110 protein-coding genes, 5 tRNA genes, 1 other RNA gene and 3 pseudogenes (3 of these 119 running past the window's edge) are annotated in these 115,343 nt (G+C 52.2%); 31 read left to right on the forward strand and 88 right to left on the reverse strand.

The window, feature by feature from the left end; translation table 11 throughout:
• Positions 1-46, reverse strand: partial view of a hypothetical protein gene (locus J6J34_RS01845; RefSeq protein WP_301898414.1) — the 5' end (the start) only. It extends 134 nt beyond the left edge of the window; 46 of the gene's 180 nt are visible here — the first part of the coding sequence; its start codon is at positions 44-46; its stop codon lies off the left edge, out of view.
• Here J6J34_RS01845 and J6J34_RS12485 point away from each other — a divergent pair.
• Positions 1-373: pseudogene (locus J6J34_RS12485) on the forward strand (GGDEF domain-containing protein); its annotated part reaches 26 nt to the left of the window's first position; the annotation flags it as partial. The gene J6J34_RS01845 and the pseudogene J6J34_RS12485 sit on opposite strands and share 72 nt — an antisense overlap.
• 3 nt (positions 374-376) lie before the next feature.
• Here J6J34_RS12485 and J6J34_RS01855 read toward each other — a convergent pair.
• Positions 377-529, reverse strand: a complete 153-nt coding sequence (locus J6J34_RS01855) for a hypothetical protein (protein ID WP_301774344.1) — start codon at positions 527-529, stop codon at positions 377-379.
• Here J6J34_RS01855 and J6J34_RS12490 point away from each other — a divergent pair.
• A pseudogene (locus J6J34_RS12490) lies at positions 497-1,132 on the forward strand (EAL domain-containing protein); the annotation flags it as partial. The gene J6J34_RS01855 and the pseudogene J6J34_RS12490 sit on opposite strands and share 33 nt — an antisense overlap.
• A gap of 104 nt (positions 1,133-1,236) precedes the next feature.
• On the opposite strand, the gene rnpB reads toward J6J34_RS12490, so the two are convergent.
• Positions 1,237-1,602: RNase P RNA component class A (rnpB, locus tag J6J34_RS01860), an RNA gene on the reverse strand.
• Positions 1,603-1,612: 10 nt separating this feature from the next.
• Positions 1,613-2,467, reverse strand: a complete 855-nt coding sequence (gene rsmI, locus J6J34_RS01865; protein WP_301719445.1) for a 16S rRNA (cytidine(1402)-2'-O)-methyltransferase — start codon at positions 2,465-2,467, stop codon at positions 1,613-1,615.
• Between the two features lie 94 nt (positions 2,468-2,561).
• On the opposite strand from rsmI, the gene J6J34_RS01870 reads away from it, so the two are divergent.
• Genes J6J34_RS01870 through dolP form a run of 4 tightly spaced genes read left to right on the forward strand, consistent with a single transcriptional unit; the run spans position 2,562 to position 5,923 of the window.
• Positions 2,562-4,418, forward strand: coding sequence for a penicillin-binding protein activator (locus J6J34_RS01870; protein ID WP_301898415.1), 1,857 nt, complete (start codon positions 2,562-2,564; stop codon positions 4,416-4,418).
• 3 nt (positions 4,419-4,421) lie between these two features.
• Positions 4,422-4,772: a YraN family protein gene (locus tag J6J34_RS01875; RefSeq protein ID WP_301719443.1), complete on the forward strand. Its 351-nt coding sequence runs from the start codon at positions 4,422-4,424 to the stop codon at positions 4,770-4,772.
• Between the two features lie 9 nt (positions 4,773-4,781).
• Positions 4,782-5,354, forward strand: coding sequence for an SIS domain-containing protein (locus tag J6J34_RS01880; RefSeq protein ID WP_301719441.1), 573 nt, complete (start codon positions 4,782-4,784; stop codon positions 5,352-5,354).
• On the forward strand, positions 5,351-5,923 hold the full coding sequence (gene dolP / locus J6J34_RS01885; RefSeq protein ID WP_301719439.1) for a division/outer membrane stress-associated lipid-binding lipoprotein: 573 nt from the start codon (positions 5,351-5,353) through the stop codon (positions 5,921-5,923). Before J6J34_RS01880 ends, dolP begins: the two co-directional genes overlap by 4 nt.
• Before the next feature lie 16 nt (positions 5,924-5,939).
• On the opposite strand, the gene J6J34_RS01890 is transcribed toward dolP, so the two are convergent.
• The 8 genes from J6J34_RS01890 to zapE form a co-directional block, all read right to left on the reverse strand.
• Positions 5,940-6,335, reverse strand: a complete 396-nt coding sequence (locus J6J34_RS01890; protein WP_335342626.1) for a ClpXP protease specificity-enhancing factor — start codon at positions 6,333-6,335, stop codon at positions 5,940-5,942.
• A gap of 14 nt (positions 6,336-6,349) precedes the next feature.
• Positions 6,350-6,979 (reverse strand): stringent starvation protein SspA, encoded by a 630-nt coding sequence (gene sspA, locus J6J34_RS01895; RefSeq protein ID WP_301719438.1) that lies wholly within the window; start codon positions 6,977-6,979, stop codon positions 6,350-6,352.
• 14 nt (positions 6,980-6,993) lie between these two features.
• A complete protein-coding gene (locus tag J6J34_RS01900) occupies positions 6,994-7,740 on the reverse strand; it encodes a cytochrome c1 (RefSeq protein ID WP_301719437.1) in 747 nt (248 codons plus the stop codon).
• A complete protein-coding gene (locus tag J6J34_RS01905) occupies positions 7,740-9,002 on the reverse strand; it encodes a cytochrome b (protein WP_418055159.1) in 1,263 nt (420 codons plus the stop codon). The genes J6J34_RS01900 and J6J34_RS01905 overlap by 1 nt, the downstream gene beginning before the upstream one ends.
• A complete protein-coding gene (gene petA / locus J6J34_RS01910) occupies positions 9,002-9,592 on the reverse strand; it encodes a ubiquinol-cytochrome c reductase iron-sulfur subunit (RefSeq protein WP_301720780.1) in 591 nt (196 codons plus the stop codon). The genes J6J34_RS01905 and petA overlap by 1 nt, the downstream gene beginning before the upstream one ends.
• A gap of 220 nt (positions 9,593-9,812) precedes the next feature.
• Entirely contained in the window at positions 9,813-10,205 is a 393-nt protein-coding gene (gene rpsI / locus J6J34_RS01915; protein WP_301719435.1) for a 30S ribosomal protein S9, read from the reverse strand.
• A 17-nt stretch (positions 10,206-10,222) separates the two neighbouring features.
• Complete coding sequence (rplM, locus tag J6J34_RS01920) at positions 10,223-10,651, reverse strand: 50S ribosomal protein L13 (RefSeq protein WP_301774338.1); 429 nt, start codon at positions 10,649-10,651, stop codon at positions 10,223-10,225.
• Between the two features lie 160 nt (positions 10,652-10,811).
• Entirely contained in the window at positions 10,812-11,954 is a 1,143-nt protein-coding gene (gene zapE, locus J6J34_RS01925; RefSeq protein ID WP_301719433.1) for a cell division protein ZapE, read from the reverse strand.
• 52 nt (positions 11,955-12,006) lie between these two features.
• On the opposite strand from zapE, the gene J6J34_RS01930 reads away from it, so the two are divergent.
• From J6J34_RS01930 to J6J34_RS01940, 3 genes are all read left to right on the forward strand, one after another.
• Complete coding sequence (locus tag J6J34_RS01930; RefSeq protein WP_301835545.1) at positions 12,007-12,444, forward strand: Z-ring associated ZapG family protein; 438 nt, start codon at positions 12,007-12,009, stop codon at positions 12,442-12,444.
• A gap of 83 nt (positions 12,445-12,527) precedes the next feature.
• Positions 12,528-13,883: a DegQ family serine endoprotease gene (locus J6J34_RS01935; RefSeq protein WP_301898416.1), complete on the forward strand. Its 1,356-nt coding sequence runs from the start codon at positions 12,528-12,530 to the stop codon at positions 13,881-13,883.
• Positions 13,884-14,036: 153 nt separating this feature from the next.
• Entirely contained in the window at positions 14,037-15,098 is a 1,062-nt protein-coding gene (locus J6J34_RS01940; RefSeq protein ID WP_301898417.1) for a trypsin-like peptidase domain-containing protein, read from the forward strand.
• Here J6J34_RS01940 and murA read toward each other — a convergent pair.
• From murA to J6J34_RS01975, 7 genes are read right to left on the reverse strand one after another with little or no spacing between them, the layout of a single operon-like run.
• Positions 15,095-16,351 (reverse strand): UDP-N-acetylglucosamine 1-carboxyvinyltransferase, encoded by a 1,257-nt coding sequence (gene murA, locus J6J34_RS01945; protein ID WP_301719429.1) that lies wholly within the window; start codon positions 16,349-16,351, stop codon positions 15,095-15,097. The genes J6J34_RS01940 and murA overlap by 4 nt on opposite strands.
• Before the next feature lie 15 nt (positions 16,352-16,366).
• Positions 16,367-16,624, reverse strand: a complete 258-nt coding sequence (locus tag J6J34_RS01950) for a BolA family protein (protein WP_301719427.1) — start codon at positions 16,622-16,624, stop codon at positions 16,367-16,369.
• A 42-nt stretch (positions 16,625-16,666) separates the two neighbouring features.
• Positions 16,667-16,969, reverse strand: a complete 303-nt coding sequence (locus tag J6J34_RS01955) for an STAS domain-containing protein (protein ID WP_301719426.1) — start codon at positions 16,967-16,969, stop codon at positions 16,667-16,669.
• A gap of 4 nt (positions 16,970-16,973) precedes the next feature.
• A complete protein-coding gene (locus J6J34_RS01960; RefSeq protein WP_301719425.1) occupies positions 16,974-17,633 on the reverse strand; it encodes an MlaC/ttg2D family ABC transporter substrate-binding protein in 660 nt (219 codons plus the stop codon).
• 9 nt (positions 17,634-17,642) lie between these two features.
• Positions 17,643-18,110, reverse strand: a complete 468-nt coding sequence (gene mlaD, locus J6J34_RS01965) for an outer membrane lipid asymmetry maintenance protein MlaD (RefSeq protein ID WP_301774335.1) — start codon at positions 18,108-18,110, stop codon at positions 17,643-17,645.
• Positions 18,111-18,116: 6 nt separating this feature from the next.
• The gene (gene mlaE / locus J6J34_RS01970; protein WP_301719423.1) at positions 18,117-18,893 is read right to left on the reverse strand and encodes a lipid asymmetry maintenance ABC transporter permease subunit MlaE; all 777 of its coding nucleotides are present in this window, start codon (positions 18,891-18,893) and stop codon (positions 18,117-18,119) included.
• Complete coding sequence (locus J6J34_RS01975) at positions 18,886-19,752, reverse strand: ATP-binding cassette domain-containing protein (RefSeq protein WP_301719422.1); 867 nt, start codon at positions 19,750-19,752, stop codon at positions 18,886-18,888. The genes mlaE and J6J34_RS01975 overlap by 8 nt, the downstream gene beginning before the upstream one ends.
• Positions 19,753-19,931: 179 nt before the next feature.
• On the opposite strand from J6J34_RS01975, the gene J6J34_RS01980 reads away from it, so the two are divergent.
• The 11 genes from J6J34_RS01980 to mgtE all read left to right on the forward strand — a co-directional run bounded on the left by J6J34_RS01980 (position 19,932) and on the right by mgtE (position 28,013).
• On the forward strand, positions 19,932-20,912 hold the full coding sequence (locus tag J6J34_RS01980) for a KpsF/GutQ family sugar-phosphate isomerase (RefSeq protein ID WP_301719420.1): 981 nt from the start codon (positions 19,932-19,934) through the stop codon (positions 20,910-20,912).
• Entirely contained in the window at positions 20,912-21,472 is a 561-nt protein-coding gene (gene kdsC, locus J6J34_RS01985; RefSeq protein WP_301719419.1) for a 3-deoxy-manno-octulosonate-8-phosphatase KdsC, read from the forward strand. Before J6J34_RS01980 ends, kdsC begins: the two co-directional genes overlap by 1 nt.
• Positions 21,469-22,032: an LPS export ABC transporter periplasmic protein LptC gene (lptC, locus tag J6J34_RS01990; RefSeq protein WP_301719418.1), complete on the forward strand. Its 564-nt coding sequence runs from the start codon at positions 21,469-21,471 to the stop codon at positions 22,030-22,032. Before kdsC ends, lptC begins: the two co-directional genes overlap by 4 nt.
• Positions 22,001-22,555, forward strand: coding sequence for a lipopolysaccharide transport periplasmic protein LptA (lptA, locus tag J6J34_RS01995; protein ID WP_301719417.1), 555 nt, complete (start codon positions 22,001-22,003; stop codon positions 22,553-22,555). The genes lptC and lptA overlap by 32 nt, the downstream gene beginning before the upstream one ends.
• Positions 22,536-23,261, forward strand: coding sequence for an LPS export ABC transporter ATP-binding protein (lptB, locus tag J6J34_RS02000; protein ID WP_301719415.1), 726 nt, complete (start codon positions 22,536-22,538; stop codon positions 23,259-23,261). Before lptA ends, lptB begins: the two co-directional genes overlap by 20 nt.
• A gap of 31 nt (positions 23,262-23,292) precedes the next feature.
• Complete coding sequence (locus tag J6J34_RS02005; protein WP_301719414.1) at positions 23,293-24,681, forward strand: RNA polymerase factor sigma-54; 1,389 nt, start codon at positions 23,293-23,295, stop codon at positions 24,679-24,681.
• Positions 24,682-24,707: 26 nt separating this feature from the next.
• Positions 24,708-24,995: a ribosome hibernation promoting factor gene (hpf, locus tag J6J34_RS02010; protein ID WP_301719413.1), complete on the forward strand. Its 288-nt coding sequence runs from the start codon at positions 24,708-24,710 to the stop codon at positions 24,993-24,995.
• A 3-nt stretch (positions 24,996-24,998) separates the two neighbouring features.
• Positions 24,999-25,457 carry a PTS IIA-like nitrogen regulatory protein PtsN gene (gene ptsN, locus J6J34_RS02015; protein WP_301719412.1) on the forward strand — a complete coding sequence of 153 codons (459 nt, stop codon included), beginning with the start codon at positions 24,999-25,001 and terminating at the stop codon, positions 25,455-25,457.
• A 3-nt stretch (positions 25,458-25,460) separates the two neighbouring features.
• The gene (rapZ, locus tag J6J34_RS02020) at positions 25,461-26,312 is read left to right on the forward strand and encodes an RNase adapter RapZ (protein ID WP_301719411.1); all 852 of its coding nucleotides are present in this window, start codon (positions 25,461-25,463) and stop codon (positions 26,310-26,312) included.
• A complete protein-coding gene (locus J6J34_RS02025; RefSeq protein WP_301719410.1) occupies positions 26,309-26,587 on the forward strand; it encodes an HPr family phosphocarrier protein in 279 nt (92 codons plus the stop codon). Before rapZ ends, J6J34_RS02025 begins: the two co-directional genes overlap by 4 nt.
• 64 nt (positions 26,588-26,651) lie before the next feature.
• Positions 26,652-28,013: a magnesium transporter gene (mgtE, locus tag J6J34_RS02030; RefSeq protein WP_301719409.1), complete on the forward strand. Its 1,362-nt coding sequence runs from the start codon at positions 26,652-26,654 to the stop codon at positions 28,011-28,013.
• 30 nt (positions 28,014-28,043) lie between these two features.
• On the opposite strand, the gene pmbA is transcribed toward mgtE, so the two are convergent.
• The gene (gene pmbA / locus J6J34_RS02035; protein ID WP_301719408.1) at positions 28,044-29,402 is read right to left on the reverse strand and encodes a metalloprotease PmbA; all 1,359 of its coding nucleotides are present in this window, start codon (positions 29,400-29,402) and stop codon (positions 28,044-28,046) included.
• Between the two features lie 54 nt (positions 29,403-29,456).
• Here pmbA and yjgA point away from each other — a divergent pair, with 54 nt between their 5' ends.
• Positions 29,457-29,969, forward strand: a complete 513-nt coding sequence (yjgA, locus tag J6J34_RS02040; protein ID WP_301719407.1) for a ribosome biogenesis factor YjgA — start codon at positions 29,457-29,459, stop codon at positions 29,967-29,969.
• Here yjgA and tldD read toward each other — a convergent pair.
• The 9 genes from tldD to J6J34_RS02085 form a co-directional block, all read right to left on the reverse strand.
• A complete protein-coding gene (tldD, locus tag J6J34_RS02045; protein ID WP_301719406.1) occupies positions 29,966-31,420 on the reverse strand; it encodes a metalloprotease TldD in 1,455 nt (484 codons plus the stop codon). The two genes, yjgA and tldD, sit on opposite strands and share 4 nt — an antisense overlap.
• Positions 31,395-32,267 (reverse strand): carbon-nitrogen hydrolase family protein, encoded by an 873-nt coding sequence (locus tag J6J34_RS02050; protein WP_301719405.1) that lies wholly within the window; start codon positions 32,265-32,267, stop codon positions 31,395-31,397. The genes tldD and J6J34_RS02050 overlap by 26 nt, the downstream gene beginning before the upstream one ends.
• Entirely contained in the window at positions 32,185-36,165 is a 3,981-nt protein-coding gene (locus J6J34_RS02055; protein WP_301719404.1) for a YhdP family protein, read from the reverse strand. The genes J6J34_RS02050 and J6J34_RS02055 overlap by 83 nt, the downstream gene beginning before the upstream one ends.
• Positions 36,166-36,170: 5 nt before the next feature.
• Positions 36,171-37,640, reverse strand: coding sequence for a ribonuclease G (rng, locus tag J6J34_RS02060; protein WP_301719403.1), 1,470 nt, complete (start codon positions 37,638-37,640; stop codon positions 36,171-36,173).
• The gene (locus J6J34_RS02065) at positions 37,630-38,205 is read right to left on the reverse strand and encodes a Maf family protein (RefSeq protein WP_301719402.1); all 576 of its coding nucleotides are present in this window, start codon (positions 38,203-38,205) and stop codon (positions 37,630-37,632) included. The genes rng and J6J34_RS02065 overlap by 11 nt, the downstream gene beginning before the upstream one ends.
• A 29-nt stretch (positions 38,206-38,234) precedes the next feature.
• Entirely contained in the window at positions 38,235-38,717 is a 483-nt protein-coding gene (mreD, locus tag J6J34_RS02070) for a rod shape-determining protein MreD (protein WP_301719401.1), read from the reverse strand.
• Positions 38,707-39,573 carry a rod shape-determining protein MreC gene (gene mreC / locus J6J34_RS02075; protein ID WP_301719399.1) on the reverse strand — a complete coding sequence of 289 codons (867 nt, stop codon included), beginning with the start codon at positions 39,571-39,573 and terminating at the stop codon, positions 38,707-38,709. The genes mreD and mreC overlap by 11 nt, the downstream gene beginning before the upstream one ends.
• A gap of 6 nt (positions 39,574-39,579) precedes the next feature.
• Positions 39,580-40,623: a rod shape-determining protein gene (locus tag J6J34_RS02080; RefSeq protein WP_126763616.1), complete on the reverse strand. Its 1,044-nt coding sequence runs from the start codon at positions 40,621-40,623 to the stop codon at positions 39,580-39,582.
• A 176-nt stretch (positions 40,624-40,799) separates the two neighbouring features.
• Positions 40,800-41,309, reverse strand: a complete 510-nt coding sequence (locus J6J34_RS02085) for a prepilin-type N-terminal cleavage/methylation domain-containing protein (RefSeq protein WP_301898419.1) — start codon at positions 41,307-41,309, stop codon at positions 40,800-40,802.
• A 115-nt stretch (positions 41,310-41,424) separates the two neighbouring features.
• Here J6J34_RS02085 and J6J34_RS02090 point away from each other — a divergent pair, with 115 nt between their 5' ends.
• The 4 genes from J6J34_RS02090 to J6J34_RS02105 are packed head-to-tail and all read left to right on the forward strand — an operon-like array spanning position 41,425 to position 46,261.
• Positions 41,425-41,985 carry a type IV pilus modification PilV family protein gene (locus tag J6J34_RS02090; protein ID WP_301719394.1) on the forward strand — a complete coding sequence of 187 codons (561 nt, stop codon included), beginning with the start codon at positions 41,425-41,427 and terminating at the stop codon, positions 41,983-41,985.
• Entirely contained in the window at positions 41,985-42,824 is an 840-nt protein-coding gene (locus J6J34_RS02095) for a prepilin-type N-terminal cleavage/methylation domain-containing protein (protein ID WP_301719391.1), read from the forward strand. Before J6J34_RS02090 ends, J6J34_RS02095 begins: the two co-directional genes overlap by 1 nt.
• The gene (locus J6J34_RS02100) at positions 42,814-43,296 is read left to right on the forward strand and encodes a pilus assembly PilX family protein (protein WP_301719390.1); all 483 of its coding nucleotides are present in this window, start codon (positions 42,814-42,816) and stop codon (positions 43,294-43,296) included. Before J6J34_RS02095 ends, J6J34_RS02100 begins: the two co-directional genes overlap by 11 nt.
• On the forward strand, positions 43,283-46,261 hold the full coding sequence (locus tag J6J34_RS02105; RefSeq protein WP_301898420.1) for a DUF6701 domain-containing protein: 2,979 nt from the start codon (positions 43,283-43,285) through the stop codon (positions 46,259-46,261). The genes J6J34_RS02100 and J6J34_RS02105 overlap by 14 nt, the downstream gene beginning before the upstream one ends.
• 58 nt (positions 46,262-46,319) lie before the next feature.
• Here the strand turns inward: J6J34_RS02105 and J6J34_RS02110 are convergent, their stop codons facing one another.
• From J6J34_RS02110 to J6J34_RS02180, 15 genes are all read right to left on the reverse strand, one after another.
• Entirely contained in the window at positions 46,320-46,805 is a 486-nt protein-coding gene (locus J6J34_RS02110; RefSeq protein ID WP_301898421.1) for a type II secretion system protein, read from the reverse strand.
• 28 nt (positions 46,806-46,833) lie between these two features.
• Entirely contained in the window at positions 46,834-47,334 is a 501-nt protein-coding gene (locus J6J34_RS02115) for a type II secretion system protein (protein ID WP_301719385.1), read from the reverse strand.
• A gap of 56 nt (positions 47,335-47,390) precedes the next feature.
• Complete coding sequence (locus J6J34_RS02120; protein WP_418055158.1) at positions 47,391-48,050, reverse strand: prepilin-type N-terminal cleavage/methylation domain-containing protein; 660 nt, start codon at positions 48,048-48,050, stop codon at positions 47,391-47,393.
• Entirely contained in the window at positions 48,031-49,251 is a 1,221-nt protein-coding gene (locus J6J34_RS02125) for a type II secretion system F family protein (RefSeq protein WP_301898422.1), read from the reverse strand. The genes J6J34_RS02120 and J6J34_RS02125 overlap by 20 nt, the downstream gene beginning before the upstream one ends.
• A complete protein-coding gene (locus J6J34_RS02130) occupies positions 49,244-51,004 on the reverse strand; it encodes a GspE/PulE family protein (protein ID WP_301898423.1) in 1,761 nt (586 codons plus the stop codon). Before J6J34_RS02130 ends, J6J34_RS02125 begins: the two co-directional genes overlap by 8 nt.
• A gap of 2 nt (positions 51,005-51,006) precedes the next feature.
• Positions 51,007-52,137, reverse strand: a complete 1,131-nt coding sequence (locus J6J34_RS02135; RefSeq protein ID WP_301898424.1) for a tetratricopeptide repeat protein — start codon at positions 52,135-52,137, stop codon at positions 51,007-51,009.
• A complete protein-coding gene (locus tag J6J34_RS02140; protein WP_301898425.1) occupies positions 52,134-53,051 on the reverse strand; it encodes an ExeA family protein in 918 nt (305 codons plus the stop codon). The genes J6J34_RS02135 and J6J34_RS02140 overlap by 4 nt, the downstream gene beginning before the upstream one ends.
• 12 nt (positions 53,052-53,063) lie before the next feature.
• The gene (mshL, locus tag J6J34_RS02145; protein WP_301719376.1) at positions 53,064-54,710 is read right to left on the reverse strand and encodes a pilus (MSHA type) biogenesis protein MshL; all 1,647 of its coding nucleotides are present in this window, start codon (positions 54,708-54,710) and stop codon (positions 53,064-53,066) included.
• Positions 54,710-55,066 carry a hypothetical protein gene (locus J6J34_RS02150; protein ID WP_301719374.1) on the reverse strand — a complete coding sequence of 119 codons (357 nt, stop codon included), beginning with the start codon at positions 55,064-55,066 and terminating at the stop codon, positions 54,710-54,712. Before J6J34_RS02150 ends, mshL begins: the two co-directional genes overlap by 1 nt.
• Positions 55,053-55,697 carry a hypothetical protein gene (locus J6J34_RS02155; RefSeq protein WP_301719372.1) on the reverse strand — a complete coding sequence of 215 codons (645 nt, stop codon included), beginning with the start codon at positions 55,695-55,697 and terminating at the stop codon, positions 55,053-55,055. The genes J6J34_RS02150 and J6J34_RS02155 overlap by 14 nt, the downstream gene beginning before the upstream one ends.
• Positions 55,694-56,314, reverse strand: coding sequence for a hypothetical protein (locus J6J34_RS02160; RefSeq protein ID WP_301719371.1), 621 nt, complete (start codon positions 56,312-56,314; stop codon positions 55,694-55,696). Before J6J34_RS02160 ends, J6J34_RS02155 begins: the two co-directional genes overlap by 4 nt.
• Positions 56,315-57,169: a hypothetical protein gene (locus J6J34_RS02165; protein ID WP_301898426.1), complete on the reverse strand. Its 855-nt coding sequence runs from the start codon at positions 57,167-57,169 to the stop codon at positions 56,315-56,317.
• A 205-nt stretch (positions 57,170-57,374) separates the two neighbouring features.
• Positions 57,375-58,409, reverse strand: coding sequence for a dihydroorotase (gene pyrC, locus J6J34_RS02170; protein WP_301719369.1), 1,035 nt, complete (start codon positions 58,407-58,409; stop codon positions 57,375-57,377).
• A 53-nt stretch (positions 58,410-58,462) separates the two neighbouring features.
• Positions 58,463-60,799 carry a sensor domain-containing diguanylate cyclase gene (locus J6J34_RS02175; protein ID WP_301719368.1) on the reverse strand — a complete coding sequence of 779 codons (2,337 nt, stop codon included), beginning with the start codon at positions 60,797-60,799 and terminating at the stop codon, positions 58,463-58,465.
• Positions 60,800-60,884: 85 nt separating this feature from the next.
• Positions 60,885-61,466, reverse strand: a complete 582-nt coding sequence (locus tag J6J34_RS02180) for a thymidine kinase (protein WP_301719367.1) — start codon at positions 61,464-61,466, stop codon at positions 60,885-60,887.
• A gap of 116 nt (positions 61,467-61,582) precedes the next feature.
• Between J6J34_RS02180 and J6J34_RS02185 the strand changes: the two genes are divergently transcribed.
• Positions 61,583-62,812, forward strand: a complete 1,230-nt coding sequence (locus J6J34_RS02185) for an adenosine deaminase family protein (protein ID WP_301719366.1) — start codon at positions 61,583-61,585, stop codon at positions 62,810-62,812.
• 49 nt (positions 62,813-62,861) lie between these two features.
• Here the strand turns inward: J6J34_RS02185 and J6J34_RS02190 are convergent, their stop codons facing one another.
• The 7 genes from J6J34_RS02190 to J6J34_RS02220 all read right to left on the reverse strand — a co-directional run bounded on the left by J6J34_RS02190 (position 62,862) and on the right by J6J34_RS02220 (position 71,496).
• Positions 62,862-65,297 (reverse strand): putative bifunctional diguanylate cyclase/phosphodiesterase, encoded by a 2,436-nt coding sequence (locus J6J34_RS02190; protein ID WP_301719365.1) that lies wholly within the window; start codon positions 65,295-65,297, stop codon positions 62,862-62,864.
• On the reverse strand, positions 65,294-66,217 hold the full coding sequence (locus J6J34_RS02195) for an ABC transporter substrate-binding protein (protein WP_470383459.1): 924 nt from the start codon (positions 66,215-66,217) through the stop codon (positions 65,294-65,296). The genes J6J34_RS02190 and J6J34_RS02195 overlap by 4 nt, the downstream gene beginning before the upstream one ends.
• Before the next feature lie 120 nt (positions 66,218-66,337).
• The gene (locus tag J6J34_RS02200; protein ID WP_301719363.1) at positions 66,338-67,417 is read right to left on the reverse strand and encodes an ABC transporter permease; all 1,080 of its coding nucleotides are present in this window, start codon (positions 67,415-67,417) and stop codon (positions 66,338-66,340) included.
• A complete protein-coding gene (locus tag J6J34_RS02205) occupies positions 67,407-68,363 on the reverse strand; it encodes an ABC transporter ATP-binding protein (RefSeq protein WP_301719362.1) in 957 nt (318 codons plus the stop codon). Before J6J34_RS02205 ends, J6J34_RS02200 begins: the two co-directional genes overlap by 11 nt.
• Positions 68,356-69,327, reverse strand: coding sequence for an HlyD family secretion protein (locus J6J34_RS02210; RefSeq protein WP_301719361.1), 972 nt, complete (start codon positions 69,325-69,327; stop codon positions 68,356-68,358). Before J6J34_RS02210 ends, J6J34_RS02205 begins: the two co-directional genes overlap by 8 nt.
• Before the next feature lie 222 nt (positions 69,328-69,549).
• Entirely contained in the window at positions 69,550-70,095 is a 546-nt protein-coding gene (gene ssb, locus J6J34_RS02215) for a single-stranded DNA-binding protein (RefSeq protein ID WP_301719360.1), read from the reverse strand.
• 18 nt (positions 70,096-70,113) lie between these two features.
• Entirely contained in the window at positions 70,114-71,496 is a 1,383-nt protein-coding gene (locus J6J34_RS02220; protein ID WP_301774303.1) for an MFS transporter, read from the reverse strand.
• A gap of 105 nt (positions 71,497-71,601) precedes the next feature.
• Here J6J34_RS02220 and uvrA point away from each other — a divergent pair, with 105 nt between their 5' ends.
• A complete protein-coding gene (gene uvrA, locus J6J34_RS02225) occupies positions 71,602-74,442 on the forward strand; it encodes an excinuclease ABC subunit UvrA (protein WP_301719357.1) in 2,841 nt (946 codons plus the stop codon).
• Positions 74,432-75,388 (forward strand): glutaminase A, encoded by a 957-nt coding sequence (glsA, locus tag J6J34_RS02230; protein ID WP_301898427.1) that lies wholly within the window; start codon positions 74,432-74,434, stop codon positions 75,386-75,388. The genes uvrA and glsA overlap by 11 nt, the downstream gene beginning before the upstream one ends.
• On the opposite strand, the gene J6J34_RS02235 is transcribed toward glsA, so the two are convergent.
• The 31 genes and pseudogenes from J6J34_RS02235 to J6J34_RS02380 form a co-directional block, all read right to left on the reverse strand.
• Positions 75,368-76,174 (reverse strand): hypothetical protein, encoded by an 807-nt coding sequence (locus J6J34_RS02235; RefSeq protein WP_301774301.1) that lies wholly within the window; start codon positions 76,172-76,174, stop codon positions 75,368-75,370. The genes glsA and J6J34_RS02235 overlap by 21 nt on opposite strands.
• A gap of 180 nt (positions 76,175-76,354) precedes the next feature.
• On the reverse strand, positions 76,355-77,539 hold the full coding sequence (gene tuf, locus J6J34_RS02240) for an elongation factor Tu (RefSeq protein WP_301719353.1): 1,185 nt from the start codon (positions 77,537-77,539) through the stop codon (positions 76,355-76,357).
• A 59-nt stretch (positions 77,540-77,598) separates the two neighbouring features.
• Positions 77,599-79,722, reverse strand: coding sequence for an elongation factor G (gene fusA / locus J6J34_RS02245; protein WP_301719352.1), 2,124 nt, complete (start codon positions 79,720-79,722; stop codon positions 77,599-77,601).
• A gap of 27 nt (positions 79,723-79,749) precedes the next feature.
• Positions 79,750-80,220, reverse strand: a complete 471-nt coding sequence (gene rpsG, locus J6J34_RS02250) for a 30S ribosomal protein S7 (RefSeq protein WP_301719351.1) — start codon at positions 80,218-80,220, stop codon at positions 79,750-79,752.
• Between the two features lie 77 nt (positions 80,221-80,297).
• Positions 80,298-80,672 (reverse strand): 30S ribosomal protein S12, encoded by a 375-nt coding sequence (gene rpsL, locus J6J34_RS02255; RefSeq protein WP_126763550.1) that lies wholly within the window; start codon positions 80,670-80,672, stop codon positions 80,298-80,300.
• A 301-nt stretch (positions 80,673-80,973) separates the two neighbouring features.
• Positions 80,974-85,215: a DNA-directed RNA polymerase subunit beta' gene (rpoC, locus tag J6J34_RS02260; protein ID WP_301719350.1), complete on the reverse strand. Its 4,242-nt coding sequence runs from the start codon at positions 85,213-85,215 to the stop codon at positions 80,974-80,976.
• Between the two features lie 35 nt (positions 85,216-85,250).
• Entirely contained in the window at positions 85,251-89,279 is a 4,029-nt protein-coding gene (gene rpoB, locus J6J34_RS02265; RefSeq protein WP_301719349.1) for a DNA-directed RNA polymerase subunit beta, read from the reverse strand.
• Between the two features lie 216 nt (positions 89,280-89,495).
• Positions 89,496-89,870 carry a 50S ribosomal protein L7/L12 gene (gene rplL, locus J6J34_RS02270; protein WP_301719348.1) on the reverse strand — a complete coding sequence of 125 codons (375 nt, stop codon included), beginning with the start codon at positions 89,868-89,870 and terminating at the stop codon, positions 89,496-89,498.
• A gap of 53 nt (positions 89,871-89,923) precedes the next feature.
• Positions 89,924-90,442, reverse strand: coding sequence for a 50S ribosomal protein L10 (rplJ, locus tag J6J34_RS02275; RefSeq protein ID WP_301719347.1), 519 nt, complete (start codon positions 90,440-90,442; stop codon positions 89,924-89,926).
• A gap of 257 nt (positions 90,443-90,699) precedes the next feature.
• On the reverse strand, positions 90,700-91,395 hold the full coding sequence (gene rplA / locus J6J34_RS02280) for a 50S ribosomal protein L1 (protein ID WP_301719346.1): 696 nt from the start codon (positions 91,393-91,395) through the stop codon (positions 90,700-90,702).
• Between the two features lies 1 nt (position 91,396).
• The gene (rplK, locus tag J6J34_RS02285; protein ID WP_126763538.1) at positions 91,397-91,828 is read right to left on the reverse strand and encodes a 50S ribosomal protein L11; all 432 of its coding nucleotides are present in this window, start codon (positions 91,826-91,828) and stop codon (positions 91,397-91,399) included.
• Positions 91,829-92,058: 230 nt separating this feature from the next.
• Positions 92,059-92,598: a transcription termination/antitermination protein NusG gene (nusG, locus tag J6J34_RS02290; protein ID WP_301719345.1), complete on the reverse strand. Its 540-nt coding sequence runs from the start codon at positions 92,596-92,598 to the stop codon at positions 92,059-92,061.
• 3 nt (positions 92,599-92,601) lie between these two features.
• Positions 92,602-92,982, reverse strand: a complete 381-nt coding sequence (gene secE / locus J6J34_RS02295) for a preprotein translocase subunit SecE (RefSeq protein ID WP_301719344.1) — start codon at positions 92,980-92,982, stop codon at positions 92,602-92,604.
• Positions 92,983-93,141: 159 nt separating this feature from the next.
• Positions 93,142-93,218, reverse strand: a tRNA-Trp gene (locus tag J6J34_RS02300).
• Positions 93,219-93,378: 160 nt separating this feature from the next.
• Positions 93,379-94,563 (reverse strand): elongation factor Tu, encoded by a 1,185-nt coding sequence (gene tuf / locus J6J34_RS02305; RefSeq protein WP_301719343.1) that lies wholly within the window; start codon positions 94,561-94,563, stop codon positions 93,379-93,381.
• Positions 94,564-94,668: 105 nt separating this feature from the next.
• Positions 94,669-94,744: transfer RNA gene (locus J6J34_RS02310), tRNA-Thr, on the reverse strand.
• A gap of 13 nt (positions 94,745-94,757) precedes the next feature.
• Positions 94,758-94,832 (reverse strand) — tRNA-Gly (locus J6J34_RS02315).
• Positions 94,833-94,894: 62 nt separating this feature from the next.
• Positions 94,895-94,979: transfer RNA gene (locus J6J34_RS02320), tRNA-Tyr, on the reverse strand.
• A gap of 15 nt (positions 94,980-94,994) precedes the next feature.
• Positions 94,995-95,070 (reverse strand) — tRNA-Thr (locus tag J6J34_RS02325).
• A gap of 89 nt (positions 95,071-95,159) precedes the next feature.
• Positions 95,160-96,458 (reverse strand): adenylosuccinate synthase, encoded by a 1,299-nt coding sequence (locus J6J34_RS02330; protein ID WP_301719342.1) that lies wholly within the window; start codon positions 96,456-96,458, stop codon positions 95,160-95,162.
• Between the two features lie 76 nt (positions 96,459-96,534).
• Entirely contained in the window at positions 96,535-97,701 is a 1,167-nt protein-coding gene (locus tag J6J34_RS02335; protein WP_301898428.1) for an aminotransferase class V-fold PLP-dependent enzyme, read from the reverse strand.
• Positions 97,702-97,748: 47 nt separating this feature from the next.
• A complete protein-coding gene (hflC, locus tag J6J34_RS02340) occupies positions 97,749-98,633 on the reverse strand; it encodes a protease modulator HflC (RefSeq protein WP_301719340.1) in 885 nt (294 codons plus the stop codon).
• Positions 98,634-98,636: 3 nt separating this feature from the next.
• The gene (gene hflK, locus J6J34_RS02345; protein ID WP_301719339.1) at positions 98,637-99,824 is read right to left on the reverse strand and encodes an FtsH protease activity modulator HflK; all 1,188 of its coding nucleotides are present in this window, start codon (positions 99,822-99,824) and stop codon (positions 98,637-98,639) included.
• A gap of 54 nt (positions 99,825-99,878) precedes the next feature.
• Complete coding sequence (gene hflX, locus J6J34_RS02350) at positions 99,879-101,174, reverse strand: ribosome rescue GTPase HflX (RefSeq protein WP_301719338.1); 1,296 nt, start codon at positions 101,172-101,174, stop codon at positions 99,879-99,881.
• Positions 101,175-101,203: 29 nt separating this feature from the next.
• Positions 101,204-101,458: an RNA chaperone Hfq gene (hfq, locus tag J6J34_RS02355; RefSeq protein WP_034733993.1), complete on the reverse strand. Its 255-nt coding sequence runs from the start codon at positions 101,456-101,458 to the stop codon at positions 101,204-101,206.
• 160 nt (positions 101,459-101,618) lie between these two features.
• Entirely contained in the window at positions 101,619-102,569 is a 951-nt protein-coding gene (gene miaA / locus J6J34_RS02360; protein WP_301898429.1) for a tRNA (adenosine(37)-N6)-dimethylallyltransferase MiaA, read from the reverse strand.
• Complete coding sequence (locus J6J34_RS12495) at positions 102,566-103,273, reverse strand: hypothetical protein (RefSeq protein WP_418055278.1); 708 nt, start codon at positions 103,271-103,273, stop codon at positions 102,566-102,568. Before J6J34_RS12495 ends, miaA begins: the two co-directional genes overlap by 4 nt.
• A pseudogene (gene mutL, locus J6J34_RS12500) lies at positions 103,256-104,287 on the reverse strand (DNA mismatch repair endonuclease MutL); the annotation flags it as partial. The pseudogene mutL and the gene J6J34_RS12495, both read right to left, overlap by 18 nt.
• 8 nt (positions 104,288-104,295) lie before the next feature.
• Positions 104,296-105,609, reverse strand: a complete 1,314-nt coding sequence (locus tag J6J34_RS02370; protein ID WP_301775036.1) for an N-acetylmuramoyl-L-alanine amidase — start codon at positions 105,607-105,609, stop codon at positions 104,296-104,298.
• Positions 105,609-106,085, reverse strand: coding sequence for a tRNA (adenosine(37)-N6)-threonylcarbamoyltransferase complex ATPase subunit type 1 TsaE (gene tsaE / locus J6J34_RS02375; RefSeq protein WP_301775037.1), 477 nt, complete (start codon positions 106,083-106,085; stop codon positions 105,609-105,611). Before tsaE ends, J6J34_RS02370 begins: the two co-directional genes overlap by 1 nt.
• Positions 106,082-107,593, reverse strand: coding sequence for an NAD(P)H-hydrate dehydratase (locus J6J34_RS02380; protein WP_301898431.1), 1,512 nt, complete (start codon positions 107,591-107,593; stop codon positions 106,082-106,084). Before J6J34_RS02380 ends, tsaE begins: the two co-directional genes overlap by 4 nt.
• A 63-nt stretch (positions 107,594-107,656) precedes the next feature.
• Here J6J34_RS02380 and queG point away from each other — a divergent pair, with 63 nt between their 5' ends.
• Complete coding sequence (gene queG, locus J6J34_RS02385) at positions 107,657-108,772, forward strand: tRNA epoxyqueuosine(34) reductase QueG (protein ID WP_301719332.1); 1,116 nt, start codon at positions 107,657-107,659, stop codon at positions 108,770-108,772.
• On the opposite strand, the gene J6J34_RS02390 is transcribed toward queG, so the two are convergent.
• From J6J34_RS02390 to J6J34_RS02410, 5 genes are all read right to left on the reverse strand, one after another.
• Positions 108,769-109,326 (reverse strand): DUF1415 domain-containing protein, encoded by a 558-nt coding sequence (locus J6J34_RS02390; protein ID WP_301719331.1) that lies wholly within the window; start codon positions 109,324-109,326, stop codon positions 108,769-108,771. The two genes, queG and J6J34_RS02390, sit on opposite strands and share 4 nt — an antisense overlap.
• A 45-nt stretch (positions 109,327-109,371) precedes the next feature.
• Positions 109,372-110,286 (reverse strand): M14 family metallopeptidase, encoded by a 915-nt coding sequence (locus tag J6J34_RS02395; protein ID WP_301719330.1) that lies wholly within the window; start codon positions 110,284-110,286, stop codon positions 109,372-109,374.
• 99 nt (positions 110,287-110,385) lie between these two features.
• Complete coding sequence (locus J6J34_RS02400; protein WP_301719329.1) at positions 110,386-111,660, reverse strand: MgtC/SapB family protein; 1,275 nt, start codon at positions 111,658-111,660, stop codon at positions 110,386-110,388.
• A gap of 8 nt (positions 111,661-111,668) precedes the next feature.
• Positions 111,669-112,094 carry an MAPEG family protein gene (locus J6J34_RS02405; RefSeq protein WP_301719328.1) on the reverse strand — a complete coding sequence of 142 codons (426 nt, stop codon included), beginning with the start codon at positions 112,092-112,094 and terminating at the stop codon, positions 111,669-111,671.
• A 21-nt stretch (positions 112,095-112,115) separates the two neighbouring features.
• A complete protein-coding gene (locus J6J34_RS02410; protein WP_301719327.1) occupies positions 112,116-112,355 on the reverse strand; it encodes a YheV family putative zinc ribbon protein in 240 nt (79 codons plus the stop codon).
• A gap of 69 nt (positions 112,356-112,424) precedes the next feature.
• Between J6J34_RS02410 and J6J34_RS02415 the strand changes: the two genes are divergently transcribed.
• Together J6J34_RS02415 and J6J34_RS02420 are read left to right on the forward strand one after the other, a co-directional pair.
• A complete protein-coding gene (locus tag J6J34_RS02415; RefSeq protein ID WP_301719326.1) occupies positions 112,425-114,317 on the forward strand; it encodes an ATP-binding cassette domain-containing protein in 1,893 nt (630 codons plus the stop codon).
• Positions 114,318-114,326: 9 nt separating this feature from the next.
• Positions 114,327-114,548 carry a YheU family protein gene (locus J6J34_RS02420; RefSeq protein ID WP_301719325.1) on the forward strand — a complete coding sequence of 74 codons (222 nt, stop codon included), beginning with the start codon at positions 114,327-114,329 and terminating at the stop codon, positions 114,546-114,548.
• Here J6J34_RS02420 and cysQ read toward each other — a convergent pair.
• Positions 114,517-115,343, reverse strand: the 3' portion of a protein-coding gene (cysQ, locus tag J6J34_RS02425) for a 3'(2'),5'-bisphosphate nucleotidase CysQ (protein WP_301719324.1). It continues 16 nt past the right edge of the window; the window shows 827 of its 843 coding nt (coding positions 17-843); its start codon lies beyond the right edge, outside the window; it ends in the stop codon at positions 114,517-114,519. The two genes, J6J34_RS02420 and cysQ, sit on opposite strands and share 32 nt — an antisense overlap.

Here is a 115,343-nt window from a genome sequence, read left to right on the forward strand (position 1 = left end):
TTTCCAACAACAGCTCGAGCAGCGCATTGCCGATGCGCAGAGCCACAACAAAGGCTTTGCGCTGTTAATGCTGGACCTTGACCATCTGCGCGACATTAATGACGCGCTGGGCCAGGATATCGGTGATGGCTTGCTCAAGCATGTTGCCGAGCAACTCGGTCGCAGTATACGTCCACAAGACATGGTCGCACGCGTTGGCGGTGACGAATTTATGCTGGCGCTGGCCGATGTCGACACGGCAGCTCACGCTGAGCAACGCGGCAAAGCGATAATCAATGATTTGCTGAATACTGCCGACATTCAGCAAAACCACATCAATATTACCGCCAGCCTGGGGATTGCCCTCTACCCCGATGACGCTACGCACGCCCAGCAACTAGTGAAATGTGCTGAACTGGCGATGTACGCAGCGAAAGCCATGGGCTCGCTCTCGGTAGCGTGCTACGACCGGACCTTGCGTCAGAATACTGAACAGCATATCGCGCTCCATCATCAGATGATTCATGCTCTGGAGAACAACCAGTTTCATGTCGAATACCAGCCGGTGATTGATACAGTCAGTGGCTTATTAACCCGCTGTGAAGCGTTGATCCGCTGGGATCATCCTGAGCATGGCAATATCCCACCCGGTGATTTTATCCCCATCGCCGAGAAGACGGGTGCCATCGTCTGGCTGGGTGACTTTGTTTTGCGGCAGGTGATGACTGACTGGCAGATTATGCGCGCTGCCGGGCTGGACCTAACCGTCGCCGTCAACCGGTCGCCTCGTGAGTTCCATGACAAAGATGTCGCCAGTGAGTGGTTGGAAGCCCTGCAGGAAGCCAATATGCCCCCCAACCGGCTGATGCTGGAAATTACCGAATCCATGCTGATGCGCAATCAGGAACGTCAGTTGATGAGTTTACGCCGTCTGCGCAGCGCCGGTGTGCACCTGGCCATCGATGACTTTGGTACCGGCTATTCGAGTCTCAACTACTTACGCTTTTACCCCATTGATGTGATTAAAATTGATCGGGAGTTTATGAAGGGGGTGCCGGCGAATCGGCAACAAACGGCTTTAGTTGACGTACTCATCCGAATTGCACATACATTGGATCTGATGGTCGTCGCTGAAGGTGTCGAAACCCGCGCTCAAGTCGAGTTTTTGCAAAGCAAAAACTGTCACTTCCAGCAGGGCTTTTATTATGGCCAAAGCTTGCGCCTGGACACCTTCATCGACTACACCAAACGTTTTAATCAGCGAGTTAGCCGATAAGCCGGGTTCTGTCGTGGACAATCATTCGTCTAGCCGCTAAATCACTCTAGCGTTCAAGCAGTCTACCCGGGTTCAACGCGGGCCGCGCCAATGAACCCCTATTTGACCTTGCTCCGGGTGGAGTTTACCGTGCCACGAACTGTTGCCAGCCGCGCGGTGCGCTCTTACCGCACCCTTTCACCCTTACCTGATCCTGCTTGCGCAGGCCATCGGCGGTTTACTCTCTGTTGCACTGGTCGTCGGCTCGCGCCGCCCAGACGTTATCTGGCACCCTGCCCTGTGGAGCCCGGACTTTCCTCCCCTTACGCAGGCGAACCTGAATAAGCAGCGATTGTCTGGCTAACTCTGCGGCGCATTCTACGTGTTATCTGCGTCTAACGCTAGCTGGTACAGATGGTTTTTGCGTACGCCGTGGATTTCAGCTGCGCAGCCCGCCGCTTTTTTCAGTGGCAGGTGCTCACGTAGAAGTTGCACCGTCCGCAATGCTGCCAGATCGTCCGCCGCGGACTCCTCCTGCACTGGCGCTCCTGCTAACATCAACACGAACTCGCCACGCTGCTGATTACTATCCGCCGCAACCTGATCCAGCACCTCAGCGATGCTGCCACTGAGATAAGTTTCAAATTGCTTGGTCAGTTCCCGGGCCAGCACCATTGTGCGCTCAGCTCCCATCACGTCGTGCAGATCGTTGAGGGTGTGCAAGATTCGATGGGGCGACTCATAAAAGACCATGGTACGTGGCTCGTCGAGCAAAGCGCTGAGTGTCTTTCGACGCTGCTGCGGTTTGGCTGGCAGAAAGCCCTCGAAAGTAAAGCGATCCGTAGGCAGCCCCGCTCCTGATAGCGCTGTGGTAATCGCACAGGGCCCCGGTAATGCCACCACTTTAATACCAGCGGCGCGGCATTGTTGCACCAGCACATAGCCAGGGTCACTGATGAGCGGCGTACCCGCATCACTGATCAGAGCAATTGAGTCGCCATTGGTCAGGCGCTCAATCACTTTGCCCGCTCGCTCACGCTCATTGTGCTCATGTAGCGCAAAGACGTCATTCTGAATAGCGAACTGCTGCAAGAGCTGTCGGCTATGACGGGTATCTTCTGCTGCAATCGCTGCAACATCACTGAGAACTTGCTGCGCCCGGGTCGAGAAATCGCCAAGATTACCGATGGGTGTGGGTACAATATAGAGTATGCCTGATGTGGTCTGCGGCATGTTAACCCCTTGTAAGATTCACTTCGTTGCGTTGTGTCGCTGCACGGCTAGGTTTATAGTATGCCCATGAGCCACCGTTAGAGTCGAACCCAGCGTGAGTGTGAAATTGGTGAATCTTGCTATTGTGCCAAAGAAGTTGGTCTTGTGCATCGTTGTTTGCAGTCTGGCGGCTTGTGCAACACCGTCACGACCAACAGACGAAACGGCACAATCTGAACCCCGAGAGCCGAGTTTGGGTGAGCAGACAGCTGCGGCTACTGCCCAAAGCCTGGACGAGATCCTCACGGCGCTGCAACAGCAACCTAATCAACAAGCGCAGTGGCGGTACCTGCTCGCGCAGACCGAGCGTCTGCAGAATGAGCAGCAGTGGCAAGCCAGCGCGGTCCTGCTTAGTGAACTCGAACGTGTCGCTGAGCAGTTGTCGGCTTCCCAACAACAGCAATTGCAACTGGCGCGATTACAGTGGCTGGCCAGTCAGGGGCGGCCACGCGACGCAAACGACCAGTTAACGCAATTGCTGAACGCTACCGAGCAGACGGCGACCAGCCAACAAGCCCGGATTTTACGTTTCGCCCGGGATCTCGCAGCGCAGCTGCAACACTCGCAGCAAGCAGCGCAATATCAACTTGAGTTGCTGGCCCTTGGTCAGGCCGATACCTCTGCCCAGCAAAGCTGGCAGTATTTAAGTGCGGCCACAGCACCGACACAGTTAACCACCAGAGGCGAGGTCGCACGCTCCTGGCTGGCGCTGCTGATGGCTGCACATCAACAAGCGGACGCAATTGACAGCAGCGCTATCCAGGGCTGGCAGCTGCGCCATCCAGAACATCCGGCGGCGCCAGTCGCGGAGCGTCTGCGTAAACAATTACAGCAAGCCGCTGAGAAACATCACGCGCTGGTATTACTGCCACTAAGCGGTCCTTTTGCAGAGCAAGGGCAAGCCGTACTTGATGGCATGATTATGGCGCTGGAAGATCAACCGGCTTTCTCTATCACCGTCCGCGATAGCAACAACTTCGATTACGCCACTCTGACCGAGGAGTTGCAGAAAGAGCAGGCCGATACCCTTATTGGTCCGCTATTGAAAGATGCGATCAGTGCCATTGATGATGCCCCCCTTGCTGCCATGGGCGTACGCTGGGTGGCATTAAACAACGTCACTGAACTGAAGGCGGTACAACCTGACCTTTGGTACGCCTTAGCCCCAGAGATGGAAATCCGCCAGGTTGCCGAAACCCTGGTTGAGCGTGGCGTGAAACATCCATTAATACTGGCGGCGGACAGTAACCGGGGCAAAGAGGCGGTGCAGGTATTCGAAGACTATTTTCTCGCTCAACAGCCCAATGCCACCGTCGAGAGCGGTCTCTACCGTACCACTGATGACATGAAAGCTATTGTTCAGCAAAAATTGGGGGTCACCGCCAGCGAAGCGCGTATCTGGCAAGTCAAAATTACCGCGGGTAAGATCCTGGTGGACGCTGAAGCTCGCAGTCGCGCTGATATTGACGCGATCTTTTTACCCGGAACCATAGAGCAGACGCGATTATTAAAGCCATTTATTGACGTTAATATCGCACCCTTTATGGAGCCTATCCCGGTTTTTGCCACCTCCGCCAGTCATATTCGCGGCGATCAGCTTAGTGAAAATGACCTCGACAACGTGCGCTTCACCGAGATCCCCTGGTTACTACCGAACCATCCGCACTATCCGAGATTAGGACAATTACTGCAGCTGCGCCGGCACTGGAACTATAACCTGGCTAGACTGGCGGCATTTGGCCACGATGCCATGATGCTGACGCAACGCATGGACGTCATGGCAGCATTGCCAGGCTATCAGGTGTCCGGCCTGACCGGCGAGCTAACGCGTCAACCTGCAGGTATCGACCGGGCACTTGCCTGGGCACGCTATGACGGCCATCAGATTAAACCAGCCACGGCGACTGACTGACACATGCTGGCAAAGGAACAGGGCAACGCCGGCGAGGAGCTGGCGGTAACACACCTCTGTCAGCAGGGACTGGAGCTCGTGGAACGTAATTTTCGCTGCGACATAGGTGAAATTGATATTGTCATGCGGGATGGCGAGCACTGGGTCTTCGTCGAGGTCAAGTCTCGCGCCAATGAAGATTTTGCCAGGGTGGTTGAACAAATTACCCCCGCCCAGTGTCAACGTGTTCGACGCAGTGCGCAATTTTATTTACTATCGAAAAAACTTGATGAACATCAGACGTTCATGCGTTTTGATGTCGTTGCTATTTGTCAGCAGCCGGAGCAACTCCACTGGTTGCAAGATGCTTTTTAACGAGGACTTATGCAAGAGCCAGTAAAAGCCATATTTACAGAGTGCATTCAGACCCAAATCGCTGCAGCGGATCAACTGCAAGACCCGTTGATGCGGGCGGCTGAATTACTGGTCGACTCCCTGCTTCGGGGACAAAAGATCTACTGCTGCGGTGAGAGTATGGCGCACGCCAGCGCCCGGCACTTTTCTCATATCATGCTCACTGGCCTGCAGTTCGAGCGACCGCCCTTCCCAGTCAATGCATTGCATGCTGATTTTGGTGACAATGAACATCAAAGTATCTTTGCGCAACAAATCTTAGCCGTCGGTCAACCCAGTGATTTATTACTGGTGTTAAGCGCAGGCAGTAACGCTCCGCGCGTCAGTCGCGCCATGGAAGCCGCATTGAGTCGCGATATGTTGATTATTGCCCTGACCAACGACGCCGATTTAGACGTCGCCGGACTCCTCGGTCCCGATGATGTAGAAATCCGTATTCCGTCGCGTAATGCGGCCCGGGTGAGCGAACACCTGCTGCAATTGGTGAATATGTTATGCAGTCTGGCTGAACAACAGATATTTCCACAGGAGGATGACTCGTGAAACAGCGTTTAGGTTTACCGGCGCTCGCCCTGATTGCGATGGTTGGGCTATCGGGCTGCGCTGCAGCTCTGGTTGGCGCTACCGCAATTGGTATTTCATCAGCGACAGATTCGCGCACCGTCGGCACCCAGGTGGATGATCAGGCCATTGAAATTAAGGTTATCGCCAAACTAAAAAGCGAAGAAAGGCTTTCAGACACCCGCATTCAGGTCGTATCGTTCAATCGCGCAGTATTGTTACTTGGCCAGGTCCCTCATTCCGGCCTGGCGGAGTTAGCTGCAGGATTGGCCCGCGACGTTGAAGGTGTACAACGCGTGCATAATGAATTGCGCACCGGTCCGGTGATCAGTTTTAAAACCATCAGTAATGACAGCTGGCTGACGAGTAAAATTAAAGCCAAATTTGTCACCGATGAAACCGTTGAAGCCAATAAAATCAAGGTTGTCACCGAGAACGGTGAAGTGTTCTTAATGGGGTTGGTTAGCCGTGAAATGGCGCGTGCGGCGATCGATATCGCGCGCAACACCAACGGTGTTGAGCGCGTCATTGATGCTTTCGAAATTAGCTAAAAACCGAGAAGACGTTTTATTTTACGACTTTAAGGCTGGGCCGCTTCTTGCCACCCGGGGTGGGCGGTTCAGGAGGTGGCTCAGGCGACGTATTTTCGAGCTGTGGTTCTTCCTCGAAAATGGTGCCGGCACCGTTTTCACGTGCATAAAGTGCGTTGATCGCAATCATCGGCACCTGCACATGCTCAGGTTTACCTGAAAAGCGGGCATTGAACTCGATACGATCATTGAGCAGTTGCAGGTTGCCCACGGCGCCGGGGGCAATATTCAGAACGATTTGTCCATCCTGCACAAACTGACGCGGCACCTGGCACCCGGGCTGGTCAGCATCCACCACCAGATGCGGTGTCAACTGATTATCTACCAACCATTCGTACACCGCCCGTAACATATACGGGCGCCGTGCCGTCATTGCCGTCAACTCACTCACCGTCCCAGATCTCGCTCGATGTCGGTGAGTGATTCCTGGAATGAATCGCGCTCAAATACACGCAGCATATAAGCTTTCACTGCCTTCGCTGCAGCGCCCTCTAACTGGATGCCATAACTTGGCAAACGCCAAAGCAACGGCGCCAGGTAGCAGTCCACCAAGGTGAACTCTTCACTCATGAAGTAAGGGGTATCGGCAAAAATCGGCGCCAGGGCAAGAATGCCTTCACGCAATTCCTGACGTGCTGCTTCGATGCCCTTGCCGCCTTTGACAATCGCATCAGCGAGCGCGTACCAGTCACGCTCGATACGATACATCATCAAGCGGCTGGTGCCGCGAGCAACCGGATACACCGGCATCAATGGCGGATGCGGGAAACGTTCATCGAGGTATTCCATGATGATATGCGCGTTGTAGAGAACCAGCTCACGATCGACCAAAGTTGGCAACGCATCCGGATACGGATTCAACTGCAACAGGTCTTCTGGAATTTGATCGTTCTCGACGTAGGTGATTTCCACACCTACGCCCTTTTCTGCTAATACGATTCGAGCTTGATGACTACGTAAGTCATTACGTCCCGAATACAACGTCATCACTGACCGTTTATTTGCCGCAACCGACATGTCTTTCTCCATCATTACTTCACGTCTTTAAAGAATTCGCGCTTGAGTAGCCACGCGAAAATTGTAAAGACTAATAAGAACCCGAAGACATACCAACCCATACGACGCTGCTGTAGCAACATCGGTTCGCCGGTATATACCAGGAAGTTGGTTAAATCGAGCATAGCTTGGTCGTACTCTGACGGGGTTAACATACCGCTGCCGTCGGTTTTAATACCCACGTAGCGTTCTGTCATTTCGCCATCGACCATGTGTTCTTCGGTAGTCTTACGAGGCACACCTTGTAACTCTTGCAGTACATGAGGCATCCCAACGTTAGGGAACACCGCATTGTTCACACCAAACGGACGAGACTCGTCGACGTAGAATGTACGCAAATAGGTGTAAATCCAGTCGGCACCACGCACCCGTGAAACCAGGGTCAAATCCGGTGCGGCAGTACCAAACCAGTTACCCGCGGCTTCTGTTGGCATAGCATTGGTGATCAGATCACCCACCTTCTCGCCGGTAAACTGCAGGTTGGCCATTCCGATATCGTCAGGAATCCCTAAGTCTTCGAAGGTACGGCCGTAGCGTTGATACTGCATTGAGTGACAACCCAGGCAATAGTTCATGAACAATTGCGCACCACGCTGTAGCGAGGCTTTGTCATGCAAATCAATTTTTGCTTCATCAAGTGGCACCGTTGGGTCAGCTGCAAAGCTTGCAACTGACCATAAAGATGCGGCTACCAGTAGAGTGGTTTTAAGAAACTGTTTCATCACTTAGTAATCCTCTCTGGAACTGGCTTCGTGTTCTCGTTTTTACTGTAAAAGAACAGTAATACGAAAAACGCGAAGTACAAGAAGGTGAAGATCCGCGCGAACAAGGTGTATACCTCGGTCGCAGGTTTCAGACCCAGGTAGCCAAGTGCGACAAAGCTGACCACAAAGACAGCCAGGTTGACCTTGTGGAAGCCGCTACGGTAGCGAATTGAGCGCACCTTGCCGCGGTCCAGCCATGGCAGGACGAATAGCGCTGCAATGGAGCCAAACATCAGAATGACACCCAGAAGCTTGTCCGGAACAGCCCGCAAAATCGCATAGAACGGCGTAAAGTACCAAACTGGTGCAATATGATCTGGCGTTTTCAGCGGGTTTGCCGCTTCAAAGTTTGGTGGCTCAAGGAACAAGCCGCCCATCGCCGGCGCAAAGAAGATCACGTAACAGAACAGGAATAAGAAAATTCCGATACCTACCAGATCCTTCACCACGTAATAAGGGAAGAACGGGAAAGCATCGACAATGTCGTATTTCTTAGTGAAACGCTCGTGGAACTTGAACTTCGGCTTCTCTTCCTCAGGAATCGAGCCCTTCGGCTTCTTAATGTTGATCCCTTCAGGGTTATTCGAGCCAACTTCGTGTAAAGCGACAATGTGTAAGAAGACCAAGATCACCAGTACCAATGGCAGCGCGATTACATGCAGTGCAAAGAAGCGGTTCAACGTCGCTCCTGAGATAACGTAATCACCACGGATCCAAAGGGTTAAATCATCGCCGATGACCGGGATGGCGCCAAACAGCGAGATGATAACCTGAGCGCCCCAATAGGACATTTGTCCCCATGGCAACAGGTAGCCCATGAAAGCTTCTGCCATTAACACCAGGAAGATCAACATACCGAACACCCACAGCAATTCGCGGGGTTTCTGATAGGACCCGTACATCATGCCGCGAAGCATGTGCAGATAGACCACCACGAAGAAAGCAGATGCTCCCGTCGAGTGCATATAGCGCAGCAACCAACCGTAGTCGATGTCGCGCATGATGTATTCGACCGATGCAAAGGCACCTTCAGCAGAAGGCACGTAGTTCATTGTCAACCAGATACCGGTCAGGATCTGATTCACCAATACCAACATCGCCAGCACCCCAAACAGGTACCAGAAATTAAAGTTTTTTGGTGCTGGGTACTGAGCCAGGTGGATGTTCCACGTTTTGGTCATCGGAATGCGTTCGTCAATCCATGCAACTAGTCTTTTCATCACGCTTGCTCCCCGTCTTGACCCACTAAAATCGTGTTGTCGTCAATGTAGTAATGCGGTGGCACTACCAAATTGTAAGGTGCAGGTACGCCCGCAAAGACGCGACCAGCGATGTCAAACTTCGAACCGTGACATGGACAGAAGAAGCCTGCTTTGACGCCCTCGACTTGTTCGCCGAAGTCCTCTGGCAGGTACTGAGGGGAACAGCCCAGGTGCGTACAAATACCGACCGCCACGAAAAACTCTTCTTTTCGTGAGCGATAGAGATTTGCTGCGTATTCTGGCTGTTGAGGCTCTTCTGAATTAGGGTCGCGTAGTTGGTCTGCTAAGCCTTCAAGGCTTGCCAACATCTCCGGAGTACGACGTACCACCCAAACAGGCTGGCCTCGCCATTCCACACGAATCATTTGACCCGGTTCAGCTTTTCCGATGTTCACTTCCACAGGGGCACCCGCGTTTTTAGCTCTCGCACTCGGGTTCCACGATGCAATGAAAGGAACAGCAACACCCACCGCGCCTGCTGCACCAACCACAGAGGTTGCGACAGTCAGAAAACGACGGCGGCCTTTATCTACAGGCGCATTGCTCATCCACTTACTCTCCAGTTTGGACGCTTCACGGGACATTGCCATGAAGTCAGTAATTAGCTGCTGCGTTAGGTCCACCTCTACCAACCGGCACAGGCGAACGGCAAAAAAATGCTTTCAGATGATAAAGAAATACCCTGATTTTTACAAGGACAAACGCAAAAAACCCGGCACAAAGGCCGGGTTTTGTTTTTGCTGAAACGTACAGCTTCGTAAGCGGAAATTAACGCTTCGAGAACTGTGGACGTTTACGTGCTTTGTGCAAGCCGACTTTCTTACGTTCAACTTGACGCGCGTCACGAGTTACATAACCCGCACGACGTAGGTCGCCACGTAGAGCTTCGTCATATTGCATCAGTGCACGAGTGATACCGTGACGCACTGCGCCAGCCTGACCACTAGAGCCACCACCAGCAACGGTGATGTATAAGTCGAATTTCTCAACCATGTCGACCAGCTCAAGCGGTTGACGAACAACCATTTGTGCGGTTTCACGGCCAAAGTATTCTTCTAAGGTGCGGTTGTTGATGCTGATGTTGCCGCTGCCCGGACGCAAGAAAACGCGTGCAGTTGAGCTTTTGCGACGACCAGTACCGTAGTATTGATTCTCTGCCATTGTCTTAGTGCTCCGTCTTAAATTTCAAGTTGTTTAGGCTGTTGAGCAACATGGTTGTGCTCAGTGCCTGCATATACTTTCAGTTTACGGAACATGGCACGACCAAGTGGACCACGAGGTAACATACCCTTCACCGCTTTCTGAATGACCATTTCCGGTGCCTTGGCGATCAACTTCTCGAAGTTGATTTCCTTGATACCACCTGGATACCCAGAGTGTGAATAATAGATTTTGTTCTGTGCCTTACGGCCAGTAACCGCCACTTTCTCAGCGTTGACGATGATGATGTAATCACCAGTATCGACGTGAGGAGTGTACTCAGGCTTATGCTTACCGCGTAAACGGCGGGCGACTTCAGTCGCCAAACGACCTAAAGTTTTACCTTCGGCGTCAATAACATACCAGTCACGTTGTACAGTTTCTGGCTTTGCAACAAATGTACTCATTGAAACATACTCTTTATTAAAGGTTCACGACAGTAGTTCCGGGCTTCCCCGCGAACCACAACAACCGTTGTGGTTTCACCACACACTGGTTAGTTGTACCTGTAACGTGGGCTGCGCGGATTATAGGGAAAACCGCTGCAAAGATCAACGGCTATATCGCTTAAGGTTTGTGCGCCTGCGCCAGATACTCGTGGCTTTGCATTTCCTGTAAGCGCGAGATACAGCGGCGGTATTCAAACTCCAGCTTGCCACCGGCGTAGATATCCTCCAGCGGCACCGCGGCCGACAGAATGAGCTTCACCCGGCGTTCGTAAAATTCGTCTACCAATGCCAGGAATCGGCGTGCGGCGTCATCCTTGTTTGCGCCCAGCTGAGGTACATTACTAATCAACACGGCGTGGTAGAGCTGGGCCAGCTCAATATAATCATTTTGCGAGCGCGGGCCGCCACAAATCGCTTCGAATTCGAACAGTACGACATCGTCGCACTCAAGCCGGACAGCAATATCGCGGCCGTTAATGCGAATACTGCCATCCGTGTTTCGGCTGCAATGATCCGGCGCCAGCTCGGTAAAATAACGTTGCAGGTTTTCATCAGCTTCCGCATCGAGCGGCGAGTGATAAATTTCTGCTTTGCTGAGTGTGCGCAGACGATAGTCAATGCCGTTATCGACGTTGATGACGTCGCAATGCTTTTTGATAAGCTCAATCGCCGGCAGAAAGCGTTGTCGCTGCAAGCCGTTGCGATACAAGTCGTCGGGTACGATATTGGAGGTGGCCACCAACACCACACCGCGACTGAACAGTTCCTGCATCAAGGTTCCCAGAATCATCGCATCGGTAATATCCTGTACAAAAAACTCGTCGAAACAAATGACCTGCGCTTCGTCTGCAAGCTTATCCGCAATGATCGGCAAGGGGTCACTCTTGCCCTTGAGTTCTTTAAGCTCCTTATGAACCCGATGCATAAACCGGTGAAAGTGAACGCGCAATTTCTGTTCAAAAGGCAAGGTATCGTAAAACGTATCGACCAGGTAGGTTTTACCGCGGCCAACGCCCCCCCAGAAGTACAGCCCCTGCGGCGCCTGAGGTGTTGCTCCAAACAGCTGTTTGAGCTTATTGACCAAGCCGCCACGTTGTTGGGCACGATACTTCATCAGATCATCGTAAAGCCTTTGCAGTGCTTCAACCGCGCGCCGTTGCGCCGCGTCAGGACTGAACCCGCCGCTGGCTAGATCCTCTTCGTATTTACTTAATGGGGTGATGTTTTGCGTTGTCACTACCACTTCGACCCTATTCTGCATTATGCTATGGGGAACTAGTTTATCATGCGAATCGTGTTTTTAAGGAGTTTTTATGGATGCAATCATTGGCATTCTGTTAGTACTGGCAGGAGCAGTTTTGGGTTTCTTTGTAGCGCGCTACTGGCTGAAAGAACACTCTGACGAGGCGCGATTAAACCAGGAAGTACAACAGAGTCGCGAACAGCTCGCCGCCTATCAGCAAGAGGTGGCCGAACATTTTGCCACGGCCAGTGCGCTGGTCGAGCAGCTGGAAGAAACCCAGGATAAGCTCAAGGCGTACCTGCAACACAGTTCTGAGCTATTGCAGCAAGAGCAGACGCAACCGAGCTTGCCGTTCTTTGCTGAGGACACCATGCGCCAGCTGCGCATGGCCAGCCAGCTGCAAAAAGACAGTAGTCAGGCGCAGAAAGAAACCGCTGAGCAAATGCCTCGCGATTATTCGGATAAAAAAAGTGGACTTTTTTCATCTTCGAAACAAAAAACATCTTGAAACATCTCTGAGCTGAACTTATTTCCATAGGGTCGGTCTTTATTTGCACGCGACATCGTGTTGTTTAAAGGAGTCTGTACCCTATGAGAATGAAATTCTTTGCCCTACTCACCCTAATTACCTTAACCAGCGTACCGGCGTTCAGCCCGGCGCAGGCCAATATTCCTTTCTTCAGCGATAAAGACGAAACGCCTACGTTGGCGCCGATGCTCGAAGAAGTTACCCCCGCCGTAGTGAACATCTCAGTGAAAGGCAGCCGCGAAGTACGCCAGCGCGTGCCAGATATGTTTCGCTTTTTCTTTGGTCCGAATAGCCCACAGGAACAAGTTCAGGAACGGCCTTTCCGCGGCCTGGGTTCAGGCGTCATTATCGATGCTGAACAAGGTTATGTGGTCACCAATAATCATGTCATCGATGGTGCGTCAGAAATCCTGGTCACCTTGAAAGACGGCACTCAATTTGATGCCGAAGTCATAGGTACAGATGCAAACTCTGACATCGCGCTGCTGAAAATTCAGGATGGTGAAGGCTTGACTGAAATTGAAGTGGGCCGTTCAGCGGATCTTCGTGTCGGCGACTTCGTGGTCGCCATTGGCAACCCATTTGGCCTGGGTCAGACCGTCACCTCTGGGATCGTCAGTGCGCTGGGCCGCAGTGGCCTGGGTATCGAAGAAATCGAAAACTTCATTCAGACCGACGCGGCCATTAACAGCGGCAACTCGGGTGGCGCCTTAGTGACCCTCAACGGCGAACTCATTGGCATCAATACAGCCATTCTTGGGCCGAACGGTGGCAACATCGGTATCGGTTTTGCCATTCCCTCTGACATGATGCAGGCGCTCGTACAGCAGTTAATCGAGTTCGGTGAAGTGCGTCGCGGCGTGCTGGGTGTTCGCGGTAACGATTTGACCGCCGATATCGCCGAAGCGTTAAACCTGCAAGCCAAACAAGGCGCATTTATTGCCGAGGTTTTACCGGACAGCGCTGCTGATGAAGCAGGCCTGAAATCAGGAGACGTCATCATCGCCGTCAACGGTGAGCAAGTGAAAAGCTTCTCTGACCTGAGCGCCCGCGTGAAAACCATGGGCGTTGGCAAACCAGTGCAGTTAACCGTATTGAGAGATGGCGACGAGCGTCAGTTCTCCGTCACGCTTAGCGTCGAAGAAACTGCCGTGGAAGCTGCCAATCTGCACCCTGCCCTGGAAGGCGCGACTTTAGCGGCTAACGACGGTGGTGGCGTGCTGATTACCGAATTGGTGGAAGGCTCAATCGCCGCCCGCTACGGACTCCGTAAAGACGACATTATTATGGCCGTTAACCGTCAGCCCGTCAGTTCGGTCAGCGAGCTGCGCACTGCGCTCGATACCGCACGTGGTGTGATCGCATTGAACATTCAACGCGGTAATTCATCACTCTACCTTGTATTACGAGGTGGTTAACCCCATCTCTGTTATGCACTAAATGATTCACACAGCGCAACTTTTGAAGGCAGCTCAACAAAGCTGCCTTCTTTTTTTCAGAAGTGATATGCTTTAACTGGCTTTTTCATTTACATAACGGTTTCACTTGGCTCAACAGGTAATGGAAGACAAATGACGCGATCGACCCAGTCTACAAATTGGATAAGCTACATTTTACGCTCTGTGGTACTGGGCCTGTTGGTTGCGGCATTGGTCATCTGGTTGCAGCCTCTAGTTGCCGACTGGCAATTGTCACGGCAGCAGTCCAGCCAACCTATGAGCTTCGCTAAAGCCGTTAACCGTGCCGCTCCAGCGGTGGTCAACATCTACAGCCTTAGTGAGGTTCGCGGTTCCTATTACAGCCGTCGCCCCAGCACAGTTCTGCGCCTTGGTTCCGGTGTGATTATGGATAACGTCGGCCATATCATTACTGCCGCCCACGTCGTGGCGAATGTCAGTTCCATTGAAATTGCTTTACAAGATGGCCGCCGCACCAGTGCTCAGGTTATTGGCGTTGACCCCATTACCGATCTGGCAGTGCTGCGGATTGAACTTGATAACCTACCGGTCATCCCGCAGGACCAGAACCTGCGCTCCAGTGTCGGCGACGTAGTGCTGGCAATCGGTAACCCGCTCAACTTAGGGCAGACCATTACACAGGGTATTATCAGTGCCACCGGTGGCCGCATGGGTGTGATTAACACCCACGCAGATTTGATGCAGATGGATGCCGTGATCAACGAAGGAGCGTCAGGTGGCGCCCTCGTCAACAGTGAAGGATACCTGGTAGGAATCAATAACGCCCAATTTCGCGGCCCGGCTGGCCAGGGTGTTGAGGGGATTTACTTTGCTGTGCCCTACTCGCTGACGCGCACCATTATGAAAACGCTCATCGAAGAAGGTGAAGTGGTGCGCGGCTACTTAGGTATCAATACCAGCGACACACCGGCCGCTCAGGTATATCAGCAGCCCGGTATTTTCGTCACCGCTGTCGATCCGAACAGTCCCGCGGCTGAGGCAGGCCTGCGCGCCGAGGATTACATCGTGGAGATTGCCGGCCAGCAGATTTCTTCGGCGACCGAAGGGCTGGCTTTGATTTCCAATACCGCCCCCGGCACCGAACTCGAAATTCGCTACTTACGCGGTAATGATGAAATCACTACCACGGTCATCATCAGAAAGCTGCGCTATTAATCGTGACGTTCGATCTGCGCGCCCAGCGCAGATAGCTTCTTCTCGATAGCTTCATAGCCGCGGTCGATATGATAGATACGCTGCACCGTAGTCTCACCACTCGCCACCAAACCAGCAATCACTAACGATGCTGAAGCCCGCAAGTCGGTACACATGACTTGTGCTCCGGCGAGACGATCGGTGCCTTTGCAGATGGCGGTGTTGCCTTCCAGCTCAATTTGCGCGCCCATGCGCTGCAGTTCAGGGACGTGCATAAAGCGATTTTCAAAAATCGTTTCACGCACCCAGCCGGTGCCATCAGCGATGGCATTCAGAGCACAAAACTGCGCCTGCATATCCGTTGGGAATGCCGGATGTGGCGCGGTAATTACATTCACCGGACGCGGTCGCGCCGGCGCCTGCAAGCGAATCCAGTCTTCACCTTTGGTGATGGTTGCACCCGCTTCTGTTAACTTCTTCAGTACCGCATCCAGCATCGTTGGATCGGTATTTACGCAAGTCACATCACCACCTGTCACCAGTGCCGCGACGAGAAAGGTACCGGTTTCAATACGATCGGGCTGTACTGAGTAATCGCCGCCATGGAGCTTATCGACGCCATGGATTTCGATGGTATCAGTACCAGCGCCGCGCACGTCTGCACCAAGCGTATTAAGGAAGTTAGCGAGGTCAACGACTTCTGGCTCCCGCGCAGCATTCTCAATAGTGGTTACGCCCTCGGCCAGAGTAGCGGCCATCATCAGGTTCTCAGTACCTGTGACACTCACGGTGTCGAGCAAGATCGCTGCGCCTTGCAGTCGGCCATCAACACGAGCATTAATGTAGCCATTTTCGACCACGATCTCTGCACCCATCTGGCGTAGACCTTCGATGTGCAGATTCACTGGTCGCGCACCGATGGCACAACCGCCAGGTAAGGACACCTGTGCCTCGCCCTGACGCGCCAGCAAGGGTCCTAAAACCAGAATTGAGGCGCGCATGGTCTTCACCAGCTCGTAACTGGCGATATGGTGAGCAATGGTTTGCGGATGAATGCGATAGCTGTTGGCATCCAGAGCTTCGCTGCTGATGCCTAAGTCTGCGAGCAACTTCAGCGAGGTGCGCACATCCTGCAGAGCAGGAACATTGTGCAGATTCACATCGTCGGTCGCCAGCAAGCTTGCCATCAAAATGGGTAGCGCAGCATTTTTCGCACCAGATATCCGTACTTCACCGTGCAGCGCTTGGCCACCCTTTATTATAAATTTTTGCATTGCGGGCTACTCGCTTTAACTCAGCATTGCGAGCTTTTTCTCGCGTTGCCATTCAGTTGGGGTATAGGTTTTGATCGAAACAGCATGCAATTCACCACTGGCAATAAGCTCTTTTAGCGGTGCATACACCAACTGCTGCTTTTTCACGCGGCTTAAGTCAGCAAACTGCTCACTCACCGCCGTAATTGAAGCGTGGCTGCCGTCAACTTTCACAATGAGTTCGTCTAACTCGAGCGCTGCCTGTATAAGTTCTTTAATCGTATCAATTGTCATTAGACTAAGTTCTTGTTGGGTTGCGTTCTAATTTACTCGCATTTAAACATGCTTGAGTAATGAAGAGCCACCGCTAACTTCAACGATGGCATCAAACTGTTGACTCGGATTAGTGATCGCAAGTTCACATTTTCGTTGCATTAAATACTTTTTTAACTGCAACAGCATCGCCACACCGGCCGAATCAACATGCTCAACGGACTCGAGGTCAACAGTTAAGCGCTCTTGTCCGTCGGCGTACCAATCTTTTCGCTGGCCCCATGCACGCGCAACTGTTGCGCGAGTCAGTTCACCTTTAAAGGTCAGGGTCTCATCCTCTTGCTGCCAACTCAATTGCGCTGTCATAATCTTAACTATTACCCTGGTCGTAAGGCTGGATAGGCTCCTGGCCTTTCTCACGTAACAATTCGATGGTGCCATCGATGCCACGATCACGTATCACTGAGGAAATCTCTGCGGCTTTGCTGTTCAGCAGGCTCACGCCTTCAACCACGAGATCGTAGGCCTTCCAGACTTTTTCATCGTCGTCGTAGCGCAGTTTAAAGTCGAGGCGAACCGGTGGCCGTCCGTCTTTTTCAATAAGACGAGTTTTCACCTCAACCATGCGGTCGTCAGGGGCAATATCGCGAGCCCGCTCGAACTGAAATTCGTGTTTTTCTTCATCGTACTGGGTAAAGGCGCGACCGTAAGTTGCAATCAGGTACTCACGAAAAACAGAATAAAACTCCTGCCGTTGTTGTTCCGTCGTATCCTTAAGATTCCGACCGAGCACACGCTTTGCAGCGTAAGTCGCATCGACATACGGCATCAACTCTTCGCGGATGATCACCCGCAGGTAATCAAGATCTTCATTAATTTTAGCGCGTTCTTCACTGATGCGCTTGGCGGTCTTATTGGCGACCCGTTCCAGCAAAACATAAGGGCTTTCGGCGTCCTGCTTGGTGTTGGCCACGGCAGTTCCAGTGACCACCAACAGCGCTGCCATCAAGAATGCATACCAGATTTTCATTTTTGCTCCTTAATCGTTGCCTTGGCTGAACAGGAACTGACCGATCAGATCCTCAAGCACCAGTGCAGATTTTGTATCTTGGATATAGTCGCCGTCTTCTAACATTTCCACGGTGTCATCGATGAAACCTGGGCTTAATCCCACATATTGCTCACCTAGTAAGCCCGACGTTAAGATTGAGACCGATGAAGTGTTAGAAAATTCATCATATTGTTTGTTGATGGTCATTTCGACCAGCGGCTCATAGTAATCGCCGTCCAGCGTAATGCGGGTGACACGACCGACCACCACCCCACCAACTTTCACTGGTGACCGCTCTTTTAAGCCACCAATGTTGTCGAATTTTGCGTACAATTTATAGGTTTCATTACTGCTTCCGACGTTGGTATCAGCTGCGCGAAGGCCCAGAAATATGAGTGCGAGCACACCAAAAATAACGAAAAATCCGACAGCTAACTGTGTATTTCTTGATTCCATAATCTGTTACCCAAACATCAGTGCGGTGAGAACAAAATCTAACCCCAACACAGCGAGTGAAGCTGTCACCACAGTCGATGTCGTTGCCCGACTAATACCGACCGAGGTTGGAGTACAATGAAAGCCTTTATGCAGTGCGATCCAGGTCACCACAAAGGCAAAAACTAAACTTTTAATAATACCGTTGAGGATATCTTGTCCCCATTCGACATTCGACTGCATCACTGACCAGAACGCGCCCTCGTCGACGCCAAGCCAGCGCACGCCGACTAAATAGCCACCGTAGATACCAACCGCGGAGAAGATAATCGCCAATATTGGCATACTGTAAAAACCGGCCCAGAAGCGCGGCGAGATGACGCGTCTTAGCGGGTCGACGGCCATCATCTCAAGACTTGAGAGCTGTTCCGTCGCTTTCATCAAACCAATTTCTGCCGTCAGTGCAGAGCCGGCGCGCCCGGCAAATAATAATGCTGTGACAACAGGTCCAAGCTCACGCAACAGTGAGAGTGCGACCATAGGCCCCAGGCTTTGCTCGGCGCCGAAGTCGACTAAAATCGTATAGCCCTGCAGACCAATGACCATGCCAATAAACAGGCCACTGACGATGATAATGACGAGCGATAACACGCCTACGGAGTACATTTGCTGCATCAGCAAAGGCCAGGACTTGCGAATTTGTGGTTTGCCTACCAGGGCTCGCAGTAACATCACCATAGCTTGGCCGGCACCGGCAATATTATCTAAAACTGCCTTCCCCAGCGCTGCAACTCGATCAAGCATTGTCTCGCTCCTTGCGCTGCTCGGCATCAGAGTCAGCATCCGCTTCTTCGCCCAAGATATCTTTGGCAAAACTTTCCGCTTTATAATGGAACGGTACAGGACCGTCCGCGTCGCCCGACAAGAATTGTTGCACTAAGTCATCATCAGAGGCTTTGAGCTCCTCTGGTGTGCCTTCCGCCACGACTTTTTTGTCGGCAATAATGAACACTTTATCGGCGATGGTTAAGACTTCAGCAACATCATGGGTGACCACGACACTGGTCAGCCCCAGTGAGTTGTTTAATGACTTAATCAACTTAACGATGACCCCCATTGAAATCGGGTCCTGCCCCGCAAAAGGCTCATCGTACATGATAAGTTCCGGATCCAGTGCTATCGCCCGTGCCAAAGCTGCGCGCCGCGCCATACCACCGGAAAGCTCACCTGGCATCAGATCGCGAGCACCACGCAGTCCCACCGCTTCCAGCTTCATCAGCACGATAGTCTCAATAATTTCGTCCGGTAAGTCGCTGTGCTCACGAATCGGGAACGCTATGTTGTCAAACACCGTCATATCGGTGAATAAAGCGCCACTTTGGAAGAGCATGCTCATGCGCTTACGCTGCTCGTACAAAGCGCTGCGTGATAGTTGCGGAATATCATGCCCGGCAAACTTAATGCTGCCACTTTGTGGCTTCAGTTGCCCACCGATCAGCCGTAACAGGGTGGTTTTACCGATACCACTTGGTCCCATCACCGCAGTGATTTTGCCGCGCGGGATCCGCATTTCCAGACCTTTATAGACCTGATGCGCACCGTAGCCATGGGCAAAATCCAGATTTTCAATAACGACGAGGTCGTCGGCGTCAGCGCTTGTCATAACTGGCTCTTCCCTTTTTTCAAGACCGCCTAGTTTACCTGAAATTGGGACTTTTCCCTAGCGTGCGGTGGTAAATTTTGTGACAAATCATGTGTCAAAGCGCTATTACGTCTGCATTTACAGAATCGATCGGTTATGATTGCAACATTCCTCATTTTTTCGGCAATGAAAGGTTTGCTATGACTGCTGCCAAAACCGACTCTTTTATCTCTTTAGCCGCCAGCGTGCTGGATATTGAAGCGCAATCGGTCAGTGACCTGAAGCGTTTTCTTGACGCAAATTTCACTCAGGCATGTGAGTACTTACTCGCCTGCAAGGGCAGAGTAATCGTGATTGGTATGGGCAAGTCTGGTCACATCGGCGGCAAGATTGCCGCGACCTTTGCCTCCACCGGTACGCCGGCGTTCTTTGTTCATCCGGGCGAAGCCAGTCACGGCGACTTAGGGATGATCACTGCAGCGGATGTGGTGCTGGCCCTGTCGAACTCAGGTGAAACCGCTGAAGTGTTGAGTATAGCGCCGCTAATTAAACGTCGCGGAGCACACTTGATCAGTATGACCGGAAACCCGCACTCGACGCTTGCCGAGTTGGCCGATGTCCACGTCTGTATTGCTGTTAAACAAGAGGCCTGCCCGCTAGGTCTGGCGCCGACCTCGTCAACCACCGCGACCCTGGCGATGGGTGATGCACTAGCGGTAGCCTTATTGCATGCCCGTGGCTTCACCGCTGATGACTTCGCCATGTCACACCCAGGCGGCAGTCTCGGCCGACGCCTGCTGCTGCATATTCACGATGTCATGCACAGCGCAGAACGTATGCCGTTGGTCGCAGAGTCCGCATCCTTAAGTGATGCGTTACTGGAGATGTCCCGCAAAGGTCTGGGGATGACTGGAGTGACTGACACCCAAGGCAAATTGATTGGGGTCTTTACGGACGGCGACCTGCGTCGCATCCTTGACCAAAAAGTCGATGTCCATCAGGCTCGTATTGCTGACGTCATGACAGCAAAGCCAATAACGATCCGCGCGGATGTGCTTGCCGCAGAAGGCCTGAAACTCATGGAAGACCGCAAGATTAACGGTTTATTCGCGGTTGATTCTAACGGCCAGCCGCTCGGGGCTCTGAACATGCACGACTTACTGAAAGCGGGAGTTATGTGATGAATTTGACCACCATCAGCACCTGGTATGGAGATATCAGTGAATCTCTGTTTAACCGTCTCAGCGCGATTCAACTGGTCGTCTGTGACATCGATGGTGTATTTTCTGACGGCCGGATTTATCTGGGGAACAACGGTGAAGAGCTGAAAGCTTTTCACACCCGCGACGGCCTCGGCGTAAAAGCACTGCTCAACAGTGGTATCCGCGTTGCTGTGGTGACGGGCCGGCAATCAAAAATTGTGGATCAGCGGATGCAGGCGCTCGGCGTTACAGATATCTATCAAGGTACCACCGAAAAGCTCAAGGTCTATTCTGAATTGGCCGAGCGTTACCAGCTCGAAGATCAGCACATTGCCAGCATTGGCGATGATATCCCCGATGTGGTGATGCTGCAGCGTGCCGGGGTCGGGGTTGCGCCGCAGGATGCTCACCCCTGGGTGCAGCAGCAGGCGGATTATGTCACCAGCATGCGCGGCGGGTTTGGCGCCGTCCGTGAGTTGAGCGATCTCATCCTGCTCAGTCAGGGACGCTTGCAGTTGCACGGTGGGGTCAGTGTATGAACCGTCAGCTGAGCTGGATTCTGGCCATTTTGTTTTTCTTGGGCGCCTTGTTGATTTGGCGGCCATTCTCCAGCGACGAGATTATTGCAACTGACCCTCAGTTTCGGGAAATTCCACCGGACTTTATTGCTGAAGGGCTGGCCACTCGAGTGTACAATAGCAGTGGACAGCTTGAGCATCGGATTAATGCAACCAAAATGACGCATTACAGTCCAATTGGATTGACGGAGCTAGATAACCCAGTGTATCAGGTTCGCCCCGATGGCCAGCAGGAAACCTGGCAAGTGGTGGCTGAACAGGGCTCTTTTTATGATGATAAAACCCTGGTGCTGGAACGGAACATCGTGGTGACGCACCTCGCCGCAGACGATTATCTGGAACGAGTTGAGACGAGTTATTTAACTATCGACACCTTGGCTGAGACCATGATCACCGACCAGCCTGTGACGATTTTTGGTAAAAATTTTATAGTGCGCGGCAACGGCATGATTGCTGACCTCCGCGCCGAGACCTTGGAATTGAATGAGCATGTACAAACTACCTACAGTCGCAATCGCTAAACAGTTTTTCAGTGCCGCCCTGGTGCTGCTCGCTGCGGCCCTTTTCAGCCCGACGGTTGCAGCTCAGGGAAAAGCGGACTTTGAACAAGACATCAAGGTTGACTCCGAACGCGAATGGTTCGACATTCAAAACAAAATTGCCGTATTCGAAGACAATGCAGTGATCACCCAGGGAACCTTGCGTATTACCGCCGACCATCTTGAGGTTTCACAACAGGGTGAAAACGGCGTGCGTACCTTTACCGCCGAAGGCGCACCCGCGACCTACCAGCAGGAGCTGGAGGACGGTAACTTGATTCGTGCTGAGGCGGAAATCATTCGCTACGACGAGAACGCTGAGACGCTGACTTTGCTTGGTAATGTCAAAGTCACCCAGGCGAACAGCGAGATTCAAGGTAACGAGATCGTTTACGACTTCGCAAATCAGCAGCTCCGCGCTCGCCGTGGCGACGACGAAAGTGACCGAGTCACTACCATTTTCAAGCCTAAAAATAAGAACGATAATGAGCCAATTAATCGCTGAGCACCTCGCTAAATCCTACAAGAAACGTGAGGTCGTTAAAGACGTCAGCCTGACCGTTGAATCGGGTAAGGTCATTGGACTACTTGGCCCCAACGGCGCCGGCAAAACCACGACCTTTTATATGATTGTCGGACTCGTGGGTCATGACAAAGGACGTATCCTGCTCGATGATCAGGATATCTCCCTGCTGCCGATGCATGAGCGGGCGCGCAAAGGTATTGGCTACCTGCCACAGGAGTCGTCGATCTTTCGTAAGCTGACCGTGCGCGACAATATCATGGCGATTCTGGAAACCCGCAAAGAGCTGGATGCTAATGCGCGCGAAGAAAAAGTCGATGCGTTACTGGAAGAGTTCCATGTTGGCCACATTGCGAACAGTCTTGGCATGAGCCTCTCTGGAGGCGAACGCCGCCGGGTTGAAATTGCCCGGGCCTTAGCGGCCGAACCCGCTTTTATTTTGCTCGATGAGCCTTTTGCCGGTGTTGATCCTATTTCAGTTATCGACATTAAAAAGATTATTGAGCATTTGCGTAAACGCGGCATCGGCGTGCTGATCACTGACCATAACGTCCGTGAAACCTTATCCGTATGTGAGCATGCGTATATAGTTAGCCATGGGGAGTTGATTGCCGAAGGTGACGCCCATACTATTTTAAGTAACCAACAGGTAAAAGACGTTTACCTAGGCGATCAATTTACGCTGTAGACGATCAACCGCAACTTTCGGTGGTTACCCTATGAAGCAAGGCTTGCAACTTAAATTTAGCCAGCAACTGTCGATGACTCCTCAGTTGCAGCAGGCTATCCGCTTGCTTCAGCTTTCCAGCTTCGAATTGCAGCAAGAAGTTCAGCAGGCCCTCGAAGAAAACCCTTTGCTGGAGCAGGATGAGATCGAGGAGCCGCTGCGCGACCACGATGAAGAAGCCCTCAGCGATGACAATCACGAGTGGGACCAGAATTATACCGCGGAATTGATGGGCGCAGTCGGCCAAAACGATGCGGACTATGACGCCATGGTGTTTGGCTGTGGTAAGGAAACCCTGCATGACCACCTGCGCTGGCAGTTACAACTCTCTCACTTCTCTCCCGTAGATGAACAGATCGGCCTGGCTATTATCGACGCCATCAACGCAGCAGGATATCTGACCCAATCCGTCGACGAGCTGACCCAAGGGCTCAACTCCCAGTTGCAAGAACCTGTTGAAGACGACGAAGTCGCCGTGGTGCTCAAACGCATTCAGCAATTTGATCCGGTTGGCGTTGGCGCCCGTGATGTCAGTGAATGCCTGTTGCTGCAACTGCAACAATTTCCAGAACAGATGCCGTATTTAAGCCAGGCACGCAAAGCTGTTGCTAACTACGTGGAATTGCTAGGACAGCGGGATTACCGATCGCTGTGCAAATATCTGAAATTGAACGAAACTCAGTTAACTGAGGTGCTTGCTATTGTTCAGCAGCTGCAACCCCATCCCGGCGACCGCTTTGAGCAAAACGATGATGCGTACGTGATACCCGATGTGGTCGTGCACAAAAAAAATAGTCGCTGGATAGTTGAGCTAAATCCGCAAAGTTTGCCTAAACTAAAAGTAAATAGCAGTTACGCAGCACTAATACAGGATGCCAAACAAAGCGACGATATGAGCTACATTCGCCAGCACTTACAGGAAGCAAAATGGTTTATTCGCAGTATCGAAAGCCGCAATGAAACCCTGTTAAAAGTCGCGACTTCGATTGTGCAACGCCAACAGGCCTTTTTTGAGCTTGGTGAAGAGGCGATGAAACCTATGGTGCTCGCGGACATCGCCGCTGCCATCGAAATGCATGAATCCACCGTATCCAGAGTAACTTCCCAAAAGTATATGCATACGCCTCGCGGTGTGTTTGAATTGAAGTACTTTTTCTCGAGCCAACTCAGCACTGATGGTGGTGAGGACTGTTCTTCAACCGCTATCCGGGCGTTGCTGAAAAAGCTAGTCGCCGCCGAAAACCCGAAGAAGCCGCTAAGCGACAGTAAACTGACTGAGCTGATGTCGGACCAAGGGATTCAGGTTGCTAGAAGGACGATTGCCAAATATCGGGAGGCGCTCCAAATACCGCCCTCGAACCAGCGCAAGCGTCTTATTTAAATCTTGGACAATAGAAGGAAGATGTTATGCAAATTAATCTGACTGGTCATCATATTGAGATTACTGACGCGTTGAGAGATTACGTCAATACCAAGTTTGCGAAGCTAGAGCGTCATTTTGACCACATTAGTAATGTCCATGTGATTTTAAATGTTGAAAAGTTAACCCAAAAAGCGGAAGCTACGCTGCATGTCAGTGGTGGCGAAATTTACGCCGATTCAGAACATGAAGATATGTACGCGGCGATCGATGGCTTAATTAATAAGCTCGACCGTCAAGTGATTAAACACAAAGAAAAGATGAAACGTCACTAAATCATGGATTTATCCTCACTGTTAAGCCCGGACTGCACCCGTTGTGCAGTCGCGGGCACAAGTAAAAAGAAAGTTCTCGAACTCATCGGTCAGCTGGCCGCGCCGCGTTTATCCGGAACCACAAGTTTTGATGTTTTCGAGAGCTTGCTCAATCGCGAACGCCTTGGTAGCACCGGTATCGGGCTAGGCGTCGCCATTCCCCATGGGCGTTTAGGCACGGCCAACAAACCCGTCGCGGTATTGATGACCCTTGCTGATGGAATCGATTTCGACGCCATTGACAACCAGCCCGTTGATATCGTTTTTGCATTGCTGGTTCCTGAAGAAGAGCATGAGCAACATTTACAGACTCTTGCGGCTGTGGCGCAGCGTCTGAACGACAAGTCCTGCACCCGCGCACTGCGTGAGGCGAGCAGCGATAAGGAATTGTTCGATTTATTTACCGACAACGGTAGTGGCTAAGTTATGCAGCTGATTATCGTTACCGGCCGTTCGGGATCAGGGAAGACCATTGCGTTAAGGGTTTTAGAAGATCTCGGCTACTACTGTGTCGATAACTTACCTATTATGCTATTGCCCACCCTGGTGCATGCTATCCAGGAGCAATATGCGAACGTCGCGGTCAGTGTCGACGTCAGAAACTTACCCGGCTCACATGACGACCTGAGTGATGCTCTCGATTTTCTTCCTGACAACATCAAGCCAGAAATTCTGTACCTCGACTCCAATGACCAGGTGTTACTGCGTCGATTCGGTGAAACACGCCGGTTGCACCCCCTGTCGCGCAATGAAATGCCCTTAAGTGAGGCGCTTCAGACCGAATCAAAGTTACTCGAACCGCTCGCTGAGCGTGCCACCTGGCGTATCGAAAGCAGCGACCTCAGTGTTCATCAGCTGAGTGAGCAGGTCAGCGAGCGCGTACTCGGTCGCGCAGCATCACGACTCATTGTGGTCTTCCAGTCCTTTGGTTTTAAATATGGTTTACCGCCGGATCTGGACTATGCATTTGACACCCGTATTCTGCCTAATCCGCATTGGGAGCCAGAATTAAAACCGCTGACGGGCAACGACCCAGCGGTACAGCATTTCTTTGCCCAACAGCCTCTGGTGACCAAGTTTGTGCATCAGGTGGAAACCTTTCTAGCTACCTGGTTACCTTATTTCCAGCGGAGTAACCGCAGCTACCTGACCATTGGTATTGGCTGCACTGGCGGTCAGCACCGTTCCGTGTATATCGCTGAACAGCTGGCAGAACGCTTTGCCGACCATGAATTCAAAGTTCAGGTTCGCCATCGTGAAGGATTCCGCCGCCAATGACCACTGAAGCCCGTAAATCTGTCATCATCAAAAACAAGTTAGGCCTGCACGCCCGTGCTGCCACCAAACTAGCCAAACTCACACAACAGTTCGACGCGAAAGTCGCCATTGTGCAAGACGGTAAAGAGGTCGATGCCTCCAGCGTTTTGTGCCTGCTACTGCTTGCCAGCGGTCAAGGCAAAGAGATCGAGGTCATCGCCCGTGGCAGTGAAGCTCAGACTGCCGTTGACGCGGTCGCCAGTCTCATCGAAGCCCGTTTTGAAGAAGACAGCTAGCGAAGAAGGCATGACGAAATTCCTTTAATGCGATAAACTCCTCATATTCATAGGAGTTTTCATCATGCTTCCAGAAGTCGCTGAAAAAGAATTTGCCGAACAACGGCTACAAGACGTGACCGAAGCACTTGCGCGTGGCATGTACGTGCAAGCCCGTCGGCAATTGCATAACCTGCCGGCCTGGGATGTCGCGCTCCTGCTCGAATCCTCACCGCCAAAAGCCCGTGCCATCATCTGGCAGCTGGTCGATGCCGACGAGCACGGTGATATCCTCGAAGAACTCTCTGAAGAAGTTCAAAAATCCGTTATTCGCCAGATGGCGCCGGAAAAACTGGCCGCCGCTACCGAAGGCATGGATACGGATGACCTGGCCTATGTACTTCGTGGCCTGCCCGAGCAGGTTTATCAGGAAGTTCTGAAGTCGATGGACGAACAAGACCGGCATCGCGCAGAAAAAGCGCTCTCTTACGAGGACGAAACTGCCGGTTCAATGATGAACACGGATACCATCACGCTGCGCCCTGACGTCACTATCGACGTCGTTTTACGCTACCTGAGATTAAAGGGTGAGTTGCCCGAGGCAACGGACAAGCTGTATGTCGTCAGTCGCGATGACCAGTTCATTGGAGAGATCTCCATTTCCCGTCTGGTCACGGTCGACCCAGCCAAGCTGGTGAGTGACGTGATGGAATCTGACGTGCAGGGGATTGCGGTCGATATGGATGAAACCGAGGTCGCCAAGCTGTTTGAGCGCCAGGACTGGATATCCGCCCCCGTCGTTGATACCGAAAACCACCTGCTCGGCCGTATTACCATCGATGACGTGGTCGATATTATCCGTGAAGATGCACAGCACTCGATGCTGAGTATGGCGGGTCTTGATGATGATGAGGATACCTTCGCACCGGTCCTGAAAAGTACTCGCCGGCGCTCGGTCTGGTTAGGTGTCAACTTAATTACTGCGCTGCTGGCGGCAGCAGTCAGTTCAATGTTTGAAGATATTCTTGCGCAAATGGCCATACTGGCGATTTTAAACACCATAGTTCCAAGTATGGGCGGTATTGCCGGGTCGCAGACTCTGACCCTGGTGATACGCGGTATGGCCCTTGGCCATGTCGGCGCCAGTAACCAACGCTGGTTGATCGGTAAAGAACTCGCAATTGGTGCGTTAAACGGTGTGATCTGGGCGCTCTTGATTGCAGCAGTGGTTGCCATCTGGAAGCAGGATCTGGTCATAGGTGGCATTATCGCCTTCGCGATGATGGCGAACCTGCTGGCCGCAGGCCTGGCGGGGGTCACGGTACCGCTGATATTGAAAAAATACAATATCGACCCAGCCCTGGCCGGCGGGGTCATACTGACCACCGTGACCGATGTTGTGGGTATTTTTGCCTTCCTTGGCACTGCAACTCTGTTACTTAGTTAACGAAAGTTTAGTTGAAGACAGTGCGGGCGCTTAGTTACCCGCGACGCGCATGCTTTCTAACAGCACCGACCCGGTCCGTACGCCGTGACGCCGGTCGGTGTCATTGCCAATGGCCACAATGTTACGCAGCATATCGCGCAGATTACCCGCGATGGTGATTTCTTCGACCGGATACTGAATTTCGCCGTTTTCAACCCAGAAACCTGCCGCGCCGCGCGAGTAATCGCCGTTCACCAGGTTTACGCCCTGCCCCATCAACTCCGTCACCAACAGCCCTGTGCCCATGGTTTTGCAAAGCTCTGCCAGGCTCTGATCCTGCTGGGTCAGCTGCCAGGTGTGAATGCCACCTGCGTGCCCGGTAGGCGTCATTTTCATTTTGCGGGCTGCGTAGCTGGTTAATAAGTAGCTCTGCAGTACCCCATTTTCAACGATCACGCGGTCTTGGGTCGCCACGCCCTCATGATCAAATGGCGAACTCGCCAGTGCACCTTGCAGGTGAGGCTTTTCCTCGATGGTCAGCCATTCCGGCAACACAGGTTTACCCAGCTGATCGAGCAAAAAACTGGACTTACGGTAAAGATTACCGCCGCTAATCGCACCGACAAAGTGACCGAATAAACTATTGGCAATATCCGCACGGAAAATCACCGGCACTTTGGCCGTATCAATCTTGCGGGCTTCCAGACGCGCCACAGTTTCATGGACGGCATCTTCGGCGACCTGCTCCGGAGACTGCAGATCAGAAGTTTTACGTGCCACAGTGTAAGCATAGTCGCGTTGCATGGCGTCACCATGCTTGGCGATCAGCGCACAGCTAATCGCGTGCCGTGATTGCAGGTACCCATCCAGAAAGCCATGACTGTTACCGTACACCCGATAGCCAATGTGGCTGCTGTAACTGGCACCGTCAGAGTTAACGATACGCTTATCCAGAGCGAGCGCGTGCCGCTCGCATTGCAATGCTTGCTCAAGCGCATAATCCGCCGACTGATCGCCCGGATGACACAGATCAAGATCCGGAGCGTCATAAGCCATCAGTTCCTGCGGGGCCAGACCCGCATCTGGATCGGGTGAGGTAAAGCGGGCAATATCGAAAGCTTTTTCAACACTGGCGCGAATCGCCTGCGGCGACAAATCAGTGGTCGAGGCAGAACCTTTTTGCTGGCCCTGATACAAGGTAATACCCAAGGCTCCGTCCTGGTTGAACTCCACGGTCTCAACTTCGCCCAAACGGGTCTCTACGCTAATTCCGCGGCTGCGCGTTAGCGCGCACTCCATCGCAGTGGAACCCAGGCTTTTGCCATAATCCAGGGCTTCGGCGACCGCTTGTTTCACATCAACAAGCTCGGCCTGTAATTCATTTAGATCTGGTTTCAAAGTAAACTCCATTGGTTGCTTGCTCACTAGCCTGTTAAAATGCTGCCATTGCACAGAGGAAAAACCATGCACGATAGCAAAGACTACGACCAAGACGACGATTTCGTCAGTAAATCACAACTCAAACGTGAAGCAGAAGCGCAGCAAGAACTCGGTCGGCAGCTTGTCGACCTGTCCGCCGGCAAGCTCGATAAAATGCCACTCGACGCGGAATTACTTGATGCAATTCAGCTGGCTCAGCGCATTCGTAATAAACGCGAAGGCTTCCGTCGACAACTGCAACACATTGGTAAAATGATGCGCCATCGCGATACGGCGCCGATTGAGCAGGCGCTTGACGAACTCGAACATGCGCATCACGAGCAAAATGCATTATTTCATCAGCTGGAAAAGTACCGTGATGAGATACTTGCTGATGGGGATAGCGCGATTCAGGAATTCCTGACCGACTACCCTCTTGCTGACCGGCAAAAGCTACGCCAGCTTTACCGGCAAGCGCAAAAACAACAGCAACAGGGCAAACCGCCAGCGGCGGCGCGCGAGCTGTTTAAGTATTTGCGCGAGGTGGCCACCGCTTAATCGGTGCCACCTACGGTAAGGGCGTCCAGCTTCAGTGTGGGCTGCCCTACCCCTACGGGTAAGCTTTGCCCATCCTTGCCACAAACGCCCACGCCGGTATCCAGTGTCAGGTCGTTACCGACCATGGAGACCTGGCGCATGGCATCAGGGCCATTACCAATTAAAGTCGCCCCTTTCAGCGGCGCGGTAATTTTACCGTCTTCAATCAAGTACGCTTCCGAAGCTGAAAACACGAATTTGCCGGAAGTAATATCCACTTGTCCGCCGGCAAACTGCGGTGCATAAATGCCACGTTTGACGCTGGCAATAATATCCGCAGGATTTGCTTCGCCGCCAAGCATGTAAGTGTTGGTCATGCGTGGCATAGGCAAATGAGCATAGGACTCTCGGCGACCATTACCGGTTGCTGCAACACCCATTAGCCGGGCATTCATTTTGTCCTGCATGTAGCCCACCAGACGGCCTTTTTCGATGAGAACGTTGTAGCCACCAGGAGTGCCTTCATCGTCAATACTTAACGAGCCGCGGCGATTGGCCAGGGTACCGTCATCAACAATGGTGCAAAGTTCGGACGCAACGCTTTCACCGATTTTGCCAGAGTAAGCTGAAGCCCCCTTGCGGTTGAAGTCGCCCTCTAAGCCGTGGCCGACCGCTTCATGCAATAGCACCCCGGGCCAACCTGCACCAAGCACCACTGGCATGGTGCCAGCTGGAGCCGGACGCGCGTCAAGATTGACGATGGCCTGACGTACAGCCTCTTTGGCATAACTCTGCCAGCGCGGCAAGGTTTCCTGGTCCTCGGCATTGAAAAAGTACTGATAATCCACTCGGGCACCGCCGCCTGCACTGCCGCGCTCGCGCCGGCCATCTTGCTCTGCCAGTACGGTACAATTGACGCGTACCAAAGGGCGTACGTCAGTGGCTAAGGTGCCGTCGGTTGCGATTACTAAAACCTCATCATAGCTACCGCTGACACTGGCGATGACCTCAACCACGCGCTTATCCAGAGCGCGCGCGTAAGCGTCAATTTCGCGCAGCAGGTCGATCTTGGCTGCTTCGTTTAAGCTTGCCAATGGATTGCTCGGCTGATAACGCGCTGTGGCCGTGACGGCCGCAGGAACCTGCACAGTTTTGGCTTGCCCGGCAGTGGCAATTCCCCGTGCCGCGCTGGCAGCTTGCGTGAGTGCGGCAGCGGTGATTTCATCCGCATAAGCAAAGCCGGTTTTCTCTTCGTGTAAGGCGCGCACGCCTAGCCCGCTTTCAATATGAAAGCTGCCCGACTTAACGATGCCGTCTTCCAGCACCCAGGACTCGTTAGTGCTGTGCTGTAAATAGATATCTGCGTAGTCAATCGAGCCTGTGTAGAGACTCCCTAAGCGTTGCTGCAGCGCAGCAACGTCGAGATCGTTCGCTGTCAGTAAATGTTCAATGACCTGATTGTGATGACTCATGGATTACCTTCTTACTACTGGCAAAGTGTTTTGCCACAGGAATATTTTTACGAATGTCGCCGAGCTGACTCAGGTCAACGCTGGCGCTGCTTAGGCACGGGCTTTGTTGTCCGTCACAAGCGCTTAAAACTTTGCCCCAGCCATCAATCACCAGAGCGTGTCCATAGGTTTCGCGACCGTTGGCATGAGTGCCGACCTGAGCGCCTGCGACCAATGCGCACTGTTGTTCGATGGCTCGGGCTCGGGTTAACACTTCCCAATGCGCCGCGCCGGTCACTTTTGTGAAAGCTGATGGTAAGGCAATCACCTCGGCACCAGCCGCGCGCAACGCACGAAACAATTCCGGAAAGCGCACATCATAACATACCGCTAAACCCAACACGCCGAATTCAGTGGCGACGGTCACGATCTCCTGGCCCGGATGAGTCCAGGCGGATTCGCGATACTCTTTGGTTGAATCGGCAACATCGACATCAAATAAATGGATTTTGTTGTAACGCGCCAGGCAGCCACCGTCCGGGCCATAGAGCAACGAAGCGGCGCTAAACTTGTCATCGCTCTGACCATCGATAATAGGGACGGTTCCCGCCAACAAATAAATGCTGTGTTGCCGGGCCAGTTTTGCCAGCCGTTCTTGCAACTCCCCGCTACCAAAAACTTCCGCCCGCTCCCGCTGACGTTTGTCACCAGCGCCAAAGCACAAGCAAGCCTCCGGCAGAACTACGAGTTGCGGACGCGCGGGGGGGAGTTGCGTCAGCACCTGCTCAATGATTTTGAGGTTGTCCTGAGGATCCGGCTGACTGGTCATTTGTACTGCTGTCAGCTGCACTATTTTGGTTGCTGTCATTGCCTTCCTCCTGCGGTAGTTCATCTACGGGAATGGTGACTTCGCGACTGTCACGGGATACTTCTTTCACCACCGGTTCGTCAATGGTGCCGGTAATTTTATATTCAAGTCGGCTAATCACCTGCGCATCCTGCAGCATCTGATCGATTAATAAGGCGGCTAAGCCAGACGGTGGATTCACCATCCAGGCCAAAATAACGGGTAAACTTGAGGTGACCTTAGGCACATAAAATAACTGATAGTCGATGGCTTCTGTTACCAAATTACTGGTGCCACTGATCTCCATATCGCCGGCAGAGCCATCCATTTTAGCATTACGGGTGGTGACGACGCCGTCGTCAATGGTGAAGCTTCCGGCAAATTCCGTAAAAAACAGCCCATTGGCAAAGATATCACGAAAATCGAAACGTAATTTTCGCACAATACTATCCAGACTTAACAAGGAAAACAGCCGTGCGCCGCCATCGCTGACATCATTTAAATAGCCTTTGCCCAGTCGCCAGTCCATCTCGCCGTCTAAACTCTGCACATCAAACTCATCCGGACTGCCCTGCCAACTGAGTTGGAAGTCAAAGTCAGCGGGACTGTCCTGTATGATTGAAGTGATCTCGTAATCATCCAGAAAAGCGCCCAGATCGGAGCTCGAAAAACTTCCTTGCAGACGGGTTTGCGCGGCGCGCTGATCGGTGGCTACCAGCCAATCGAGACCCGCTTGCAACTGATGCTGGCCCTGCTTGATAGAGATATTCTCAAAGCTGAGTTCAGCTGCGCTGGGACTGAGTTCAAATGCTACTTCACCGAGCTGGTACGCACCATAACGGCAACGTTTACAATCAAACTCAATCTTCGGCCATAAGCTGTAGTCCTGCGCCTCCTGCACTTCCGTGACCACTTGTTCATCGGCGGCTGGAGGAACGACATCAAGTTCAAGGTAGTCGGCTTCAATCTGCAGTTGCGCAGCTTGATCTTCAGACTCTGGCCAATATCCACCGGCTAGCGCTGCTTGCTCTGCGCGCCAGCGGAAGCGCCAGGTATCCACCACCGAAGTTTCGTTCGGATCCTGCTGCCGCCAGGCGACGATCGCATTATCAGTCAGTTCATGACCCGCGAGCGTCAGCCGATCTGCACGAAGTTCTATCAAATCAGGAACAGGTGCAGCGATGGCCGAATCAGATTCATCAGCAACTGCACCGCTGTCACCGGCCATGCTGATCTCCAGCCATTGTCCGATACCCACAACTTTGCGCAGCCATAAACTGGCATCCATCTCGGTCAGGCCGATCTCAAGCGGAAAGCGCGGATTTAAGCCAAGCAAGTCTGGATTCGGCGTCTCGTTTACGCGATCACCTATGCGGGCGTAGCCCTGCTGCAATTCACTCGCATCCCCGTTGTACTGCAACTCAATCAGGCTGGCGTCGCCTAAGCTACTATTGATTAACAGACTCTCCGGTCCGCCGGAAACCTGCAATTGCCATGGCAGCGATTCGCCCACGGTGGTGTGAAGTGGCTGCGGTAGATCCAGAGCCAGCTCACGCAAGTCCGATTGTTGCGTCCAGTGGAATGAGTAGCCACCCGTGTTCGGTAACGAGAGTGCCAGTTGCCCCTGCCATATCAGCTCACCTGCGGCAATCGCTGCGGTAGCCGGGTTACGCTCATTCAGCGCCGCCATTGACCAGTTTCCTGAGGTCTTCAAGCGCACGTGATAGTCATCCGCACGCGCTTGCGCATTCAGATCTGCGGTAACAGGCAACTGTTGCCACAGAAACTGCAGTTGCTCGGCCTCAATCACGTCGTTACGAAACGCGATATCGCCACTGACTCCGGTAAATTGCTGCTGCAGACTGCGGACAAAAAGTTGGTTGTCAGCGAGCGTTGCAACCCCCTCCGCAACGACGGACTTAGAGTCATCAAGTGGAATGGTTAACTGCAATTCACCTGTTATGGGTCCGCTCAACTGAAGTTCGCTAAACGTTTCGCCAAGGCTCGACGCCATCGGACTTGCCGCAAAAACGGGTTGCAAGCCTGCGCCATCACCCCCGATATCACCACTTATCTCAAGGCTGGGGGGCCGTGCAAGAACGTCTGGAATTAACGTGTCTACCCGAGCCAGACGCATTTCCCCGAGCTTGCCGTCCGTCGTCACAATGTGCATGCGCTGGTTGGTGAAATTCACCCGCGCTTTGGCATCGGTAACCGCAGGCCAGTTGGGTTGGAAGCGATAGACCAGATCGCGAATGTTCGCCTGAGCCTGAAACCGACCGCTCGGCTGCTGGTAAGGGAAGTCTGTCAGCGTGCCGCGCCAGACCATCGCTAAATCTTCGGCGCTGCCTTCGATAAGTGCGGTCTGCAGATAATCGTGGAGTTTGGCACCCATCACCGTCGGTAGGTAATCCCGTAACGTCGCTGCCGGAATCAAGTTCTCGCCGGTGTCGTGCACCCTGGCTTCAATCTCAAGCTGCTCACGTTGCCGGATTTGGGCGCGCACGGCCAGTGGTAGCCCGACCAGATCGGCGTGACTGCCCTCTGCGACGGACAAGTCCCATTGACCTTGCTGCCAGCGAAAATCCCCCCCCAGATGCAAATCCTGTAACTGCCAGGGTCTCGTGTCACTTAGCGCGTCACTATGCAGCGCCACATCAGCACCAGTCAGCAGCCAGCGGGCATCGGAGCCGCGGCCAATGGCTTCCAGAGCGACTTGATTCAGGCCCGGAGCGCCCTGGGTCTGTTTCCAGCTCACCTGATGCGCGCGCAAATGCCAGTGCAGAGGCTGTTGCAGCTGCTGTTCCAGACTCAAGTTAAGCCGTCCTTGTAACTCACTTTTCTGGACCGCATCGGCAAAGCGCTGGCCCTTGCTGCCAGCTAAACTGGTCAATTGCACAAGCGGGGCCACGGGCACGTCTTCGGCACTCAAGGCAAACCTGTCAGGAGTCTGCAGCCAACTCACCGTAGGTAGGGTCCAGGTGGTTTTGTCTTGCACGAAAGTGATAGGATTATTATTCACCAGCCAACCGTTATCCTGTGGCCGCAGACGCAGTAGGCCTTTCGGGATAACCAACTGATGTTTGCGCTCGGCGACCTGCCAGTGCAACTCGTTGCGACCCAGCTGCAAGATCCCGTTAGAGAAATCACTGGCAGCGAAATTCAGCCACATGGTGAAGTTGAACTCAGCTTGCAGCACTTTTGAATCTACCACTTGCTGCTGCAGCCAGGCGGCAATATCCAGGTTTGAAGCTTGTACATAGATCTGGCCGTTCAAGTCGGCGGGGTCGTTCCCCTCCACCTCGATCATCACATCCAGGGCGTTACTCGCTAGCGCATCGATACGAAAGCTACCGATGCCCTGGTGCGAGCGTCCCTGATTGGTCCAGCTCAGGCGATCAACGACAATGGCACGACGCACACCAACGAGGTTTACCAGCTCGAGGGTACTATTCTCTATGGTGACCTGATCCAACTGATTAAGAAAAAATCGCGGTAACTGATCACCGAGTCCGGTATTACTGGTCAGCGAGGAGTCACGCAAATCGTAAGTGACATGGAGATCGGCGAGGGTCACCTGCTCAAACTGCACCGACCAGGAGCGCAAACTGTGCCAGAAATTAAACATCACGCGGGCTTCGTTAAGCTTAAGGCTGGTCTGCTGGCCAGCAACCTCACTGACCGCAATATCACGCAGGATCAGTTGTGGCCCGGCGCTATTCCAGTCGGCGCCCAGCTCATCGATGGTTACCTGCACCTCGTAATTGCGGCTAAGAAAGTCTTCAACGTTGGTGGTCACATCAGGCAACTGTGGCAGCAGGTAACGCAGTATGCTTAGCACCACAGCAAATAACACCAGGGCTGTCGCCAGAGTGTAGAGTAAGGTCCGATAAGCTACTTTAACCGAAATCCGCCACATGCCGATTACATCATGACGACGTCGAACTGCTCTTGATGATAGAGTGGTTCGACTGAGACTTTAACTTGCTTGCCGATAAACACTTCGAGTTCAGCAAGTGCGTGAGATTCTTCATTCAGCAAGGCCTCCGTGACCGCTGCCGACGCATACACCACGAAGTGATCTGCAGCATAGGCGCGGTTGACCCTTACAATTTCGCGCATCACTTCATAACAGACGGTTTCAACAGTTTTCATGCTTCCGCGGCCGCTACATACCGGGCACTCCGAACAGAGTACATGTTCCAGGCTTTCGCGTGTGCGCTTCCGGGTCATTTCTACCAGCCCCAACGAGGTGAAACCATTAATCGAGGTTTTCGCGCGGTCTTTGCCCAGCGCCTGCTCAAGACTGTGCAGCACACGGCGTTTGTGGTCAGCGTTTTGCATATCGATAAAATCGATAATGATAATTCCGCCGAGGTTACGCAAACGCAACTGCCTGGCGATAGCCTGGGTCGCTTCCGTGTTGGTATTAAAAATCGTTTCTTCAAGGTTACGATGACCGACGAACCCACCGGTATTAATATCAATTGTAGTCATGGCTTCGGTCTGATCAATAATGATCGAACCGCCTGACTTTAATTCTACTTTGCGATCCAGAGCTCGCTGCACCTCGTTTTCGACATCGAACATGTCAAAAATCGGCCGCTCGCCCGCATAGTATTCAAGCGCCTCCGCGAGCTCAGGAATGAACTGATTGACGAACTCCTGCAAGAGCTCAAAGGTGACTTTGGAGTCCACCCGTATACGTTCAATTTCGTCGCCAACAAAATCACGTAAGATGCGACAGGAAAGATTGAGATCTTCGTACACCAGGCCAATTTTCCGCATTCCTTTACGGCGTTTTTGCAGGGTGTCCCACAGGCGCCGTAAAAATGCTGCATCGTGCTTAAGCTCTTCATCGCTGGCACCTTCTGCTGCGGTGCGCACGATAAACCCGCTTTCTTCGTCACAATAAGGTTGAGCCGCTTTTTTCAGCCGCTCGCGCTCACTATCGTCTTCGATCCGTTGCGAAATACCGACATGTGGAGATTGGGGCATCAGCACCATGTAGCGCGAAGGGATGGTGATATCCGTGGTTAAGCGGGCACCTTTGGTACCCAGTGGATCTTTCACAACCTGCACCAGAATGTGCTGCCCTGGACGCACCAGGGTAGCGATATCCGGTGCTAATTCTGGCCGCGGTGCCACGCCCTCTGCCGCCGAAAGTGGTGAGACAATGTCAGAAGCATGCAAAAATGCAGCCTTATCCAGACCAATATCGACGAAAGCCGCTTGCATTCCGGGTAAGACGCGGGCGACTTTACCGACATAGATATTCCCCACCAGACCACGTTTGGCCTGACGCTCGATATGGATTTCCTGCAAAATACCGTTTTCAATTAACGCCACCCGGGTTTCCGTCGGGGTAACGTTCATCAGAATTTCAGCGCTCATCGTAGCTACGCTCCGCTGCTTGGATTAGTTGCTCAGTCTCATATAACGGTAGACCCACAACCGCCAGGTAGCTACCCTCAATGTGCGTCACAAATTTGCCCGCTCGCCCCTGAATACCATAGCCACCCGCTTTATCCTGGGGTTCACCGGTTTGCCAGTAGGCACTTATATCGTCGTCCGTCAGAATTTTAAAATGGACGGTGGTGGAGACTAACACCCGGTCAGTTGCACCATTATGGTGCAAAGCCACTCCGGTTAGGGCCTGATGCGCGCGTCCGGATAGCTTTGCCATCATCCGTTTAAAATCCTGTTCGTCTGTTGGCTTCTCGAGTACCTCATTGTCGCAAACAACCACGGTATCTGCACCTATCACCGCGGCATCTGAGCCGCTAAGCTGCGCGCCTGCCTCAGCTTTTTCTGCCGCCAAACGCAGCACATAATCCCTGGCGTGCTCGCCACTTTGCTGCTGTTCAGGGACCTGCGGCCGGACCACCTGAAAGGGGCGATCCAATAACTGCAATAATTCATTGCGACGTGGTGAACCTGAGGCAAGCACGAGCTGCATGACGAATTCCTTTTAGTACTTCTAAAAATCTAACGGATCAGATAACGACGGCGGTAACGGCGCATGATTAGAAAGACCCATGGCCATATTATCGCCGACGACACCACCGGATAAAAGTAAGGCCAGTTAAATGCCGCATCGTTCAATAAATGTTCGAATTCGTAGACCAATGCCCGTTTAATCAGGATAAGGACGCCAACAATCAGCAACTGCTGAGTAAGTGAGTAGTTACGTATGCGCTGAAAATGACGTAATGCTGGGTAAGCCATCAATACAAATGCTGTGGCGTAGATCCCGAAAGTGGTCCCCATCAGGATATCCGTTAGCAGACCGACAATAAGCACGGTACCAAAACCGACCCGGTGCGGAATCGCTATCAACCAGTAAATCAACACCAGGCTGACCCAGTCAGGCCGCCATGGTTCAAGAAATGAGGGGATCGGCATCACCATCAGCACCAGGGCGACGACATAGCTCAGTAATAGTGGGACTAACCCAGACTTAATCCACATCCGTCACCTCGTTATCAAATACCGGAGTTTCGGTCGCGTTCGCCGGCCACAGGAGTAACAGGGTGCGAATGCGATCAAGCTGCGCGAAAGGAGTCGCCGTCACCTTCGCGTACTGCAAGCGCTCATCGCGGTCGATCTCAGTGATCTGGGCCACTGGATAGCCCTCGGGGAATACTCCTCCAAGCCCTGATGACATCAGTACATCGCCTTCCTGCAATTCGGTGCTATGGGGAATAAAGCTGATGTCCAGGCGATTCAGATCACCCACGCCTTTGGCAATCACGCGGATATCATTACGCTCAGCGCGCAGGGATAATGCGTGGCTTTGATCAGAAATCAGCAGCACCCGCGCGGTGGTGCGCCCGACACTGTTGACTTGCCCTACAATACCGCGATTATCGAGCACCGGTTGGCCCTCGTACACACCATTGGCGTAGCCTTTATTGATGACCACCTGATGAGAGAACGGGTCGGTGGCGACAGCGACCACCTCAGCGACCATGCGCCGGCTCGCCGCGCGCACTTCCGAGCCTAATAACTGGCGCAGCCGGGCGTTCTCATTCTCCAGAAAATTCAATCGCTGCACTGCCATTTGCAATTCCAGTAATTCATCGCGTAAGCGTTGATTATCTTCGCGCAGGGCTGAACGGGTAGTGGCAAGGTAAACCAGGCGATCGAGGACTTCTTCAGGCAAAACAGCCAAATATTGAACGGGGGCGGTTGCGGTACTCAAAAACGAACGCACCGGCTGCATGGTTTGCAACCGGTGGTCGAGGAACATCAAACTGCCAGCAACAATAAGCGCTAACAGTAAACGTGTTCGTAATGAAGGGCCGTGTTCGAACAGCGACTTCATTTGGTGTTACTCATAGCTAAACAGGTCACCACCATGAATATCGATCATTTCCAGGGCTTTACCGCCACCACGTGCAACACAGGTTAACGGATCGTCAGCAATAATGACTGGGATGCCTGTTTCTTCCATCAACAAGCGATCGAGATCACGCAATAATGCGCCACCACCGGTCAACACCATGCCGCGCTCGGAGATATCTGAGGCCAGTTCTGGTGGCGATTGTTCCAGAGCAACCATCACGGCACTGACAATACCCATCAAAGGTTCCTGCAGCGCTTCGAGGATCTCGTTGCTGTTCAATGTAAAGGAGCGTGGCACGCCTTCTGCCAGATTACGGCCGCGGACTTCGATTTCGCGGACTTCATCGCCAGGAAAGGCCGAACCAATTTCGTGTTTGATACGTTCAGCAGTGGCTTCGCCAATTAACGAGCCAAAGTTACGCCGGATATAGTTGACGATAGCTTCGTCAAATTTATCACCACCGATGCGTACCGATGATGAATACACCACACCATTGAGGGAGATAATAGCGACTTCCGTGGTACCACCACCAATGTCTACAACCATCGAACCGGTGGCTTCTGAGACCGGCAGACCAGCACCGATAGCCGCTGCCATCGGCTCATCAATCAAATAGACTTCCCGGGCGCCCGCGCCTAAAGCTGATTCACGAATCGCACGGCGTTCCACCTGGGTCGAGCCACAAGGAACACAGACCAGGACCCGTGGGCTGGGCCGAAAATAATGGCTGTCATGGACCTTCTTGATAAAGTGCTGAAGCATCTTTTCCGTGACATAAAAGTCGGCGATAACACCATCTTTCATGGGACGGATTGCTTTAATGTTACCCGGTGTACGTCCCAGCATTTGTTTTGCCGCCTGACCTACCGCAGCAACACTCTTGGGACCACCCGAGCGCTCTTGCCGGATGGCCACAACCGAAGGCTCATTGAGAACAATGCCTTCGTCTTTAACGTAAATAAGTGTGTTTGCTGTTCCCAAATCGATGGACAGATCGTTGGAAAAAATTCCGCGCAATTTCTTAAACATCAGGGGTATTCCCTTTACTGGTCTTTAATTTTATCTGGTTGGTGGGGGGAGCCGCGCTAACTTTAGCAACTGAAGATCTTTCGAGCAAGCTTGCTCCCCTTAGTTTGGGTGTATTATTGCATATTTTTTGCATGGTTTTACTACAGATTCCCGCGCCATTATTCTTTCCCTTAAAATCAACTACAGGCCCCGGTCCGAATGTAACCATGACTTTGCACACAGACATAGCGGGTATCCACGCCTGCAATACTAAATTCGACGCTACTTTGCCCGCAAGGTTCCGCGGTCGAGCTATGCTGACTGGAAACCGGGCAGCCCCAGCTGTTAAATAAAATTCTCGCTGCTGCAGCTGGCAGAGTTGAGGATACGGTAACGCTGACACCAGCCGGCACTGATATGATGCGCTCAGAGTTAATACTGGCGCCGCACTCAACGGGCGTGATGGCTGTGTTGCTCAGGGTCAGACCGTAACAGCGGTTGCTGACATCCTGCATGGCACGCTCCTGACTCAGCCGCAGCAAGCTCACCAACTCAGTTCGCAAGAGGTTCTCATCGACGTTATCGTCACTCAAAAATACCGGTGCCGCGGTGACTGCCATGATGCCGAGAATAATAATAACGACTATTAATTCGATTACCGAGAAGCCTTGCCATTTCTTTACACTTGCCAGTTTGTTCATGACCATGCCCAGGTTGCGATGCACAATTTAGAAAAAGAGTATAGTATTGACTTAACAAGTTAAAGATTGTTGATAAACTGACGATAAAATAATCTCTGCGCAACCACTATCGAGCTTGCTTATGCGACAACCAAATCACGCTAAATTCGGTCAATTCTCCCGAATGACGACCGGCTTTACCCTGATCGAGCTGATTATCGGTGTGGTTGTACTCGCCTTTGCTTTCTCGCTGATTGCTACTCTTATTTATCCGCAAGCTATTCGCAGTGCTGAACCCGTGCTACAAGTGCGCGCGGCGAACCTGGCGCAGGCTTTTATCGATGAAATTCAGGCCAAGGCTTTTGACGAAAACAGCTCACAAAGCGGCGGGGACTTGCGTTGCGGTGAAACCGGCGCGCCCCCATGTAGCACGACCTTAGGCCCTGATGGCGAAACCCGGGATCGCTTTGATGATGTTGACGACTATCATCAGTTACAACTTACGCAGCCCAATTTGGCCGATGTGCTAGGCGCCAGCCTCGCCGATGATTATCGCGGCTTCAGCTATGCCATCAGCGTCTGTTATAGCGATGTGCAAGGCACCTGCAGCAGCGCTGTGACCACCTTTAAACGGGTGACCGTGTCGCTCGCAACATCTCAGTCACAGGACTTTGTCTTCTCCTATGTGAAGGGGAACTATTAATGCGCCAGCAAGGTTCTCGTTCAGCGTCCGGTTTTACCCTGATTGAAATTATTATCGTCATTTTACTGTTGGCGACGCTGGCGATTTACTCGTTTGGGTTTTTGGGCCTTGGCACGGACATGGTCGTGCAGGTCAATCAGCGTAACCAGCTGGTCGCTGAGCAGCGCTTTGCCATTGAGCGCATGAATCGCGAGCTGCGCTCGTCGGTGCCACGCAGCGCCCGGGCCAATGCCGCTTGCCTCGAGTATATGCCGATGCTCGGCAGCAACGTCTACCTGACCCTGCCCCGTCCGGGTCCCGGGGGCAGCCAGCCGATGGTGGTGGTCACGCCTTACCTGCCGTCAGCCCAGATGGTCAGCAATTACGTGTTGGTGTACGCCACCGGCGCCAACTTTATTTACGGAAACAATCAGCAACGTCGTAAAGTAGTTTCAGCTGTCGCCAATGATGCCCCGCAGGTAGGTCTGAGCACCCTGACCCTGACCGGCACCCCAGCAACCTTCTTTACCGACAGTCCGGCACGAACCTTCTTTATCGGTGCCAGCCCCGTTAGTTGGTGCGTCAATACCGCCAACCAAACCTTGGTGCGTTTTGCTGATTACGGTTTACTCCCGGCTCAACCTGACTTGGCAGCACTTAGCATCACGGCCTCCAGTCAGCAGGTAATGGCGGTGGATGTGGTGAATGATCTGAGTCTGGGGCAGCAACCATTTCATGTCTCGGCACCTACGCTGCAACGAAACAACCTGGTAAAACTTTTTCTTGCGTTCCGCTCGTCGGAGGCGTCAGCAAGCGCGGTCGAAATCACGCACGAGGTACATATACCGAATGTTCCCTAACTTAAGCCGTTTAGCTTTACCACAGTCTACCCGCTGCCAGCGGCAACAGGGTGCCGCGCTGGCGATTGCATTATTTGTGCTGCTGGTGATGAGTCTGGTGGGCCTGACCTTAGTGCGCTCACTCAATGATACCGCCGATGCCGTCGCCAGTGATGTGCTCGGGGGCCGAGCTCAGCTGGCCGCCAGCAGCGGTGTGCAGGCGATCATGGTCGAGCTGTATCCGCTCAACATGGGCTTTGACCCCTCGGTGTGTCCAGCGCGGGTGGCCAGCGAGCCTCCGGTCGTGCGCAGCTATAGCTTCACCGCACCGGGTCTGAGCCAGTGCACCGCGCAAGTACGCTGCAACCAACTAGACTTAACAAGTCCCTACAGCGGCACACACATTAGAATCATTGCTGAAGGAAGCTGTGACGGTGGCGCAATGATGTATTCCAAACGTATCTTAGTCGAGGTCGCTGATGCCATTAAGTAAGTCTATACCTTTGCTTACCACGAGCTTGACCAGTAGCCTCGTCGCTTTGTTGCTCGCTACAGCAAGTTTGCCAGCACAAGCACAAAGCACGCCTGACGCCACCCAATGTGATCAGTACAGCGAGCTTTTTGATTATGGCATTATCGGTGAGTCGGGGTTTGATTATGGTAATAACTCGGAGATTAACGGTAATCCAATCGACGGTTCTGGCAATACCCCGACGCCAGAGGGCCAGGTCGATACCGTAGACTTAAACTATCCGCCACTGAACCCAAGCACCTTTCCGAGCGGCCAGACAGGCGGTCCTGATTTAACCAACGCTACGGGTATTCAGGCAGGCAGTTACGGCACCATTTCAACGAATAAACAAGGCAAAGCGACACCCTTTGTTTCCTTTACCGGTGGCGGAACTTACTATATTGAAGAGCTCATTTTTGACGGTAAGGACTCGACCGCGGAGCTGGCACCTGGCGACTACTTTATCGAGCGCTTAAACCTTGATAATAACTCGTATATTAATATCGTTCCGCAAGGCCAGGTGCGCTTGTATGTGCGCGACTATTTGATCGGTGATAACAACATCTTCGTCAATAGTAATGGTCCAGTGGGTGACATGCTGGTTTACCTGTACGAGAACGCCTACGTGGATTTGGGAAATTTCAACGAAGGTGGCGGCAGTAATACGGTCGTCAACTTCAATGGACTTATTTACAGTCCCTACGCGTCGACCTCCGTTACCCTGGGCAACAACAACAATTATCAGGGTGCTATTCTGACGCCGGGCACAGTTAGCGTAGGCGCGAACACCAGCTTCAGCTACAGTCCAGAGGTTCAGGACCAGCTACTAGAGGCGGTCGGCTGCGAACCTACCTCAAGTATCCACCATCTTCGTATTCGCCACCCACAGTCGATTGTCAGCTGCTACAGTGCCGTGGTTGAAGTACTGGCCTGCGCTGATGCCAGCTGCTCGCAGCTCTATGCCGGCAATGTGGCTGTGGATCTTAATGCTGGCACGAGCGGCCCTACCTGGCAGGGTGGCAATGTCACCAGTAGCTCCGGTGCCAGCGCAACACTAAACTTCAGCAACGGCAGTGGTGTGGCCGGTTTGCAGTGGGTCAGCGGGGGAACCGCGACGCTCTCGGCACCGGCCAGCTCACCGGCTCCGGTGGCGGCAACTCAGTGCGTGACCAGTAACGGCACTGTGGCAACCAATTGCGAACTGACATTCTCCACTGCGGGTCTTATTATTACAGACGCCGATGGCCAAAGCGTGATCCCGGGACACTATGCCGGCATAGATTTCCCAAGCGTACTCCGGGCCGTTGAAACCAATACCACAACGGGCGCGTGCGAGGCACGTGTGAGTGGCCCGCAGACCGTTGAGCTCGCCGTGGAGTGTACCAATCCCGTCGCCTGTCAGCCTGGGCAAACCTACACGGTGAACGGCAACACTGTGCCATTAAACGACGCCGGCAGTGCGCTGAGCTACACCAGCGTGAACCTGAACTTTGACAGTCAGGGCGCGGCCAATTTAACGAATAATTATTCTGATGTCGGGCTACTGAGCATGCACGCGCGACTGGAACTGGATGAAGCGCCCGCCGCCGGACATGCCAGTGTTTCTGATCCGACCACGACTCTGACGGGCTCGAGCTTAAACGACTACGTGATTAAGCCGCACACACTCGAAGTGGTTGCGCTGGATGAGAATGACCAACTGTGGACAGCCACAACCGCAAGCGGGCCAGGCTTCGTGGCAGCGGGCGAGCCATTCAAGATGGTCGTGTTAAGCCGCAATGCTGGAGGCGCTATTACGCCTAACTTCGGTAATGAAGTCAGCCCGGTTGCGGTGACTGCGAGCTTTGACTCCATGGCCTACCCGCTTCCCGCCGATGCCAGCTCCGACGGCAGTAAACTGGCCATCAATCAGCCGTTCTCACCCAGCACCGCCCTCGCCGGCGCTTACCAGACTGAAGGTGCGACCTGGCTGGAGGCCGGAACAGTCAACTTACGCGCCGCCTTTTCCGGCAACGATTACTTAGGTGGCGGCGACGCCTTAGAACGCCCTGCCAGTCCGGTGGGACGCTTCTATCCGCATCATTTTGCCCTGATTAACAGCAGTCTTACCAATAGTTGCACTACCTTCTCTTATATGGGCGACACCGGGGTCAACCTCGACGCTTTGGTCGAGGCCCAGGCCCTGGCTGGTCAGCGACTACGGAACTATGGCAGTAATTATGCCAATACAGCAGTGCTGGAATCTGTGGCCCGTAACACCCCAGCCGATCAACCGACGGATAATTTTGTCACGCGCTGGCAGGCGTCCCTGCCAACGGCCTGGACCACTGGGCAACTGCTGATAGCGGTCACTAACGCGACCCTGTCACGACGTGCCGATGCGCAACCCGATGGTCCTTTTGAGCAAGTTGAAGTCGGATTACAAGTTGCGAGTGAAATGGACAACAGGGACTTCCCGAGTGGTGACGCAACCCTCGCCACAATTGCCGGCGATGCGGTACCACTGAGTGGCAGTCTGCTATTGCGCTACGGACGACTCGTGCTCGATAACAGCTACGGCCCTGAGTCTGAAAATCTACCGGTGGCCTTGCGCGCGGAATACTGGAACGGCGCGTTGTTTACCACTCATGGTCTGGACCAATGTTCTGAGTACGCGCCAACGGAGCTGAGTGTGGTGGACTATATCGACCCTATCACCACATCAGCTGATGGCGCCCCTGGCTCCTTGGTAGATGGCCGGGTCGGCACCAGCCCACTGTTCTGGCTCGCTCCGACGGGAACCCCGGCGCAGGGTGAGTTTATCTTTGAGTTCGATGCCCCGTCCTACCTCGAATATCCCTGGCAGGACGCCGATGGCAACAGCTTTTCAGATCCGCGCGCCTTTGCCGGCTTTGGTTTATACCGCGGCAATACCCGTAAAGCGACCGAGAAAGATCTGACCCAATAAAAAAGGCGCTCCCAGAGCGCCTTTTTCAACTTATAGCTTTACCGTTTTAGGACTAGAATTAACAGCCCCTGACATCCACAACTACAGTTGCTGGGGTATCTTCATCAGCAGCCTGAGTGTAGAGAACATGACAGCTGTCCGCACCGGAGAAATCTGGAGTTTGTCCGGTAGGCGCAAACGCAACTTCTGATGCAGAATTCGTCGCCGGAGTGGTGCCACTGTCATAACGAGACCAGTCAGTACCAAGACCTGCCGCGCGATCGATACCGTTCACTGCCGCCGCCGGGTAACCGTATACAGTATCGACAACACCGCCTTCTGTGGTCACTGTTGAAGTTCCTTCATCTTCTGTGCCATTTACCAGGCTGCGTGCATACACCAGCTGCATGGCGCCCTGAATAGATGCTTGTGCACCTTTCACCGTAGACTCACGTGCGTCCGACGAAAAATTAATGAACTGTGGCGCTGCAGTAACCGCTAAGATACCGAGCACAACAATCACGATGATTAACTCAATTAACGTAAAACCTTGTTGACGTTTCATAACTACTTCTCCATGGACTCAAAAAAAATTAACAACCCGAAACGGTAGCAACAGGCAGTGGTTTCCCTGTATCGTCGGCATTATCTTCGTACGTAATATAACAGTTTGTGGCCTCAATTTCAGTCGCCGTGGAACCTGCTGCAGCAAGACTTGCCAGTGTACCCACGTAGACACCGTTCGTTCCGCCTGCATAATCTCCCGCGGTTTTCTCGGCAAAGGTCCAGTCGCTACCAGCGCCGGCCGCTGTGGCAATCGCTGCCGCTTTCGGATAACCATTGGCGATGGCAATAACCACAGTCGACGAGTTGGTCGGTACCGTGTTTTCACCCGCTAGTTTGCCATCGATGGCAGCCTTGGCGTAGCTCAGCTCAACCGCGGATTTCATGCTCGCCTGCAAGCCTTTCAAAGTGCTTTCACGAGCATCACTCGAGAAATTGATAAATTGCGGAGCTGCAGTCACCGCTAGGATACCAAGTACCACGATAACAATGATCAGCTCGATCAGCGTAAAACCTTTTTGTGTATTCATTCCGTTCTCCTGTTACGACTATCATGCCTTCCATAATGCGTTTTGCAAGCGGCGATTTAATTATTACTAAAAATGCTCACACCACCGGTGCGAGGGTTATAAACAAAAGCATTGCCCACGCTTAAGTAATCATTACCAGCAGGGGCTGAGCCAAGATTTTTAATGGTGTTTGCTAAAAAGTACACACATATATCGTTAGTACCATTATTTTCCCGTGCCACGTAATAACGATTTTCGCCAAGCAGGGCATAGTTTGCCGTCGCCGTCGGTGCGCCCTGGAGGATGGCCTGCATAATGGTGCGGCAGTCCTCACTGCTCATGTTCTGATCATGAGCATCCGGATTAGTATTCCCGCTGACCGGATAACCGGTGCTTCCGTCAACGTTTACGGGGACGCCATCCATCACGATCACTGCTCCGGCACCCACATTGTTACCTTTGGGACGGCCGCGTAGCTCCCATTCTGCGCGGACCAGGCTGACCGCACTGGCGAAGCCTCCCGCTACACCTTCTAACGCCGCATCTTCAGCGTCAGCACTGACGCTGGTAAAGCGTGGCAAGGCCGATGCAGCTAAGAGACCGAGAATGACAATGACGATTATCAACTCGATCAAGGTAAAGCCGCGCTCTTGAGTCGCTTGCTCGGGGTTCATAATAATGTCCTCTTCACCATTTTGTTGTTCATAAATACGTTGATTAACGACCTTTGTAAGCATCCATCATGTCCCACATCGGTGTGAATATTCCCAGCGCCATAATCGCCACCATCACTGCTACCAGCACCAGCAGAATAGGCTCGATGCGGGCAGTCAGGCTTTTTAAATCGTAATCGACTTCGCGTTCATAGTAATCCGCCACTTCATTGAGTAATTCATCAACCCGCCCGGTTTCTTCGCCGACGCTTATCATCTGCATGACAAGTGGTGTAAACAAATTCGTACCTTGCGCTGCGCGGGTCAGACCTTCGCCTTTTTCAATGGTACGGCGCATTTCCTCAATGCGGTCATGCATCCAATAGTTATCTACCGCGTCAGCAACTAAATGTAGCGACTGAGTCAGCGGCACTCCGGCCCGCAACATCACCGAAAAACTACGGGAAAAGCGCGACAGCAAACTACGCAAAACAATATCGCCAAAGATCGGCATACGCGTTTTCCAGCGATCCCATTTAACTCGACCTGTTTCACTGGTTTTAAAACGATTCAACGCAAAAATAGCCGCCACAATTGCTAACAGCATCAATGGCCACCAGTCGACGAAGAAATTCGACACGCCAATCAGAATTTGTGTGGGTAACGGCAGTTCCGCGTTAAATTGCTCGAACATACGGGCAAACGTCGGAATCACCCAGATATTCAAAATAAACATTGCGACCACCAATGCAGAAACGATAAACATTGGGTATCGCAATGCTGACTTGACTTGCTTACGCGTGTCCTGCTCCCGGCCCAGGTAATCCGAAAGCTGTTGAAATGCCTCTTCCAGCTGCCCCGTATTTTCCCCCACATGCACCACAGCGACCAGCAAGCGTGGAAAGACTTTGGGATGCGCTCCCATGGCAACAGAGAGCTCACGTCCACGTTCCAGCTGTTCGACCACATCACCCAGCACTTCCCGCATACGCCGTTTCGGACTATTGACGGCCAGCCCGTCAATGGCGCGCAACAAGGGAATACCCGCCTTCGTCAGCGAGTACATTTGGCGGGTGAAGACAATCAGATCATCGAGATCGATTTTTTCATCAAATAGCCGCAAGCCTGACCCGCGCGAAACTTCATTGCTGCGAGGCGCTATGGTAAGTGGCGTCACACCGCGGCGGATCAGAGTATCCGCGGCGACCCGCTCGGACGCAGCTTCCAACGCTCCGGTGACCAGCTCTCCTGAAGCATCGCGACCGCGGTAGCTAAACTCAGCCATGGGCTGTCTCCTCGGCCTCATCGACGATGCTACGTAATTCTTCCTCTTCTACAGTTTCGGCCAGGAACAGAACCTCATCAATGCTGGTAATCCCCTCACGGGCATAGTCCAGTGCGGCCAGCGCCAGCGGCCGGAAATTCTCGGCAGCTCTGGCGGCGCTGGCGAACTCACGCATATTGGAGTCACGCAGGGCATTGATCATGGCTTCGTTTAATTCCAGTAATTCAAATACCCCAATGCGGCCCTTGTAGCCGGTATGGTTGCAATTGCGGCAGCCTTTTCCTTTGACGAAGCCGCTACCATCAGCGGGGACATCCGGTGCCATATGCCGGATCAAGGTCAGATCGGCAGGCTCAACGGTGGTTTCGGTCTTACAGCTATCACATACTTTGCGAATTAAGCGTTGCGCCAGCACCCCGCGTACTGCGGCGCCAACCAGATACGGCGCAGCCCCCATGTCGATTAAGCGCAACGCGCTGGTAATGGAGTCGTTGGTGTGCAGAGTCGTCAGCACCAGGTGACCGGTGATCGCGCCGCGAAGGCCAATTTCAACGGTTTCACCATCGCGCATCTCACCGACCATAATGATATCCGGGTCCTGGCGTAAGGTGGTACGCAGTACCCGCGAAAAGCTCAGCCCAATTTTACTGTTCACCTGCACTTGCGAAATGCGCGGCAACCGGTATTCAACCGGGTCTTCAACAGTAATGATCTTCTTTTCAGCTTTGTTTAATTCATTCAGCACACCATACAAAGTGGTGGTTTTACCTGATCCAGTAGGGCCAGTGACGAGCAGCATGCCGTAAGGTTTATGGATCAGGTTGCGAACGCGCTCGAGTAGGTTCTCAGGTAATCCGGTCTGTTCAAGATCCAGAATACCCGCTGACTGATCCAATAAGCGCATGACGCAGGACTCGCCATATTGCACGGGCATCGTCGCCATCCGTACATCAATTGCGTGATCCCGCACTTTGATATGAAACCGGCCATCCTGCGGCATCCGTTTCTCGGAGATATCCAGCCCTGCCATCAGCTTGAGGCGCAGCACTAAAGCACTGGCGATAGTGGTCTCGTTCAGCACGTTCTCCTGCAACATACCATCCACGCGCATCCGGATCCGTAACGAGCGGTCATCCGGCTCAATGTGGATATCCGAAGCCCGCACCTGTACCGCGTCAGCGAAGATGGACTGCAGCAATTTCGCAACTGTTGCGTCATCACCCTCATCTTCAAGGGACAATGCCGCGAGGTCGACCACTTCATCCTGTTCGTACTCGGTTTGCAGCTGGCTCGCAAATTGGGCGATGTCTTTGGTGCGCCGGTAAAGGTTATCAAAGGCTTCCAATAGTTCATGATCAGGTGCGACGGCGAGCTTAATCGAGCGCGGTTGCAAAAACTGACTGATGGCATCCACCGCGGCTAAATCTGCGGGATCACTCATTGCAACTAAAGCTTCGCTATCATCTGCCTCAACCACCAACGCCCGATGCCGGCGTGCCTGAATCTCAGGCAGTAAATTCACGACATCATCGGCGATTTTGCGTTCGCTCAACTCGACAAAAGGAATATTCAACTGGCGCGCAAGGAACTCAAGCAGCTCCTGTTCGCCAATGAAGCCCATATCAACCAGAGTTACCCCAAGCTTACGCCCGTTGGTGCGCTGATCATCAAGCGCCTGTTTCAGTTGCGACTCAGTGATAATGTTCTCTTGCACCAGCAGGTCGCCAAGGCGCATTTTTAAACGAGGTCGCATACTTATTGGCCTCCTAAAACGTATTGTCGCTGCAAGGCATAACGTCTCGCATCCTGACTCAGGTCAGCGTCTTCGAGCGCATGCTGATAGCTGTTTAAGGCAGCTTTGGGTTGCTCGGCATCCTCGTAGGCCACGGCTGCAGCCAGCCACCAACGACCTTCCTGAGTGCGCTCAGCCAGGCGCTGGTAATCAGCAGCGGCCTCACCGTAGCGCCCAAGCTCACTTGCGGCGGTCGCACGCATTTGTAGTAAATCCGAGGTTTCAGGCGTATTTGCGGGAATTTCGCTAAGCACCGAAAGCAGCTTTCCATAGCTGCCACTTTCCAACATGATGCGGGCGTAAAGTATTTGCCAGCGCGTTTGCAGTGGCTGTCGCTGTAAGCCTTCTTCAAGGACCGCAACCGCCGATGCGACGCGTCCGCGACCATACCAGTACGCGGCGAGTTCACTTCGCGCATCAACGTGCTCAGGAGCCAGCGCAATCACTTGCTCAAGTAAACTTCCTGCGCGCTGGCGCTCGCCGTTTTGTAAAGCTTCTCTGGCCTGGTTGAGTTTTACTTCCGCTAACTCTTCAGCACTTAATTCAACCCGGGTAACCTTCATGGTGCCACTGCTGGCGTCAACGGCTTCGCCCCCCGCGTCGCCCGACTGCGGTTCAGTAGTCATTTTTTGACCGGCCCCGGACTGTTGCTCCGGGCCAGGCGTTTGCTGTGGCCGAGTTAGCTGCTCTGGCTGAGACTGTTGCGGTTCAGACTCTGTTGCAAGGTTGGATCCTGTTTGCGCATTCACCGGCGCTGGCATCAATTGGCGCTGAGGTTGCACCGCTTGCGGGGCAGGCGTACTCTGTTGCTCCGCGGCCGCTGTCTCTGGCGCTGCAGCTAGCGATGTTGGCTCCTGCTCAGCCCCTTTGATCGGTGCTGGCGTCGACTGTACACGCAAATCTGGTTCCGAGCCGGACATGCTGTCATAAATTGCCATGAAAGCGACCACGCTAATCGCCACGACTACAAATATGCCCAGCAACCACGCCCAAGGAAAGCCACCAGGAGCTGCCGCAGCAGGGGTAAGATTGCCTTTGCGCTCCTGCTGTTTTCGCTGATCTAAATCGCGCAACATGCGGTTAATTACACTCATGATAGATACTCCGTCAGCCAGCCCTGCTGCCACGACCATAGCAGTGCTACAGCTACGCCTCCGACTCCCGCCAGGCTCCACCAGAGCCATGTCCGCGAGGGTAAGGCAACATCCTCAGTATCGGCGACCGCAAAGCGCACGTGCCGCGGCGTGACCTGATAACAGCCCTCACCATAACAGAGCATAAGCACTTTGTGGCAGAGCACATTCGCCAGTCGGGGAATGCCGCGACTGGACTGATGTAACATTTTCACCACCCGGCTGGAAAAAACCGGAGCGCCCTGATAACCGGCGATATGCAAGCGATGCGATATGTAGCGGGCAAGTTCGGTTGGGCTCATCGCCTGCAATGAGTAGCTAAAGGTGACGCGTTGGCGTAGCTGGCGATGCTCCCGGGTAGCTAGCCGCTCATCAAGTTCCGGCTGGCCGAACAGGACAATATGTAAAAGCTTGCGTGTCTCTGTTTCCAGATTCGAAATTAATCGCAAAGCTTCCAGACTTTCTGCCGGCAGGGCTTGTGCTTCATCAACAACAATTACAGCGATCTGCCCGGCCCGGCTGATCTCCACCAGTCGTTCCTGGATCGCCTGCGTTAGTAACTGCTCACTTTGCTCAGCAGGCGGCTCAACCTGGAGCTCGCGAGCAATATGCGCGCGCATTTCGCTCGGTGTCAGGTACGGATTAGGAATATAGGCGGTCACGTAATGGTCAGGCAGCTCATTGAGGAGCTTGCGGCACAATAGGGTTTTTCCAGTGCCCACTTCACCGACGACTTTAATAAAACCTTCACCCGCCTCAAGGGCGGTGAGCAAAACCTCAAACGCAGAACGGTGACCCTCGAGATCGCAGTAAAAACTGGTGTTCGGGGTCAGCGTAAAGGGCAGTTCTGTCAATCCGTAATGCGTTTGATACATAATGTTTATCGGTTACTCGTTGTACCAGCGTTTCAGCAAGTCGCTGGAGCGCTCAAGTTCTTGTTTCCAGGTGTCTACACCTACAACCACTGGTCGAATAAGGATAACTAACTCTTTTTTCTGTTCCGTACGCCGCTTGTTTTTGAACAAGTTACCGACCACCGGAATATCACCGAGGACCGGGGCTTTGGATTCATTGTCCGTATAACTGGTCTGCATCAGGCCACCCAACACCACAATTTCTCCATTACGCGCACGGACAATGGTATCGCTTTCGCGAATATTGCTTTGTGCTAAAGGCAGGATAAACGACTCCTGATTGAGGGTAATGGTCTTATTTTGCTCGGTGGTCTCAACCACTGAAGGGTGCACATGCAAAATCACTTCGCCGTTATCACTTATTTGCGGAGTGATATCCAGTGAAATCCCCGAGAAGAATGGTGTTAACTCAATATTCGGTGTCGATGTCGTGGCAGTGCCGGTCACCGTTGTAGTTGAAACATCGGTGACGAAATACTCATCTTCACCAATTTTAATCACAGCTTTCTGGTTATTACTGGCACTTACCCGGGGATTTGACAGAACTTGCACATTGCCCTGATCCTGCAGTAAGTTCAGAACGCCGCTGAAATCACCAACATCCAGTGACATACCAAAGACACCATTGGTGCCACTCACACTACCACCGCTGAAACCAATACTGCCGTTGGCGTTCCCAAGGCTGAACAAGTCGCTCCAGTTGATGCCTTGCTGATAATTATCGTTCAGTGCGACTTCAACAATGCGAGCCTCTAAAATCACCTGGCGCTGCAAGCGTTCTTGCGCAGTGGCAAGAAACTCGCGTGCGGCCCGCAGCTCACCCGGCAACGCAGTCACGGTCACCAGGCCTGCTTGCGGTGATACCACCACCCGCCGGCCATCGCCCTCGCCCACGATACCCTGAACAATTTCTTTAAGATCGCCCCAGAGGTCAGTTTCAGATTGAGTAGAAATCGATGAACCATTGGTTTGCATGCCGTTATTCATGCCATTCAGACCACGATTCGCTAAGTTGCCCTGGCCGGCAAGTCCACCCTGATTACCAAGTAAGGCATTGTTGTAGGTACCACCGCCATAAAGACCATTTTGATCATCGTTGTCTTTAACCCCGCCCGAACTCACCCGGGTCTGCGACAGACCCATACGTTGCAAAGCCAGGTAATCAAGAGCAATAGTTTCAGTGCGCAAGCCTGCCGGGAAAACCCGAATCATCCGTCTTTCATGCTTAATGTCGTAACCATAGATATCAGAGATGACGTCCAGGGTTTCCATCAAGGTCACCTCTTTCAAGCTGACGGTAATGGTACCGCTCACCTCAGGATGAACCACAATATTATAGGGCGAGTCGGCGGCGAGCCCGCCAAAGAACTCGGCTGCCGCAATACCATTGGCGTTTACCGAAAACCGTGGCTCCGCGAGCAGCTGCTCACTGGCATTACGAGTCTCAAACGCCGATGGTCGGAGAGTTTCGCGAACCGAATCAGGCAGTGGTGGTCGTGCAGACTCTTGCAATTGGGCAGCCGGGTTTAAGGCCTGTTGTGCCTCTACCGGTTTGCGCTCAGGTTGATGCGCACACGCTGATACAACCATGGTTGCTGCAATAAGAGTGGCAATCCGCATTAGTTCTGTCCCCCTGAACCCGACGCAGACTCGGTCGTTAACGGATTCTGCGTGTAAAGTGATAATTTAAATTCGCTGCCATTTGCGGCATCGCGCACGATCACGTGGTTCATTGTGATTTTTGTTATGGTGTACGGTGGTAAGTGTTCGCCTTCCACTATCCGCTGCCCATTGATATAGGCCGTGAAACCTGAGGGCCGCTGTTGGATAGCGTTAAGACGTAAATCAGTAAGCTGGGCCTGTTGCTGTGCAGCTGCGCGGTTTTGCGGCGGCTGGGTCGGATCATTCAGCTCTTGCGCTGCGGCCGCTGATACGACAAAACAGCTGGTCAGGAGCCAGGCGTTAACTCGCAACATAATCACGCTCCAGGCTAAGAGTGTATATTTCTAATAACAGTGTCGCATCCGGGTGTTCTTTGACTTCATAGTCCATGCGCTGCCAGTAGAACGACCAGGGCAATTGTTCCAGCTTTAAGAAATAGCGGTAGATTTCATTGTAGTCACCGCGCAAAATCAGCTGCAATCGATGTTTGTAGATGGCTCCGGCGGTCGCCTCGCCATCACCGTAGACACGCTCAGCTGGCAATGCCTGAGCCGACTGTACTTCGAGCGCGCCGGCGCTGCCCAACAACGCCTTTAACAGTTGTCGATTATCTGCCGCACTCACATAATTGGTTTCAGCCCGGAGCCTGCTATTCAGCTGTGCTAAACGCTGCTCCAGCTCACTTAATTTAGTTCGTAGCGGCGCTTGCGGATCCCCTGCCAGACGAATTTCTACGGCCTGCAGTTGTTGCTGCAACAACTCCACCCGTGATTGCTGCTGCTTCAGTTTGGTTTGCTCGGTTTTATAGGTTTGCCAGGTCGGCAGTAGCGCTACCCATAAGCCCAGATAAGCGATAAATATCAGGGTCAGCACAAACCAGAACTTGCGCCGGCTAAGGGGCAGCTCATTGAATTTTAGTTGTAACTGCTGCCATCTCGCTTTCATTGCATGCTCCCCGAAACGGCCTGAACGTCGCGACTATGCTGCAAGTGACCGACAGTAAAACGCAAGCCTCGCTCACCTTCATCACGAAGCTCAAATACACCGAAAGGCCGATCCTTAAGGGTTGGATATTGGCTGAAATCCGCCAGCCAGGCCGGTAATTGCTGAGGTTCCAACGTTACCCCCTGCAGCGTCAACGCCTGATCTTGCAGCAAAATCCGATGCAACCAGATGGCGTGTTCATCGGCAGCGGCAAGATCGACCAGGAGTTGCGAGAAACTCACGCTGTTTCTCCCCGTAAGCTGCTGCATTTGCACCAGCAGGCGTTGCCGCAACGTGAGCCGGTGTTGCACGCTCTCCAGTTCTTCATTAAGGGAGCTGTCGTTCAGTGCTTGTTCAAGAGCCGCCTGGCGCTGGCGCAGCTGAACTTCAATTTGGTTGGCTTGCGTAACACTGGCAACGAAGGCTGCTTGCTGTTGCCCGGCAATAAACTTGAGCACCAGCCAGGCCACCACGAACACCGCAATCAAGGACACTGCCGTGACGACAAAACGTTGTAACGTTAACCATTCACGGTTGGGCCGTAACTCAGGTACATAGAGGTTAGCGAATGTTTTCATTTACGCTCTCCCCTCTAACTTGCACGACATCAAAGCGCCGCCCAGAGCCGCAAAGTCACTGTAGTCCCCGGCGCCCAACTCGCTTGCCCATGCTGGATACTCGGCCCAGTTGGCGGTCAGTCCCAAATCTTCATGTAATTTAGCCAACACTTCTTCATTTTTACTCATCGCCATTGCCAGCACCACGTCAGTAATCGGCCGCTGCCGCAGTTGCCGCTCGAAGTAGTCCGCCGAGCGCTGGATTTCGACGCTTAAGGGTTGCAAGCCACCCATACGAACTTCTTCAATGCTAAGCTCACTGATATTTTCCAAGGCCCGAACAGAACGGTTGACCTGCAGAACTCCCTCACGATAAACCTGCAATAATGCAGCCTGCTGCGGTTGCTGATAAACCAACACCGCCGGCTCTGAAACCGATGTAAACATTTCCCTTATCGCCTGTTCTTCAGCAAAAATCCCGATAACATTATCTGAGACGTCGTGGATCGCTGGCAAAATCTGCTCCAGCTGAGATTTATTGGCGGCGATGGCGTGAATTTTGTCGTGCCCGGGCAGCTGCACAGGAAGTTCATAATAATCCGCGATGCAATTTTCCGGCTCAACATCAATAAGATCACGCAGGTTGTAGCGCAGGCTTGTGGCAATTTCGTCTTCAGGAAGGTTCGGTCGATCGAGTGCGACACTCTGGTAAAAACCACTGCCCAGCACCAGCGATAGCCTGGGCTGGCCACGGCAATAACGCGCGTACTCATGAGCCAACTGCTGAATAGCGGTCGCGAAATCATTATCTTTGGCGTCACGCTCATCAGAAACGACGAGGCTTGGCGGACCGTCAGCCTGAGGCTCTACGACCACGAGATGCACCTTACCCTTGCGAATAGCAAAGGTAAGGATGAGCTGGTTCGACTTGCGCGCACGAAGGAAATTAAACAAATCTCAGTCCCTGTTCATTTTATAATTTTTATTAAAGCCTGGACTCGACTTCTTAACGTAAGTTTGACACTTTCCGCCTGAAAAACAAGCACTGTTATATGTAAAAGGTACTTGTTTTATTTTTGTTTTACTTCTCCACTTGCCAGTTCAGGGTTTCGTTCGCCCAATAAGGAACCATCGGCCCTACAGCGGTATCGATAGTGGCGGCAACCTGCCAGGGCTCGCGCCGCAGCGTGACGGTCTCAGTTGCACGTGGATAGCCGTAGAAATCAGCGCCAAAGTGGCTGGCAAAATCAGCTAACTTATCCAACGCGTCCATGCGCTCAAAAAATTCAGCGTAGAGCTCCAGCGCAGCTGGCGCAGAATAACATCCGGCACATCCACAGGCGGCCTCTTTCTTCGACTGTGCATGGGGTGCAGAGTCAGTCCCCAGAAAGAACTTAGGGCTACCTGAAACCGCAGCTTTCTGCAGCGCCAGCTGATGTTCCCGCCGCTTGAGAATTGGCAAACAATAGTTATGTGGCCGTACGCCGCCCACCAGCAGATCGTTACGGTTCATCAACAGGTGCTGTGGCGTAATGGTGGCCGCGACATTGGCGCCCATACTTTCGACAAAAGCCACGGCATCACTGGTGGTGATGTGTTCAAGTATAAGTTTAAGCTGTGGATGGCGCTCCATTAACGGTCGCAGTTTGGTGTCGATGAACACTTTTTCGCGGTCGAATATGTCAATATCTGCTGTCGTCACTTCACCATGCACCAGCAAGGGAACCTTTAGCTCTGCCATTGCCGCAAAAACATGGTCTAAAGCTTCGATATCAGTGACGCCCGCTGCCGAATTGGTGGTCGCGCCCGACGGATAAAGCTTAAAGCCAATAATATTTTCATCGGCGGCGGCTTCCTCAACCTGCACACGCGAGGTTTGTTGGGTCAGATAAAGCGCCATTAACGGTTGAAAATCGGCCCCTGCTGGAACCTCTGCCATAATCCGTTCCCGGTAGGCCATGGCCTGCTGTGCGTCAGTAACTGGCGGTACCAGATTTGGCATGATCACCGCCCGCCCGAATACGGAAGCACTGGCGGGAACCGTGGTCGCCAACAGTTCATTGTCACGCAGGTGTAAATGCCAGTCATCTGGACGAGGAAGAGAAAGCTGTTGCATGAAAACCTCTTAACTTCAGAAAAGTGGATCTTAATATGGGTAGTATAACTGCTCTAGTCTTTAGTTACAGTCACACATTGGTTGCGACCCTTGGCTTTTGCTTTGTAGAGCGCTTCATCCGCCCGTGCCATCCAATGATCGAGTTTTTCGTCGTCTTTTCGAACCTCGGCAATACCGGCGCTGATGGTAACCGAGATCTCCTCTCCTTCAACCTTAAAGGACTTCTCGGCGATCGCTTTCCGAATACGCTCCAACGCCGTCGTCGCAGCATCAACCTCGGTATGCGTAAATAGTATCGCAAATTCCTCACCGCCAAGTCGACCGAATAAGTCCATGTCGCGCAGTTGCTTCTCCGCACGATGACAGAATTCGCGTAGCACCTGATCACCTGCAGCATGACCGTAGTTGTCATTGACGCTTTTAAAATGATCCAGATCGATAACAGCAACGGTCATGGGCACCTGGTAACGCTTAAACTCATCAAATCGTTTACTCATGGCCTCCCAGAACACGCGCCGGTTGGCTACCCCGGTCAACTCGTCAGTGGTGGCTAATTTGCGTAGCTCTTCCACCGCCTGTCTGCGTTCTTCATCCATCCGCCGCATATGCATCAGCGTTCCTAAGGTATCCAACATGGGTCGCAACAGACCCAGATACTCTTGTCTGTAATGCCCATCAGTATTGGCCAGCACCATCAGTCCAACCACGTCGCGCTTAAAGTAAAGTGGCATGACCAGAGCGTTATTCAGGTCCGGTAGCACCAGCGGCTTTAACGTCAGGTCCTGCTCGGACAGCGGCTCATGATAAAACTCGGGTTCGCCGCGCACTAACACAGAGCGCAGTACATCGCCCCCCACCTCGACCTCCAGCGACTGCTGAATCAGTTGCTGCATCGACTCTGATTTGTGCTCTATGCTACCGAGCCTCAAGCCGTGGGCCAGCACTAGATTTCGCTGTTGCGAGTGAGCAGGTAACTCACCGATAAAACCGACCTTACTGTCGGTCATGGTCATCAGTTTAGGCAGTGCGAAATCACAAACCTCGCTAAAGTTTTTTGCCAGCATAAACTCATTTTGCACGTGTGATACGAGCTCCAGAACCTCAGCCTGCTGCTCAAGGACTTTTTCACTGGCAATCAACTGAGTAATATCGTGATGAATGCCCATCATTTTCAGTGGACGCCCCTGGGCGTCACGAGCGATAATTTTTCCAACACTGTGAAGCCACAAATAGTGACCTGCCCGATGGCGCACACGAAACCGTGCATCGAAGCGATGCGTCACGCCTTTTGCATGCGCGCTCATCTGTTCTTGCATTTTCTCTATATCATCTGGGTGCACCAGTGTTCGCCAGTCCAGTTGCCGCTCTTGTTCAGCTGTATAGCCAGCAAGGGCCCACCACGAGTGGCTCAGCGTCAGTTTATCCGTTGGGATCGTCCACGACCAGTTAAAGAACTCGCCGGCAGCCAGCGCCAGCTCAAAATTCTGATTGGCTTCAAGCAGCGCTAATTCGAGCTCTTTACCCTTGCTGTCATCAAGTAAGTAGCCACGCACCCGTAGTACATTACCCTCTGTATCTTTATCCACCCGCGCATAATGATGAATCCAGCGAATCGTCGTGCTGTCATCTTGCTCGCCGACCACCCGATAATCCATTTCCAGAATGTCTTCGTCTCCATCGAGAACAGCGTGCATACGGCTTAACAGTTCCTCACGTTCATCAGGGTGGACGATGGACTCGTAGTTGACATCCTCACGCAGAAGGTAATCGTTGCCGTAGCCCAGCACTCGCTCGGCATTTTCGGCCACATAACTCAGATGGACGTCGGGTTCGACTCGCCATACCACAGCGCAGACCGGTCCGTGCGCGAGCACTTGCTGTTCAGCATGATAGTTTTCCAGTTCGTAGCGAGCAGTAATCGTTTCCGATACCCACTCCGCTAATACTTCCAGATAACGAATTTTTGAGGGAGGAAATTTATAAGGGGTTTGGGAAATAACGCACAAACTGCCCAAATGGTAATCGTTATATAAGGTAATCGGAGCGCCAGCATAAGACCGCACACCGCCTTCGGCCGTCACGTAGGGATTCTCACTAAAGCGCTCATCATCGATGGCATTTTCAACGATAACGGTCTCGCCCGCCGCAACCACGTGGGTGCAGAACGAAACCTCGCGCGGGGTTTCCGGCTCATCAAATCCCACTTTAGCTTTGAACCATTGACGCTCTTCGTCGACCAGCGTGATCAAAGCCGCATCAGCGCCGAGAACTTCTTTCACCAAAGCTGTGATCCGGTCAAAAATTGGATCTGCTTCAGTATCCAGAATGTCAAGTTGGTGCAGGAGTTGTAGACGAGCCTGCTCATTCGTAGGCAGCGGCACTGACCCCATATAACCTCCTGATCTTTGACTACCATTTTAAGCATAGCAGACGACGCGCAAAACACTGAATCAGATGAGTTAATCGAGTGATGACTTAACGCAGCCCGAGTTTCTCCTTCCAATGCTTGCGGCAGCAAGAGATGTACCGGTCATTGCCACCAATTGCAATTTGCTCACCCACTTTAACCGCATCGCCATTTTCATCGATGCGCAGATTCATGGTCGCTTTGCGTCCACAGGAGCAAATGGTTTTCATCTCACTGACTTTATCCGCTACCGCGAGCAGCACTGCACTGCCCGGAAAGGCCTGTCCAAAAGCATCGGTACGGATGCCGTAACACATGACCGGAATATCAATGCGATCCACAACATCGGTCAGCTGCCATACCTGGGTTTCAGTCAGGAACTGCGCCTCATCAATGAGCACGCAATCCACCGGATCTTGCCCGTTGCGTGCTTCTATGAGCGCAGCGAGATCAGTACTGCTGGTGAAGGCTAATGCTTGCCGGTCAATTCCTAAGCGCGATGCGATTTTGCCTTTGCCCGCGCGTTCATCGATCGCCGGCGTCAGCAACAGCACACGCTGGTCGCGTTCTTCATAGTTGTGGGCAACTTGTAACAGCGAGGTACTCTTACCTGCGTTCATCGCCGAATAGGTGTAGTAAAGTGAAGCCATAGGTATGTCGTCTGGTTGGTTAATTGCGCACTGTACTTCAGATTTATACTGAGTTTAAGCGCTGATTGCAAAGCTCTATTTTGCTATACTAACGCAAACTTACAGTAGGAGTCCTTATGTCAAAGCGTTATTCTGAAGCCTTTCTTAAAGCGATGCCAAAGGCAGATCTCCATTTACATCTTGATGGCAGTTTGCGACCCGATGGCTTGATAGAAATGGCGAAGCGCAGTGGCGTTGAGCTGCCCTCCTATACCGTCGAAGGTCTTTACGAAAAAGTTTTCAAAGAGAGTTATAACAACCTTGGCGAATACTTAAATGGTTTTCAATACACCTGTGCTGTCCTGCGCGATATGGAAAATCTTGAGCAAGCCGCCTACGAGCTGGCAATGGATAATCTGGCCGAAGGCGTTATCTATATCGAAGTACGTTTCGCGCCACAATTGATGATGGATCCCAGTCGCGGTATCGACTTTGACAGAGTCATGCACACCACCAATGCTGGGCTCAAACGCGCCAAAGAGGAATACAACGGCCAGGAAGAAGTCCGCAACGGCAGCAAGCCCCCGTTCGATTACGGCATTATCAACTGCGCCATGCGCATGTTCGGCAAAAAAGGGTTTTCGCCTTATTACACCCAGTTATTTCAGACCCTGCGTGACCACCAACCAAAGCATGTGATCAAAATCGCCGCCATGGAAATGATACGCGCCAGTATTCGTTTACGCGACGAAGAAGGTTTGCCTATTGTCGGCCTGGATATTGCTGGTCAGGAAATGGGATACCCTGCGCATGAGTTCAAAGAGGTCTATGAGTATGCCCATCAAAACTTTTTGCTGAAAACCGTCCATGCCGGTGAAGCTTATGGTGCGGAAAGTATCTTCGAGGCATTGACCCAGTGCTATGCAGATCGCCTGGGCCACGGCTACTCTTTGTTTTCGCCGGAAATGATTCAGGACCCGACGATTACTGACAAAGAGAGCTACGCCAACAAATTAGCCTCTTTCATTGCTGATCGGCGGATCGCGGTAGAGGTCTGTATCACCAGTAACCTGCAGACCAACCCGGCCATTGGCGATGTCACTCAGCATAACTTTAAGCACATGTATGCGCATCGCCTGGCAACCGTCATCTGCACCGATAACAGACTGGTGTCCCGCACTACAGTCACCCGCGAATACGAACTTGCTCTGCAAACCGCAGAGGTGCCACTGAAACGGCTAAAAGATATGGTCGCGTATGGCTTCAAAAAGAACTTTTTCCCGGCCAACTATCTGGCGAAAAGGGAGTATGCGAAGCACGCGCTGCAGTATTTTGATAAAGTCGCCGCAGAGCATAACGTCAGCTAACATCCGCAGCCGGCAAGTCCCCATAGGAACCTCCTGAACGAAAGTTTTTTTAGCTCGTAAAGTAGTTCCTATGGAAGTCTTCTATCGGCAGCGGCTTATCGAATAAATAGCCCTGCAGCACCATGTCTGCATCATGGCGGGCAAGATAATCCACCTGTTCCTGGGTTTCCACACCTTCAGCAACGATGCGCAAGCGTAAGTTACTGGCAATGGCGACAATCGAATCGACAATAGCTTGTTGCTCCTGGTTGCCTACTGCCTGCACGAAGCTTTTATCGATTTTGAGCTCTTGCAATGGCAGACGTTGCAAATAGGAGAGTGATGAGTAACCTGTGCCAAAATCATCAATAGAGAATTGCACACCGCTTTGCTGCAGCGCCTCCATTTTACTAATGATGTCGCCAAGGTCTTCGACAAACAGGTTCTCGGTGACCTCTAAAATCAACCGACTCGGATCTGCACCACTTTGCTGTAACTCATGTTCAATGAAGTAAACAAAGTCGTACTTCCGGAACTGCCGTGGACTGATGTTAATGGCCAACGTTAGCGGTGCCGGCAATCGTTTAAGTTCGGCGAGCGCAGCGCGAACAATCCACTTGCCCAAGTCGACGATGAGGTCAGTTTGCTCTGCAACCGCTATGAAATCTGCCGGCGATACCATGCCGCGTGAGGGGTGATTCCAGCGCAACAACACTTCCGCACCCACTAGTTCACCGTTTTCTCTGACCTGGGGTTGTAAATAAAGCTCAAGGCCACTGTCGTTCAGAGCCAGTCGCAGTTCACGTTCAATCTCGTAACGCTTCTCAAGTTCAGTACTGTAAGACACGTCATAGACTGCAGTTTGGTTACCGCCAGCATCCTTCGCCGTGTGCACGGCTGTTTCTGCATGTCGGATGATGGCGTCTGCGGATTCGGCGCACTCCTGATAAATCACAATGCCCGCACTGGCAGTCACGGATACCTGTTCACTCTGGATCAAAATTGGCTGACCAATTTCGGCCAGTACTAATTTTACCAGCATCTGGGTATCCGCAAGCACAGACTCCTGTGAGGCCTGTTTGGCAGAGAGTAATACCGCAAATAAATCGCCGCCCAGATTGGCCACAAAAGCACCGTCTTCGTCCGCGACCAAACCTCGAATCCGGCTGGCCGTGGTTTTCAAAATAGCATCGCCAAACTGGAAACCGCGCACGTCGTTGATACGTTGCAAGCCGTCCAGGTCAAATAAAACCACTGAACCCTGACCACCGCGAGGAAGTTCCTCCAGCTGCTGCGCTAAATGCTCAATACAGCTGGTGCGATTGGGTAATTCTGTAAGTGCGTCGTAATAAGCCAGATATTCCACCTTCGCTTCAGCTTCGACGCGCTCAGTAATATTTGTTTTACTCGCTAAATAATGTGTAATTCGTCCGTGCTCGTCACGCAGCGGCGAAACCGTTGCCCATTCCCGAAACTCCTGGCCTTGCTTGGTGCGGTTATACAGCTCGCCCTGCCAGATCTCTCCTTCGACCAAGTTGCTCCAAAGCTGCTGATAGTCCTCTTCCGGGGTACGTCCGGAGGACAGAATGCGGGGGTTTTCACCGATAATTTCTGCCGCACTGTAGCCTGTGGTACGTTCAAAGGCCGGGTTCACGTACTCAATCTTCCCATCCAGGTCGGTAATCATAATGCTTTCATTGGCTTGTTCTACCGCAGCCGAAAGTTTGCGCAACTGAGTTTCACGCTTCCTGCGCTCGCGTATGGCCAGTTTAAATCGCTGGGCCAGCACACCAAATTCATTGGGGAGTCGGGTCGGCAAGGGCGCGGTCGAGGCATCACCATCACCGAATTGTGAGACTGCGAAGGCCAGTTGCTCGGCTGGTCTGACAACAAGTCGTTGCAAGCCCCACCATAACGCAACGCCGACCACCAGTAACAGCAACATGAGTAAACTAAGGGGTACCCAAGGCAGTCTTTCCAGTAAATACCAATCTGAGGAATGACGGTATTCTGCCACCAACAAGTTACGCTGAGTCCGTTGGGAAACCCTGATGCTTTCAAAAATCGGCGCAATAGCAATAAAGTGATCGTGTTCGGGATGGAACTCAATAAAGGTTTTGCCGCTATAGGCGACTTGCGACAACGTTAACTGATCAAGGTCACCTAATAGATGTTGCAGCTGGCCACTGACTTGGTGTGGTTCATAGCCAGCAACAATGCTACCACTGACATCAACGATTGCCGCATTCGCCAACCGCGGGTGGACGTGCATCTCACTTAGCAGCTCTGGAATTGAAGTCTCACGGTCGGCGGTGTACATGCGGTTAAACGAGCCCTGTGCCATGGTCAGGTTACTGAGTAACTCCAGTCGGGCTGAGCTCAACGCAGTTTTTTGCTGTGCGTTAATAAGGAAGTACATCAACCCGAGGACGATGGCAAAGATCGCCACCACGACCGGTATGGTTAACTGCACAGAGAGCTTATTCCACCAATGCAAACGCCTCATTCCATAGCTCCGCATTCGGTCAGTGGCACCACGGCATCATGCATACCGCTGGCAACCAGGTAGTTCGCCGTGGCGGGCATATCCTTTTGCAACACACGCTCAAGCGCACTCTGTTGCTCGGAACGCGTCACAAAATGCACCCCTTGCAGGGCCTTTTCCAGCTCTTCTGTAGAGCTACCGGTTAACTCAATAAGCCCCTGCCAGAACTCCTGCTCACGCTCCTGTAACTGCGCCAACGCCTGCGGCCAGAGACTTTGCTTTAACCGCTGCACCAACGGTTTGGCCCTGGACCAGGCCGCCTTATGTAAAATCAAGATATCCACCACTGAGACATCCGGATGCGAAGAGTCAAAAATGACTTTCGCTCCACTTTCACGCAGTTTCTCGATAAAAGGTTGATAAGTGATAATAGCGTCCACTTTTCGCTCGCTGAATGCGTCAAGGTGTTGGGTCGGCAACAGAATTCGCGTCGTGACATCGGTCATGTTCAGGTCATGCAGGGTTAACCAGCGCGACAGCATGTAACGGGCGATAGTACTATCTTCAAGACCTACCGTGATGGGTTCTTTGGCCTGCGGCTGCCAATCATTCTGCACCATCACCGCATCGGCACCCATGGAACGGTCGAGCACCATGGCAATGCAATAGTCACCATCGGTGAAGGTATTGACGCTGAGGGCGTTATCCAGAGTTACAAAGGCACCACTTACGGCCTCGTTGCCCAGCATACGCATTACGCTTACATCTGAAGCCAGCATCACGGTTTTCAGACCTGGCGGGATAAGCTCGGGGTCAACTGCAGCGAGCGTATAGATCGGCATGGCGCCCAGCCAAGCATTACCTACAATTACCACGTCATCTTTAGGTGGACTGCAGCCAAGTAAGGTAAAACTGACAAGACAGCTGAGTATAAATCGCATCACAAAAGCGTTAACCCTGATAAATTGAACGCATGATGGTGATAGTTTAGGTAATAACGTCTGATTTTTCGAGCTTTATCGTGCGATTAACACGCTAGAACGCGCGTCATTGGTGAGCGATTAATCGAGTCGTTTTTTAAAGCGTAAGGTCGCCAGTACCATAAATACTGCGAAAAAAGCCAGAAGTGGCCAAATTTCCATGTGTAATTCGCCGATCTCTGTACCGCGCACCAGAATCCCCCGCGACAATCGCACAAAGTGCGTCAGTGGTATCACTTCGCCGATCCACTGTGCTGCCCGCGGCATCCCCTCAAAAGGGAACATGAATCCTGACAACAATATCGATGGCAAAAACGTAAATACGGTCAACTGCATGGCTTCAAACTGAGTTTTGGCAAATGTGGAAACGGTCAAGCCCAGCGCCAGCGAAGCGAGAATAAACAACATCGACGCCAGATAAATGTCTATAACGCGACCACGCACTGGAACATCAAACAGCCACTGACTCACCAGCACAATTAAGGTCACCTGAATCAGACCGATCAGTACGTAGGGCAAAATTTTGCCTAACATCAGCTCAACCCGTTTCACCGGGGTAGTAATTAACATTTCCAGGTTACCGCGCTCACGTTCGCGCACGATGGCGATAGCGGTGAACAGCACCATGGTCATGTGCAAGATAACGCCGATTAATGCCGGGACGATGTTCACCGGCGACCTGCGCTCTGGGTTGTAATAGGTCCGCGGTTCGAACAAAGGCGAACGCAGCTGCTGGCCCGGCAGCGGCATTTCGCTTAAGCCCCGGGCGATTCGTTCCACCGTCGGATCTGAACCATTGATCAGTAACTGGCCCACCGGACGCTCAGCATCGATGACGCGCCGCTCAAAATCGGGTGGGATAAAAATCCCGACATCAATCTGGCCGGTATCCAGCAACTCTTTAAGCTCTTCTGGTCCGCTTGCAGCTCTGGAGATACTGATCACCTGGCTGGCATCTGCAGACGCAACCAGTTGCCTGGAGAGGGTGGTATTGGCGTGGTCAGCTACAGCCGCGTTGACATTGCGCACATCCAGATCGATAGCATAGCCAAACAGTAGGATTTGTAATAGCGGTACACCGACGATCATGCCAAAGGTAAGACGGTCTCGTTTCAGTTGCCGTACTTCCTTTCCGGCAATCGCCAGCAGTCTACGCAGCATGGCCAGGCTCTCCATCCTTACGGTTGGGCCGAGTTGCCACCACGAAAACATCTTCCAGATTGGCGGTGACAGCTGTGACCTCTGCCTCGACCTCGGCCTCGTTCAGGGCCTCACGTATGAGTTTTGCTGGCTCTGCAAGGTTCTTGTCGGTAAGTGCATGCAAGCGCGCACCGAGCTGCGCGACGCTCTGGACTCCGTCAATGCCTTCCAGGCAATCTCTGGCGGCCCGCGGTGACGAGGTTTCGATTTCGACAACACCGGCGTCGATCTCACTGATAAGATCCCGGGGCCTGCCTTCAGCAACAAGTCGCCCTTTATTAAGAATAGCTAACCGGTGACACCGCTCCGCTTCATCCATGTAATGGGACGATACCAGTACCGTGGTGCCATCTTCAGCGAGCCCAAATAAGATATCCCAAAAGTCCCGCCGGCTTTGTGGGTCGACCGCTGAGGTCGGTTCGTCAAGAATAAGTAGCCGCGGCCGATGTAGCGTTGCGCCGGCCAGCGCCAGCCGCTGTTTCTGGCCTCCGCTTAAGGTCGCCGCAAACTGATGACGTTGCTCATTCAGCCAATAACGCTCCAGCGCACCATCGATGGTTTTGCTCAGCTCCTTGCCGGGCACTCCGTACACTGTTGCTAAAAACTTCAGGTTCTCGGCAACGGTCAGATCTTCGTAAAGTGAAAATTTCTGCGTCATGTAGCCGATTTCGCGCTTCACTTGCTCGGCCTGACCCGGGACCTGATAGCCCAGGACCTCAACCTCGCCGGAGCTGGGGGTGAGCAAGCCACAAAGCATTCTAATCGCCGTTGACTTGCCCGATCCGTTCGGTCCCAAAAAACCGTAGATAGCCGCTTCCGGAATCTCCAGATCGACACTGTCGACAGCGGTTAAGTCGCCAAAGTGTTTCGTGAGTCCTTTAGCGGTAATGGCCACTGACTCACTCATTGCTCGTCTCCGCGCTGCCTGGCAGCACCACCATGCGCACCGGGATGCCACTTGGCAGCTCACTGGCGTCGTTCAGATCAATTTCCACCAAGTAGCTAAGACGCTCGGCGTCATGTTCGGTGAGCGCAAAATAAGGCGTGTAAGAGGCTTCACCGGCAACAAAGCGAACTTCACCTTCGCGCTCACCGTGCCCATCAACGTTCACCCTGACCTTATCCCCTGCCTGCAGCTGATGATGCAGCGCTGCCGGGACGTAAACCCTGGCATAGGGAGCTTGATCAGTGGCCTGCAAAATGACCAACGCAGCACCTGCCGGCGGCCGTTCGCCCAGCTCAAATGGCAACGCCTCGACGCGCGCGGCACGGGGTGCCGTTTGCACGAGACGTTTGACGGTGAGTTGCTGCCGGGTGACGGCGGCCTCCGCCTCACGCACCGCTGCGCGTGCCTGCTCTAACTGCTCAACGGTCGTACCAGCCAATAAAGCGGCCAATGCTGCCCGCGCGGCAGCGACCTGACCTGCAGCCTGCTCCCGCGCATTGCGGGCGCGCTCGAGTTGTTCACGGCTGGCAAGGTTTTGTTGTTCAAGTGGCGCAATACGCTGCACGTCTTGCCGAGCCGTCTGCAGTTCCGCCTCCGCCGCGGTAAGATGGCCTCGAGCTTCGTCGATCGCTTCTTGCCGCGGTCCGCGCACCAGTTCGTCTAAGCGTCGCCGAACACGGTCGGCAGCGGCCGTGAGTCGCGCCAGCTCCGCATTTACCCGCTCATTATCCTGCTCAATCAGTGTCTCGCCGACGGTGACCTGCTGTCCCTCGCGCACATGAATCGCCGTTACCGGTTCACCCAGTTCCGCGCTGAGCTGGATACGGTCACGTTCGAGTGTGCCCACCACCATAAATTGTGTAGGGTCGCTGCAGCCGCTAAGAAATAAGAGTGTCAGCATGAAAAGCCGGCGAATATGAATCATGACCTGTCTCCTGAGGGAAACTTCGTTGGCGGTGTTGGCGAATCGAATAGCCTGAAGTCGCACTGTTGCTGCCGTTGGATGTTCCTATTTAATAAGCATTTTATGGCTCAAGTCAACCGACCTAAAGGCGCAAGGATTGCCGCAGAGCCTGTCCAGTCAATAAAAAGCCCCTGCGAAGAGGGGCTCTGAAGATAAGCTTTGATTACCGATGACGCATCGACTTTAGAACGGGATGTCGTCGTCAAATTCCTGATCTGGCACAAAAGGTTCAGGTTCAGGCCGCTGCGCCGGGCGCTGTTGTGGTTGCTGCGGTGCCGGCTGGCGTTGTTGCTGGCCACCTTGCTGGTACTGGCCGCTTTGTCCACTTGTCTGGCCTTGGCCCTGGCTTTGACCCTGGCTTTGATAGCCGCCACCTTGTCCGCCACCCGGACGACCGTCAAGCATTTGCATTTCGTTAATGACGATCTCGGTAGTATAGCGCTCGACGCCATCCTGGCCTTGCCACTTACGAGTTTGCAGGCGGCCTTCGACGTAGACCTTGGAGCCTTTCTTTAAATATTCACCAGCAATTTCTGCCAGACGGCGATAGGCTACACATTTGTGCCACTCGGTTTGCTCGCGCGGCTCACCGGTTTGCTTGTCTTTCCAGCTTTCGCTGGTGGCAATCGACAGGTTGGCAATCGCTGTGTTGTTCTGCGTGTACCGGATCTCTGGGTCGGCACCTAAGTTGCCGATAAGTATAACTTTATTAATGCCACGACTGGCCATGCCCTGCTCCTATCTTATCTATTGGTACGACGCCACGAGCGTCGTTATCGCTTGTTCATTGTAATCAGTTTTGTGAACTTTTAAATAGGCGGTTTGCTCACTGCTGACGATTCGCACTTCCTCGACACCTTCGGCATCGGCGAGTTGGTCGGCAAGCTGCTGCAGTTCCTCATTTTCAAGTTCGCGTAATTTGAAACTCACATTCTGCCATTGTGGCGGGGCTTGCATACCAAAGCTAATCACAAACCAACATACTAGCAGCAGTACACTGAACCAAACAACGCCGCTGAGGCCGTAACTCTGTAACAATGCGCCACCGGCTAACCCACCGACGAAAGCACCGCCGAACTGAGCCGTCGCGTAAACACCACTGGCGCTGCCTTTGCGGCCCGCGGGCGCGAAGCGCGTCAGACTCGAGGGCAAGGTCGCCTCAAGAAAGTTAAAACCCGTGAAAAAGAGGATGATTGCGATACTGAATATCAGCCAACTGCCCTGCGCCCATCCGATAATTCCTATGGCGGTAATAAGTAAAATAATCGCAACACGGAAGAACCGTGGTTGTTGGCGACGTTTCTCAGCCCAGATCAGCATCGGGATCATGAAAGCAAAGGAGACAAACAGCGTCGGCAGATACAGCCAGGCATGGTGCTCACTCGCCAGGCCACCGGCGACAAGCTGCGTCGGCACGACCACGAAAAAAGCGGTTAACAGGCAATGCAAAATAAATACACCAGCGTTCAGTCGCGCCAGTTGCGGATGTTTGGCAATCTGTCCCAGCTCTGCCAGATTCGGGAGCAAATCCCCCCGCGCTGCGCGCAGCTCGACCTTAGGCACCGCAAAAGCGAACACCAGCAAACCGAACACAGCACTGCAGGCGGTAAACAGGAATAATCCGGATAAGCCGATATGTTGCCCCAGCAAAGGCCCCAGCACCAGTGCCAGGGCAAAGGAGAGGCCAATGCACATACCGATCATCGCCATCACTTTCGGTCGCTGTGAATCACGGGTGATATCCGCGGCAAGCGCCAGAATGGCGGCGGCGATAGCGCCCATGCCCTGTAACGCACGCCCAAGCACGACGCCAGTTAGAGTTTCTGCGTAGGCGGCCACCAGACTGCCAACAATAAACACCAACAAACCACCGATAATCACCGGCCGGCGGCCGATGCGGTCCGATAACATTCCCATCGGGATCTGTAGCAATGCCTGGGTAAGCCCATACGCACCGATCGCGAGTCCGATCAGCAGCGGCGTATAGTCTGGATAATTTTTTCCATAAATCGCCATTACCGGCATGATCAGAAACAGCCCCAGCATGCGTAACCCAAATACAGCAGCTAAAGCACCCGAGGCACGGCGTTCTACGGCGGTAAGGCGTTGATCGTTCGAAGACTTAGGCATCTATCTCTCGGCGTTGCTAGAAAAATTCGCTGGTGATTGTACCAGAAGGTGGTCACTGTGCGATAATGCTCGATTCAATTTCGCCAACGGAGTTACAGGTTAACTATGGACTTTATAGAAGTACGCGGCGCCCGCACCCATAACTTAAAAAATCTGCAGCTGACGATGCCCCGCGATAAACTTATCGTGATCACCGGCCTGTCTGGCTCGGGAAAATCCTCGTTGGCGTTCGACACGCTTTACGCTGAAGGTCAACGTCGCTACGTCGAATCGCTATCAGCTTATGCACGTCAGTTTTTATCTCTTATGGAAAAGCCCGACGTCGACAGCATCGAAGGCCTGTCACCGGCCATTTCCATCGAACAAAAATCAACTTCCCACAATCCACGTTCGACGGTGGGTACCATCACCGAGATCTATGATTATCTGCGGTTGATGTTCGCCCGCGTCGGCGAACCACGCTGCCCTGTGCACCACGAGCCGTTAGCAGCACAGACGATCTCGCAGATGGTCGATCAGGTACTGGAGCTACCTGAGGGCGAAAAGTTAATGATCCTGGCTCCCATCATTCAAGATCGCAAAGGCGAGCACACTAAAGTTCTTGATAATCTCGCAGCGCAGGGCTTCATCCGCGCGCGCATTGACGGCGAACTCTGCGACCTGAGTGATCCGCCCTCACTGGAATTGCAAAAGAAACATACCATTGAAGTAGTGGTCGACCGCATTAAGGTCCGCGAAGGTCTGGAACTGCGTCTCGCTGAATCTTTTGAAACAGCTCTGGAACTCAGTGGCGGTACTGCTATCGTCGCGCCACTGGACGCTGATTCAAAGCTCGAGTCGATGATTTTCTCAGCCAATTTCGCCTGTCCGCAATGTGGTTACAGCATGCAGGAACTCGAGCCACGGCTATTTTCCTTCAACAATCCTGCAGGCGCCTGTAGTTCGTGCGATGGCCTCGGCATTGAACAGTTCTTTGACCCACAGCGCGTCATTAACAATGATGAACTGAGCCTGACCGGTGGCGCCATTCGGGGCTGGGACAAACGTAACTTTTACTACTACCAGATGCTGCAATCGCTCGCTCGGCATTATGGTTTTGATTTAAATAAGCCGTTTAATCAGCTCAGCGAAAAGCACCGCGAAGTGATTCTCTTTGGCAGCGGCCGCGAGGAAATTGAGTTTACCTATCTGAATGACCGTGGCGATCGGGTGATTCGTAAGCATAGCTTCGAAGGTATCATCCCGAACATGCAACGCCGTTATCGGGAAACGGACTCCACCGCGGTGCGCGAAGAATTGTCTAAATACTTAGCCGCTCAGCCCTGTAAGAGCTGTGGTGGTGCGCGGTTGCGCCAGGAAGCAAGAAACGTGTTCGTTAATGACACTACCTTGCCGGAAGTTGTGGACCAGTCCATTGGTGCGGCACTGGAGTTCTTCCAGAACCTCGAGCTCGATGGCCAGCGCGCTCAGATCGCAGAAAAGATTCTTAAAGAGATCAACGACCGTCTTGGCTTTTTGGTCAATGTCGGCCTGAACTACCTGAGCCTGTCCCGCAGTGCCGAAACCTTGTCCGGTGGTGAAGCCCAGCGTATTCGCCTCGCCAGCCAGATTGGTGCCGGACTGGTCGGCGTCATGTACGTGCTGGACGAGCCATCCATAGGCCTGCATCAGCGTGACAACGAACGTCTGTTAAATACCCTTACCCGGCTGCGCGATTTGGGCAACACTGTGATCGTCGTAGAGCATGATGAAGATGCGATCCGGGCTGCGGACCATGTCATCGATATCGGGCCCGGAGCGGGCGTCCATGGCGGCGAGATCGTTGCTCAGGGTACCTTTGAAGACATTCTTAAGAGTGAGCGCTCGCTCACTGCGGACTACCTGTCAGGGCGCAAGAAGATTGACATTCCAGCGCAACGTCATCAGCCGGGAGACAAGTGGTTAACCTTGTCCGGCGCAACTGGCAATAATCTCAAAAACGTGACGCTGAAACTGCCCGTCGGAGTGATGTCCTGCATTACCGGGGTTTCCGGTTCCGGTAAATCGACACTGGTGAACGATACCCTGTTCCGCATTGCCCACCGCGATCTGAATAAGGCCACTGCCATTGAGCCGGCGCCCTACGCTGACATCGATGGCATGCAGTACCTGGATAAAGTAGTCGATATCGATCAAAGCCCGATTGGCCGTACGCCGCGTTCAAATCCGGCAACCTACACCGGCATTTTTACGCCGATTCGTGAACTGTTCTCGGGGACTGAGGAAGCTCGTTCACGCGGTTACAAGCCGGGCCGTTTCAGTTTTAATGTCCGTGGCGGACGCTGTGAAGCCTGTCAGGGCGACGGCGTCATCAAAGTCGAAATGCATTTTTTACCCGATGTCTATGTCCCCTGCGACGTTTGTAAGGGTAAACGCTATAACCGTGAAACCCTGGAAATTAAATACAAAGGTAAAAGCATTCACGAAGTGCTCGATATGACCATCGAGGATGCCCATGAATTCTTTGCGCCAGTGCCTGCTATCGCGCGTAAATTGCAAACTCTGATGGATGTCGGGCTCAGCTACGTGCGACTCGGACAATCCGCAACCACCCTTTCCGGGGGTGAAGCACAGCGGGTCAAGTTGTCTCGCGAGCTGTCTAAACGGGATACCGGAAAAACCCTGTATATCCTGGATGAACCGACCACGGGTCTGCATTTTCACGATATCCAGCAGTTGCTGAACGTACTGCATCGCCTGCGTGACCACGGCAATACTGTGGTTATCATTGAGCATAATCTGGACGTCATAAAAACTGCGGACTGGATTGTTGATTTAGGTCCCGAAGGTGGCGCTGGCGGTGGTGAGATCCTCACCGAAGGTGCGCCGGAGACGATCATCAATTGCGAACGGTCACATACTGCACGCTTCCTGGGTCCTATGTTAAAGTCTGACCATGACGCATGATGTGATTAGTGGTGGGCAATCCATAAACGCCCCGGACAATCTGAAGCCCTTGCTGCAAGAGATCTTGCAGCAAGCCCTGCGGGTTGGTGAAGGTAAAGTCGCCGACTACATTCCAGCGCTCGCCGAGGTAAAGCCAGACTACTGCGCGCTGACGGTCGCGACCCTGGATGGTAAAGTCACTTCCGTGGGTGACAGCGAGGTTGCTTTTTCGATCCAGTCTATTTCAAAGATTTTTGGTTTAATGCTGGCCATGGAGCGTATGGGCGAAAGTCTCTGGGACCGCGTCCAGATGGAACCTTCCGGACAGCCTTTCAATTCCATTGTGCAGCTTGAGTGGGAGCGCGGCATTCCCCGTAACCCCATGATCAACGCCGGCGCGATTTTAGTAAGTGATGTGCTGGTCAGTCATTACTCGACCAGTAAAGCAGCGGTTCTGAGTATGGTACGCGGTCTCTGCAACAACGAAACTGTGTCTGCCGACAGCCGCGTGCACGAATCCGAAGTTGAACACGGTTCGCGCAACGCCGCACTCGCTTATCTGATGAAAAGCTTTGGCAATATTGACGCAGACGTTGAAGAGGTACTGGACCACTATTTCTGGCAGTGCGCATTAACCATGAACACCGAAGACCTGGCCCGTAGCCTGGCGTTTTTAGCCAACCGTGGTAAGTGCCCTCGTAGCGGTCGCCAAATTACCTCCCACCGGGACGCCCAGCGGATCAATGCCTTACTCAGTACCAGTGGCATGTATGACCAGTCCGGACAGTTCGCGTTTACTGTGGGGCTGCCCGCAAAGAGCGGTGTTGGCGGCGGTATTGTTGCCATTGTCCCTGACTACGGTGTGATCGCAGCCTGGTCTCCACCTTTAAATAGCTACGGCAACTCCGCCCGTGGGATGGCGATGATTCGCAATCTCGCCAATCAATTAGGTCTTAGTGTCTATTAGTACATTGACCCGCGCCGGAGGCCAGGGAAGATCGTAATCAGCCAGCAGGTTCGCCAGGCTACCGTCCTCAATTAACGGCTGCAGCACCTGTTGCCACTCTTCTAAAGTAAAGCCCTTTGCCGGGTTGACCAGGGTCCGCAATTCGTAGGTATCGTAGGGCTCGCGCTTAAGCAACAAATCATCAAACCATGGCTCATGGCGAAGCTGGTGCAGGTACTCATCATGCAACATGACCACATCCAGCCGACCGTTGAGCAACATTTTGATGTTCACTCTATGGCTGAGTGACAGGTAGACATTGTAATGATCTTCTAAAACAGCCTGATCAGTCTGGTTATTCAAAAATGGATAATGGTAACCTGTTAATCCGCCAAAGCGTAAGCCTGGCTGCGCAAAGAAACTCTGTCCCCGATCTTCTTTTTGCAGAGCTACAAAGCGTTCAGCACCCTGCACTAAAACTCTTCCCGCGCGAATTCCCGGAAACTGCTGAGGCCAACCCCAGGCCGGCGACTCAAACAGGATCATGTTGCAGCACCCAGCTTCGCTGAGCGCGCGAAAGCGTGCTTTTGAAGGTATGTCCTCAAGGACAAAGAAATAATCGCTCTGGCGGCTGTTGAGGGCCTCCAGGAGGTCTCCTACCAGGTGAGTATCACTGTAAGCTGAGAAATAGGGAGGGAAATCGTATGCAGCTACCACAATCTGCTCAGCAGCCTGAGGTTTGGCAGCCTGCACCGGCGCGAAAGCAGCGGCCACTATAAAAACAAAAAGCAACGTAAATTGACGCACTAGGGCCTCGGTATCAGCTAATCTGCCATCATCTTCGTTTGCACCCCAGCGAATGTCAAGCCATTGCCAGTTGCGCGACTGGAAAGACGTTATGCCACAGTTATAGTCTTACTCCGTCCTCTCAATAAAAAAGGGAGCCGAGGCTCCCTTTTTTCAATGCGTCAGTTGTACGCAGCGTAATTAGTCTAAGATTTTAGAAACTACGCCAGCACCTACTGTACGGCCACCTTCACGGATTGCGAAGCGTAAACCTTCGTCCATCGCGATGGGGTGAATCAGGTCAACAACAAACTTCAGGTTGTCGCCTGGCATTACCATTTCCACGCCTTCTGGCAACTGTACTGCACCAGTTACGTCAGTGGTACGGAAGTAGAACTGTGGACGGTAGCCTTTAAAGAATGGCGTGTGACGGCCACCTTCTTCTTTGTTCAATACGTATACTTCCGCTTCAAACTTAGTGTGCGGAGTGATTGAACCTGGCTTCGCCAGTACCTGACCACGTTGGATCTCGTCACGCTTAGTACCACGCAACAAGGCACCGATGTTCTCACCTGCACGACCTTCGTCAAGCAGCTTACGGAACATCTCAACACCAGTTACGATAGTCTTCGTAGTGTCTTTGATACCTACGATTTCTACTTCGTCACCTGTGCGAACGATACCGCGCTCAACACGACCGGTAACTACAGTACCACGGCCTGAGATTGAGAATACGTCTTCGATTGGCATGATGAACGGCTTATCGATATCACGCTCTGGCTCTGGGATGTAGCTGTCCAGTGCTTCTGCCAGTTCGATGATTTTCGCTTCCCACTGCTCTTCGCCTTCCAACGCTTTCAGCGCTGAACCTTGAATCACTGGTAAGTCGTCACCTGGGAAGTCGTATTCGGAAAGAAGTTCACGAACTTCCATCTCAACCAGTTCCAACAGCTCTTCGTCGTCAACCATGTCACATTTGTTCATGAATACAACGATGAAAGGTACGCCTACCTGACGTGACAACAGGATGTGCTCACGAGTTTGTGGCATTGGGCCGTCAGTCGCAGCTACAACAAGAATCGCGCCGTCCATCTGCGCAGCACCGGTGATCATGTTTTTCACATAGTCAGCGTGTCCTGGGCAATCAACGTGAGCGTAGTGACGCGCTGGCGTGTCATACTCAACGTGTGACGTTGAAATGGTGATACCACGCGCTTTCTCTTCTGGTGCGTTATCGATCATAGCGAAGTCTTTCGCTGAACCACCGTAGGTTTTTGCCAATACAGTGGTGATCGCTGCAGTCAGAGTAGTTTTACCATGGTCAACGTGGCCGATTGTACCGACGTTCACATGCGGTTTCGAACGTTCAAATTTTTCTTTTGACATGACTTTTCCTTAACTTAAGTTAAAAGTCCGGTCCCTTAGAGAACCGGACCAGACTCTACTTAATCTTTAGTTTGACGAGCAGCAATAACCTGCTCAGCAATGTTGTTTGGTGCTTCAGCGTACTTCAGGAATTCCATTGCATAAGATGCACGGCCCTGAGTCTGCGAACGCAGGTCAGTAGCGTAACCGAACATTTCTGATAATGGAACTTGCGCGCGGACTTCTTTCAAATCACCTGCAGCATCTTCCATGCCTTCGATGATACCGCGACGACGGTTCAAGTCACCAACTACGTCACCCATGAAATCTTCAGGAGTAACGACTTCGACTTTCATCATCGGCTCTAGAATCGCTGGATTCGCTTGCAATGCGCCTTTCTTGAACGCCATGCTACCTGCGATTTTAAACGCCATTTCAGAGGAGTCAACATCGTGGTATGAACCATCATACAAGGTTGCCTTAACGCCGAGTAGCGGGTAACCAGCAAGTACACCATTCTGCATTTGCTCTTGGATACCTTTATCTACCGCAGGAATATATTCCTTCGGTACCACACCACCAACGATTTCGTTAACGAATTCGTAGTTTGCGGTCTCTTCGTCAGAAGCATCGAATTCCATCGGCTCGATCTTCAACCAAACGTGACCAAACTGACCACGACCACCTGATTGACGTACGAACTTACCTTCAACTTCCACTGGTTTGCGGATAGTTTCACGATAAGCAACCTGCGGTTTACCTACGTTACACTCAACGTTGAATTCACGCTTCATACGGTCAACGATGATGTCCAGGTGAAGCTCACCCATACCTGAGATGATCGTTTGACCAGACTCTTCATCGGTTTTCACGCGGAAAGACGGATCTTCTGCAGCCAATTTACCTAAAGCAATACCCATTTTTTCCTGGTCAGCTTTAGTTTTTGGTTCTACCGCAACAGAAATTACCGGCTCAGGGAATTCCATCCGCTCAAGCGTAATAATGTTGTTCGGATCACACAGAGTGTCACCGGTAGTGACGTCTTTCAGGCCGATTGCAGCTGCAATGTCGCCCGCCAGGATTTCTTTGATTTCCTGACGATCGTTTGCATGCATCTGAACCATACGACCGATACGCTCACGCTTGCTCTTCACTGGGTTGAAAACAGTATCGCCCTGTTTTACTACACCCGAGTAGACGCGTAAGAAAGTCAAAGTACCGACAAACGGGTCAGTTGCGATTTTGAATGCCAATGCTGAAAACGGTTCAGCATCATCAGACTTACGCACGCCCTCTGACTCATCGTCCAGAATACCGCGAATCGCTTTAACTTCTGTAGGTGACGGTAGGTACTCGATAACAGCATCAAGTACAGCCTGTACACCTTTGTTCTTAAATGCAGAACCACACAAGCACAATACGATTTCGTTGTTCAGTGTACGCTCACGCAGACCAAGCTTGATTTCAGCTTCAGTCAACTCACCTTCTTCAAGGTATTTGTTCATCAGCTCTTCGTTAGCTTCAGCTGCTGCTTCAACCAACTCGGCGTGATATTCCTCGGCTTGATCAACCAAATCTGCTGGGATTGGGTCATAAGTGAAAGTCATACCGGAATCTTCTTCGTTCCAGTTGATCGCTTTCATTTTGATCAAGTCAACAACGCCTTTGAAGTTTTCTTCAGCACCAATTGCCAAATGAATTGGCACTGGCGTCGCGTTCAGACGAGCTTTGATCTGCTTAACAACACGCAAGAAGTCCGCACCTGCACGGTCCATCTTGTTAACGAAGACCATACGTGGAACTTCGTACTTGTTAGCTTGACGCCAAACAGTTTCTGTTTGCGGCTGCACGCCTGATGATGCACACAGAACAACAACAGCGCCATCAAGTACACGCAAAGAACGTTCTACTTCAATCGTGAAGTCAACGTGTCCTGGGGTGTCGATGATATTAACGCGGTGTTCTGGGAACTGTGCATCCATACCACGCCAGAAACAGGTAACCGCAGCAGAGGTAATAGTAATACCACGCTCTTGTTCCTGTGCCATCCAGTCGGTGGTTGCTGCACCGTCATGTACCTCACCAATTTTGTGAGATAAGCCGGTGTAGAACAACACACGTTCTGTGGTGGTTGTTTTACCTGCGTCTACGTGAGCACAGATACCGATATTACGGTAGCGCTCAATCGAAGTTTTACGGGCCATAAATTCCTCTTTAGGTTAACTGTGAATTTACCAGCGGTAATGGGCGAACGCTTTGTTCGCTTCGGCCATACGGTGGACGTCTTCACGCTTCTTCACAGCAGAGCCTTTATTTTCAGATGCGTCTAGCATTTCACCTGCTAGGCGCTGAGCCATGGATTTTTCACCCCGAGTACGCGCGGCATCAACTAACCAACGCATAGCCAGTGCATTACGACGCACCGGACGAACTTCTACTGGTACCTGGTAAGTTGAACCACCAACGCGGCGCGACTTAACCTCTACCGTAGGACGTACGTTGTCCAATGCTGTTTCAAATACTTCTAAGTGCTCTTTCTTGGTCTTTTCAGCCATGATGTCTAAAGCACCGTAGATAATATGTTCTGCGACAGATTTTTTGCCGTCTACCATGACGACATTGATAAATTTAGCCAACAACTCTGATCCGAACTTAGGATCCGGCAGGATTTTACGTTGACCAATGACGCGTCTTCTAGGCATCTTAATATTCTCCGGTTATTTCAGGGTTACCCCAAAACTAAAAATTTACAGTGTTTGGCCTTACTAACGGAGAACCGTTAAGACTTGGGCCGCTTCGCGCCGTACTTCGAACGGCCTTGACGCCGATCGTTTACGCCAGCGCAGTCAAGCGCACCGCGCACTGTGTGATAACGTACACCTGGCAAGTCTTTTACACGGCCGCCGCGAATCAATACGACAGAGTGTTCTTGCAGGTTGTGACCTTCACCACCGATGTACGAAGATACTTCGTAACCATTGGTCAAACGCACACGGCATACTTTACGTAGCGCTGAGTTTGGCTTTTTCGGGGTGGTTGTATAAACACGGGTACATACACCGCGTTTCTGTGGGCAAGCCTCAAGCGCCGGAACGTTGCTCTTAACAACCGGCTTTTGACGACCTTTGCGCACCAGCTGATTAACTGTTGCCATTCAATACTCCTGATTTTGTTGATGTCGCTCAACAGAGTGAAAATCCAAGTTTCCCTGCACCACGGGCTAAATGCCCTAGATATAGGGAGGCCGAATTTTAATGGTCAATAATTGGACTGTCAAGGAAAAGCGGTGATTGGAGGAAAGCGGGTGCTGCTATTTTGCCCTGGTTGGGTCACTAAGTAGATGTTGTGTCTCACCATTCATTAGCGAATGCCATTTTACCACAGTTCTTCATTCGGCAAATAAAAAAGGCCAGCCGATAAAACGGCTGGCCTCTCATATCACAAGCTACGAACGCTTATTCTGCGTTATCGCCGCTGTCCTTTTCTTCGTTGCCGAAGTTCAGAGCATCTGCCAATTGCTGTTCTGCTTCTTCTGCAGTCAGCTTCGGCGCAGCTTCACCCTGACCCAGTGCTTCCATGCGCTTGCGCGCACGTTCGCGGTGGTAGGCGAAACCTGTACCCGCAGGGATCAGGCGACCCACGATAACGTTCTCTTTCAGACCACGTAACGGATCCTGCTTACCTTGTACGGCAGCTTCGGTCAGTACGCGCGTCGTTTCCTGGAACGATGCCGCAGAGATGAATGACTCCGTCGACAATGACGCTTTGGTAATACCAAGCAATTGACGCTCATAAGTCGCTGGCAGCTTGCCATCTGCCTCAGCTTTCGCATTGGCAGCAAGCACTTCAGACAGCTCCATCATTTCGCCTTCAAGCAGCTCCGTTTCACCTGGGTTCAAGATAATCGCTTTACGCAACATCTGACGCACGATGGTCTCGATGTGCTTATCGTTAATCTTAACACCCTGCAAACGGTAAACTTCCTGAACTTCGTTAACGATATAGTTTGCCAACGCGCTTACGCCACGCAGACGCAGAATATCGTGTGGCGCCTCTGGACCATCAGCAATAACTTCACCTTTGGTCACTGATTCACCTTCGAAGATGTTTAGCTGACGATGCTTAGGAATCATCTCTTCGTATTGATCATTACCATCATGTGGCATGATCAACAGACGACGCTTGCCTTTCGTCTCTTTACCGAAACTCACGGTACCCGTGACTTCTGCCAAAATTGCTGGCTCTTTCGGACGACGTGCTTCGAACAAGTCGGCAACCCGTGGCAGACCACCGGTGATGTCGCGAGTCTTCGAACCTTCTTGCGGAATCCGCGCAACTGTATCACCAACTTTCACCTCAGCATTATCTTCGAGGTTAATGATGGCATTACCTGGTAAGAAGTACTGCGCTGGCATATCGGTGTCAGCAATGTTGACATCCTTGCCTTTCGCATCGACCAGCTTAACCATCGGCCGCATGTCTTTACCGGCACTTGTACGCTGACCTGTTTCCAGTACAACGATACTTGACAGACCGGTCAGTTCATCGGTTTGACGGGTCATGGTGACGCCATCAATCAAATCAACAAACTTCAGACGACCTGCTACCTCGGTGACGATTGGGTGCGTGTGCGGATCCCAGTTCGCTACGATTTCGCCAGCTTCGACGGTATCGCCTTCATTCTTCTTCAGCACTGCACCGTAAGGTACTTTGTAGCGCTCACGCTCACGGCCGAACTCATCAATAAGGGTCAGTTCAGTTGAACGCGAGGTGATTACAATGTGGTCATCGCTGTTGGTAACGTACTTAGCGTTATGCAACTTCAATGTACCTTTGTTCTTCACCTGAATGTTGTTGGCGGCTGAGTCACGTGATGCTGCACCACCGATGTGGAAGGTACGCATCGTTAACTGAGTACCTGGCTCACCGATAGACTGGGCAGCGATAACACCTACTGCTTCACCTTGGTTGACCAGATGTCCGCGCGCCAAATCACGACCATAACAGTTGGCACATACGCCGAAGTCTGTATCACAGGTAATGACCGAGCGAACTTTAACTTCGTCGATTGAGTTCTGTTCCAACACGTCACACATCTTCTCATCAAGAAGCGTATTACGGCCGATCAGAACGTCGTTACTGCCAGGGGCAAGCACGTCATCACAAACCACACGACCGAGGACACGTTCACGTAGTGGCTCAACGATATCACCGCCTTCGATCAATGGTTTGATGAAGAGGCCATCGTGGGTACCACAGTCTTCCTGAACGATAACAACGTCCTGCGCAACGTCGACGAGTCGACGGGTCAGGTAACCTGAGTTCGCTGTTTTCAGAGCCGTATCCGCCAAACCTTTACGCGCACCGTGCGTCGAGATGAAGTACTGAAGTACGTTCAAACCTTCGCGGAAGTTCGCGGTAATCGGCGTTTCGATGATGGAGCCGTCCGGCTTCGCCATCAGACCACGCATACCCGCCAACTGACGAATCTGAGCAGGGCTACCACGAGCGCCTGAATCAGCCATCATGTAGACCGAGTTAAACGAGTCTTGCTGTTCTTCTTCGCCTTTTGCGTTGATAACAGTTTCTTTCGACAGGTTTTCCATCATTGCCTTAGAAACTTTCTCATTCGCAGTCGACCAGATATCGATAACTTTGTTGTATTTCTCGCCTGCGGTAACCAAGCCTTGCTCGAACTGTTCCTGAATCTCCGCAACTTCTTCTTCAGCTGCGTCGATGATCTCTTTCTTCGCATCAGGAATAACCATGTCATCGATACCTACCGATGCACCTGCAACCATTGCGTAATGGAAACCGGTGTACATGATTTGGTCAGCAAAAATTACCGTCGGCTTCAAGCCGATGTCACGATACGAGCGATTCAACAAGCGACCGATTTGCTTTTTGCCCATCGACTGGTTGATCATTTCGAACGGCATGCCTTCAGGAAGAATCAGCGACAGAATGGCACGACCAACAGTCGTGTCATAAATCGTCGTTAATTCACTACGCTCGCCTTCTTCACTGATCAGCACTTCGTCTAAACGCACTTTAACGCGCGCATGCAATTCAGTCGCACCAGTACGGTAAGCTTTTTCAGCTTCCTTGGCGTTCTTGAAGATCATGCCCTCGCCTTTAGCGTTAATCTTTTCGCGCGTCATGTAGTACAGACCCAAGACCACGTCCTGTGAAGGAACGATGATCGGATCACCACTGGCAGGTGACAAGATGTTGTTGGTCGACATCATCAGGGCACGAGCTTCAAGCTGCGCTTCGAGTGTTAACGGCAAGTGGACGGCCATTTGGTCACCGTCAAAGTCAGCGTTATAGGCCGCACACACCAATGGGTGCAACTGAATCGCTTTACCTTCGATCAGGACAGGCTCGAACGCCTGGATACCCAAACGGTGCAAAGTTGGTGCACGGTTGAGCATCACTGGGTGTTCTTTGATCACTTCGTCCAGCACGTCCCACACTTCCGGGATTTCGCGCTCTACCATTTTCTTGGCAGCCTTAATGGTGGTCGCTAAACCGCGGCCTTCAAGCTTGCCGTAGATGAATGGCTTGAATAACTCCAGGGCCATTTTCTTAGGTAGACCACACTGGTGTAAGCGTAACTTAGGACCAACAGTGATAACTGAACGGCCTGAGTAATCGACCCGCTTACCCAACAGGTTTTGACGGAAACGACCTTGTTTACCTTTAATCATATCCGCAAGTGACTTCAATGGACGCTTATTGGTGCCGGTAATGGCACGGCCACGACGGCCGTTATCCAACAATGCATCCACTGCTTCTTGCAGCATACGCTTTTCGTTACGTACGATAATGTCCGGTGCTGCCAGATCTAACAAACGCTTCAGGCGGTTGTTACGGTTGATAACACGACGGTACAAATCGTTCAGGTCTGAGGTTGCGAAACGGCCACCATCCAGCGGTACCAAAGGACGTAAATCCGGTGGCAGCACAGGCAGCACTTTCAGGATCATCCACTCGGGCTTATTGCCTGACTGGTGGAATGATTCCAGCAACTTCAAACGCTTGCTAATTTTCTTACGTTTGGTTTCTGAGTTGGTTTCTGGCAGCTCTTCACGCAAGGTTTTGATATCCGCTTCGATATCAATATGCTTGAGTAAGCTCAGTACCGCTTCAGCACCCATTTTTGCTTCGAACTCGTCGCCATTTTCTTCTAACGAATCAAGGTACTCGTCTTCAGTCAGAATTTGGCCACGCTCAAGCGATGTCATACCGCCTTCGGTAACGACATAAGATTCGAAATACAATACCCGCTCGATATCACGCAAGGTCATATCCAGCATCAAGCCGATGCGGCTTGGCAATGATTTCAGGAACCAGATGTGCGCAACTGGGCTCGCCAGTTCAATGTGACCCATACGCTCACGACGGACCTTGGTCAGGGTGACTTCAACGCCACACTTCTCACAGATCACACCGCGGTGCTTCAAGCGCTTGTACTTACCGCACAAGCACTCGTAGTCTTTTACCGGGCCAAAAATACGCGCACAGAACAGACCATCACGCTCAGGCTTGAACGTACGATAGTTGATCGTTTCTGGCTTTTTCACTTCACCGAAAGACCAGCTGCGGATCATGTCCGGAGAAGCAAGTCCGATGCGAATCGCATCGAACTCTTCAGTCTGATTTAACGGCTTTAAAAACTTTAATAAGTCTTTCACGATTTATCTCCTGGCAATTAGCGTCCGGTGTGGTCTCAGTCTTGGTCCAACTCAATGTTGATACCGAGCGAGCGGATTTCCTTCAGCAATACGTTGAAGGACTCCGGCATACCTGCTTCCATCCGCAAGTCGTTGTCGACAATGTTTTTGTACATCTTCGTCCGACCATTTACGTCGTCCGACTTCACCGTCAACATTTCTTGCAAGGTGTACGCAGCACCGTATGCTTCCAATGCCCAGACTTCCATCTCACCGAAGCGCTGGCCACCGAACTGAGCTTTACCACCCAACGGCTGTTGGGTAACCAAGCTGTACGAACCGGTCGAACGTGCGTGCATCTTGTCATCAACCAAGTGGTTAAGTTTCAACATGTACATGTAACCGACGGTTACATCACGCTCAAAGCGCTCACCAGTACGCCCGTCATACAAAGTGATCTGGCCAGACTCTGGCAAATCACCCAGTTTCAGGAGTTCTTTAATTTCACTTTCTACAGCACCATCGAAAACTGGCGTTGCGGTCGGCAGACCTTTCTTCAAGTTGGTCGCAAGACGCATAACTTCGTCATCGCTAAACTCGCTGATCTGAACGTCCTGACGCGTTGAACCCAGGTCATAGACCTTTTGCAGGAACTCACGCATCTCTGCCACTTTCGCTTGCTGCTTCATCATTTTTTCGATCTTGGTACCGATACCACGAGCAGCAAAACCTAAGTGCGTCTCAAGGATCTGACCGATGTTCATACGCGAAGGTACGCCCAACGGGTTAAGTACGATATCGACAGGATTACCATCAGCATCATAAGGCATGTCTTCAACCGGTTGGATGGTTGAGATAACACCTTTGTTACCGTGACGTCCAGCAAGCTTATCACCTGGTTGGATGCGACGACGGACTGCCAGGTAAACCTTAACAATCTTCAATACGCCTGGGGCAAGGTCATCACCCTGGGTGATCTTGCGGCGCTTGTTTTCAAACTTGTCATCGAAATCGGTGCGCAGTTCTTCATACTGCTGAGCGATCTGCTCAAGCTGCAGCTGGGCATCTTCATTCTTCAAGTTCTGCGTTAACCATTTGCTCTGCTCCAGACCGGCCAGCTTTGACTCATCAAAACCGTTCGCCAGCAACAGGCTACGTGCACGCTCGTAGATACCACGCTCAAGAATCTTGAATTCGTCAGTTAAGTCTTTCTTGACTTGTTCCAACTGCATATTCTCGATATCAAGTGCGCGCTTGTCTTTCTCTACGCCGTCACGGGTGAACACCTGAACGTCGATAACAGTACCCGTGACACCATTAGGCACACGTAATGAACTGTCTTTTACGTCAGATGCTTTTTCACCAAAAATAGCTCGCAATAGCTTCTCTTCAGGCGTCAGCTGGGTTTCACCTTTAGGCGTTACCTTACCGACCAGAATATCACCACCGTTGACTTCGGCACCGACGTAAACAACACCTGACTCATCAAGTTTGTTCAACGCTGACTCACCAACGTTTGGAATATCAGAAGAAATTTCTTCCGCGCCAAGTTTAGTATCACGGGCAACACAGCTCAGTTCCTGAATGTGAATGGTGGTTAAGCGGTCTTCTTGTACCACTCGCTCCGAGATCAAGATTGAATCCTCGAAGTTGTAACCATTCCATGGCATGAATGCCACGCGCAAGTTCTGACCCAATGCCAGCTCACCCATGTCCGTAGACGGACCATCGGCCAGTACGTCACCACGAATTACCGGCTCACCAACATTGACGGTCGGGGTCTGGTTAATACAGGTGTTCTGGTTCGAACGGGTGTACTTCACAAGGTTATAGATATCGATACCGGCTTCGCCAGGTACCATTTCTTCTTCATTGACTTTAACAACGATACGGCTCGCATCGACTTTGTCGACCACACCACCACGCTTGGCGACTACGGTTACACCCGAGTCAACAGCTACAGTGCGCTCAATACCAGTACCTACCAGCGGCTTATCAGCACGCAGAGTTGGCACGGCCTGGCGTTGCATGTTCGAACCCATCAACGCACGGTTCGCATCATCGTGTTCAAGGAATGGAATCAAGCTCGCAGCGATCGAAACGATCTGTTGCGGCGCAACGTCCATATACTGAACTTGTTCTTTCGACATCAGGGTAAATTCGTTCTTATGACGACACGGCACCAGGTCTTCGACCAATTCACCTTTGTCATTCAAAGCAACGTTTGCCTGTGCGATAACGTACTGACCTTCTTCGATCGCTGATAAGTAATCAACATCGTCAGTCACGACACCATTGTCGATACGGCGATATGGCGTCTCGAGGAAACCATACTCGTTGGTGCGCGCAAAGGTCGACAAAGAGTTAATCAGACCGATGTTTGGACCTTCAGGAGTCTCAATCGGACACACTCGACCGTAATGCGTTGGATGCACATCTCGAACTTCGAAACCAGCGCGCTCACGCGTCAAACCACCCGGACCTAAGGCAGAAATACGACGCTTGTGCGTGACTTCTGACAACGGGTTATTCTGATCCATAAACTGCGACAACTGGCTGGAACCAAAGAACTCTTTTACCGCAGCACTAATAGGCTTGGCGTTAATCAAGTCTTGTGGCATTACCGCATCCAGATCACCCAGGCTCAGGCGCTCTTTTACTGCACGTTCTACACGTACCAGACCAACCCGGAACTGGTTCTCCGCCATCTCACCCACAGAGCGGATACGACGGTTACCCAAGTGGTCAATATCGTCCACTTCATCGATGCCGTTACGGATTTCGATCAGCTTACGCATGACTTCGATGATGTCTTCTTTGGTCAGGGTACCTGAACCGGTCAGATCATCACGACCCAGACGACGATTGAACTTCATCCGACCTACCGCCGATAAATCGTAACGGTCATCACTGAAGAATAAGTTGTCGAACAAGGCTTCCGCTGCTTCTTTCGTAGGTGGCTCACCTGGGCGCATCATACGATAGATTTCAACCAGCGCTTCCATACGGTTGTTGCTTGGATCAATACGCAGCGTCTCGCTCATGTACGGACCATGATCCAGGTCGTTCACGAACAAGGTTTCAAATTTCTTGAAGCCTGCTTCACGTAATTCAGCTAACAATTCCAGCGTCAGTTCGGCGTTCGCTTCGGCGACCACTTCACCGGTTTTCTTATTGACGTAATCCTTCGCTAGTACTTTACCGACCAGATATTCTAATGGAACTTCCATCTCTGGCTGATTCAGGCTTTCGATCTGTTTGATATGACGCGCAGTAATACGACGTCCTTTATCCACGATCACTTCGCCGTCATCGTTTTTAATATCAAACTTCGCAGTTTCGCCGCGTAAACGCTCTGGCACTAACTGCATAAATACTTTCTTACCACGGAACTGGAAGTACGTGGTATCGAAGAACATCTCAAGGATTTCTTCAGTGGTGTACTCGAGGGCACGCAAAATGATCGACGCCGGTAATTTACGACGACGGTCAATACGTACGAATACGTTGTCTTTCGGGTCAAATTCAAAATCCAACCACGAACCACGGTATGGGATCACACGTGCGTTGTAGAGCACTTTACCTGACGAATGGGTTTTACCCTTGTCATGGTCAAAGAACACGCCCGGCGAACGGTGCAACTGAGAAACGATAACGCGCTCGGTACCGTTAATAACAAAAGTACCATTCTCGGTCATGAGCGGAATTTCGCCCATGTACACTTCTTGCTCGCGCATATCTTTTACGGTACCTGCCGCTGCTTCTTTATCATAAAGAACCAGACGCAGTTTTACTCGCAATGGAGCAGAATAGGTAATACCGCGAATTTGACATTCTTTCACGTCAAATACCGGCTCACCAAGACGATAGCTCACATATTGCAGTTCCGAATTGCCTGAATACGCAGTAATCGGAAATACTGAGCTAAAAGCTGCTTCCAGACCGTTGTTGCCTTCTGGATCCAGCTCAATGAATTTTTTAAATGAATCTAATTGGATTGACAGCAGGTATGGCACTTCAAGTACATGAGGCCGCTTACCAAAATCCTTGCGAATACGTTTTTTCTCAGAGTAGGAGTACGCCATGGGGTTCCTCAGCTAGCTGATTGATGACCCTAACCACCGGGGAGTCGATGGTTAAAAACAAGCTTTTTAACGACTTGTCGTTCCCGTTTTTGTCACCGCGAGCATGCACCCCAATAACGGGCAAAAATGATACATGCTTAACAGCGCAAAAAGCCTGGTGACTCAAAAAGTCACCAGGCCCAGGCCTAATTGGCCAAGTTTTTTGTATGCAGTTGTTTATTTAATTTCAACTTCTGCACCAGCTTCTTCAAGCTGCTTCTTCAGTGCTTCAGCTTCGTCTTTGTTGATGCCTTCTTTAACGGCAACAGGTGCAGACTCAACCATAGCTTTTGCTTCTTTCAGGCCAAGACCAGTTGCGCTGCGAACTGCTTTGATCGCGCCAACTTTGTTTGAGCCCGCTGCTTTCAACACAACGTCGAATTCAGTTTGTTCTTCAGCAGCTTCAGCAGCGGCAGCTGGACCAGCAGCTACTGCAACAGAAGCAGATGCGTCAACACCAAACTTTTCTTCTGCAGCTTCAATCAACTCAACCAGTTCCATAACTGGCATTTCAGCGATTGCATTCAAAATATCATCTTTAGTAAGAGCCATAACTCTAAACTCCTGGGTTATAAATTACAAAAAATTGGTTAATAAAACCGTCTCTATTTAGCGTCTTTAATTGCCGCCAACACCCGCACAAATTTAGTAGGAACTTCGTTAACTGTACGAACGAACTTACTAACAGGTGCTTTGAAGGTGGCCAGCAATTTCGCCAATGCTTCGTCACGCGTCGGAAGAGATGCAACTGCATCAAGTTTATCTGCACCCATCACACCGTTACCGATATGCAGGGCAGTTACTTTAAGGTGCTTGTTTGCTTTAGCGAAATCTTTGAACAGACGCGCAGAAGCGCCTGGTGCGTCCAAAGAAAAGCCGTAAACAAGTGGGCCTTTCAGTACTTCGTCCATGTCGTTAAACTGCGTACCTTCAAAGGCACGTTTCGCAAGCGTATTCCGAATAACTTTCAGATATACACCTTGCTCACGCGCTTGACGGCGCAGCACGGTCATGTCCGCAACTTCCATACCGCGATACTCAGCAACAGCGACGGATAGAGCGTTTGAAGCAACTTCGTTAACTTCTTTAACGATTGCTTTTTTTGCTGCTAAACCTAGTGCCACTGATATCACCTCTTTTTTTAGTCCTTGGCAAAGCCGCGGACTATCGTTACACATAGGCAGACCGGAACTGCATCTACCACGTTGTCACGGTGAATCTCTTACCCAGAGAGTCTGAGCCGGATTACACCATCTGCGCAGGAAATTAAGTGTCGCTAATCATTTCTTCGCAGAAATCACCGCGAGACACCTGCGGTCTTGGACGGGAGCCACATTCACTTAGCTATTACACTGAAGTGGCGACTCCAACCCACAAACCTTTACTTGCTATCCAACGTACCCTGGTCGATGGCTACGCCAGCGCCCATAGTTGTCGACAAGCTAACTTTCTTGATGTACTGGCCTTTTGCTGAAGAAGGCTTAGCTTTCTTCAGAGCTGCCAATAGCGATTCTAAGTTTTCTTTCAATTTGTCGTTATCGAAATCAACTTTACCGATAGTTGCGTGGATGATACCCGCTTTATCGTTGCGATAACGAATCTGACCCGCTTTCGCGTTTTGTACCGCTGTTGCTACATCAGGTGTTACCGTGCCCGTTTTCGGGTTTGGCATCAGGCCACGTGGGCCTAAGATTTGACCTAACTGGCCAACAACACGCATAGCGTCTGGAGAAGCGACAACAACGTCAAAGTTCATTTCGCCTTTCTTCACCAGCTCAGCCAGGTCTTCCATACCGACCAGGTCAGCACCAGCTTCTTTAGCTTTTTCTACGTTTGCGCCGCTAGTGAATACTGCTACGCGAACGTCACGACCAGTACCGTTAGGCAGTACAGTTGCACCACGAACGTTTTGGTCAGATTTACGAGCGTCGATACCGAGGTTGACAGAAACATCAACGCTTTCTTTAAATTTTGCTGTCGCAAGTTCTTTCAACAGGCTGATAGCTTCGTTGATTTCGTAATCACGAGCTTCAACTTTTTCTGCGATCATGCGAGCGCGTTTGCTTAATTTAGCCATCTTACAGACCCTCCACATTCAGGCCCATCGCGCGAGCAGAGCCGGCGATAGTACGTACTGCTGCATCAAGGTCAGCCGCTGTTAAGTCAGGCTCTTTAACCTTGGCAATCTCTTCTAACTGAGCACGGGTAACGGTACCCACTTTCTCTGTGTTAGGACGACCTGAACCACTTTTGATACCTGCCGCTTTCTTCAACAAGAAGGCTGCTGGAGGAGTCTTAGTGATAAACGTGAAAGAACGATCTTCGAACACTGTAATTTCAACTGGAACTGGCGCGCCTTTTTCAAGCTGGTCAGTTGCTGCGTTGAACGCTTTACAGAATTCCATGATGTTCACACCGTGTTGACCAAGTGCTGGACCAACAGGAGGTGACGGGTTAGCTGCACCAGCTGCTACTTGCAGCTTGATGATAGCACTTACTTTCTTAGCCATGTTCTATACCTCTTGGTTTGGGTCTAACGCCTTGTAAGTCTTCAATTTTTGCTGTCATTTTCAGACCTCAAAAACCAAGGGGTGACTTACTCAAACGGCTCCCCTACGGAAAAAAGGACGCGAATTATAGCTGTATTCGCACCCTATTGCAATACACCGAGCCACAATAGTGGTCGTTATTCGTACACTATTTTTTAGCATCAGCACAGTTGCCGATTTCGGCCTTACGCTTAAGCTTTCTCGACCTGAGCAAACTCAAGTTCAACTGGCGTCGCACGGCCAAAGATGGAGACCGATACTGTCAGGCGACTCTTTTCGTAGTCAACGCTTTCAACGGTACCGTTAAAGTCTGCAAATGGACCATCGTTAACGCGCACGACTTCACCTGGTTCAAATAAGGTCTTAGGACGTGGTTTATCAACAGACTCCTGCAGGCGGTTAAGAATCGCGTCTGCTTCTTTCTGTGTGATCGGGGTTGGGCGGTCTTGCTTACCACCGATGAAACCCAGTACCCGAGGAATGCTTTTCACTAAGTGCCAGCTTTCTTCGTCCATGGCCATTTCGACCAAAACGTAACCCGGGAAGAATTTGCGTTCGCTCTTGCGACGCTGTCCCGCTTTCATTTCGACGACTTCTTCGGTTGGCACAAGAACTTCACCGAACTTGTCTTCCATACCGTGCATCTTGATGTACTCGCGTAACGATTGGGCAACGCGAGCTTCATAACCTGAAAATGCCTGGACCACGTACCAGCGTTTCTTATCGCTCATTATTTAAAACTCCAGTCCGGTGAAAAAGCCAACTACGCGTACTAGAATGGCATCCATACCCCACAGAATCAATGATACGATCGCTGTTGCGATGACCACGATGATAGTGGTTTGAGTGGCTTCCTGACGGCTTGGCCATACCACGCGGCGCACTTCAGTGCGGCTTTCTTTCGCGAAAGAACGGAAGCGACGGCCCTTACCGGTCATCCCTGCGACAATGCCAGCTACCGCAACAAGCACGACCACGGCGATGGCACGATAGAGTACAGATACGGTTTCACCGTAATAGTAGTTACCCACCACGGCTGCAGCTAAAAGCGCGATAGCGATGATCCACTTAATGCTATCGAAAGAACTGCTTTGCGTTTCGGAAGTTGCACTCATTATTCAATCCTGTTCATTAAAAAATCGTTTTCGTGACTCGTACGTTCGGCTCCGCCTCACTTTTCGTGCGTTCGCGATACTCGCTCTTCGTGTAAAACGAACAACAAAGTGCCGAGCAGCGAAGCGTTCGAGTAACGAGGAACGCCTTTGAATATTCTTTGGCAGGGGTGGAGGGATTCGAACCCCCAACCGTCGGTTTTGGAGACCGCTGTTCTACCAATTGGAACTACACCCCTAAAATTTCCCGCGATATTCGTCGGAAAATGGACGCTGTATTATACCGATCAAGTGACTTAAAACAAGAGCGTTCCTTGTTATTCGTGTGTTTCAGTTCACCCCATCAAAAAAGGGAGCCGAGGCTCCCTTTTTTCAATGCGTCAGTTGTACGCAGCGTAATTAGTCTAAGATTTTAGAAACTACGCCAGCACCTACTGTACGGCCACCTTCACGGATTGCGAAGCGTAAACCTTCGTCCATCGCGATGGGGTGAATCAGGTCAACAACAAACTTCAGGTTGTCGCCTGGCATTACCATTTCCACGCCTTCTGGCAACTGTACTGCACCAGTTACGTCAGTGGTACGGAAGTAGAACTGTGGACGGTAGCCTTTAAAGAATGGCGTGTGACGGCCACCTTCTTCTTTGTTCAATACGTATACTTCCGCTTCAAACTTGGTGTGCGGAGTGATTGAACCTGGCTTCGCCAGTACCTGACCACGTTGGATCTCGTCACGCTTAGTACCACGCAACAAGGCACCGATGTTCTCACCTGCACGACCTTCGTCAAGCAGCTTACGGAACATCTCAACACCAGTTACGATAGTCTTCGTAGTGTCTTTGATACCTACGATTTCTACTTCGTCACCTGTGCGAACGATACCGCGCTCAACACGACCGGTAACTACAGTACCACGGCCTGAGATTGAGAATACGTCTTCGATTGGCATGATGAACGGCTTATCGATATCACGCTCTGGTTCTGGGATGTAGCTGTCCAGTGCTTCTGCCAGTTCGATGATTTTCGCTTCCCACTGCTCTTCGCCTTCCAACGCTTTCAGCGCTGAACCTTGAATCACTGGTAAGTCGTCACCTGGGAAGTCGTATTCAGAAAGAAGTTCACGAACTTCCATCTCAACCAGTTCCAACAGCTCTTCGTCGTCAACCATGTCACATTTGTTCATGAATACAACGATGAAAGGTACGCCTACCTGACGTGACAACAGGATGTGCTCACGCGTTTGTGGCATTGGGCCGTCAGTAGCAGCTACAACAAGAATCGCGCCGTCCATCTGCGCAGCACCGGTGATCATGTTTTTCACATAGTCAGCGTGTCCTGGGCAATCAACGTGAGCGTAGTGACGCGCTGGCGTGTCATACTCAACGTGTGAAGTTGAAATGGTGATACCACGCGCTTTCTCTTCTGGTGCGTTATCGATCATAGCGAAGTCTTTCGCTGCGCCACCGTAGGTTTTTGCCAATACAGTGGTGATCGCTGCAGTCAGAGTAGTTTTACCATGGTCAACGTGGCCGATTGTACCGACGTTCACATGCGGTTTCGAACGTTCAAATTTTTCTTTTGACATGACAGCCTCTCTTTGGACAACGTACGGTGGCTTACCACCAAAAATTTAGTCAAATAAGTAAATTTACGTAACCGAGGAATGGGCTGCAAGGACGGACCGAAAAGATGGTGCTGATAGGCGGATTCGAACCGCCGACCTCACCCTTACCAAGGGTGCGCTCTACCAACTGAGCTATATCAGCACGACAGATTATGTGGAGCGGGTAGTGGGAATCGAACCCACATCATCAGCTTGGAAGGCTGAGGTAATAGCCATTATACGATACCCGCATGCCTAGAATCGGGCCACCTCAAACCATTCTGGACTCACCGCATTCTAAAGAAATGCAAATTGGTGGAGGGGGCAGGATTCGAACCTGCGAAGGCTGAGCCGTCAGATTTACAGTCTGATCCCTTTGGCCACTCGGGAACCCCTCCGAACAAATTTTGAGTTGGTGCCGGCACCAAGAGTCGAACTCGGGACCTACTGATTACAAGTCAGTTGCTCTACCAACTGAGCTATGCCGGCACCCCGGTTAGGTGGAGCGCATTCTATTGTATCGATTTTGATGATGCAATAGGAAATGCCGATTTTTTTACTATTCCGCGACTGATTGGTTAATTTGCGAACGGATGGCGCAAAATAATCGTTTCAGCGCGGTCTGGACCTGTCGAAATAATGTCCACAGGAACACCAGTCAGTGCTTCAATACGCTTGATATAAGCAAGCGCTGCAGTCGGTAAATCTTTATGTTCTGTGATACCCACTGTGCTTTCTTCCCAACCTGGCATAGATTCGTATACAGGTTCAACCGTATCGTAATCTTCCGCAGCCATCGGTGGGTATTCGGTAATACTACCATCTGGTAATTTATAACCAATACAAATTTTCAATTCCTGCAAACCATCCAGTACATCCAGCTTGGTCAAACAGAAGCCACTGACCGAGTTGATTTGTACCGCACGGCGAGCGGCTACCGCATCAAACCAGCCCGTCCGGCGTTTGCGGCCGGTGGTTGCACCAAACTCGTGGCCTTTAACACCCAGGTGCTCTCCCACATCACAGTCCAGTTCTGTCGGGAACGGACCACTACCAACACGCGTGGTGTAAGCTTTCACAATGCCCAGTACATAATCGATGTAACGCGGGCCAAAGCCTGCACCTGTCGATACGCCACCCGCAGTGGTGTTTGATGAGGTCACGTATGGATAAGTACCGTGATCGATATCCAGCAAGGTACCCTGAGCGCCTTCGAACATAATGTTCTCACCGGCTTTACGGGCATCGTCAAGCAATCCTGGGATATCCGCGACCATGCCCTGCAGCTGCTGGGCCACTTCTTTGCAATAGGCAAGAACTTCTTCCACGTCAACAGCGTCAACATGATAGTAATTGGTCAAGGTAAAGTTATGGAACTCGACCACTTCACGCAGTTTTTCTTCAAAACGGGTGAAATTGAATAAATCGCCAACTCGCAGCCCGCGGCGGGCCACTTTATCTTCGTACGCTGGACCAATGCCGCGGCCGGTGGTACCGATGGCTTTATTACCACGCGCTTTCTCGCGCGCCTGGTCCAAAGCAATATGGTAAGGCAGAATCAGCGGACAGGCTTCACTAATCAGAAGTCGCTCACGTACGGGAACGTTACGCTTTTCCAGCATCGCAATTTCTTCCATCAGAGCTTCTGGCGACAGCACGACGCCGTTACCAATCACACACTTCACGTTCTCACGCAAAATGGCCGATGGAATTAAATGCAGAACAGTCTTCTCACCGTTAATTACAAGAGTATGACCGGCATTGTGGCCCCCTTGATAACGAACTGCCAGAGAAGCCTTATTGGTAAGTAAATCAACTATCTTACCTTTACCTTCGTCACCCCATTGCGTGCCGAGAATTACGACGTTTTTACCCATGATACCTGTCACCAGCTTTACTGTTGAAAAAACAGGCGGCGATTTTAACAGGAATTCGCCCCCTTCGGTAGCCCGTTCAGCCGACAACGAACGCTTTTTTCAGTTGTTCGTAGTCACTCGCATCGTGATAGAGGGCAAAGCCAAATCGTAACCTGCGGCCGCGCACATCGGTCTCGATGCCGGCTTGCCTTAACACAGCAGCCAGCTCCGCGGCCTGGGCGGGCGTGTCGAGTTCAAAGGTCAGGAAGTGGCCGTGATGGTCCAACCGATCCGCTAACAAAGCACCACGATTCAGTAACGGGTGCTCCAGCTCGTCGATAACCTGTAAGAAGCGGGCTTGCAACTGCTGCACATAAGCGTGCACCTGCTCCACGTTAATCCCGTCGCGCTGCCACCAGTCCAGTACCGCCTGTAAGCGATACAAAGCGGTAAAATCCATGGTCGCACCGGCAAAGCGCAGGCCATCGCCAGCGTAACCTACCTCTCCCTGTTGCGGCTTTTCCAGGTTGGCAAAATCCGCAAACCAGCCGGTATACTCCGGGCGCAGCTCGCAGTTGCGAGGCACGGTCATAAAGCAACAGCCCTCGCCGGCTTGCAGGTACTTGTAGCTCCCCGCGAGGTAAAACACGCGATCAGCCACACTACGCAGGCTGGTGGGTAACGCACCACAGCCGTGGTAGCCGTCAACCATGACCAGCGTCGACTCACTCAGCATATGCAGCCAGTCTTTGATGGGCGGTGCCACCACACCCGAATTAAAAAACACCTGGCTGGTGAACACCAGCTCATAACAATCTTCTCTGACCGCTGCCTGCCAGCGCTCAGGGAAGCTTTGATAAGGCTCGCAGGCAATGCGCACCACCTCAACGTTCGGGCGCTCCTGCAGCCGCCGCAGTTGCCGGGAAAAGCTATGGAATTCACCGTCGGTGGTCAGGATCCGTAAAGGTTGTTGCGGGTCGAAACAGGTCATCACCCGATACAAAAGCTCATGAGTATTTTGCGCAAACACAAACTGTTCAGGTGCCGGGTGTTCTAACAAACGCGCCAGATGCTGCTGCACCGCAGGAATGCGCTCACCAAAAATAATATCCCATTTATGGTCAGCACCTTTGGCACTATCCTCCCAATAATCAAGCTGTGCCTGACGGGTGACGTCGGGCCAGTAATGATGACTGTGAGGCGAGCAGTGCAGAGTCTGGGGGTGCTGTTGCAGAAAGTACTGATAATGTTTTTTATAAGTCATAAGCTCACAAAATCGATAAAAAAGCCGGCGCGAGGCCGGCTTTTGAATTATTTCCCTGACATGTTTTTCAGGTATTTAAAGAACTCACTGTCTGGCTCGAGTACGAGCACATCGTTACCACCTTCAAAGCTCTTCTGGTAGGCTTGCAGGCTTCGAATGAAGGCAAAGAACTCCGCATCTTTCTGATAGGCTTCCGCGTATATGCCTGCGGCCTCTGCGTCACCTTCACCACGCAACTCGCGTGATTCACGGCTGGCATCAGCTAACATGACGGTGATTCGGGCATCAACATCAGCGCGAATGAATTCCGCCTGCTCACGACCTTCAGAACGGTGTTCCATCGCTACTGCCTGACGCTCTGCACGCATACGTTGGAAAATGGACTGGCTGACTTCCGTCGGCAGGTTAATCTGCATGACGCGAACGTCGATAACTTCAATTCCAAGTTCCTTGGCACTGTCCGCACCACGAATCAATGCTTCACGCATCAGATTATCGCGCTCACCAGAGACGATCTCTTTGATGGTGCGACTACCAAACTCAGCGCGCAGCCCACTGTTCACCCGACGGGTCAACAAGTCTTCTGCCTGCGCCTGATTACCACCGTTGGTGGACAGGTAATAAGTTGCGAAGTCAGAAATACGCCACTTCACGTAGGTATCCACGATCAGATCTTTCTTCTCGCTGGTTACAAAACGATCCGGGTCGCCATCAAGAGTCTTGAACCGTGCATCAAGCCGCTTTACTTGCTCGATAAACGGAAGTTTGAAATGTAAACCTGGTTCATAAACCGTTGGCATACCGGTATCGGCATCACGCTGGACTTTACCAAACTGGATGACGATTGCGCGTTGCCCTTCATTCACCACAAAGAGTGAAGAGAAACCTAACAACGCGGCGATAATCACGAGTATTGCTATTAAATTTTTCATGGTTTAGCCCCGACCTCCGTCGTAACGATCACTGGTACGACCCGTTGGATTTGTTGTCGTGCTCCGATTGTTGCTTTGCGCACTGTCCGGGTTGCTTGAGCTTTGCCCCTGGTCACCAATGCTATCCATACCACTTGAGCTGATTGAGCGACGTTGTCTTTCCAGGATCTTCTCCAGCGGCAGGTACATCATGTTGTTGCTACCTTCCACATCGATCATCACCTTAGCGGTCTCAGAATAGATCTTCTCGATAGTTTCCAGGTAGAGACGCTCACGTGTCACCTGTGGCGCGGCTTGGTACTGTGGCAGCAAGGCATTAAAACGAGCCACCTCACCCTGAGCTTTCAGGATTTGTTGCTCACGATAAGCCTGTGCTTCTTGCAGGATACGCCGTACCCGACCACGTGCTGTCGGCTCACGCTCACGCGCATAAGCTTCGGCTTCACGAATAAAGCGTTGCTCATCCTCTTGTGCTGCAATGGCATCATCAAAAGCATCTTTTACGGCCTCAGGAGGACGCGCAGGAAGCAAGTTGATGTCAACGATTTGAATACCTAACTGGTAAGGCGCGGTAATGTTCTCGAGCAACTCTAAAGTGTTCGCACGAACATTCTCACGACCCACGGTTAAAACTTCATCCATCGTGGTGTGACCTACCACATAGCGCAAGGCGCTATCCGTGGCCTGGGCCAGACTGCTGTCCGCATTTTCTACCGCAAACAAATAGTCACGTGGGTTAATCACCCGGTACTGAACGTCAAGCTCAACGTGGACTACGTTTTCGTCCTGAGTCAGCATAAAGCCTTCTGACTGGAACTGACGTACGTTGCTGACATCGACTGTTTCAACAGTATCAACAAAGATCGGACGCCAATGCAGACCTGACTCAACTAAGTTATGAAAGTTACCAAACCGCAGGACTACGCCGCGCTCTGCTTCTTTCACTGTATAAAAACCGGCGATAAACCAAACCACAACGAGCAGTACCGCGATGATACCAAAGCCTTTACCTGAAAAGCCGCCACCGCTGGACTTGCCGCCACCTTTTTTACCTGAGCCGCCGAAGCCCAGCTTGGCTAATAAATTTTTGACCGCTTCATCAAGGTCAGGAGGACCTTGGTCGCGACCACCTTGATTTTTCCATGGATCACGGTCGTTGTTATTACCGTTTCCCGGTTGATTCCAGGCCATTGATTACTCCAGATTTGGATCGAATTTAAGGTTTAATTACGTTTTCGTTGCTATCTATTCTACAAAGCCTTGCAGACTAGCGCCATACTCATCGGCAACTTGTTTACACAGCCGCCGCCAATCGACCGCTGACATCCGTATTTTCAGGGCCATTGCGCCATCATCGCAAGCTTGCTCTTCAGTGACACTGTGCAAAGCATACAAACGCCCGCGCAACTTACCCATAGACGGCGGAATGCGCAATGAAAGATTGACCATTTCCGGTCGTAAGCGTTGCACCAATGCTTGTTCAAGTAACTCAATTCCCACGCCGGTTTGTGCTGACAGCCAGACTCGAATTGGACGACCATTGTCGTCGTAATCGATGCGGGCATCGGCCTCAGCAAGCTGGTCGATCTTATTACAAACCAATAGCTGAGGAACTTCATCGGCGCCAATTTCCTCCAGCACCGCGGTCACCTGTTCGACATTCTCCTGTTGCCGCTCGTCACTGATATCAATGACATGCAGCAGCAAGTCAGCATCCTGAGTTTCCTGCAGTGTCGCTTTAAACGCTGCCACTAACTCATGGGGAAGATGCCGAATAAAGCCTACTGTGTCGGCCAGAATAACGGTACCAACATCTTCCAGTTCCAGTTTTCGCAAGGTCGGATCCAAGGTTGCAAACAGCTGATCCGCTGCGTAGACCTTACTCTCTGTTATCCGGTTAAACAACGTCGACTTGCCCGCGTTGGTGTAGCCGACCAGAGATACCGTTGGCACTTCGGCGCGTTGCCGCGCCCGGCGGCCCTGTTCACGCTGCTTCTGGACTTTTTCCAGGCGGCCGAGAATATTTTTAATGCGGCCGCGGATCAACCGGCGGTCGGTTTCCAGCTGGGTTTCACCCGGACCGCGCAGACCGATACCACCTTTTTGTCGTTCCAGGTGGGTCCAGCCGCGAACCAGTCGCGTCGAAATGTGCCGCAGTTGGGCTAACTCAACCTGTAATTTACCTTCGTGGGTTCGCGCGCGCTGCGCAAAGATATCCAGAATCAGTCCGGTACGGTCTAGTACCCGGCACTGACACAGTTTTTCCAGGTTACGCTCTTGCGTGGGGCTTAAACTGTGATTGAAGATGACGATATTGGCATTGTGCAGCTTCACCGCTTCCGCGACTTCCTCTGCTTTACCACTACCGACAAAATATCTGGAGCTGGGTGTCGAACGCGATGCAGTCATGACAGCAAGGGTCTCTACCCCTGCCGAAGACACCAGTAATTTAAGTTCAGAGAGGTCTTCCCGATCCGTCTCAATGGGAAAATCGACGTGCACCAGGATAGCCTGTTCACCACTTTCAAATCTATCAAACAAGCTACCACTGCTCCTTCAAGAATCGTTTATTAATCAATTGCCTCTTCACTACCCGCTTCTTGTTGCGGGAGGTAGTTCTGTGGAATGCGAGCTGGAACCACAGTTGAAATTGCATGCTTATACACCATCTGACTTACGGTATTTTTCAGCAGAATCACAAATTGGTCGAAAGATTCAATTTGCCCCTGCAACTTAATGCCATTCACCAGATAGATAGAAACCGGTACGCGCTCCCGACGCAAAGCGTTCAAAAATGGGTCTTGTAATGTTTGCCCTTTAGCCATTAGTTGCATCCTTTTTCTTTTTATTGTTTTGAATCCGGCAGTTTCCTTGCGACCTACTGTGCCAGTCCGCTCAACTATAATCTAACATGCTTTATCTTACTGCAAGGTTAGACACCCTATTTGTACTCACTCTTTAACTATAAGGCCAATTTGACTTCTTTCAAGGTTTGAACCGAGTAAAGTTTTCAGGCTCTTGCTGGCAATAGCTGACAACCTTCTCAGGCAAGTCCCCGGCCAGGCTGTCAAACCATTTTACGCCTGGCCATTTCCGCAACCAGGTCAACTGCCGTTTGGCCAGCTGCCGGGTCGCGAAAATACCCTTATCGATCATGGTCGCCTCATCGTACTCGCCATCCAGGTATTGCCAGACCTGTCGGTAACCGACACAGCGCAGTGCTGGCAAGTCGAGATGCAAGTCATGACGTTGCCGTAGCTGCTTGACCTCATCAACGAAGCCTTCTTGTAACATCTGTCTGAATCTCATCTCGATACGTTCATGCAGAACTTTTCGATCGGCCGGCGCCACAGCAATTTGCACAACTGGATAAGGCAACGCTCCGGTACGGGTCTGGCTCAAGGCTGTCAGGGATTTACCGGATAACCGGTAAACTTCGAGTGCACGAATCAGGCGTTGTGGATCATTCGGATGAATCCGTGCCGCGCTGATGGGGTCGACCTGCCTGAGCTCTTCGTGCAAGCTCTGACTGCCCTCTTGCGCCAGCCTTTCTGTTAATTCCGCACGCACGTCAGGATCCGCCTCAGGTAATTCGGACATACCTTCTAACAGCGTTTTGAAATACATCATAGTTCCACCCACCAGCAAGGGGGTGCGTCCGGCCGCGATAATGGCTTCAATCTCGCGCCGTGCGTCAAGGGCAAACTGTGCTGCCGAATAGCGCTCCGCTGGATCACAGATATCAATAAGTCGATGCGGGGCCTGCGCCAGCTCTGCCGCCGTCGGCTTGGCAGTACCTATATCCATACCACGGTAAATCAATGCTGAGTCGACCGAGACAATGTCGGCATCTAAACGCTGGCTTAACTCAATAGCTAGCCCAGTTTTACCTGCAGCCGTTGGTCCGTACAAACAAATTACAAAAGGCTCACTCATCGCAGTCGCTCCGGCAATGCAGGCAGTTGGACGTTAACACAATACGACGGATCAGCATGCAAATGCTCCTGCCAGATACCGAGCCAGTGCTCACCCTGGACCTTGTTATAACGGGTGGTCAGTTGCTGTTGCGCCAACCAACACCAAAACGATTGCGGCAATTCAGCATGGTCAACCAGAGTCTGACTAAGTTTGGCTAAACTCGCCGTAATATCTGTATGCCGCAAAGCTGCTGGCACTTGCTTCACCACCACCGCGCGGCCTTCGGTGCGCACCATCACGCCCAGCCGCGCCAGGCGCTCTTCATCAATTTCACGTATCCGCGCGAGGCAGTCCTGCTCGGTCAGCTTCACTGGTATCAACAGCGGCTGTCCGGCCAATCCAGTTTGGTACTGCCGCTGTAACTGCTGCATGACATAAGCCTGCTCGACCGCTTGCAAGTGCAGCAGCCTGAGCTCGTCATCTTGAATAAACAAGGCCATGCGTTCATCGACGATACTGAGCACTATAGCTGACTCAACGCCTGCAGTCTGGATCGCCGCAGTTGCCGGCACCGATGGTCTGGGCGCTGACGCTGTCGGGACCGCCGGTGCGCCCGGCTGCTGGCCCATTACGCCTGGCAGTGGCAGACGATTGCGTGGTTGCAGTTCTGCAACTTGTTGCTGCAAACTCTCGTTCGCCGCCTGATAGCTATGCGACGGCATCTCGCGAGCTGTTGCCTCAGCGCCGGCCTGCAAGGCCTCGCGGACACTCTGCAGAATAAAGTCATGGACTTCACGGGCCTGTTGGAAGCGCACCTCGTGTTTGGCGGGATGCACATTCACATCCACTTCTGTCGGTGGCAGCTCAAGGTAGAGCACATAGGTTGGCACACGCTCATCGTCCAGCCGATCGCCAAAAGCCTGGCGTATGGCATGGTTGAGCATGCGGTCGCGCATCATCCGGCCATTCACATAGAAATATTGACCGTCAGCTTGATGGCGACAGGCGTGCGGCGGTGCTACCCAGCCCCATAATTTCAATCCCATCGCTTCCACGGTCAGCGCAACCGCATGATCAGTAAAAGCAGTTCCCATAACTCGTGCCACGCGATCAATACGTTGTGCGGGGCTGACCGCCGGATAATTACGTACGCTTTTCTGGTTGTGATTCAGTGTCAAGCGCACATCGAACCGGCTCAACGCGATACGCTTAAGGAGTTCGTCGATGTGATTAAATTCGGTCTTGTCGGTACGCAGAAACTTACGCCGCGCCGGCGTATTGAAAAACAAATCTTCTACATCCACGGTGGTGCCGTCGGGGTGGCTGGCCGGTGCCAACTCGGCCTGCATGTCCCGGCCTTCAACCCAAGCCCGCCAGGCCTGTTGCTGCGCGGCAGGTTTTGACGTCAGAGTTAAACGCGAGACCGAACTGATACTTGCCAGAGCTTCGCCGCGAAAGCCTAAGCTCTGGATGGCTTCCAGATCGTGCAAAGATGCTATTTTACTGGTCGCGTGCCGCGCCAGGGCCAGCGGCAGCTCGTCTTTGCTGACGCCCGCACCGTCGTCGCGGATACGAATACGCCGCCGACCACCTTTTTCGATATCGACCACCAATTGCAACGCGCCAGCATCAAGGCTGTTCTCGACCAGCTCCTTCACCACCGATGAGGGTCGCTCAATGACTTCACCGGCAGCGATCTGGTTTGCCAGACTAATAGGTAACAGGCGGATGGGCATGAGAATGGTTATTCCGGACTTGGGATTTCTAGAACCTGGCCAATGCGGATGACAGAGCTGTCCAGGTTATTGTGCGATTTTATCGCTCTCACCGATGTGTTGTAGCGCTGCGCCAGAATAGATAACGACTCGCCGGAGCGCACCACATGGCGACTGGCACGATTTTTCGCAAACAGCGTACCGTCCGGTGGGCGCCGCATGAAATAACCACGTACGCCTTGATAAATGGCTCGCGCTAACTTTTGTTGATGTTGATTACTCGCTAACAACTGTTCTTCTGTCGGGTTTGAAATGAATCCCGTCTCTACCAACATGGACGGCATGGCGGTGGACGTTAATACCGCCAGACTGGCGTGCTGCGGATCTTTTTTATGCATTTTGGTAATGCGCCCTAATTCACTCAGCACCTGTGTTGCCGCTTCATAACCACTAAGCATGGCATGGTCCATTTTCATTGAAACCAGAGTTTCGTTGAGAAATTCCTGTTCGTTGGCAGCAGGTTCTACTCCGGCGAGAACGTCCGACAAGCGTTCTTTGTTTTCCAGCAAGCGACCCATTTCGCTGGTTGCGCGGCGATTGGACAGGATCCAGATTGAGGCGCCACGAGGTTGCGGTGTCACAAAGGCATCGGCGTGAATAGAAACAAACAGATCGGCATTGATACGTTCAGCTTTGCGCGGTCGCTCATTCAAATCAACATAGTAATCATCGGAGCGGATCAGGTACGCCTGCATGCCCGGATCAGAGTTAATCATGCTCGCCAGGGCACGCGCAATTTTCAGCACCACGTCTTTTTCATAAGTTCCACGCGGCCCAATCGAACCAGGATCCTCGCCACCATGTCCAGCGTCAATCGCCACCGTGACTTTGCGCTCCTGCAGATCTTCCGCACTTAGAGCTGCGCTATCGCGCTTTAACGATTGGCCCGGAAGATCAATCACCAGCCGATGTCCATACCCACCCTGCGGCCCCAGTGACTGAATCACCGGCTCAATCAGCTTATTTAATTCGATGACCAGCCGAGTACTGTTGGCATTCTGCGGGGTACTGGTGCGGATCGTCTTGACCAGCAGTGAGTTCGACTCGAAGCGGTCGAGGTTAAACTTAAGATCCGTTTGGGTGAAATCCACAACCAGCCGGTAAGGGTGAGACTGATTGAGTTGGAAGTAGCTGTACGCTGGCTCTTCACCCATGTCAAAGACCACACGCGTGCGGTCGGGGGACGGCCACATGCGAATGTTGTCAATTGTGTTTTTTGCTGTCACAGGTACAGCAAAACCCACTAACATCAGTGAAAACAGGACAGCGATTAAGCGTTGCATCAGAGTTTATCGAGGAGTTCCCGACCTCTTGTTGTTAGCGCACCAAACGTCAACGACCGCGACGTATCCGCGTACTCGATGACAATAGTCATATCCGGCTCTGGTAGTACCCCTGCTCCACGCTGGGGCCACTCCGCCAAAATTATTGTATTAGTGTCAAGGTAATCACGAATGCCCATAAATTCAAGTTCTTCAGGGTCGGCCAGTCGATATAAGTCAAAGTGATGAATCTGCCAAGGGTCCAGTTCATAGCTTTCCACTAACGTGTAGGTCGGGCTTTTGACGTTCCCCTGATGCCCCAAGGCCTGGATAAACCCTCGACTAAAGGTCGTTTTACCGGCCCCAAGCTCACCGAACAAATAGAAGGTAAGTGCCTGTTCCGGGGTCGTTGCACTCTCACTTACCACATTCGCAAGTCGCCGGGCCAGTGCCAGCATCTCCGCTTCATCAGCGAGGAAAAAGTTTTTTTCAATCATGGATTCACTAACTTCCGCAAAGGCTCCATTAAATCGCTCGGTAGTGTACCACGTTCCCCCGCAATTGCAGCCTGTTCACCGGCCCGTCCATGCAACCAGGCGGCACAGGGTAAAATGGCTTCTGCAGCGAGCCCCTGTGCAATCAGACTGCCGGCGATGCCACTTAAAACATCACCGGAACCACCCACTGCCAGTGCCGGGGAGCCGCGAGTACAGATTCGTATCGTTTCGGACTCGGGCCCGACAATAAGCGTTCCAGCGCCTTTAAGCAGCGCAAAGGCATTCAGCTCTTGTGCCAGACGTCTGACGGCTTGCCAGCGGTCTTGTTCAATGGCATCGCTGGTCGTGTCCAATAGCCGCGCGGCTTCGCCCGGATGGGGAGTGATCCACAAGGGCGCTGAGCGGCTTGCCCATGCGCGGTGTTGCGCGACCACATTGAGACCATCGGCATCCAAAAGCACAGGCACCTCGGTACCTAAAACCCACTGACAAAGTCGCGCGCCCCAGTCCTGCTGATCAAGCCCAGGGCCAAGAACAACTGCATCGGCACGCTCGAGAAATTTCACAACATCGGTTTTCGAAGCTGCCTCGGTACTTGAAACCATGAGCTCCGGTTGGGCCGAGGCGATCAATGCATGACTCTCAGGGTGAGTGAGTACTGAAACTTTGCCGGCACCTGCTCGCAACGCCGCGCGCCCGGCCAGAACCACAGCTCCGGACATGCCCGGCGCACCACCAACAATGACCACATGGCCGTGGCGCCCTTTGTGGCTAGTACGACTGCGAGGGGGTAAATGACGTGCGACATCATCCTGCTCTACTAAGGTTGCAAAGGGCTGCTCTAAATGCTGAAAGGCTGCGGCAATTCCCAGTTCAGCGAGTTCCAGGCGGCCGACATAATGGGCCGCCTGAGCAGTCAGCAGTCCCGGTTTCAGCGCCACCATGGTCACCGTGTAATCGGCTTCCACCGCTACCGGAATCGCCACGCCCCGGTCACTTTGCAAGCCGGTTGGGCAATCGATACTGAGGACCCAAAGTTTATGAAAGTTTTTCGCGTCGTTTAAGGTCTCGACCGCTCGACAGTAGGATGCGTCCAGATCCCGGCTCAGCCCTGTCCCCAGCATGGCGTCGACAATGACATCGTATTCAGCGATGTGGGTTCGATCCAACTTCTCTAGTGGCTCCACCGTCCCCTGCTCATCTTCCCAGGCTGCAGCGGCCTGTTTAGCGAGATCGCTTTTAGGCTGAGCCGCCACTACCTGCACGCGATAGCCGTGGGTTCGTGCCAATCGCGCCAGCACCCAACCATCACCACCATTGTTGCCAGGACCACATAAAATCATCACCCGTGCCGGAGCTGGATACTGTCGCTCCAGCGCGGCGAGGCAGCTCTTCGCGGCCCGTTGCATTAACTGCTCGGCAGAGACCGAAAGTGACTCAGCGGCTTCAAGTTCGCGTTCCCGAACCTGCTCCGTACGATAAACTAGTTGCTGTACACTTACCGGCATCAATGCATCTCCATGGGATTTTTGTTATTTTAACCACTTGCACCTAAGCATAAGACGAATTTTATGGATTTCCACCAACTTGCTGCAGATATTAAACAATGGGGTCAAGAACTTGGCTTCCAAAAGGTTGGCATTACCGATCTGGACCTGAGTGCAGAACGTGAAGCACTGCAGCGTTGGTTAGCAGACGGTATGCATGGCGAGATGGATTACATGGAGCGCCACGCTGATTTACGTACCCGGCCGGACCAACTTCACCAAGGCAGTGTGCGGGCGATCTCAGTGCGCATGAATTACCTGCCCGCCGAAGCTGGCTTTGCAAAGACGCTGAAGAATCCCAAACTAGGTTATATCAGTCGCTACGCTTTAGGTCGTGACTACCACAAGTTAATGCGCAAACGCCTCAAACAATTGGGCGAAAAAATTAAAGCGGCTTGTGCCGAGCTTGATTACCGGCCTTTCGTTGACTCAGCGCCCATTATGGAACGTCCACTGGCGGTGAAGGCTGGGTTAGGCTGGACCGGGAAACACACGCTCGTGCTTGACGAACAGGGCGGCTCCTGGTTTTTCTTAGGGGAGTTACTGATTAACTTGCCGCTGCCGGTGGACGAGCCCGTGGAAGAAAAATGTGGCAGCTGTAAAGCCTGCATTACCATTTGCCCGACGCAAGCGATCGTAGAACCTTACAAACTGGATGCGCGCCGCTGCATTTCTTATTTGACGATCGAACTCAAATCAGCGATCCCTGAGGAATTCCGCCCCTTAATTGGCAACCGCATCTACGGCTGTGACGACTGCCAGTTGGTCTGCCCCTGGAATCGTTATTCGCAAATCACTGACGAGGGTGATTTCGCACCGCGCAAAGATTTGCACGCTCCTGAACTACTCACCTTATGGAGCTGGGACGAAGCCACCTTCTTAAAAACTACCGAAGGCTCGCCGATACGCCGCATCGGGTTTGCTTCCTGGCAGCGAAATTTAGCCGTAGCCTTAGGCAACGCGCCGCACGATCCCGCCATTATTGCGGCTTTGGAAGCACAGCGCGGGGCGGTGAATGCTATGGTGGATGAACACATTGACTGGGCGTTACAGCGGCAGCGCAACAAAAGTGCTACCGCCAGCAAACAGGTGTTACGACTGACCCGGGCAGTCGAGAAAGGCTTGCCCCGCGATGCTTAAGCCTCGTTATTCGCGCGGCTCTTGCAGGCACTGAGCACGGCTTCGAAAAAACCAACGCCACGACGTTCGGCTTCAGCGCAGTTATTTTCCGGAATCAGATCAGGGTTTGGATAACGCTTTAGTACCCGCTCCAGGCTTGCTTCGCGGAGTAAATGCAGCACCGGATAAGGTGCCCGATTAGTGTAGTTCGCAGCTGCATCAGGGGCACTGCCAGCAAACTGGTAGCGGGGATGAAAACTGGCAACCTGTAAGATCCCTTCAAGATCAGCTTCGCGCAGATAAACATCGGCATAATCTAACAGTTCAAGATAATCATGAAAGTCGTCAAAGCCGTCGCTCAAGACCAGTAAGGTCGTCTCTTTCTGATCGTTTGCGAGCAGCTGGCTGGCGGCATCCGCAAAGGCCTGCAATGCCGCGCCCAGCTCAGTAGCCGCGCAGTCCTGATAAACAATGGTCTGACGCTCAACTTCCCGGTGCGCAAACGGGCAAAAATTTAGCCCGACAACCACTCGCTCAACCCATTCGCGCACCGCATCACACGCAGGTGTCAACACTCTCGCTGGAGCGTGACCCGATTTACCTGCAGAGAAGTTAACCACTTAGCACTTGCCTGCTGCATGCTCAAGCGCACCGCGCACTGCCGCTACCTGAGCATCAACACATTCAACCGGATTGGTATTTGCACTATCCGGATAAACTTCAGTAGTGGTCACAAACCGCGCGTTGGTCATGCCCATGCACAGCCCCAGCTCTTTAGCGTCGTATTCAATGACACCTTCCTGCACCATAGGAGCACCAATCAGGCAACCACTTTCGTCAGGCGGCGCAATATGCGTTACTGGTTTTATCGTTTCGATAATAGCGCGCTGGAACTCTGGCTCCTCGCGTGAGCTATCCGCCACCAGATAAAAGCCGTCAGGTATATTCCAGTTGTCGTTGGTCGTGCCATTGCGCGCGGCCAGAGCCGGACGAAATTCGGAATTATCCGTATCCGTGGTCTCATGTAAATCGACATGAACACTTGGTGCTATTTCATGCACTTCCAGATACTGCATGAGCAGCGCTGCTTCCTGAGCCGGGCTGTCGGTAACGAAAGAGCGATTCGGGTCCACCGCAGCTGGATTCCAGCGGTTTATCGTCTCGTAACCCCAGGGACTCACACAGGGCGCCACCAAAATATTGAAACGTGCTAGGTGGTTCACCGCTTCCGTTTCCAGAAAGTATAAGGCGCCATGCACACCGCTGGTCTCATAGCCATGCACACCGCCCGTAACCAGCACTGTGGGGCGGTCAACGCGCCAGTTTTGACTGCGCACAACGTATAACGGAAAGCTGCGGCCGTCATAGTTCAGCTCACCATAAGTCTCAACGTCGAACTGCTCCCGCAAGTGATCGATACGACGAATGACATTGTCCTTGTAATCGCGCTGCTTACTCTGTTGCTCGAACCATGCTTGTTTCTCTTCGTCGCCCCAAGGCTTACCCGGAGTTCCAATAGGATACTGCTGCGTCATAGGTGACCACTCCCTGAACGTTGCTGACAAATAACTACTTTCATTAAGTTGCTTTAGTTTAGGCGATTTTAGCTTAAGCCTCCAGCCACCCGAGCTCCGCTAACCCAATATGAGGAGGGTCAGCCAGCCGGCAAGTACTGCCAGCACACTCACACAGACTGTGATAAGCCACATTGAGCGATGGCCCAGCATTACGACTAAGGCAGCTTTGACCAGCGTATTGACACTGGCGGCAATGATAATGGCGCGGGCGGCAACGTCCAGCTCCAGGCTGTAATTCCCGCTCGCGCCTGCCATTTTTGCCATCGATAAGGTGATTGCATCGACGTCTGTCAGGCCGGACACGGCCGCCACAGCGTACACACCGGAGGCATCAAAATACTGATGAGCATAGTGGGCAAGCAGCAACACGATGACCAACAGGCCTGCAAACTTAACTGCGGTGATGATATCAAAGGGATTCTTCAGCTTAACCCTGGGATGATGACCATTTCTGCCGCGACGCCAAAGCAGCCAGAGCACACCGATCAGGGGCACCAGGGTCATGCTGAGTAAAGGCGCCGCAACTCTGGGTAAGAGTTCGCGATTGACGATAGCGACCTCGATCAACATTCGCGGAAACATGGTGCCTGCCGCCAGCAAAATGACCGCAACCAGAAAGCCATGGGAACGGCTTTGCTGGCGTCCTAAATGCGCCATACTCAACGTCACCGCGGTCGATGAAGCTATGCCGCCAAATAATCCGGTGACCAGTAATCCGCGCGCCTGCCCCAATAGTTTTACCGAAAAATAGCCCACGAAGGAGATGCCGGTAATCAATACCACCATCCAACCCACCAGGTAGGGATTGATGACGTCGCCGGGACCATAGCCGGTATTGGGCAACAACGGCAATACCACGACGCTAATCACCAGCATTTGCAATATTGCCAGTAGCTCACGCTGCTGTAATGCCTCAACCCAGCCATGCAACACGGGCTTCAGGCCAAGCAGTAATGCCACCACTATCGCGACGGGCACCGCTATTTCGACCTGGCCAACAAGGCACATAGCGCCTAAGCAGAAGGTCAATAGGAGCGTGGTCGGAGTGGTAATGCCGACGTCATGGTCGCGACGCACTTCAAGTAGGTGCGCGATGATGACAAGCAGAGAAAAACAGCCGAAACTGATCAGCCAGATAAGATAAGCTGGCGGCGCTGCCAGATGTTGGCTTAATAAGGTGACAACCCCACCAAACAAGCTAGCAACGGCAAAGGTGCGTAAGCCAGCGAAACGCTGGCCTTCGGCGCGACCGCGCTGACTCCAGCCGCGCTCGAGCCCGATAATCAAGCCGACAGCAAGCGCGTAAGCCAGTTCCAGCAGCGCGAGTTCCACTGGTCAGCCTAGTACATTGACCAGAGTTGCATTGCGCACTGCACCAAGATTGCAATATTGGCAACTGCACCGAGCGCAAAAAACCAGCTGCGCGGACTTGGGTTCTTCTCTGTCGCAATGGCGTAGTACAAAATCATGTGTAAGATGCGCGCCACGGCAAACACCACAACCCAGTAGCCAAACCATTCACTTTGCAAGCCTAAAAACAAAGCCAGAAACACCGTCGCCACAAACATTGGCACGTTCTCCAGCGAGTTCATAAAGGTGCGGTGGCATCTGAACACCAAAGAGTCATGACTTAAGCCCTGTGGAATTTTGCCGGGAACGGCATCGGCTTGTTTGGCTTTGACCGCAGCGGCGACGGCCCACTGGATCAGCCAGGTGACCAAAATAATCCATAAACCAGTAAATACTAATGTCGTCTGTGCTTGCATAGCTTATCCCTTCTGTAGTTATTATTCGGGTTTAAAAATGCCGATCACATTGTCGTCTTTTACTGCTTTGGCGCTCGCTGTGGCGGGTTCTTGCTGAGGCTTCTTATCCTGTTCTGTGAAGCGGTGGTGGCAGGACACACACTCAACCTGCTCGTCAGGCTCGCCGCTGACTGTCTCAGTTATGAGTAACATCAGGGTATCGCTGGCCTGACAAGCGGGACATTCAGCCCCAGCAATAAAACGTTTACGTGTACGTGCCATATTCACCTCGTTTCGCTTCAGGTATAATTGTCGCAGATTCATTCACCAACACCAAGCACAAGGTTAGTCATGATTTCAATCCGTGGCATGGCGCTCATGCGCGGCGGTAACGTACTGCTCGAAAACACCGATCTCGCTATCTTTCCCGGCCACCACGTCGGTATCGTCGGACGAAACGGCACGGGCAAATCATCACTGTTTGCGTTGCTGCGGGGCGAACTGCAAGTGGAGCAAGGTGAATGTGACGTGCCATCGCAATGGCGCATTGCCAGTGTCAAGCAGGAAACGCCCGCCCTGGATCGTACTGCCCTCGACTATGTGCTTGATGGTGATACGGAGCTGCGCCAACTGGAAGATCAGCTTAGTATGGCTGAGCAGGCCAATGATGGCCATGCCATCGGTCGTTTGCATGATCAGCTTGCCGCCATCGGTGCGTACGAGGCTCCTTCCCGGGCCGCATCTTTACTCTCGGGGCTAGGCTTTACCGATGCGCAATTTCAGCAGCCGGTCAAAGCTTTTTCCGGCGGCTGGCGGATGCGCCTGAACCTGGCACAGGCATTGATTGCTCGAGCTGACCTGTTACTGCTGGATGAACCGACGAACCACCTTGATGTCGACGCCATATTTTGGCTTGAGGACTGGCTACAGCGCTTTCCGGGGACTTTACTACTAATTTCACACGATCGTGATTGCCTCGATGCGATTTGTCAGCAGATCATTCATATCGAACAACAAACCGCGACGTCCTACACCGGTAATTACAGCAGTTTCGAGCGCCAGCAGGCTGAGCAGATCGCCCAGCAACAAGCGCAGTTTGAAAAGGAACAGGCCCAACGTAAACATCTACAGACCTACATTGACCGTTTTCGTTACAAAGCCAGTAAGGCCAAACAAGCACAAAGCCGCATCAAGGCCTTAGAGCGCTTACAGTCCAGCGCTCCCATTGTTGCCAACAGTCAATTTCAGTTTCGTTTTCGCAAACCCATGCAGCTACCTAACCCGCTGCTGACGCTGGAAAATGTCCAGGCCGGCTACGGCGATACGGTGATTTTACGCTCCATCAAGTTTGACCTGGTGCCGGGCAGTCGCATCGGTCTGCTCGGACGTAACGGCGCCGGTAAGTCAACGCTGGTCAAATTACTTGCTGGCGAGCTTGCGCCGCAAAGCGGTACTGTCGCGCTGAACTCTGGCATTAAACTCGGCTATTTTGCCCAGCACCAGCTGGAAACGCTCGATCTTAAAGCCAGTGCGTTACAACACGTACAACGACTGGATCCGCAGGCAAGTGAGCAGCAATTGCGTGATTTCCTGGGTGGCTTTGGCTTTACCGGCGATCAGGCAACGCGGCTGGTGGCTCCCATGTCAGGTGGTGAAAAAGCTCGCCTGGTATTAGCGCTTATCGTTTACCAGAAACCTAACTTACTGCTACTCGATGAGCCGACCAACCACCTGGATAGCGTCATGCGGGAAGCATTGGTGTATGCCCTGCAGGATTTTGAAGGGGCAATGGTGATTGTCTCGCACGATCGGCACCTGTTACGTACTTGTGTGGATGATTTCTTCCTCGTTGCTGATGGTCAGGTGAGTTTGTTTAATGACGACCTCGACGGTTATCACCGCTGGTTACAGGATCGGCAGCGGCCCAGCGACAACACTTCATCCGCAAGCTCTGGCAAAGCCGATCGCAAAGCGGAGAAACGTGATGCGGCCGAGCGACGCAAGCGCCTGAAGCCGTTTAAAGACGCCGTTGAGCGTTACGAAAAACAGGTTCATAAACACGAGAACGACCTGGCCGAGCTCAACACCTTACTGGGCGACAACAGTCTTTATGAAGACGCCAATAAACAGCAGTTGCAGCAGTTATTGCAGCAGCAGACACAAGCGCAACAGTTGCTGCAAGAAGCCGAAGAAGCCTGGATGAGTGCCGAAGAAGCCTTACAACACGCTGAAGCACAGGAGTAACACAAGAGTATGCAAATTCCATGGCAACAGCTGGATCCAGAATTGCTCGATAGCGTAATTGAAGCTTTCGTCTTACGAGAAGGTACAGACTACGGTGAGCAAGAGAAGACACTCACGGAAAAAGTCGCAGATGTGCGTGCTCAGTTAGAGCGCGGCGATGCCATTCTGGTTTGGTCGGAATTACATGAAACTGTCAATATCATGCCTCGGGATGAGTTTGATGGCGAATAAACACATTGCGCCAGTTCACCGCTTCATCTCCCAGAATAACAAAATTTGGATTGCCTAAATCAGCTTCTTTATTGTAGGTGATAGGCTTAAAGTGCTCGCTTACAATACTGCCTCCGGCTTCACCGACGATGACATCGGCCGCAGCAGTATCCCATTCTCCGGTAGGTCCAACCCGTAAAAAGCAATCCGCCTGCCCCTCGGCAATTAAGCATGCTTTAAGTGAACAACTGCCTGCAGGTACGGTACTTATCTCACGGTCTGGATTCATCCGCTGTAATACCCGCTCGCGTGGCTGCCGGCGGCTGATGGCCAACCTTAAGGGATCCTGTTCCGGATTGCTAAATTTATGCACGCGAAGGCGCTGTTCGCCGTTAATGTCCCGCCGAAATGCACCGCGATCTTTTTGCGCCAGATAGAGCTTGTCCCCGGCAGGCCAGTATATCACTCCCAGCGTAGGCTGGTGTTGTTCAACCAGGGCAATGACGACGGTAAAGTCGCCGCTACGGGCAATAAATTCCTGTGTACCATCAATCGGGTCAATCAGCCAGTAACGTTGCCACGCCTGGCGCTCAGCCAACGACAGATGCGCGCCCTCTTCAGAGAGCACCGGAATGTCGGGCGTTAAGGTTTTAAGTTGATCGGTGATGAACTTGTGTGCCGCCAGATCAGCACTAGTGACTGGCGAGCTATCAGACTTTTCATAAGTGGCATAGGCCTGCTCTTCGTAGAGCTCCATGATTAAATCGCCCGCCTGCAGCGCTACATCGGCAGCGCCTTCCAGCCACTGTTGTAGTT

Origin of the sequence: Pseudidiomarina terrestris (genome assembly GCF_030466405.1) — a bacterium.
Taxonomy (GTDB): Bacteria; Pseudomonadota; Gammaproteobacteria; order Enterobacterales; family Alteromonadaceae; genus Pseudidiomarina; species Pseudidiomarina terrestris.

What these genes read in the sequence shown, in the direction of transcription:
- mlaD (WP_301774335.1), bottom strand. Translation starts at nt 18,110, where the DNA reads ATGGAATCAAGAAATACACAGTTAGCTGTCGGATTTTTCGTTATTTTT.
- J6J34_RS02380 (WP_301898431.1), bottom strand. Translation starts at nt 107,593, where the DNA reads ATGCCGGTAAGTGTACAGCAACTAGTTTATCGTACGGAGCAGGTTCGG.
- lptA (WP_301719417.1), top strand. Translation starts at nt 22,001, where the DNA reads ATGTACAAACTACCTACAGTCGCAATCGCTAAACAGTTTTTCAGTGCC.
- rpsL (WP_126763550.1), bottom strand. Translation starts at nt 80,672, where the DNA reads ATGGCAACAGTTAATCAGCTGGTGCGCAAAGGTCGTCAAAAGCCGGTT.
- mreD (WP_301719401.1), bottom strand. Translation starts at nt 38,717, where the DNA reads ATGTGGATTAAGTCTGGGTTAGTCCCACTATTACTGAGCTATGTCGTC.
- J6J34_RS02175 (WP_301719368.1), bottom strand. Translation starts at nt 60,799, where the DNA reads ATGGGGTCAGTGCCGCTGCCTACGAATGAGCAGGCTCGTCTACAACTC.
- sspA (WP_301719438.1), bottom strand. Translation starts at nt 6,979, where the DNA reads ATGTCGGTTGCGGCAAATAAACGGTCAGTGATGACGTTGTATTCGGGA.
- J6J34_RS02200 (WP_301719363.1), bottom strand. Translation starts at nt 67,417, where the DNA reads ATGCTGCGTAGACTGCTGGCGATTGCCGGAAAGGAAGTACGGCAACTG.
- mlaE (WP_301719423.1), bottom strand. Translation starts at nt 18,893, where the DNA reads ATGCTTGATCGAGTTGCAGCGCTGGGGAAGGCAGTTTTAGATAATATT.
- J6J34_RS01955 (WP_301719426.1), bottom strand. Translation starts at nt 16,969, where the DNA reads ATGACAGCGCAATTGAGTTGGCAGCAAGAGGATGAGACCCTGACCTTT.
- pmbA (WP_301719408.1), bottom strand. Translation starts at nt 29,402, where the DNA reads ATGGAGTTTACTTTGAAACCAGATCTAAATGAATTACAGGCCGAGCTT.
- J6J34_RS01975 (WP_301719422.1), bottom strand. Translation starts at nt 19,752, where the DNA reads ATGACAAGCGCTGACGCCGACGACCTCGTCGTTATTGAAAATCTGGAT.
- petA (WP_301720780.1), bottom strand. Translation starts at nt 9,592, where the DNA reads ATGAGCAATGCGCCTGTAGATAAAGGCCGCCGTCGTTTTCTGACTGTC.
- J6J34_RS02410 (WP_301719327.1), bottom strand. Translation starts at nt 112,355, where the DNA reads ATGGCACGTACACGTAAACGTTTTATTGCTGGGGCTGAATGTCCCGCT.
- J6J34_RS01950 (WP_301719427.1), bottom strand. Translation starts at nt 16,624, where the DNA reads ATGACAATTGATACGATTAAAGAACTTATACAGGCAGCGCTCGAGTTA.
- rapZ (WP_301719411.1), top strand. Translation starts at nt 25,461, where the DNA reads ATGCAGCTGATTATCGTTACCGGCCGTTCGGGATCAGGGAAGACCATT.
- rplK (WP_126763538.1), bottom strand. Translation starts at nt 91,828, where the DNA reads ATGGCTAAGAAAGTAAGTGCTATCATCAAGCTGCAAGTAGCAGCTGGT.
- J6J34_RS01900 (WP_301719437.1), bottom strand. Translation starts at nt 7,740, where the DNA reads ATGAAACAGTTTCTTAAAACCACTCTACTGGTAGCCGCATCTTTATGG.
- rpsI (WP_301719435.1), bottom strand. Translation starts at nt 10,205, where the DNA reads ATGGCAGAGAATCAATACTACGGTACTGGTCGTCGCAAAAGCTCAACT.
- J6J34_RS02055 (WP_301719404.1), bottom strand. Translation starts at nt 36,165, where the DNA reads ATGTGGCGGATTTCGGTTAAAGTAGCTTATCGGACCTTACTCTACACT.
- J6J34_RS02160 (WP_301719371.1), bottom strand. Translation starts at nt 56,314, where the DNA reads ATGAAAACATTCGCTAACCTCTATGTACCTGAGTTACGGCCCAACCGT.
- miaA (WP_301898429.1), bottom strand. Translation starts at nt 102,569, where the DNA reads ATGAGTGAGCCTTTTGTAATTTGTTTGTACGGACCAACGGCTGCAGGT.
- hfq (WP_034733993.1), bottom strand. Translation starts at nt 101,458, where the DNA reads ATGGCTAAAGGGCAAACATTACAAGACCCATTTTTGAACGCTTTGCGT.
- J6J34_RS02115 (WP_301719385.1), bottom strand. Translation starts at nt 47,334, where the DNA reads ATGAATACACAAAAAGGTTTTACGCTGATCGAGCTGATCATTGTTATC.
- J6J34_RS02190 (WP_301719365.1), bottom strand. Translation starts at nt 65,297, where the DNA reads ATGAGGCGTTTGCATTGGTGGAATAAGCTCTCTGTGCAGTTAACCATA.
- J6J34_RS02210 (WP_301719361.1), bottom strand. Translation starts at nt 69,327, where the DNA reads ATGATTCATATTCGCCGGCTTTTCATGCTGACACTCTTATTTCTTAGC.
- J6J34_RS01930 (WP_301835545.1), top strand. Translation starts at nt 12,007, where the DNA reads ATGGATGCAATCATTGGCATTCTGTTAGTACTGGCAGGAGCAGTTTTG.
- J6J34_RS02135 (WP_301898424.1), bottom strand. Translation starts at nt 52,137, where the DNA reads ATGAGTGTAATTAACCGCATGTTGCGCGATTTAGATCAGCGAAAACAG.
- hflK (WP_301719339.1), bottom strand. Translation starts at nt 99,824, where the DNA reads ATGGCCTGGAATCAACCGGGAAACGGTAATAACAACGACCGTGATCCA.
- J6J34_RS02005 (WP_301719414.1), top strand. Translation starts at nt 23,293, where the DNA reads ATGAAGCAAGGCTTGCAACTTAAATTTAGCCAGCAACTGTCGATGACT.
- tsaE (WP_301775037.1), bottom strand. Translation starts at nt 106,085, where the DNA reads ATGATTGAAAAAAACTTTTTCCTCGCTGATGAAGCGGAGATGCTGGCA.
- J6J34_RS02110 (WP_301898421.1), bottom strand. Translation starts at nt 46,805, where the DNA reads ATGAAACGTCAACAAGGTTTTACGTTAATTGAGTTAATCATCGTGATT.
- kdsC (WP_301719419.1), top strand. Translation starts at nt 20,912, where the DNA reads ATGAATTTGACCACCATCAGCACCTGGTATGGAGATATCAGTGAATCT.
- J6J34_RS01935 (WP_301898416.1), top strand. Translation starts at nt 12,528, where the DNA reads ATGAGAATGAAATTCTTTGCCCTACTCACCCTAATTACCTTAACCAGC.
- J6J34_RS02095 (WP_301719391.1), top strand. Translation starts at nt 41,985, where the DNA reads ATGCGCCAGCAAGGTTCTCGTTCAGCGTCCGGTTTTACCCTGATTGAA.
- J6J34_RS02335 (WP_301898428.1), bottom strand. Translation starts at nt 97,701, where the DNA reads ATGACTTATAAAAAACATTATCAGTACTTTCTGCAACAGCACCCCCAG.
- J6J34_RS12495 (WP_418055278.1), bottom strand. Translation starts at nt 103,273, where the DNA reads ATGCCGTCGCATAGCTATCAGGCGGCGAACGAGAGTTTGCAGCAACAA.
- rsmI (WP_301719445.1), bottom strand. Translation starts at nt 2,467, where the DNA reads ATGCCGCAGACCACATCAGGCATACTCTATATTGTACCCACACCCATC.
- J6J34_RS01880 (WP_301719441.1), top strand. Translation starts at nt 4,782, where the DNA reads ATGCAAGAGCCAGTAAAAGCCATATTTACAGAGTGCATTCAGACCCAA.
- J6J34_RS02085 (WP_301898419.1), bottom strand. Translation starts at nt 41,309, where the DNA reads ATGGTCATGAACAAACTGGCAAGTGTAAAGAAATGGCAAGGCTTCTCG.
- J6J34_RS02025 (WP_301719410.1), top strand. Translation starts at nt 26,309, where the DNA reads ATGACCACTGAAGCCCGTAAATCTGTCATCATCAAAAACAAGTTAGGC.
- fusA (WP_301719352.1), bottom strand. Translation starts at nt 79,722, where the DNA reads ATGGCCCGTAAAACTTCGATTGAGCGCTACCGTAATATCGGTATCTGT.
- J6J34_RS02205 (WP_301719362.1), bottom strand. Translation starts at nt 68,363, where the DNA reads ATGAGTGAGTCAGTGGCCATTACCGCTAAAGGACTCACGAAACACTTT.
- mgtE (WP_301719409.1), top strand. Translation starts at nt 26,652, where the DNA reads ATGCTTCCAGAAGTCGCTGAAAAAGAATTTGCCGAACAACGGCTACAA.
- rplA (WP_301719346.1), bottom strand. Translation starts at nt 91,395, where the DNA reads ATGGCTAAATTAAGCAAACGCGCTCGCATGATCGCAGAAAAAGTTGAA.
- hflC (WP_301719340.1), bottom strand. Translation starts at nt 98,633, where the DNA reads ATGAAAAATTTAATAGCAATACTCGTGATTATCGCCGCGTTGTTAGGT.
- J6J34_RS02125 (WP_301898422.1), bottom strand. Translation starts at nt 49,251, where the DNA reads ATGGCTGAGTTTAGCTACCGCGGTCGCGATGCTTCAGGAGAGCTGGTC.
- J6J34_RS02100 (WP_301719390.1), top strand. Translation starts at nt 42,814, where the DNA reads ATGTTCCCTAACTTAAGCCGTTTAGCTTTACCACAGTCTACCCGCTGC.
- J6J34_RS01890 (WP_335342626.1), bottom strand. Translation starts at nt 6,335, where the DNA reads ATGACGGCACGGCGCCCGTATATGTTACGGGCGGTGTACGAATGGTTG.
- J6J34_RS02155 (WP_301719372.1), bottom strand. Translation starts at nt 55,697, where the DNA reads ATGAAAGCGAGATGGCAGCAGTTACAACTAAAATTCAATGAGCTGCCC.
- rplL (WP_301719348.1), bottom strand. Translation starts at nt 89,870, where the DNA reads ATGGCTCTTACTAAAGATGATATTTTGAATGCAATCGCTGAAATGCCA.
- J6J34_RS02080 (WP_126763616.1), bottom strand. Translation starts at nt 40,623, where the DNA reads ATGTTTAAGAAATTGCGCGGAATTTTTTCCAACGATCTGTCCATCGAT.
- mshL (WP_301719376.1), bottom strand. Translation starts at nt 54,710, where the DNA reads ATGCGGATTGCCACTCTTATTGCAGCAACCATGGTTGTATCAGCGTGT.
- J6J34_RS02405 (WP_301719328.1), bottom strand. Translation starts at nt 112,094, where the DNA reads ATGCAAGCACAGACGACATTAGTATTTACTGGTTTATGGATTATTTTG.
- J6J34_RS02105 (WP_301898420.1), top strand. Translation starts at nt 43,283, where the DNA reads ATGCCATTAAGTAAGTCTATACCTTTGCTTACCACGAGCTTGACCAGT.
- ssb (WP_301719360.1), bottom strand. Translation starts at nt 70,095, where the DNA reads ATGGCCAGTCGTGGCATTAATAAAGTTATACTTATCGGCAACTTAGGT.
- J6J34_RS02395 (WP_301719330.1), bottom strand. Translation starts at nt 110,286, where the DNA reads ATGACGCAGCAGTATCCTATTGGAACTCCGGGTAAGCCTTGGGGCGAC.
- J6J34_RS01940 (WP_301898417.1), top strand. Translation starts at nt 14,037, where the DNA reads ATGACGCGATCGACCCAGTCTACAAATTGGATAAGCTACATTTTACGC.
- J6J34_RS02130 (WP_301898423.1), bottom strand. Translation starts at nt 51,004, where the DNA reads ATGCGACCTCGTTTAAAAATGCGCCTTGGCGACCTGCTGGTGCAAGAG.
- J6J34_RS02050 (WP_301719405.1), bottom strand. Translation starts at nt 32,267, where the DNA reads ATGACAGCAACCAAAATAGTGCAGCTGACAGCAGTACAAATGACCAGT.
- rng (WP_301719403.1), bottom strand. Translation starts at nt 37,640, where the DNA reads ATGAGCGCTGAAATTCTGATGAACGTTACCCCGACGGAAACCCGGGTG.
- J6J34_RS02180 (WP_301719367.1), bottom strand. Translation starts at nt 61,466, where the DNA reads ATGGCTTCACTTTACTACACCTATTCGGCGATGAACGCAGGTAAGAGT.
- queG (WP_301719332.1), top strand. Translation starts at nt 107,657, where the DNA reads ATGGATTTCCACCAACTTGCTGCAGATATTAAACAATGGGGTCAAGAA.
- J6J34_RS02090 (WP_301719394.1), top strand. Translation starts at nt 41,425, where the DNA reads ATGCGACAACCAAATCACGCTAAATTCGGTCAATTCTCCCGAATGACG.
- J6J34_RS01855 (WP_301774344.1), bottom strand. Translation starts at nt 529, where the DNA reads ATGAAACTGGTTGTTCTCCAGAGCATGAATCATCTGATGATGGAGCGC.
- nusG (WP_301719345.1), bottom strand. Translation starts at nt 92,598, where the DNA reads ATGAGCGATAAGAAACGCTGGTACGTGGTCCAGGCATTTTCAGGTTAT.
- secE (WP_301719344.1), bottom strand. Translation starts at nt 92,982, where the DNA reads ATGAGTGCAACTTCCGAAACGCAAAGCAGTTCTTTCGATAGCATTAAG.
- J6J34_RS02370 (WP_301775036.1), bottom strand. Translation starts at nt 105,609, where the DNA reads ATGCAACGCTTAATCGCTGTCCTGTTTTCACTGATGTTAGTGGGTTTT.
- rpsG (WP_301719351.1), bottom strand. Translation starts at nt 80,220, where the DNA reads ATGCCTAGAAGACGCGTCATTGGTCAACGTAAAATCCTGCCGGATCCT.
- zapE (WP_301719433.1), bottom strand. Translation starts at nt 11,954, where the DNA reads ATGCAGAATAGGGTCGAAGTGGTAGTGACAACGCAAAACATCACCCCA.
- J6J34_RS02195 (WP_470383459.1), bottom strand. Translation starts at nt 66,217, where the DNA reads ATGCGATTTATACTCAGCTGTCTTGTCAGTTTTACCTTACTTGGCTGC.
- J6J34_RS02420 (WP_301719325.1), top strand. Translation starts at nt 114,327, where the DNA reads ATGCAAATTCCATGGCAACAGCTGGATCCAGAATTGCTCGATAGCGTA.
- tuf (WP_301719353.1), bottom strand. Translation starts at nt 77,539, where the DNA reads ATGTCAAAAGAAAAATTTGAACGTTCGAAACCGCATGTGAACGTCGGT.
- murA (WP_301719429.1), bottom strand. Translation starts at nt 16,351, where the DNA reads ATGCAAAAATTTATAATAAAGGGTGGCCAAGCGCTGCACGGTGAAGTA.
- J6J34_RS02185 (WP_301719366.1), top strand. Translation starts at nt 61,583, where the DNA reads ATGTCAAAGCGTTATTCTGAAGCCTTTCTTAAAGCGATGCCAAAGGCA.
- J6J34_RS02120 (WP_418055158.1), bottom strand. Translation starts at nt 48,050, where the DNA reads ATGCTTACAAAGGTCGTTAATCAACGTATTTATGAACAACAAAATGGT.
- J6J34_RS01980 (WP_301719420.1), top strand. Translation starts at nt 19,932, where the DNA reads ATGACTGCTGCCAAAACCGACTCTTTTATCTCTTTAGCCGCCAGCGTG.
- uvrA (WP_301719357.1), top strand. Translation starts at nt 71,602, where the DNA reads ATGGACTTTATAGAAGTACGCGGCGCCCGCACCCATAACTTAAAAAAT.
- J6J34_RS02065 (WP_301719402.1), bottom strand. Translation starts at nt 38,205, where the DNA reads ATGCAGCTCGTGCTTGCCTCAGGTTCACCACGTCGCAATGAATTATTG.
- rpoB (WP_301719349.1), bottom strand. Translation starts at nt 89,279, where the DNA reads ATGGCGTACTCCTACTCTGAGAAAAAACGTATTCGCAAGGATTTTGGT.
- ptsN (WP_301719412.1), top strand. Translation starts at nt 24,999, where the DNA reads ATGGATTTATCCTCACTGTTAAGCCCGGACTGCACCCGTTGTGCAGTC.
- lptC (WP_301719418.1), top strand. Translation starts at nt 21,469, where the DNA reads ATGAACCGTCAGCTGAGCTGGATTCTGGCCATTTTGTTTTTCTTGGGC.
- J6J34_RS02415 (WP_301719326.1), top strand. Translation starts at nt 112,425, where the DNA reads ATGATTTCAATCCGTGGCATGGCGCTCATGCGCGGCGGTAACGTACTG.
- J6J34_RS02150 (WP_301719374.1), bottom strand. Translation starts at nt 55,066, where the DNA reads ATGTTGCGAGTTAACGCCTGGCTCCTGACCAGCTGTTTTGTCGTATCA.
- mreC (WP_301719399.1), bottom strand. Translation starts at nt 39,573, where the DNA reads ATGAAGTCGCTGTTCGAACACGGCCCTTCATTACGAACACGTTTACTG.
- J6J34_RS01960 (WP_301719425.1), bottom strand. Translation starts at nt 17,633, where the DNA reads ATGAAAATCTGGTATGCATTCTTGATGGCAGCGCTGTTGGTGGTCACT.
- tuf (WP_301719343.1), bottom strand. Translation starts at nt 94,563, where the DNA reads ATGTCAAAAGAAAAATTTGAACGTTCGAAACCGCATGTGAACGTCGGT.
- J6J34_RS01905 (WP_418055159.1), bottom strand. Translation starts at nt 9,002, where the DNA reads ATGAAAAGACTAGTTGCATGGATTGACGAACGCATTCCGATGACCAAA.
- J6J34_RS02220 (WP_301774303.1), bottom strand. Translation starts at nt 71,496, where the DNA reads ATGCCTAAGTCTTCGAACGATCAACGCCTTACCGCCGTAGAACGCCGT.
- glsA (WP_301898427.1), top strand. Translation starts at nt 74,432, where the DNA reads ATGACGCATGATGTGATTAGTGGTGGGCAATCCATAAACGCCCCGGAC.
- J6J34_RS01875 (WP_301719443.1), top strand. Translation starts at nt 4,422, where the DNA reads ATGCTGGCAAAGGAACAGGGCAACGCCGGCGAGGAGCTGGCGGTAACA.
- pyrC (WP_301719369.1), bottom strand. Translation starts at nt 58,409, where the DNA reads ATGCAACAGCTTTCTCTTCCTCGTCCAGATGACTGGCATTTACACCTG.
- lptB (WP_301719415.1), top strand. Translation starts at nt 22,536, where the DNA reads ATGAGCCAATTAATCGCTGAGCACCTCGCTAAATCCTACAAGAAACGT.
- rplM (WP_301774338.1), bottom strand. Translation starts at nt 10,651, where the DNA reads ATGAGTACATTTGTTGCAAAGCCAGAAACTGTACAACGTGACTGGTAT.
- J6J34_RS02330 (WP_301719342.1), bottom strand. Translation starts at nt 96,458, where the DNA reads ATGGGTAAAAACGTCGTAATTCTCGGCACGCAATGGGGTGACGAAGGT.
- hpf (WP_301719413.1), top strand. Translation starts at nt 24,708, where the DNA reads ATGCAAATTAATCTGACTGGTCATCATATTGAGATTACTGACGCGTTG.
- J6J34_RS02140 (WP_301898425.1), bottom strand. Translation starts at nt 53,051, where the DNA reads ATGTATCAAACGCATTACGGATTGACAGAACTGCCCTTTACGCTGACC.
- yjgA (WP_301719407.1), top strand. Translation starts at nt 29,457, where the DNA reads ATGCACGATAGCAAAGACTACGACCAAGACGACGATTTCGTCAGTAAA.
- tldD (WP_301719406.1), bottom strand. Translation starts at nt 31,420, where the DNA reads ATGAGTCATCACAATCAGGTCATTGAACATTTACTGACAGCGAACGAT.